The 115343-nt window shown below is 43.0% G+C and carries 100 protein-coding genes (2 of these 100 cut by a window edge); 47 read left to right on the top strand and 53 right to left on the bottom strand.

Translation table 11 applies throughout. From position 1 onward, the window contains the following. The 4 genes from QJS82_RS06445 to QJS82_RS06430 all read right to left on the bottom strand — a co-directional run. On the bottom strand, positions 1-249 hold the beginning of the coding sequence (locus QJS82_RS06445) for a type 1 glutamine amidotransferase domain-containing protein (protein WP_281491630.1). The gene continues 429 nt to the left of window position 1, outside the view; the window shows 249 of its 678 coding nt (coding positions 1-249); the start codon lies at positions 247-249; its stop codon lies off the left edge, out of view. A gap of 263 nt (positions 250-512) precedes the next feature. Next, complete coding sequence (locus QJS82_RS06440; RefSeq protein WP_281491629.1) at positions 513-1574, bottom strand: NADPH-dependent curcumin/dihydrocurcumin reductase; 1062 nt, start codon at positions 1572-1574, stop codon at positions 513-515. Positions 1575-1698: 124 nt separating this feature from the next. After that, a complete protein-coding gene (locus QJS82_RS06435; protein ID WP_281491628.1) occupies positions 1699-2928 on the bottom strand; it encodes an iron-containing alcohol dehydrogenase in 1230 nt (409 codons plus the stop codon). 164 nt (positions 2929-3092) lie between these two features. Then, positions 3093-3695 carry a TetR/AcrR family transcriptional regulator gene (locus tag QJS82_RS06430; RefSeq protein WP_201565827.1) on the bottom strand — a complete coding sequence of 201 codons (603 nt, stop codon included), beginning with the start codon at positions 3693-3695 and terminating at the stop codon, positions 3093-3095. Between the two features lie 414 nt (positions 3696-4109). Here QJS82_RS06430 and QJS82_RS06425 point away from each other — a divergent pair, with 414 nt between their 5' ends. Beyond that, entirely contained in the window at positions 4110-5600 is a 1491-nt protein-coding gene (locus QJS82_RS06425) for an aldehyde dehydrogenase family protein (RefSeq protein ID WP_281491627.1), read from the top strand. Between the two features lie 143 nt (positions 5601-5743). On the opposite strand, the gene QJS82_RS06420 is transcribed toward QJS82_RS06425, so the two are convergent. Continuing rightward, positions 5744-5974: a hypothetical protein gene (locus QJS82_RS06420; protein ID WP_201565831.1), complete on the bottom strand. Its 231-nt coding sequence runs from the start codon at positions 5972-5974 to the stop codon at positions 5744-5746. A gap of 409 nt (positions 5975-6383) precedes the next feature. Between QJS82_RS06420 and QJS82_RS06415 the strand changes: the two genes are divergently transcribed. Both QJS82_RS06415 and QJS82_RS06410 read left to right on the top strand, forming a co-directional pair. Further along, a complete protein-coding gene (locus QJS82_RS06415; protein WP_281491626.1) occupies positions 6384-7637 on the top strand; it encodes an NnrS family protein in 1254 nt (417 codons plus the stop codon). A 163-nt stretch (positions 7638-7800) separates the two neighbouring features. Next, positions 7801-8388, top strand: coding sequence for an Rrf2 family transcriptional regulator (locus QJS82_RS06410; RefSeq protein ID WP_201625606.1), 588 nt, complete (start codon positions 7801-7803; stop codon positions 8386-8388). A gap of 249 nt (positions 8389-8637) precedes the next feature. Here QJS82_RS06410 and QJS82_RS06405 read toward each other — a convergent pair whose 3' ends face one another. Together QJS82_RS06405 and QJS82_RS06400 are read right to left on the bottom strand one after the other, a co-directional pair. Next, positions 8638-9384, bottom strand: a complete 747-nt coding sequence (locus QJS82_RS06405) for a hypothetical protein (protein ID WP_281491625.1) — start codon at positions 9382-9384, stop codon at positions 8638-8640. 195 nt (positions 9385-9579) lie between these two features. After that, positions 9580-10584, bottom strand: a complete 1005-nt coding sequence (locus tag QJS82_RS06400) for a dienelactone hydrolase family protein (protein ID WP_281491624.1) — start codon at positions 10582-10584, stop codon at positions 9580-9582. A gap of 633 nt (positions 10585-11217) precedes the next feature. Here QJS82_RS06400 and QJS82_RS06395 point away from each other — a divergent pair. Then, on the top strand, positions 11218-12342 hold the full coding sequence (locus tag QJS82_RS06395) for an MFS transporter (protein WP_227692376.1): 1125 nt from the start codon (positions 11218-11220) through the stop codon (positions 12340-12342). A gap of 87 nt (positions 12343-12429) precedes the next feature. On the opposite strand, the gene QJS82_RS06390 is transcribed toward QJS82_RS06395, so the two are convergent. Then, on the bottom strand, positions 12430-13002 hold the full coding sequence (locus tag QJS82_RS06390) for an IS630 family transposase (RefSeq protein ID WP_281490614.1): 573 nt from the start codon (positions 13000-13002) through the stop codon (positions 12430-12432). Beyond that, complete coding sequence (locus tag QJS82_RS06385) at positions 12923-13225, bottom strand: IS630 transposase-related protein (protein ID WP_348651550.1); 303 nt, start codon at positions 13223-13225, stop codon at positions 12923-12925. Before QJS82_RS06385 ends, QJS82_RS06390 begins: the two co-directional genes overlap by 80 nt. A gap of 419 nt (positions 13226-13644) precedes the next feature. Between QJS82_RS06385 and QJS82_RS06380 the strand changes: the two genes are divergently transcribed. From QJS82_RS06380 to mmsB, 7 genes are all read left to right on the top strand, one after another. Further along, positions 13645-15315, top strand: coding sequence for a fatty acid--CoA ligase (locus tag QJS82_RS06380; RefSeq protein ID WP_281491623.1), 1671 nt, complete (start codon positions 13645-13647; stop codon positions 15313-15315). Positions 15316-15609: 294 nt separating this feature from the next. Continuing rightward, a complete protein-coding gene (locus QJS82_RS06375; RefSeq protein ID WP_281491622.1) occupies positions 15610-17730 on the top strand; it encodes a propionate--CoA ligase in 2121 nt (706 codons plus the stop codon). A gap of 296 nt (positions 17731-18026) precedes the next feature. Then, the gene (locus QJS82_RS06370; RefSeq protein WP_281491621.1) at positions 18027-19511 is read left to right on the top strand and encodes a CoA-acylating methylmalonate-semialdehyde dehydrogenase; all 1485 of its coding nucleotides are present in this window, start codon (positions 18027-18029) and stop codon (positions 19509-19511) included. A gap of 196 nt (positions 19512-19707) precedes the next feature. Continuing rightward, positions 19708-20868 (top strand): acyl-CoA dehydrogenase family protein, encoded by a 1161-nt coding sequence (locus QJS82_RS06365; protein ID WP_281491620.1) that lies wholly within the window; start codon positions 19708-19710, stop codon positions 20866-20868. A 132-nt stretch (positions 20869-21000) separates the two neighbouring features. Beyond that, positions 21001-21783 carry an enoyl-CoA hydratase gene (locus tag QJS82_RS06360; protein ID WP_281491619.1) on the top strand — a complete coding sequence of 261 codons (783 nt, stop codon included), beginning with the start codon at positions 21001-21003 and terminating at the stop codon, positions 21781-21783. A 72-nt stretch (positions 21784-21855) separates the two neighbouring features. Then, complete coding sequence (locus tag QJS82_RS06355) at positions 21856-23124, top strand: enoyl-CoA hydratase/isomerase family protein (RefSeq protein WP_281491618.1); 1269 nt, start codon at positions 21856-21858, stop codon at positions 23122-23124. 96 nt (positions 23125-23220) lie between these two features. Further along, positions 23221-24183, top strand: coding sequence for a 3-hydroxyisobutyrate dehydrogenase (mmsB, locus tag QJS82_RS06350; protein WP_281491617.1), 963 nt, complete (start codon positions 23221-23223; stop codon positions 24181-24183). A 197-nt stretch (positions 24184-24380) separates the two neighbouring features. On the opposite strand, the gene QJS82_RS06345 is transcribed toward mmsB, so the two are convergent. From QJS82_RS06345 to QJS82_RS06335, 3 genes are all read right to left on the bottom strand, one after another. Continuing rightward, positions 24381-24884, bottom strand: a complete 504-nt coding sequence (locus QJS82_RS06345; protein WP_281491685.1) for an IS630 family transposase — start codon at positions 24882-24884, stop codon at positions 24381-24383. Positions 24885-24897: 13 nt separating this feature from the next. After that, positions 24898-25218 carry an IS630 transposase-related protein gene (locus QJS82_RS06340; protein WP_281491616.1) on the bottom strand — a complete coding sequence of 107 codons (321 nt, stop codon included), beginning with the start codon at positions 25216-25218 and terminating at the stop codon, positions 24898-24900. 140 nt (positions 25219-25358) lie between these two features. Next, positions 25359-26117 carry an IclR family transcriptional regulator gene (locus QJS82_RS06335; RefSeq protein ID WP_281491615.1) on the bottom strand — a complete coding sequence of 253 codons (759 nt, stop codon included), beginning with the start codon at positions 26115-26117 and terminating at the stop codon, positions 25359-25361. 654 nt (positions 26118-26771) lie between these two features. On the opposite strand from QJS82_RS06335, the gene QJS82_RS06330 reads away from it, so the two are divergent. Continuing rightward, on the top strand, positions 26772-27644 hold the full coding sequence (locus tag QJS82_RS06330; protein ID WP_281491614.1) for a hypothetical protein: 873 nt from the start codon (positions 26772-26774) through the stop codon (positions 27642-27644). 120 nt (positions 27645-27764) lie between these two features. On the opposite strand, the gene QJS82_RS06325 is transcribed toward QJS82_RS06330, so the two are convergent. From QJS82_RS06325 to QJS82_RS06315, 3 genes are all read right to left on the bottom strand, one after another. Continuing rightward, positions 27765-28565 (bottom strand): 4'-phosphopantetheinyl transferase family protein, encoded by an 801-nt coding sequence (locus tag QJS82_RS06325; protein WP_281491613.1) that lies wholly within the window; start codon positions 28563-28565, stop codon positions 27765-27767. A gap of 206 nt (positions 28566-28771) precedes the next feature. Next, positions 28772-29290 carry a peptidoglycan-associated lipoprotein Pal gene (gene pal / locus QJS82_RS06320; protein ID WP_281491612.1) on the bottom strand — a complete coding sequence of 173 codons (519 nt, stop codon included), beginning with the start codon at positions 29288-29290 and terminating at the stop codon, positions 28772-28774. Between the two features lie 151 nt (positions 29291-29441). After that, positions 29442-30107, bottom strand: coding sequence for a DUF6231 family protein (locus tag QJS82_RS06315; protein WP_281491611.1), 666 nt, complete (start codon positions 30105-30107; stop codon positions 29442-29444). Between the two features lie 272 nt (positions 30108-30379). Here QJS82_RS06315 and pepN point away from each other — a divergent pair, with 272 nt between their 5' ends. After that, a complete protein-coding gene (gene pepN / locus QJS82_RS06310; RefSeq protein WP_281491610.1) occupies positions 30380-33022 on the top strand; it encodes an aminopeptidase N in 2643 nt (880 codons plus the stop codon). Between the two features lie 157 nt (positions 33023-33179). Here the strand turns inward: pepN and QJS82_RS06305 are convergent, their stop codons facing one another. Beyond that, positions 33180-34262 carry a 3-deoxy-7-phosphoheptulonate synthase gene (locus QJS82_RS06305; RefSeq protein ID WP_201619352.1) on the bottom strand — a complete coding sequence of 361 codons (1083 nt, stop codon included), beginning with the start codon at positions 34260-34262 and terminating at the stop codon, positions 33180-33182. Between the two features lie 507 nt (positions 34263-34769). Between QJS82_RS06305 and QJS82_RS06300 the strand changes: the two genes are divergently transcribed. The 5 genes from QJS82_RS06300 to lpxB all read left to right on the top strand — a co-directional run bounded on the left by QJS82_RS06300 (position 34770) and on the right by lpxB (position 39729). Continuing rightward, positions 34770-35243: a helix-turn-helix domain-containing protein gene (locus QJS82_RS06300; protein WP_281491609.1), complete on the top strand. Its 474-nt coding sequence runs from the start codon at positions 34770-34772 to the stop codon at positions 35241-35243. Next, positions 35236-35904, top strand: coding sequence for an RNA-guided endonuclease TnpB family protein (locus QJS82_RS06295; protein WP_281491608.1), 669 nt, complete (start codon positions 35236-35238; stop codon positions 35902-35904). The genes QJS82_RS06300 and QJS82_RS06295 overlap by 8 nt, the downstream gene beginning before the upstream one ends. Before the next feature lie 115 nt (positions 35905-36019). Continuing rightward, positions 36020-36892 (top strand): ribonuclease HII, encoded by an 873-nt coding sequence (locus QJS82_RS06290; RefSeq protein ID WP_281491607.1) that lies wholly within the window; start codon positions 36020-36022, stop codon positions 36890-36892. Between the two features lie 224 nt (positions 36893-37116). Then, the gene (gene tnpB, locus QJS82_RS06285; protein WP_281491606.1) at positions 37117-38271 is read left to right on the top strand and encodes an IS200/IS605 family element RNA-guided endonuclease TnpB; all 1155 of its coding nucleotides are present in this window, start codon (positions 37117-37119) and stop codon (positions 38269-38271) included. A 207-nt stretch (positions 38272-38478) separates the two neighbouring features. Continuing rightward, a complete protein-coding gene (gene lpxB, locus QJS82_RS06280) occupies positions 38479-39729 on the top strand; it encodes a lipid-A-disaccharide synthase (RefSeq protein WP_281491684.1) in 1251 nt (416 codons plus the stop codon). A 90-nt stretch (positions 39730-39819) separates the two neighbouring features. Here lpxB and QJS82_RS06275 read toward each other — a convergent pair whose 3' ends face one another. Then, positions 39820-40521 (bottom strand): IS1 family transposase, encoded by a 702-nt coding sequence (locus tag QJS82_RS06275; RefSeq protein ID WP_281491605.1) that lies wholly within the window; start codon positions 40519-40521, stop codon positions 39820-39822. A gap of 123 nt (positions 40522-40644) precedes the next feature. Further along, on the bottom strand, positions 40645-41310 hold the full coding sequence (locus QJS82_RS06270) for a DUF924 family protein (RefSeq protein ID WP_281491604.1): 666 nt from the start codon (positions 41308-41310) through the stop codon (positions 40645-40647). Between the two features lie 151 nt (positions 41311-41461). Here QJS82_RS06270 and QJS82_RS06265 point away from each other — a divergent pair, with 151 nt between their 5' ends. The 3 genes from QJS82_RS06265 to QJS82_RS06255 all read left to right on the top strand — a co-directional run bounded on the left by QJS82_RS06265 (position 41462) and on the right by QJS82_RS06255 (position 45654). Beyond that, positions 41462-42688 (top strand): carboxynorspermidine decarboxylase, encoded by a 1227-nt coding sequence (locus tag QJS82_RS06265; protein ID WP_281491603.1) that lies wholly within the window; start codon positions 41462-41464, stop codon positions 42686-42688. A 271-nt stretch (positions 42689-42959) separates the two neighbouring features. Then, positions 42960-44234 carry a saccharopine dehydrogenase family protein gene (locus QJS82_RS06260; protein WP_281491602.1) on the top strand — a complete coding sequence of 425 codons (1275 nt, stop codon included), beginning with the start codon at positions 42960-42962 and terminating at the stop codon, positions 44232-44234. A 118-nt stretch (positions 44235-44352) separates the two neighbouring features. Beyond that, a complete protein-coding gene (locus QJS82_RS06255; RefSeq protein ID WP_281490124.1) occupies positions 44353-45654 on the top strand; it encodes an IS4 family transposase in 1302 nt (433 codons plus the stop codon). A gap of 159 nt (positions 45655-45813) precedes the next feature. Here QJS82_RS06255 and htpX read toward each other — a convergent pair whose 3' ends face one another. After that, complete coding sequence (gene htpX / locus QJS82_RS06250) at positions 45814-46728, bottom strand: protease HtpX (RefSeq protein ID WP_281491601.1); 915 nt, start codon at positions 46726-46728, stop codon at positions 45814-45816. A 301-nt stretch (positions 46729-47029) separates the two neighbouring features. On the opposite strand from htpX, the gene QJS82_RS06245 reads away from it, so the two are divergent. From QJS82_RS06245 to QJS82_RS06230, 4 genes are all read left to right on the top strand, one after another. After that, a complete protein-coding gene (locus QJS82_RS06245) occupies positions 47030-47491 on the top strand; it encodes a methyltransferase family protein (protein ID WP_281491600.1) in 462 nt (153 codons plus the stop codon). Between the two features lie 62 nt (positions 47492-47553). Next, positions 47554-47901, top strand: a complete 348-nt coding sequence (locus tag QJS82_RS06240; protein ID WP_281491599.1) for a DHCW motif cupin fold protein — start codon at positions 47554-47556, stop codon at positions 47899-47901. A 74-nt stretch (positions 47902-47975) separates the two neighbouring features. Further along, positions 47976-48782, top strand: a complete 807-nt coding sequence (locus QJS82_RS06235; RefSeq protein ID WP_281491598.1) for a PhzF family phenazine biosynthesis protein — start codon at positions 47976-47978, stop codon at positions 48780-48782. Between the two features lie 12 nt (positions 48783-48794). Continuing rightward, positions 48795-49127, top strand: coding sequence for a YnfA family protein (locus tag QJS82_RS06230; protein WP_200662141.1), 333 nt, complete (start codon positions 48795-48797; stop codon positions 49125-49127). Positions 49128-49264: 137 nt separating this feature from the next. Here the strand turns inward: QJS82_RS06230 and QJS82_RS06225 are convergent, their stop codons facing one another. After that, positions 49265-49387 carry a hypothetical protein gene (locus QJS82_RS06225; protein WP_020443648.1) on the bottom strand — a complete coding sequence of 41 codons (123 nt, stop codon included), beginning with the start codon at positions 49385-49387 and terminating at the stop codon, positions 49265-49267. 389 nt (positions 49388-49776) lie between these two features. Here QJS82_RS06225 and QJS82_RS06220 point away from each other — a divergent pair, with 389 nt between their 5' ends. The 11 genes from QJS82_RS06220 to radA all read left to right on the top strand — a co-directional run bounded on the left by QJS82_RS06220 (position 49777) and on the right by radA (position 61081). Continuing rightward, on the top strand, positions 49777-50400 hold the full coding sequence (locus QJS82_RS06220) for a 6-pyruvoyl trahydropterin synthase family protein (protein ID WP_201565259.1): 624 nt from the start codon (positions 49777-49779) through the stop codon (positions 50398-50400). Then, complete coding sequence (gene tsaE / locus QJS82_RS06215; protein ID WP_281491597.1) at positions 50393-50920, top strand: tRNA (adenosine(37)-N6)-threonylcarbamoyltransferase complex ATPase subunit type 1 TsaE; 528 nt, start codon at positions 50393-50395, stop codon at positions 50918-50920. Before QJS82_RS06220 ends, tsaE begins: the two co-directional genes overlap by 8 nt. A gap of 84 nt (positions 50921-51004) precedes the next feature. Further along, complete coding sequence (gene mutL, locus QJS82_RS06210; RefSeq protein WP_281491596.1) at positions 51005-52771, top strand: DNA mismatch repair endonuclease MutL; 1767 nt, start codon at positions 51005-51007, stop codon at positions 52769-52771. A 100-nt stretch (positions 52772-52871) separates the two neighbouring features. Next, a complete protein-coding gene (miaA, locus tag QJS82_RS06205; protein ID WP_281491595.1) occupies positions 52872-54041 on the top strand; it encodes a tRNA (adenosine(37)-N6)-dimethylallyltransferase MiaA in 1170 nt (389 codons plus the stop codon). Positions 54042-54445: 404 nt separating this feature from the next. Continuing rightward, a complete protein-coding gene (gene hfq, locus QJS82_RS06200; protein ID WP_281491594.1) occupies positions 54446-54985 on the top strand; it encodes an RNA chaperone Hfq in 540 nt (179 codons plus the stop codon). A gap of 429 nt (positions 54986-55414) precedes the next feature. Beyond that, positions 55415-56407 carry a KpsF/GutQ family sugar-phosphate isomerase gene (locus QJS82_RS06195; protein ID WP_281491593.1) on the top strand — a complete coding sequence of 331 codons (993 nt, stop codon included), beginning with the start codon at positions 55415-55417 and terminating at the stop codon, positions 56405-56407. Between the two features lie 97 nt (positions 56408-56504). Continuing rightward, on the top strand, positions 56505-57071 hold the full coding sequence (locus tag QJS82_RS06190) for a KdsC family phosphatase (protein WP_281491592.1): 567 nt from the start codon (positions 56505-56507) through the stop codon (positions 57069-57071). Beyond that, positions 57068-57652 carry an LPS export ABC transporter periplasmic protein LptC gene (gene lptC / locus QJS82_RS06185; RefSeq protein WP_281491591.1) on the top strand — a complete coding sequence of 195 codons (585 nt, stop codon included), beginning with the start codon at positions 57068-57070 and terminating at the stop codon, positions 57650-57652. The genes QJS82_RS06190 and lptC overlap by 4 nt, the downstream gene beginning before the upstream one ends. A gap of 167 nt (positions 57653-57819) precedes the next feature. After that, the gene (gene lptA, locus QJS82_RS06180) at positions 57820-58389 is read left to right on the top strand and encodes a lipopolysaccharide transport periplasmic protein LptA (RefSeq protein ID WP_438656610.1); all 570 of its coding nucleotides are present in this window, start codon (positions 57820-57822) and stop codon (positions 58387-58389) included. A 250-nt stretch (positions 58390-58639) separates the two neighbouring features. Next, the gene (lptB, locus tag QJS82_RS06175) at positions 58640-59350 is read left to right on the top strand and encodes an LPS export ABC transporter ATP-binding protein (RefSeq protein ID WP_201565290.1); all 711 of its coding nucleotides are present in this window, start codon (positions 58640-58642) and stop codon (positions 59348-59350) included. A gap of 291 nt (positions 59351-59641) precedes the next feature. Beyond that, entirely contained in the window at positions 59642-61081 is a 1440-nt protein-coding gene (gene radA / locus QJS82_RS06170; RefSeq protein WP_201565265.1) for a DNA repair protein RadA, read from the top strand. A gap of 167 nt (positions 61082-61248) precedes the next feature. On the opposite strand, the gene QJS82_RS06165 is transcribed toward radA, so the two are convergent. Together QJS82_RS06165 and rodA are read right to left on the bottom strand one after the other, a co-directional pair. Then, positions 61249-61869, bottom strand: coding sequence for a septal ring lytic transglycosylase RlpA family protein (locus tag QJS82_RS06165; RefSeq protein WP_281491590.1), 621 nt, complete (start codon positions 61867-61869; stop codon positions 61249-61251). Between the two features lie 981 nt (positions 61870-62850). After that, the gene (rodA, locus tag QJS82_RS06160) at positions 62851-63993 is read right to left on the bottom strand and encodes a rod shape-determining protein RodA (protein ID WP_281491589.1); all 1143 of its coding nucleotides are present in this window, start codon (positions 63991-63993) and stop codon (positions 62851-62853) included. A gap of 302 nt (positions 63994-64295) precedes the next feature. On the opposite strand from rodA, the gene QJS82_RS06155 reads away from it, so the two are divergent. After that, on the top strand, positions 64296-65285 hold the full coding sequence (locus tag QJS82_RS06155) for a D-Ala-D-Ala carboxypeptidase family metallohydrolase (RefSeq protein ID WP_201619333.1): 990 nt from the start codon (positions 64296-64298) through the stop codon (positions 65283-65285). Positions 65286-65442: 157 nt separating this feature from the next. On the opposite strand, the gene QJS82_RS06150 is transcribed toward QJS82_RS06155, so the two are convergent. The 3 genes from QJS82_RS06150 to QJS82_RS06140 form a co-directional block, all read right to left on the bottom strand. Beyond that, a complete protein-coding gene (locus tag QJS82_RS06150) occupies positions 65443-66975 on the bottom strand; it encodes a M16 family metallopeptidase (RefSeq protein ID WP_281491588.1) in 1533 nt (510 codons plus the stop codon). A 69-nt stretch (positions 66976-67044) separates the two neighbouring features. Continuing rightward, a complete protein-coding gene (locus tag QJS82_RS06145) occupies positions 67045-68553 on the bottom strand; it encodes a M16 family metallopeptidase (protein WP_281491587.1) in 1509 nt (502 codons plus the stop codon). Between the two features lie 187 nt (positions 68554-68740). Then, positions 68741-68893: a hypothetical protein gene (locus tag QJS82_RS06140; protein ID WP_281491586.1), complete on the bottom strand. Its 153-nt coding sequence runs from the start codon at positions 68891-68893 to the stop codon at positions 68741-68743. A gap of 649 nt (positions 68894-69542) precedes the next feature. Between QJS82_RS06140 and ftsY the strand changes: the two genes are divergently transcribed. After that, entirely contained in the window at positions 69543-70733 is a 1191-nt protein-coding gene (gene ftsY, locus QJS82_RS06135) for a signal recognition particle-docking protein FtsY (protein ID WP_438656676.1), read from the top strand. Between the two features lie 128 nt (positions 70734-70861). Here the strand turns inward: ftsY and QJS82_RS06130 are convergent, their stop codons facing one another. After that, the gene (locus QJS82_RS06130) at positions 70862-71365 is read right to left on the bottom strand and encodes an IS630 family transposase (protein ID WP_281491642.1); all 504 of its coding nucleotides are present in this window, start codon (positions 71363-71365) and stop codon (positions 70862-70864) included. 13 nt (positions 71366-71378) lie between these two features. Beyond that, positions 71379-71699, bottom strand: coding sequence for an IS630 transposase-related protein (locus QJS82_RS06125; RefSeq protein ID WP_025651424.1), 321 nt, complete (start codon positions 71697-71699; stop codon positions 71379-71381). Here QJS82_RS06125 and QJS82_RS06120 point away from each other — a divergent pair. Next, a complete protein-coding gene (locus QJS82_RS06120; RefSeq protein ID WP_438656674.1) occupies positions 71698-72252 on the top strand; it encodes a methylated-DNA--[protein]-cysteine S-methyltransferase in 555 nt (184 codons plus the stop codon). The two genes, QJS82_RS06125 and QJS82_RS06120, sit on opposite strands and share 2 nt — an antisense overlap. Positions 72253-72382: 130 nt before the next feature. Here QJS82_RS06120 and QJS82_RS06115 read toward each other — a convergent pair whose 3' ends face one another. After that, positions 72383-73132 carry a YebC/PmpR family DNA-binding transcriptional regulator gene (locus tag QJS82_RS06115; RefSeq protein ID WP_201565272.1) on the bottom strand — a complete coding sequence of 250 codons (750 nt, stop codon included), beginning with the start codon at positions 73130-73132 and terminating at the stop codon, positions 72383-72385. 359 nt (positions 73133-73491) lie between these two features. On the opposite strand from QJS82_RS06115, the gene QJS82_RS06110 reads away from it, so the two are divergent. After that, the gene (locus tag QJS82_RS06110; protein ID WP_281491584.1) at positions 73492-74322 is read left to right on the top strand and encodes an ion transporter; all 831 of its coding nucleotides are present in this window, start codon (positions 73492-73494) and stop codon (positions 74320-74322) included. A gap of 52 nt (positions 74323-74374) precedes the next feature. Here QJS82_RS06110 and QJS82_RS06105 read toward each other — a convergent pair whose 3' ends face one another. Together QJS82_RS06105 and aroQ are read right to left on the bottom strand one after the other, a co-directional pair. Continuing rightward, positions 74375-75676 carry an ABC1 kinase family protein gene (locus tag QJS82_RS06105; protein WP_281491583.1) on the bottom strand — a complete coding sequence of 434 codons (1302 nt, stop codon included), beginning with the start codon at positions 75674-75676 and terminating at the stop codon, positions 74375-74377. Between the two features lie 222 nt (positions 75677-75898). Beyond that, on the bottom strand, positions 75899-76474 hold the full coding sequence (gene aroQ / locus QJS82_RS06100; RefSeq protein WP_281491582.1) for a type II 3-dehydroquinate dehydratase: 576 nt from the start codon (positions 76472-76474) through the stop codon (positions 75899-75901). A 554-nt stretch (positions 76475-77028) separates the two neighbouring features. On the opposite strand from aroQ, the gene QJS82_RS06095 reads away from it, so the two are divergent. Together QJS82_RS06095 and QJS82_RS06090 are read left to right on the top strand one after the other, a co-directional pair. Continuing rightward, on the top strand, positions 77029-77244 hold the full coding sequence (locus QJS82_RS06095) for a cold-shock protein (protein ID WP_011513806.1): 216 nt from the start codon (positions 77029-77031) through the stop codon (positions 77242-77244). Between the two features lie 335 nt (positions 77245-77579). Further along, the gene (locus QJS82_RS06090) at positions 77580-78734 is read left to right on the top strand and encodes a DEAD/DEAH box helicase (RefSeq protein ID WP_438656604.1); all 1155 of its coding nucleotides are present in this window, start codon (positions 77580-77582) and stop codon (positions 78732-78734) included. A 126-nt stretch (positions 78735-78860) separates the two neighbouring features. On the opposite strand, the gene QJS82_RS06085 is transcribed toward QJS82_RS06090, so the two are convergent. From QJS82_RS06085 to ilvA, 8 genes are all read right to left on the bottom strand, one after another. Then, positions 78861-79691: a sulfite exporter TauE/SafE family protein gene (locus QJS82_RS06085; protein WP_281491581.1), complete on the bottom strand. Its 831-nt coding sequence runs from the start codon at positions 79689-79691 to the stop codon at positions 78861-78863. 170 nt (positions 79692-79861) lie between these two features. Next, complete coding sequence (gene ccoS, locus QJS82_RS06080) at positions 79862-80092, bottom strand: cbb3-type cytochrome oxidase assembly protein CcoS (protein ID WP_201565277.1); 231 nt, start codon at positions 80090-80092, stop codon at positions 79862-79864. A gap of 173 nt (positions 80093-80265) precedes the next feature. Then, complete coding sequence (locus QJS82_RS06075) at positions 80266-81045, bottom strand: YdcF family protein (RefSeq protein ID WP_438656601.1); 780 nt, start codon at positions 81043-81045, stop codon at positions 80266-80268. Continuing rightward, entirely contained in the window at positions 81029-82177 is a 1149-nt protein-coding gene (gene murB, locus QJS82_RS06070) for a UDP-N-acetylmuramate dehydrogenase (protein ID WP_281491580.1), read from the bottom strand. Before murB ends, QJS82_RS06075 begins: the two co-directional genes overlap by 17 nt. 114 nt (positions 82178-82291) lie before the next feature. Further along, on the bottom strand, positions 82292-82789 hold the full coding sequence (locus tag QJS82_RS06065) for a low molecular weight protein-tyrosine-phosphatase (protein ID WP_281491579.1): 498 nt from the start codon (positions 82787-82789) through the stop codon (positions 82292-82294). 214 nt (positions 82790-83003) lie between these two features. Further along, entirely contained in the window at positions 83004-83444 is a 441-nt protein-coding gene (locus QJS82_RS06060; protein WP_201564959.1) for an RNA-binding S4 domain-containing protein, read from the bottom strand. Between the two features lie 327 nt (positions 83445-83771). Continuing rightward, complete coding sequence (locus QJS82_RS06055; protein ID WP_281491578.1) at positions 83772-84179, bottom strand: excalibur calcium-binding domain-containing protein; 408 nt, start codon at positions 84177-84179, stop codon at positions 83772-83774. Between the two features lie 132 nt (positions 84180-84311). Then, positions 84312-85865, bottom strand: a complete 1554-nt coding sequence (ilvA, locus tag QJS82_RS06050) for a threonine ammonia-lyase, biosynthetic (protein ID WP_201590908.1) — start codon at positions 85863-85865, stop codon at positions 84312-84314. A 373-nt stretch (positions 85866-86238) separates the two neighbouring features. Between ilvA and rpiA the strand changes: the two genes are divergently transcribed. Continuing rightward, positions 86239-86898: a ribose-5-phosphate isomerase RpiA gene (gene rpiA / locus QJS82_RS06045; RefSeq protein WP_201590905.1), complete on the top strand. Its 660-nt coding sequence runs from the start codon at positions 86239-86241 to the stop codon at positions 86896-86898. 162 nt (positions 86899-87060) lie between these two features. Here rpiA and argF read toward each other — a convergent pair whose 3' ends face one another. The 3 genes from argF to dnaB all read right to left on the bottom strand — a co-directional run bounded on the left by argF (position 87061) and on the right by dnaB (position 90892). Then, on the bottom strand, positions 87061-87984 hold the full coding sequence (gene argF, locus QJS82_RS06040; protein WP_183618390.1) for an ornithine carbamoyltransferase: 924 nt from the start codon (positions 87982-87984) through the stop codon (positions 87061-87063). 213 nt (positions 87985-88197) lie between these two features. Further along, positions 88198-89322 carry an alanine racemase gene (alr, locus tag QJS82_RS06035; RefSeq protein WP_281491577.1) on the bottom strand — a complete coding sequence of 375 codons (1125 nt, stop codon included), beginning with the start codon at positions 89320-89322 and terminating at the stop codon, positions 88198-88200. A 166-nt stretch (positions 89323-89488) separates the two neighbouring features. After that, positions 89489-90892 carry a replicative DNA helicase gene (gene dnaB / locus QJS82_RS06030; protein ID WP_201625142.1) on the bottom strand — a complete coding sequence of 468 codons (1404 nt, stop codon included), beginning with the start codon at positions 90890-90892 and terminating at the stop codon, positions 89489-89491. A gap of 348 nt (positions 90893-91240) precedes the next feature. Here dnaB and pdxA point away from each other — a divergent pair, with 348 nt between their 5' ends. After that, the gene (gene pdxA, locus QJS82_RS06025; RefSeq protein WP_201625141.1) at positions 91241-92338 is read left to right on the top strand and encodes a 4-hydroxythreonine-4-phosphate dehydrogenase PdxA; all 1098 of its coding nucleotides are present in this window, start codon (positions 91241-91243) and stop codon (positions 92336-92338) included. Positions 92339-92562: 224 nt separating this feature from the next. On the opposite strand, the gene QJS82_RS06020 is transcribed toward pdxA, so the two are convergent. Both QJS82_RS06020 and QJS82_RS06015 read right to left on the bottom strand, forming a co-directional pair. Continuing rightward, positions 92563-93504 carry a lantibiotic ABC transporter permease gene (locus QJS82_RS06020; RefSeq protein WP_131401071.1) on the bottom strand — a complete coding sequence of 314 codons (942 nt, stop codon included), beginning with the start codon at positions 93502-93504 and terminating at the stop codon, positions 92563-92565. A gap of 289 nt (positions 93505-93793) precedes the next feature. Continuing rightward, entirely contained in the window at positions 93794-94567 is a 774-nt protein-coding gene (locus tag QJS82_RS06015; protein ID WP_131401070.1) for an ankyrin repeat domain-containing protein, read from the bottom strand. Positions 94568-95003: 436 nt separating this feature from the next. Between QJS82_RS06015 and rsmA the strand changes: the two genes are divergently transcribed. Both rsmA and QJS82_RS06005 read left to right on the top strand, forming a co-directional pair. After that, positions 95004-95867 (top strand): 16S rRNA (adenine(1518)-N(6)/adenine(1519)-N(6))-dimethyltransferase RsmA, encoded by an 864-nt coding sequence (gene rsmA, locus QJS82_RS06010; RefSeq protein WP_201619315.1) that lies wholly within the window; start codon positions 95004-95006, stop codon positions 95865-95867. A gap of 70 nt (positions 95868-95937) precedes the next feature. Then, positions 95938-96780, top strand: a complete 843-nt coding sequence (locus tag QJS82_RS06005) for a symmetrical bis(5'-nucleosyl)-tetraphosphatase (protein ID WP_281491576.1) — start codon at positions 95938-95940, stop codon at positions 96778-96780. 117 nt (positions 96781-96897) lie between these two features. On the opposite strand, the gene QJS82_RS06000 is transcribed toward QJS82_RS06005, so the two are convergent. The 8 genes from QJS82_RS06000 to QJS82_RS05965 form a co-directional block, all read right to left on the bottom strand. Continuing rightward, positions 96898-99378, bottom strand: a complete 2481-nt coding sequence (locus tag QJS82_RS06000) for a site-specific recombinase (protein ID WP_281491575.1) — start codon at positions 99376-99378, stop codon at positions 96898-96900. A gap of 478 nt (positions 99379-99856) precedes the next feature. After that, positions 99857-101641: an acyl-CoA dehydrogenase C-terminal domain-containing protein gene (locus tag QJS82_RS05995; protein WP_281491574.1), complete on the bottom strand. Its 1785-nt coding sequence runs from the start codon at positions 101639-101641 to the stop codon at positions 99857-99859. 416 nt (positions 101642-102057) lie between these two features. Beyond that, positions 102058-103851: an acyl-CoA dehydrogenase C-terminal domain-containing protein gene (locus QJS82_RS05990; RefSeq protein ID WP_281491573.1), complete on the bottom strand. Its 1794-nt coding sequence runs from the start codon at positions 103849-103851 to the stop codon at positions 102058-102060. A gap of 349 nt (positions 103852-104200) precedes the next feature. After that, a complete protein-coding gene (locus tag QJS82_RS05985) occupies positions 104201-105925 on the bottom strand; it encodes an EAL domain-containing protein (protein ID WP_281491572.1) in 1725 nt (574 codons plus the stop codon). 63 nt (positions 105926-105988) lie between these two features. After that, the gene (locus QJS82_RS05980) at positions 105989-106897 is read right to left on the bottom strand and encodes a 16S rRNA (uracil(1498)-N(3))-methyltransferase (protein ID WP_201625496.1); all 909 of its coding nucleotides are present in this window, start codon (positions 106895-106897) and stop codon (positions 105989-105991) included. A 174-nt stretch (positions 106898-107071) separates the two neighbouring features. Beyond that, a complete protein-coding gene (locus tag QJS82_RS05975) occupies positions 107072-107920 on the bottom strand; it encodes a methylenetetrahydrofolate reductase (RefSeq protein WP_201625495.1) in 849 nt (282 codons plus the stop codon). 13 nt (positions 107921-107933) lie between these two features. After that, the gene (gene ahcY / locus QJS82_RS05970) at positions 107934-109358 is read right to left on the bottom strand and encodes an adenosylhomocysteinase (RefSeq protein ID WP_281491571.1); all 1425 of its coding nucleotides are present in this window, start codon (positions 109356-109358) and stop codon (positions 107934-107936) included. Positions 109359-109682: 324 nt separating this feature from the next. Next, positions 109683-111620, bottom strand: coding sequence for a TonB-dependent receptor domain-containing protein (locus QJS82_RS05965; RefSeq protein WP_281491570.1), 1938 nt, complete (start codon positions 111618-111620; stop codon positions 109683-109685). Positions 111621-112112: 492 nt separating this feature from the next. On the opposite strand from QJS82_RS05965, the gene QJS82_RS05960 reads away from it, so the two are divergent. Beyond that, positions 112113-114044, top strand: a complete 1932-nt coding sequence (locus QJS82_RS05960; protein WP_438656672.1) for a mechanosensitive ion channel family protein — start codon at positions 112113-112115, stop codon at positions 114042-114044. Between the two features lie 118 nt (positions 114045-114162). Here QJS82_RS05960 and QJS82_RS05955 read toward each other — a convergent pair whose 3' ends face one another. Further along, positions 114163-114795, bottom strand: a complete 633-nt coding sequence (locus QJS82_RS05955) for a DNA-3-methyladenine glycosylase family protein (RefSeq protein WP_281491568.1) — start codon at positions 114793-114795, stop codon at positions 114163-114165. Positions 114796-114955: 160 nt separating this feature from the next. Next, on the bottom strand, positions 114956-115343 hold the 3' portion of the coding sequence (locus tag QJS82_RS05950) for a Smr/MutS family protein (protein ID WP_201564977.1). Its footprint extends 344 nt past the window's final position; 388 of the gene's 732 nt are visible here — the last part of the coding sequence; the start codon falls outside the window, past its right edge; its stop codon occupies positions 114956-114958.

Here is a 115343-nt window from a genome sequence, read left to right as displayed (position 1 = left end):
GGTATTGGCAAGACGCTCTTGAGCTTCACTGTCTTCTTTAAAACGTTTGGTATCTTTGGTTTGTGCATCTGGTGTATCACTACTAGGGTCAAGAGGTGGTTGACCGCCAGCAGGAGAAGCTAGAGTAACATTGACGCCAGCATCCAAGAAAGCATAGTAAGGGGCGGCAAATTCTTCTAGCCAAAAGCCAGTTTTTTTGCCTGTATCACCCAATTTATCGTGTGAGGTTAGTACCATTAAAATATTCATAATTGTCCTTATTTATTATTTGTATTGTTTGCTAGGTTTTAATGCTAATTTAATACCAAGTTCAGATATGTCGCAGCCAGCTTTGCTAAAGCTATGCAAAGACCATGATAAAGCTATCTTTGCTAAAAACTGGCTGCTAACAGTATTAATGTTTTAAGCATTATTTTCAGTAGCTGTCTTAACGTATTATGTTGTTAAGTGGTTATCTGAAAGTTATTTAAAACTGGCTACTTTATACCTTTATATAAGTCGCTTGATATGAACTACTGAACGTCAGCAACTTTAACCACGGTTTTACCGAAGTTTTTACCCTCTAGCATATCAAAGAAAGCTTGTGGTGCTTGTGCTAAGCCATCCACGATATGCTCTTTGGTTTTGACTTTACCTGATTCAACCCATTCGCCCATGGTTTTTAAGAATTCTGGGAAATGGTCGCCGTATTCTTCAAAGATAATAAAGCCTTTGATGGTCAGGCGCTGACTGAGAATATGACCCATCAACATACCTAGGCGGTCTTTGCCATCAGGAAGCTCGGTGGCGTTGTATTGCGACACCAAGCCGCACACTGGAATACGCGCATGGGCATTTAATAGTGGCAATACGCCATCGAATACCTTGCCACCGACGTTTTCATAATAGATATCGATACCATCTGGGCAAGCGTTTTTAAGCTGTTCGGCAAAGTCGTCCGCTTTGTGGTCAATACAGACATCAAAGCCTAGTTCTTCGACCGCATAGGCGCATTTTTCAGCACCGCCTGCAACACCGACCGTACGTAAGCCTAAATGATTACCGACTTGTCCAACCGTTGCGCCTACAGGACCAGTTGCTGCTGCGACGACTAAGGTTTCACCTTTTTTTGGTTTGCCGATATCGGTTAAACCCATATAGCCGGTGAAACCAGGCATACCGAGGACACCAAGACCATAAGAAGGGTTGGACATATTTTTATCAAGTTTTAGCACGCCTTCGCCATCACTGACGCTATAATCCTGCCAACCTGAGTTTGATACGACCAAATCCCCAACAGCAAATTTATCGATATTAGATTCGACAACTTGTGCAACCGTTCCGCCTAGCATGACATCGCCGACTTCTAATGGGTCAGCATAGCTTTTAGAAGCACTCATACGCCCGCGCATATACGGGTCAAGTGACATATATACCGTACGCAGTAGCATTTGCTTGTCGTTAGGAGTAGGGATGTCGCTAGTAGTTAGCTCGAAATTATCGCTGGTTGGCGCGCCATTAGGACGGCTGGCAAGTTTGATTTGACGGTTTTGTTTTTGGTTTTGTTGGGTATTAAAATTATTATCAAAGCTCATGTTAAAGCTCCTTATTCTAGTTATTGGTTTTCTTAACGTTTTAGAATTCTTGAAGTCAGTAGCCACACTAAGGTGAATGGCTACTGATTGTTGTGACAATAAAAAATTATAAGTTTTTTGACGATTAAGCTTTACTGGTAACGGCGCGTTCTAAGATACGGCGTGATACGTCTAAATCATTTTTACCATGCTCGCCCAATTTCACCATTTTGTGCGCTTCAAGTTGCTTGATGATAGGGTCAATGGCTGACTCGGTTAATTCTGCATCTTCTAAGCTAACTGGTAGTCCAAGCTCGCGGAAGAAGTTCTCAGTATGAACAATAGCAGTTTCGATGATAGTGTCATCGTCTAGTTGTGTACCGGTATCGTTATTATTGATACCCCAAACGTTACGCGCATACTGAAGCAGTTTGTCTTTTTTGCTGTCTTTAAGCTCACGCAACACTGATGGCAATACAATCGTTAGCGTACGGGCATGGTCAATCGCATGCAGTGAGGTCAGTTCATGACCAATCATATGCGTCGTCCAATCTTGCGGCACACCCGTACCAATCAGACCATTCAACGCCATGGTTGCTGTCCACATGATGTTTTTACGCGTTTCTAAATTTTCTGGATCGGCTTTGACCGCGGCGCCTTCTTCAATCAGAATTTTAAGCAAGCTCTCAGAAAAGGCGTCTTGAACTTTCGCATTAACTGGATAGGTGAGGTACTGCTCCATCACATGGACAAAAGCATCCGCAACACCGTTCATTACTTGGCGCTCAGGTAAGGTTAAGGTTTTAGCAGGGTCTAAAATTGAAAATTTAGGGAAGGCAAGTGGGTTACCAAATGGTAGTTTTGCTTGTCGTTCGCTATAGTTAATCACGCCGCCTGAGTTCATCTCAGAACCTGTCGCTGGAATGGTCAGAACCGCGCCCAAATCAATGGCTGAATCGATATTTTTGCAATAACTGGTCAGCGCATCCCATGCTTTTTCGCGAGAAACCGTGCCATCTGTGCTGCCATCTTCAGTTAATGAAGAGATAAGCGCGACAAATTTACTGCCATCGATGACTGAACCGCCACCAACTGCTAGTAAGAAATCAATATTATGCTCGTTCACCATATCAGCGGCTTTTAGCAGCGTGGTGAATTCTGGGTTGGCTTCAATACCACCAAACTCAAATACTTTACGTTTGCCATTTGCTGCTAGCGCATTCTTTACTTCATCTAACGTACCAGTACGCTGCGCTGAACCACCACCGTAAGTGATTAACACGCGTGCCTCTGTTGGCACGAGCTCCGATAGTTGTTTGATTTGACCTTCGCCAAAGACGATGCGGACGGGATTATAATATTGAAAGTTATTCATAATATTCCTAGTTTCTAATGATAAAGAGATAAGTTGTGATGTAAGTGCTAATGAATGACGTCTTTTATATCGGATATGCGTCATAGCGATTATTGCCATCTGTGCGCATTGTACATAAATTAGACCGGTCGTCTAGTTATTTTTTTATTAATTTTACACAGCTTTTAGCGACCAAGCTGCGAGGTAGTCATCAGCCAAACTTCTGCTAATGGCGTATCGGTTTGACTGATCTTAGCGACTAAACTGGCACCCAACCACGCAAAATACCAACGCTTGGCCATACTTTCGGCGGCGATATTGTCAGGGTGAGGTATAGAACCATCTGCCCAGCCTGCTTTTATTTGCACAGCAATCCAGTTGATGGTTTGTTGATAACCGGCATACAGAGCCTTACGCATGGTTTCTGAGATATCAGCCACTTCCGCACTGAGTTTTACTACCAAGCATTTCTCATGGTCGCAGCCCTTTTGCTGGGTGTCATACCAGTTTTGAAAATAGTTATAAATCTTTTGTTGTGCGCTAATTTTTTCAGCAGTAATCGCCTCGAGGCGATTTTTATAGTTGTCAAAATAGTGCTCGATGATGGCTTCACCAAAGGCTTCTTTTGATGCAAAGTAATGATAAAAGGAGCCTTTTGGCACACCAGCGGTATCAAGTATTTGTTTGATACCGACTGCGGTAAAACCTTTTTGCGCAATGAGTTGATAGCCGATGGCTAACAGGTGCGCTCTGGTATCTGATGGAGCAGTGGTTGTAATAGCGGACATGAAGAGGATGTTCTCCTTAGATCTTTATTTGGTGATGTCATTAAATGGTGATGTCGTTAAATTAAGTGAGATAAAGCAGGGCTTTAAAGGTACTTTTTTAATCGAAAGAAAAATAATAATTTTGAGTGTTACGTTTTTTCAACAATACTTAGTGATAAATGATTCTTATTTTTATGCTGACTATGTTAGCATTAGACCAGTCGTCTAGCAAGTTACGTTTGTTATCGATGGTTAATGGCGAATGGTTATTTTACACTATCGTTTCATAAAACCATCATTTCCCAACATAACCATTGCACATAACTGTTTTGCAGTGTACCTATTCCAAATGTAGCAGCTCGATGCTTTAATTAACTAAGCGTTTTAATGAACCAAACGTTTTAAATAACAAGCATAAAATAAATAAGGATTATTATGTCAACCGATACTAAGAATACTCAGCAGAGCGTATATAGCGATTTTCATTTGCAGTATATCGCAGGCTCATGGCAACAGGGCAAAGACGATAGCGTCAATACTGATGTCAATCCATATAATGGTGACACGCTGGTCGAGATTAAACAGGCGACGAAAGAACAGCTTGATGAAGCCTATCAGGCAGCAAATGCGGCACAAAAACAATGGGCACAAAAGACGCCAGCTGAGCGTGCCAGTTTAATGTATAACGTCGTCAATGTCTTAGATCAGCGTCAAGACGAAATTGTCGATTGGCTCATTAAGGAATCGGGCAGTACGCGTATCAAAGCAATGGTAGAGTTCGGTAGTGCGCGTGCGATTACCCTTGAAGCGGCCAGTTTCCCTAATCGTGTGCATGGTGAAATTCGCGCATCAAACACCCCCGGTAAAGAAAACTTCGTCTACCGTGAGCCAATCGGTGTCGTAGCCGTTATTAGCCCATGGAACTTTCCGCTACACCTTACCCAGCGTTCTATCGCGCCTGCGTTAGCACTTGGTAACGCGGTCGTGCTTAAGCCTGCAAGTGACACACCTATTACCGGTGGTTTACTGTTAGCAAAAATATTCGAAGAAGCAGGTTTACCAAAAGGACTGCTTAACGTCGTAGTTGGTGCGGGTAGTGAGATAGGGGACGCCATCGTCACTCATGATATTCCAAGCTTTGTATCCTTTACCGGTTCAACTTCAGTCGGCAAACATATTGGCGAATTGGCCAATGGTGGCGACTACATCAAGCAAGTGGCGCTTGAGCTCGGCGGTAATAGCCCATTTGTGGTATTAAAGGACGCCGATATTGAGCAAGCGGTAAAAGCCGCCGCCTTTGGTAAGTTCCTGCATCAAGGTCAAATCTGTCTCGCTATCAACCGTATTATCGTTGAAGATGAGATTTATGATGACTTCGTAGAGCGCTTCTTAGCTCATGTTAAAACCTTAAACGTCGGTGATCCGAACAAGCAAGATACGGCAGTCGGTCCAATCATTAATGAAAAACAAGTCAAGTCACTGCAAGAAAAAATCGCTAAAGCACAGCAAGAAGGTGCCAAAATGATTTTGAGTGGTGAGATTAAAGGTCAGGTAGTACCGCCGCATATCTTTACTGAAGTGACGCGCGAGATGGATTTGTCGCGTAATGAGGTGTTCGGGCCATTGGTCGGGATTATTCGTGCCAAAGATGAAGAGGATGCGTTATCGATAGCCAATGACTCCATGTATGGTCTATCGAGTGCGGTATTTACAGCAGATATGCAAAAAGGTTTGCGCTTTGCTCGTGGTATCAGAGCGGGCATGACCCATATTAATGATATCTCAGTCAATGATGAGAGCAACATGCCATTTGGCGGTGAGAAAAACTCAGGTATTGGTCGCTTTAATGGTGAGTGGATACTGGAAGAATTTACCAGAACGCATTGGATATCAATGCAAAACGAACCGCGTCAATATCCGTTTTAATCAGTGCATTCTAATCAACGCATTATGGATAAACGTACTTAGATGTAGTTAGATAAATATTTCGATATAAAAAAAGACCGCCTGAATGGTGGTCTTTTTTTCTTATTTACACGCAATGATTCTAAAGTTTTATAGTTCTAATGTTATTTAGAATGAAAGCCTAGTAATGCTTCAATCTCTTCGATAGTCATATGTCGAACCAATGCTTGCTCTTCTACTGTCAGACGGTTGGTATGTTCTTTTATCATTGTATGGATGCTACGAGAGATCTCAGATGTCGTTGCATAATACATTTGCGGCTGTTCCTTGGTCAGTAGGGTCAAAAACCTATTAACGATTTTACGTTTTTCAATCGGTGCATGCGCTTCTGTCATGACAATCTCCTAAAAGTGAACCATTCATGCAGTCAAATTAACTGTGGTCATTACCTATGATGGTAATGGTGAGGGCAAATATCAAGCTATGTGTGACTTTAGAGTTTTATGCCGCTGTAAATTATAGAAGGTAAGTTATCGAATATCACTTATCGAACATCTGTTATCGAGTATAAGCTATCTAATATCAGTTATTAGATACAGATTGGGCTAAGATAAGACTATCCAGTCTAGCGCTTTATATCAATTATAGCTGTATATGATAACTGCTTTAATGAGTCACTACTTGAATGAGTCACTGCTTTAATGAACCACGGCAGTCATATAGTTTAGGTGGCATTATAATTAACATTCATATAAAATGAATCTTTAAGACATACCTTCTAACTTTTATTATAAGAAGTCTGCTATGCAATCAATTAATCTACCTAGCAAGCCACCAAGCTCACCGCATCCCATACTCAACTTGAGCTTTCGGATATTTTTTAGCGCAGGGGCACTATTTGCCATTATAACCATGGCGTTGTGGGCATTTGTGTTTACTGGACATACAGATATCGATGCGCAAACGTTGAATCCGCTGTATTGGCATGGTCATGAAATGATTTACGGCTATGCGCTGGCCATCGTGGCGGGATTTTTATTGACTGCAGTTAAGACTTGGACGGGCGTTATGATGCCGCATGGCTACAAGCTGCTCGGTATTTTTGTCTGTTGGTTGCTGGCGCGTTTGGGCTGGGTAGGATTTGGCTTAGGTATCACGGTTGCTGGTAGCAGCGCGGCGTTACTATATGCGGCGGCGGTATTCGATTTATTGTTCATCGGCACGATGGCTTTTGTGATTTTCCGTGCAGTATTGCAAGTTAAGCAATATAAGCAAATGGGGATTTTAGCCAAGCTTGCATTATTAACAGTGGGCAATGCTTTGTGCTATTGGGGCATTATCAGCGCCAATATGAATCTGACCAAAGTTGGTGTTTATTTAGGTTTTTATTTGATTATCGGCTTGGTATTGACCATCGGTCGCCGCGTGGTGCCGTTCTTTATTGAGCGTGGTCTAAGTGTGCCAAATGCTCAAGGTGAAACCGAAGCAGTGACGGTACGTAATAATAAAGCGCAGGATATCGCAAGCTTATTGTTCTTCTTTGCTTTTTTTATCACTGATATGTTTTATCCCAATAAATACTTGCTGACCATCAGTGCACTTGGGGTGGCGGTGGTCAACATCGTACGCTTAGTTGGCTGGTATCATCGTGGTATTTGGCAAAAACCGTTACTATGGTCGTTATATATCGCCTTTTTAGGGATGTGTGTGAGCTTTGTATTGTACGCACTGCAGCCATGGTTAGGCTATAATCACAGCATTGCGGTACATGGATTATCGATTTCCGGTATTGGCATGATGACGGTGGCGATGATGGCGCGGGTGTCGCTCGGTCATACGGGGCGCAGTATTCATCAGCCACCCAAAATCGTCAATGCGATGTTCGCGCTTATGGCAGTGGCGTTTGTCAGTCGGGTATTTTTGCCATTAATCGATATGAGTCATTACTTATTATGGATCATGCTGGCACAAAGCGCTTGGATAGCTTGTTTTGCCTTGTTTTGTATCAGTTATTTGCCGATACTGGCACGCCCGCGACCAGATGGTTTATTTGGCTAATAAGGTATTGAAACGGTTAAAATGCAACTGATTTAAGTAGTTAAATAGTTTAAAAGCTAAAGCTAAAGCTAAAGCTAAAGCGACTTAAAACATAGCATTTTAAAACATAGCATTATTTCAAATTATAAAGTTAATAGTTATAACAAACATTGGAGTGCAAAAAATGCGACTGACCAACTATAGTGATTATGCGCTGCGCTCATTAATATATTTGGCGACCAAGCCTGAGCCGCACCTATTGGCAAATATCAGTGATATTGCCAACAGTTATCACATTTCTAGAAGTCATTTGACCAAGATTATTCATCAGCTCGGGCAACTTGGCTATATAGATAGCGTGCGCGGTAAAAACGGTGGGATTCGCTTGGCGTGTGCGCCAAAAGACATCAATTTGGGGGTGTTAATCAAACAGATTGAGCCTGATTTTAATTTGGTTGAATGTTTTTCGACCGATTTATTGATTAATCCTAAGCCTGACAATGCTAATTCTGACAGCTCTTTTAATAGTAATGATGATAATGCGGTTGCCAAGGATTTGTCTTTGACGCTGATTGATGAGGAAGCAAGTGCGGGGGTCAAGTCAGGTTGTATTATTAGTCCTGTCTGTCAGCTAAAACAGGTATTCTTTGAAGCATTGACCGCTTTTATCAACGTCCTTGAGCGTTATACATTGGCAGATATTATCAGTAATGAGGCAGAGCTTGCGGAGTTATTGTTTTATAGAAATGGCCTGAATAGCTTTGTAAAATAGAAGCTTTATATAGTCAGTTCAAAATAAAAGCGATATGTTATAGCTATGTGCGACTGGTATAAATTTTCCTTGCTTGCTGTGCGCCTTGCACTCCAGAGGCTTCGAAAAATTCATCCCAGTCGCACTGTATCAATTTTAAAGTGATTCTACGATATATAAAATCGCCACAAAAAAAGGCTGCCCCGCTAGTAATAGTATGGGCAGCCTTTTTTATTATCAATTTTTAAAGCATCTAAGCAATCTAAGCGTTTAAGCATTTTTAAGCTTAGGACGGGCTTTATCAATGGCTTTTAATAAGGCTTTTTCAAACTCACCCTCTTTAAACTTCACTAAATAAGAATGCGCGGCACAGAAGTTACGTACCTCGCGCCATTCATGGGCCAAATTGGTCGCCCAGTCGCAATACTGCTTGCCAGCATTAGGCTCATCTTTTAGTGCTTTTTTGGTCGTTGGGTGCAATAACAGTTCCGGTAGCACCGCTTCTAGTAATTTGGTTGGTGGACTCATAAAAGTATCATCGACGTGCAAGCTTTTACTGGCAGGATGGAATACCAACAGCGAGCCTGCATGAATCATCTCATTGGGCGAGATATAATGAATACCTTCTGACATAGAAAACTTCAGCTCAGGGTAGCGCTTGGCGACCGCATTGCTTTCGACCAAATCGTCTGCCCATTGAATTTCGGGGATTTTTTTATGATGACGGCTACTGCCATAAAAAGTTGCTTGCGGGAAGTCCTTTGCCATTTGTGCGCAGTGGACAGTATGAAAGGGGTGGACATTGAGCACCGCTTCGACATCTTGCCCATTATTGGTTAACGCCATTACCTCATCGCGTACGTCGCCGGTGAGCTCGTAGCTGTCTAAAAATATAAAGCGACCTGAGGCTAATTTTACAAGCGAGCACTGAGTGCCTATATTTAGCATCCCGCCTAAGCGAAACGTGCCACGAATATTCCAAAATCCTGCACCCAAATCATGTATTTTATCGGTCATTGATACTTTTCCTTAATCGTTATTTTATGAGTTTTTTAATTATTAGTAATAGCAATGAATTATGCATAGTTTTTGATTATGATTTTTTGAGCATGCAAAGTCTGTAAGCAAAAGGATATCAGCACTATAAATATGTAAGTTTGAAAAAGATAAAGCAGAAAAAGTATTAAATGCAAGGCGATTTAAGAGCATCGCTTATCCACAATCTTTATAATCGTAAGCAGATATACGAGGGCTACTGCCATAGTTTTCGTTATTGCATAAGAATTTATCGAAGCGAGTATCATCATTGATGTAGCGGTGCATCCAAGCAATACCTGGCTTACTGAGTAATATCTCGTTAAAGCGATAGCTTGGACAAAAGTGGCTGCCATTTTTTATCTCAATCTTCATTTTTGCGCCAGCAGCATTATTATAAAATGGACTACTGTATTTTTTATTAGAGGCAATGCGGTCATTTTGGCAAGTGATAAATAAAGCAGGCGTGTCCATGTTGCCGTAGTCTTTATCATGATAGGGCGTTTGCGGAATAATGGCCCGAACGTCACTGCGCTTGGTCGCTAACTGCAGCGCGCCACCACCGCCCATTGACCAGCCGATAGCGCCTAAACGTGTGCTATCTATTTGCGCAACCACCGTACTATCGCTAAGAATATGATCGAGTGCGGCGCTTAATTGGGTGGCACGGCTATCGGGGTCATCATAAATAGAGTTGGTATCGATAGTAATCACCACAAATCCCCAAGATGCCAGACGCGGCCCCCACCATTTGATAGAGGCTTTATAAGACACATAACCGGGAATCACCGCGATACCGCCTAACAGACCGCAGTCACCAGCATTGGTAGGATAATGAATGGTTCCGCCGCCGAAGCCATTGGCTAGTTGCCGAGGAACAGATTTAGTTGCCACCGTAAAAGGACCATTATCGCGCGTAGCTGACAGCTCAGCCGCTGTAATGACACTGTCAGGAATACAGTTTGAGGTAGGCGATGCTGATGTTGTCGTGGTTAAAGGTATTTTAGTTGCGGGCACTTTGGTTGTTAAGGTGGCGGTTGACAGCTCATTAATTGAAAGCTTTTCAATTACTGGCTGTTTAATTGGGGTTACTTGTTCTGAGGCGACCGCTGCCACATGCATAGAAACAATCAGTGCGCCTGTCGCTGCAATCAATCTTATATAAATAGCGTTGTTTAACATGATAAAGGGTCTATTATTTGAGGTCTTTTGGTATGTAAGGTTTATTCTGTGCGTTACTTTATTCTATGCATTACTTTGTCAGGCTAGTGCTAAAGTGGTGATATCAATCATAAATAGCAGGGCAAAATAATAGTAGACAGTAATCTATTAGCTGTCAAAAACATTAATCACCTCTACAGTGTTAAAATCAGCCTAGCATTTTAGGGTTGAAAAATTTGTCATTAACAGCACTTGAATAAAAATCCTTTATGATAAATAACATTCATAAATAGCATCGCGAATAACACACCGAAACCTGAGTCTGGTATTTGCTGTGATAAACTCACAAATCATGCATCGTTTTATAGTCAGTCATAAGTTTTATTATTATAACGATTTCATGCTATCGCTTTATTTCTCTCACCTATGCCGTCTAGCTTCCAGCTAAAAAAGGCGTCCAATATAGTCAGTAATACTTTGAATAATAATATAAATAACAGTATAAATAGCGACATCAATGTCAATGTTGATGGTAGTGGCAAAGATAGCAGCGCTATCCGCCGCCATATTCAAACGCCCAATCAGCTACCTAAGCCGCCGCTGCCATTTGATGCGCCTTCATGGGTATTGAAGCTGACGATTGGCTTGATTGGGATGTTTGCTTTTTTGCAGGTCTATTCTATTCAGGCTATTTTGCCAGTATTGATGGTGGATATGTCCGCAACTGAGGTGCAGGCGGGCATGATTGTCGGCGCTACCATATTGGCGATTGCTATCATGTCGCCATTTTTGGGGATGCTTTCTGATGCCGTTGGTCGTAAGTCATTTATCGTTGGAGCGCTCTTGTTTTTAGCGATACCTACTGCGTTAATTGCCCAAAGTCCCAATATCGGTTGGATGGGCATGTGGCGGTTTATGCAGGGATTGTCTGTACCCGGTATTACGGTGGTGACGATTGCTTATATCGGTGAAGAGTTTGAGGGGCGCGCGGTCACTGAGCTGATGTCGTTTTATGTCTCAGGCTCGGTGCTTGGCGGCTTTATGGGGCGTTTTTTACTTGGACACTTGCATGAGCTTATCGGTTGGCGCGCCGGCTACTATGTAATGGCAGGTATGACGCTTGTCGGGGCGCTGTGGGTCGGTAAAATGCTACCATCGTCACGGCACTTTATTGCCAATCCCAATTTTCGCTCAGCCATGCAGACCCTTGGTGAGCATTTAGTCAACCGTTATGTCGTCACGTCCTGCTTACTTGGTGCTTGTGTCCTGTTTTCTTTGGTAGGCTGTTTTACCTTTATTAATTTGCATTTGGCCGATACACCTTATGAATTAAGCACGGGTGCGCTTGCCAATATTTTTGCCGTGTATTTAATAGGCGTTATCATCACCCCATTATCAACGACGTTGCTACGCCGATTTGGCTCAGCGCGTACGGTTCGAGTAGCGATGGTTATCTCGATGCTTGGCGTGCTGTTAACATTGCTAACACCGCTTTGGGGAGTCGTGATAGGGCTTGCTGTTATGTCCACTGGCGTCTTTATTACGCAAGCTGCCACCATCAGTTATATCGCGGTCAATGTTAAAAAAGGACGTTCATTGGCGTCGGGCTTATATTATATGGGTTATTACGCAGGCGGCACGATGGGCGCGTGGCTCTGCGGCATCGCTTATGCACGTGGCCAATGGTCGCTGACAGTTTGGTTATTATTGTTTGTGCAAGTGCTGGCGTTATTGGTTGCTAGCATTGGTATGGTCAAAACAAATCCTCGCGCGAATTAAGAGAATTTTTCGGATAGCGTTTTTTGAGCGCCTATTATTAAGAAAATGATTCTTTTAATAAACTGGCTTTTAGTACACTGCATATAGTCAGTTCAAAATAAAATTGTTATGGCTAGGACAAATATCATAAAACAATTTGGATAAGTCGTTTTGCATCCAGCCTTGGCGTAGAAACTTCACCTGAGCCCATTTTTTCTCGATAGGATTCAGATCAGGGCTGTACGGCGGCAACCATAAAATACGATGACCATGTCTATTAAGTAGCTTTTGAATACGCTTACTCTTATGAAATCTGGCGTTATCCATCACAATCACGCATTTGGTTTTAAGACTTGGGATTAGCTTGTGTTTGCACCAGTGATAGAAGACGATGCTGTTGATGTTTGTCTCAAAGTAATCTAGTGCAAACAGCATCTTTTCATATAGAGCACCGATAACGTTGGTTCGCTTTTTACCTTGCCAGTTGTAGCTATCGATACAAGGCTTACCAATCGGTGCATAGCCATAAGGACGAATAGTTTCAGCTTCAAAGCCGCTTTCATCCATATAAACGATGGGATAGCCTTGCTGCATGAAGCTATTAAGTTTGCTCTGATACTGTGCTCTTTTTATCGGACAGGCTTTTGGATGTTCTAAGGTCTTTTTTTTGACTGATACCAAGCCGCTTTAGGGCATGATAAATGCCTGTTTTACTACAATTTAAACGACGCGCTCGCTCATACTGGTAATCATCGGGGTGTTCTTTAACATCATTAAGTAGCACGTCATCTGGTATTTTATAGGGTTTGGTTTGCCTGGTTGTTTTACTATGAACACGTCTCTTCCAGTTTTGTATGGTGGTTGGGCTGAGATTATAGAATTCAGCTGCCTCGGCAAAGGTCATACCCTCGTCTAAGCTTTTTAGTACTTGTTTGCGAAAATCTAGCGAGTAAGTCATAGTCTTTATAATAACAATTGAATTTGATGATTAGTTTATAACACTTTTAGGTGGGATTAACTATATTAATTCAGCACTTTTTAATACTATGTTTTTTAACTTAAGGTAGCCTTGTTATAACATAATAACTCGTGTGTTTAAATGCCAATCAACGTACTGGCCATCGTATGCTACTTACGCAAGCACGCTTTACATAGCCAAGGTTTTTTCTTACTATCAATAGAGCTTATTAAGAATGACGATAAGTATTGCCATCCATTATAGCCACGCGTATACCGATAAAAATGCTCTGTTTTTATATGTTTTCTAAAATTTATTAATAGTGTTTTAAAATAATTAAAACCACCTACAAGGAAGTTAAATTTATGTCAAATATTTATCATAGTGCGCCGTCAGCCTACGATTATCCGCTAATCGTCAAGCAACTGTTAAATCGTGCCAAAACGGTATCGCTAGAGCAAGAAATCGTTTATGCCGATAAAAAACGCTTCACTTATAAAGAGTTATTTGGACGTATCAATCGCTTAGCCAATGTTTTAGCAGATTTAAAGCTTGATGCCGGTGATGTGATTGCAGTCATGGATTGGGACAGTCATCGCTACTTAGAGTCATACTTTGCCATACCGATGTCAGAATATATCTTGCAAACCGTCAATATCCGCTTGTCACCTGAAAAAATTCTTTATACCATCAACCATGCTAAACCAAAAGTATTGCTGCTCAACTCTGAGTTTGCGCCCTTGGTGAAAGATTATCAGTTTGAAAACTCCAGTATTGAGCATATTATTTGGCTTGATGACAATGGCGTGACGCATGAAGGCGTCTTTGGCGGCAATCAAAATCGCGTCACCGGTGAATATGAAGCGCTGTTAGATGCTGCTAGTAGCGAGTTTGAATTCCCAGATTTTGATGAAAACACCATTGCCACCACCTTCTATACTTCAGGCACGACCGGCGATCCAAAAGGGGTGTTCTTTAGCCATCGTCAATTGGTATTACATACGCTGACGGAAGCGGCGACGCTAGGTATGCTGCCCAACAAGCAAGGCGTCAGTTACGGTGATGTGTATATGCCGATGACGCCGATGTTCCACGTTCATGCGTGGGGTTTCCCGTTTACCGCCACTATGGTTGGTCTAAAACAAGTCTATCCAGGTCGCTATGCGCCCGATGTATTGATGGATTTAATCATCAATGAAAAGGTCAGTATCACCCATTGCGTACCAACGATTTTGCAGATGGTACTCAAAGAAGCGCAAGATCGCGATGCCAGTTTTAATGGGTTAAAAATGATTATCGGTGGCTCTAAACTGACCGAAGGCTTAGCAAAAGCAGCATTGGCACAAGGTATCGAAGTTTATACTGGCTATGGTATGTCTGAGACCGCCCCCCTTATTAGCTTGACAGAATTTAGCCTCAATGAGCCTGAGATGTCTGCAGAAGAAGATATCGCCCGCCGTTGTATGACCGGTAAGCCGGTACTGATGGTAGACGCTCAAGTATGGAATACTGACAATGAATCTGTCGGTATGGGTAAAGACAATACGGGCGAGTTGGTGCTGCGCGCGCCTTGGTTAACGCAAAGCTATCTGAAAAACGACGATGCGGGTAAAGAGCTGTGGGAAAATGGCTATATGCATACGCAAGATATCGCCTACATCCAGCCTGATGGTTATATTAAAATCACTGATCGTCTAAAAGACGTGATTAAATCAGGCGGTGAGTGGATATCGTCATTAGAGATTGAGACGATTTTATCGTTACATCCAGCGGTGGCTGACGTGTCAGTGATTGGTGTGCGTGATAAACAGTGGGGCGAGCGTCCGCTAGCCTTGATTGTGCTTAAACCTGCTTGCCAAGATACCAGCGCCGATGACATCAAAGCGATTGCCGAGCAAGCTGTTGAGCGCGGTATTATTCCTAAGTATGGCGTGCCAAGTCAGTTTAAATTTGTCGATGAGCTACCAAAAACCTCGGTAGGGAAACATGACAAAAAAGTCATGCGCGAGATGTATGCCAATCAAACAGAGGTGTAATCGCTTAGAGTGGTTAACTTTTAATGCGATTATGGCTAGTAAAGTATCAAGTAGCTGACACGCTTAATAGTTGACCTTTATCACTAGCTCTGCTACATTTTAAACCGATACATAACGTATCGGTTTTTCAGTTCTGGCAGGGATAGCCAGTTTTATATTATGATATTATTGAATAAGAGCGTATCTTATAAAGCATCATATTATGAAGTTATATCTTATAAAATTGCTTCTTATAACATTGCTTTTTATAAAAACTTACAGCATTACCCATCGTTTACGCTAAGGACAGCCATTATGAACGAGCAAGCTAACTCTCAAACCAGCAATCAAAGCAGTCATCAAACCAGCAATCAAGCTGTGAATCAAAATAACAATCACAATAATAATCAAAGCTTCAATCAATCCTCTAGCCAAAATTCTCAAGCGTCATTTGATAGCAAGCAAACCTTTGCAGATATTTATCAGTCCTCCATTGATAATCGCGAGCAGTTTTGGGCTGAGCAAGCCAAGCGCATTTATTGGCATAAAGAGCCTGAGCAAATCCTTGATGACAGCAATCTGCCGTTTGCTAAGTGGTTCGTCGGCGGTGAGACCAACCTTTGTTATAACTGTGTCGATCGCCATCTTGCAGAGCGCGCCGAGCAGGATGCTTTTATTTGGCTATCCTCTGAGATTAACCAAGAATTAATAGAAACCTTTCCTACCGTCGTCGATGCCTTTAAAGATTTGGGCAATAACGTTGAGCTCTATACTGACTATACCAAGCGTCGTCTGACTTATAATGACCTTTATAAAGAAGTCAATTACTTTGCCGATGTACTGCAGCGTCATGGTATCGGCAAGGGCGATCGTGTCATCATTTATATGCCGATGATATTAGAAGCGGCTTATGCCATGCTAGCCTGCGCGCGTATCGGTGCCGTACATTCGGTGGTATTTGGTGGCTTTGCTGCCCATAACTTGGCCATTCGTATGGATGACGCCGAAGCAAAAATGGTCATCACTGTCGATGCAGGTTTACGCGGTGGAAAAGTTATTAATTATAAAAGCCTCGTCAATCAAGGCGTTGAGCAAGCAACGGTCAAGCCCGAGCATGTACTAGTCGTCAATCGTGGCGTGTTGCCGTTTGAGAAAAAAGCTATCGATGTCGATTATGCAACCCAGCGCCGTATCAGTTGTGAAGCCAATGCGATTGTTGAGCCAGTATGGTTAGAGTCAAATATGCCGTCGTATCTTCTGTATACCTCAGGCACTACCGGTACGCCAAAGGGCGTACAACGGGATACCGGCGGTCACGCAGTGGCGCTAACGACATCGATAGATTATATCTACGATGGCAAGGCGGGCGAGACCTTTTGGGCGATATCTGATATCGGCTGGGCGGTTGGGCATTCTTATACCATTTATGCGCCATTGCTCGCTGGCATGACCAGTGTAATGTATGAAGGCTTGCCACATCGTCCAAACCCAGGTATTTGGTGGCGGATTGTCGAAGCCAATAAGGTGAATATTCTATTTACCGCACCGACCGGTGTGCGTATGCTAAAAAAACAAGATGAGACTTGGATGACACGCTATGATGTTTCTAGCCTTAAGTCATTCTTTTTGGCAGGTGAGCCACTTGATGAGTCAACGGCCAATTGGCTGACCAAGCATTTAGGGGTGCCGATTTTAGATCATTATTGGCAGACAGAGTCTGGCTGGCCAATTCTAAGTAATACGCCCAAATTTAATCATAAACCGCACAAACAAGGCTCGCCCGGTTATCCTATGTATGGTTATGATGCCCACGTCATCAATGAAGAAACCGGCGAGCTTTGTAAAGCTGGCGAAAAGGGCTTGCTCGCCATTCGCGCACCACTGCCACCCGGTTGTCTCACCACCGTATGGCGTAATGACGAGCGCTTTATCAGCAGCTATTTTGGTCTGTTTGATGGCAAGCACTACTCAACCTCGGACTATGCAGTGACGGATGAAGATGGGTATTTCTATATCTTAGGACGTACTGATGATGTGATTAACGTCGCCGGTCACCGTATCGGCACCCAAGAGATTGAAGAGGCGATAAGCACCCATCCAGAGATGGCAGAATGTGCAGTCGTGGGTATTAAAGATCAATTAAAAGGTGAGTTGCCCATTGCTTTTTGTGTGTTAAAAGATCATGAGCAAGTGGCGACGACCGAAAACCGTTTCCGTATTGAGCAGCAAGTCATCGGTGCGGTGGTCAAATCGCTTGGCGGTATCGCAAGACCGGCAGCGATTTATTTCCCGCAAGCATTACCAAAAACGCGCTCCGGCAAAATATTACGCCGCGCTATCCGTGCTTTAGCCGAAGGTAATGAGACAGGTGATATGTCAACGCTTGATAACCCAACCGCGATTGATGCGATTAAGCAGTCGATGAAAGACTATTAATCTAATGGCGTATTAATTGAAAAAATTCAGTCATCTTAATATCGGGAAAAGCTCATGTACAATCATGGGCTTTTTGGTTTTTAAACGTTAGAGAATTTAAAGAGTCGCAAATTCTTAGATAAAAGTTTGATAAAGCACTTGACCCTAAAATTGATTTATTGCTATAGTCAATAACGATACGAAATAAATCATTTTAAAAATTAAGTTTGATTGATAAAAACTTATCGTTTTTATCTCTTTTTTGAATACTAGGACACCATAAAAGGGTAGTCTCGCAAACAAGATAAGGATATCTTATGCACCACGTTAAACAGCTCATCAATGGTCAATTTGTTGATTCTAATACCAGCGAATGGATTGATATCACCGATCCTGCCACACAAGAAGTTATTGCTAAAGTTCCGCAAACCACTGACGATGAAATCAATCAAGCCGTCGCTGCCGCCCAGAAAGCCTTTCAGACATGGCGCAAAACGCCAATTACTACTCGTGCGCGTATCTTTTTAAAGTATCAAGCACTCATACGCGATCATATGGATGAGCTGGCAGAAATCCTGACAGCAGAGCAGGGTAAAACCATTGCTGACGCTCGCGGTGATGTATTCCGTGGTCTAGAAGTCGTCGAACATGCAGCAGGTATTGCCAATCTACAAATCGGCGACTTCGTTGAAAACGTCGCCTCAGGCGTAGACACTTATAGTATCTGGCAGCCACTTGGCGTCTGTGCTGGTATCACCCCGTTTAACTTCCCAGCGATGATTCCACTATGGATGTTCCCAATGGCGATTGCTACGGGTAATACATTCATTCTAAAGCCTTCTGAACAAGATCCAATGGTGACTATGCGTCTGGTTGAGCTTGCCGTTGAAGCGGGCGTACCTGAAGGTGTGTTAAACGTCGTACATGGCGGCAAGGCGACCGTTGATGCCATTTGTGATCATCCAGATATTAAAGCGGTTTCATTTGTTGGCTCAACCAACGTCGGCAAGCATGTCTATGAGCGCGCTAGTCAATCTGGCAAACGCGCCCAGTGTATGATGGGTGCGAAAAATCATGGCGTTATCCTACCTGATGCCAATAAAGAGCAAACCCTTAATCAGCTAGCGGGTGCAGCATTTGGTGCTGCCGGTCAACGTTGTATGGCATTGTCAGTCGTGGTGCTAGTCGGCGCAGCAGGGGAATGGATTGACGATATTAAAGCTAAAGCAGAAGGCTTAGTGGTCTCAGCAGGTAAAAACGACAAGGATTTAGGTCCGCTCATTTCACCTGCCGCAAAAGCCCGTGTTGAGCATTTGATTGGAACTGGGGTAGAAGAAGGGGCAAGTTTAATATTGGACGGTCGCGGTATCACGGTCGAAGGCTATGAAAAAGGCAACTTTGTAGGACCAACTATCTTTGATAACGTTACCGCTGATATGCAAATATACAAAGAAGAAATCTTTGGACCGGTACTTTGTATTATGCGTGCAGCCGACCTTGATGAAGCGATTGAGCTGCTTAATGCCAATCCACATGGTAATGGTACGGCGATCTTTACTCAGTCGGGCGCTGCTGCGCATAAGTTCCAACAGGATGTGCAAGTTGGTCAAATCGGTATTAACTTGCCGATTCCTGTGCCACTACCGATGTTCTCGTTCTCAGGCTCGCGTGCTAGTAAACTTGGTGATCTCGGTCCTTATGGTAAGCAGGCAGTACAGTTCTATACTCAAACCAAGACGGTCACTGCCCGCTGGTTCGATGATGAGGCAAGCCGCGGCGTCAATACCACTATTTCAATGTAATCGTTAATCCAATATATTGGCAGCATCTCAACAACATAGCGACAATCTTACTCAGTATGTTTTTAACAAAGCATAATTTATGATTGTCGTTATAGCGCTGCTATACTGTATAACCAACACGGTTTAAACCACAGTAGACTGACGGCTTATGACCTTTTCTCCAGCATATTTGCTATGCAAGCACAAGGATGACCCTATGGATTTCTCATTGACCGAAGACCAAATTGCCTTTCGCCAAACCGCTCGGCAGTTTGCTCAAAAAGAGCTAAAGCCCAATGCGGCTGAATGGGATCGCACCTCGCACTTTCCAATTGATGTGATTAAGAAATCAGGTGAGCTTGGCTTTTTGGGGTTATATACCAATCCAGAATATGATGGCTTAGGGTTACCACGCTTAGACTCTGCCATGGTGTTTGAGGAGCTGGCATGGGGTGATACGGCAGTGGCTGCTTATATGAGTATCCATAATATGGCGAGCTGGATGATCGGTGAGTATGGTAGTGATGCCTTGTGCAAAAAGTATTTACCCAATATGGTCAGTGGTGAATGGCTTGGCAGTTACTGCTTAACTGAGCCGAATGCCGGTTCTGACGCCGCCTCATTACGCACCAAAGCCGACAAGCAAGGCGACTATTATGTACTCAATGGCGAAAAAACCTTTATCTCAGGCGCAGGCTCGACTGACGTCTTAGTGGTTATGGCGCGTACAGGCGGTGCAGGGCCAAAAGGGGTTTCAGCATTTGTGGTAGACGCTGACAGCGCTGGTATCGAATATGGTAAAAACGAGCATAAAATGGGTTGGAAAGCGCAACCAACCCGTACCATCAGCTTTAAAGATGTCAAAGTACCAGCAGAAAATTTAATCGGCGAGGAAGGCCAAGGTTTTCGCATTGCGATGAAAGGCTTAGATGGCGGTCGTATCAATATTGGTATCTGTGCAGTAGGTACGGCGCAGTCAGCGCTAGAGACAGCGACCAATTACGTGCAAGAGCGTAGCCAGTTTGGTAGCCCGATTGCCAGCTTACAATCAGTACAGTTTAAGCTTGCTGACATGCTCACACAAACCATTACTGCGCGGCAAATGCTTTATTTAGCAGCTAATAAAGTCGATAACAATGACTCGCAAGCTTCTACCTACTGTGCGATGGCAAAGCGTCTCTCCACGGATCTTTGTTTCGATGTTGCCAATGAGGCATTACAGTTGCATGGCGGTTATGGCTATCTAAATGAATATCCGCTTGAGCGCCATGTACGAGACTTGCGTGTGCATCAGATTTTGGAAGGCACCAATGAGATCATGCGCGTGATTGTCTCGCGTCAGCTTATGCAAGATGATGCACTGAGTCAATTGCGTTAATCGTAGTACGCAGCTATTTTATGACAATACTTTTATAGCAATACTTTAAGTGCTCTATGATTTTCTAGGGCTCTTTTACCTAGCGTCTCACCAATAAATCGTACCAAATTCAGATAAAATAAAGGATTATTTATGACGGATTATACCAATCTCAAGTTATCAATCGACGGTCACATTGCTACCGTAACACTGAATAACCCGCCAGCCCATACGTGGACGATGGACAGTCTGCCAGCGCTCAAACAGCTGGTCACTGACCTCAATGCCAATGATGATGTTTATGCCTTAATTATTCATGGCGATGGCGAGAAATTCTTTTCAGCAGGTGCGGATTTAAATAATTTTTCAGACGGTGATAAAGGCCAAGCAATCAGCATGGCCATTGCTTTTGGTGAAGCGTTTGAAGCGCTATCAGCATATCGCGGTGTCAGTATCGCGGTTATCAATGGTTATGCGATGGGTGGTGGACTTGAGTGCGCGCTGGCCTGTGATATCCGTATCGCAGAAGCGCATGCACAGATGGCCTTACCAGAGACTGGCGTGGGCTTATTGCCATGCGCAGGCGGTACGCAGAATCTGCCTTTACTGGTTGGTGAGGGCTGGGCGAAACGTATGATATTGTGCGGTGAGCGCGTCGATGCCGAGACAGCATTACGCATTGGCTTAGTCGAAGAAGTCACGGCAAAAGGTGGCGGCTTATTAGCGGCGCAAGTCTTAGCGCAAAAAGTCGCTAAGCAATCTCCTGTTGCCGTCAGTTACTCTAAACAGCTTATCCAAGCCGCAAGAAACACCCCGCCTGCACAGAACCTTATCCATGAGCGCGAAGCTTTTGTTAAGTTGTTCGACACCAAAGACCAGCGTGAAGGTGTGCAAGCATTCTTAGAAAAGCGCAAACCCACTTGGCAAAATAAATAAGCCAAAATAAATAGACCAAATTGAATCAGACTTAGCGCTAATATTTTTCCTTTTAATTTTTAGGTTACTTTTATGACAGCAGCGACGACGGCGACGGACGATACTAATAATCAAAATTCTGTAGAAAACATCACACAAGCAGCGCCGGTATTGTTCAATACTGAACCGACAGAGTGTGGCCATCTGATTGGGATAATGACGTTAAATACGCCCAAATCTCTCAATGCGCTCAGTGTCGAGATGTGTCAGTTATTAGCCCAGCAGCTAGAGCAGTGGCAAAATGACGATCAGATAGTGGCATTGGTATTAAAAGGCGCAGGAGAAAAGGCGTTTTGTGCCGGCGGTGATATCCGTAAGCTGTATGACAGTATGTCTACCAGTGCGCCGCTACCGAACCCTTATGCGACAGAGTTTTTTGGTCATGAGTATCGTCTTTATCGGCAGATGCATTTTTATCCAAAGCCATTAATCCTCTGGGGCGATGGCATTATCATGGGTGGCGGCATGGGTCTGATGGCAGGTTGTAGTCATCGTTTGGTCACTGAGCGCACCCGCTTTGCTATGCCAGAAGTGACTATTGGACTGTTCCCAGATGCTTCTGGCAGTTGGTTCTTACAGCGCATGCCAGCTAAAACAGGTTTGTTCTTAGGGCTGACGGGTGCGATGTGTAATGGCAATGATGCGCTATTAGCCAATCTTGCAGAGTATGCCGTTGCCAGTAGTGAATATGATGCCGTCATACAAGGTTTAAAACAGAGTAATTGGCAAGTGGCAGCAGGTAGTACCGATAAATGTCACAACGATAGTGCCTACAGTATTGTTAGCCGTGCACTAGCAGCGCAACCAGTAGCAGAATTGCCTGCAAGTAAGCTTGCGACATATTGGAAACCTATACAGCAGTTGATGAACAGCGGCGGACTGGGAGATATTGATGCACTTCTACAAAGTGACGAAGCGCTTGCAAAGCTAGATACAGACTTTGCAGCAGACAGCTGGACGCAGCGCGCAGTAGATACGTATCGACATGGCTGCCCAGTTACCGCTGCTTTGACCTATGCGCTTTATCATAAAGTGACTGATTTGTCGCTAGAGCAAGTCCTATATTTAGAGACCAACGTAGCTGTGCATTGTGCCGCCAATCCTGACTTTAAAGAAGGCGTACGTGCGCTACTGATTGACAAAGATCGCAACCCACAATGGTCACGTTCACTGGCAGACTGTCTCAGTAGCGAAGGGCAGGCGTATATACATCAGCACTTTGTGAATCCTTATGCTAAAGGTGAGCATCCTTTAGGCGATTGGTTGGGTGAAGACGCTTTAGGCAGCCAGCTTGTACGCTAAGAGCTTATCGGCTCATTATAAGAATCAGGTATAAATTAAAAAACGTAAAACTATGTGTAGCACTGTCTGCATAAGCAATCATCAAGGAGCGATGAGATGGGTACAAAGGATTCAGGTTTAAGCAATAAAGAGTCAAACAATACTGCCAAGCCAAATATAGCCTTTATTGGGCTTGGCAATATGGGCGCACCGATGGCAGAAAACTTGTTAAAGGCAGGTTATACGCTATCGGTTTATGATTTATCTGCGGAGGCGACCGCGCGCTTGCAACAAGCAGGTGCCAGTGTGGCTGATAGTCCTAAAGATGCTGCAAGCAATGCGCAAGTCGTCATTAGCATGTTGCCTGCAGGCAAGCACGTCCATTCTGTCTATCTAGGAGATGATGGCGCTGATGGCGCTGATGGCTTACTAGCAGAATTACCCAAAGGCACATTGGTCATTGATAGCAGTACCATCGCTGCAGCTGATGCAAGATTGGTAGCAGAGGCAGCAAGTAAGCTTGGCATAGACTTCTTAGATGCGCCAGTCTCCGGCGGTACAGGCGGCGCCATCGCTGGTAGTTTAACCTTCATCGTCGGTGGTAGCGACGATGCGTTCGCCAAAGCTGAGCCGATACTAGCCGTCATGGGCAAAAATATATTTCATGCTGGCGAGCACGGTGCTGGACAAGTTGCGAAAATCTGCAACAACATGCTGTTAGGCATTCTAATGGCGGGAACGGCAGAGGCGATTAATTTAGGGGTTAAAAACGGCCTCGACCCTAAAGTGCTATCAGATATTATGCTACAAAGCTCAGGTCGTAATTGGACGTTAGAGGTCTATAATCCTTATCCACAAGTGATGGAAAATGTACCTTCTAGCAATGGTTATAAAGGCGGCTTTATGAGTAAGCTGATGCAAAAAGATCTTAACCTTGCGATGCAAACGGCTAAGGACACGGATGTTGAAACGCCTATGGGTGCCAAAGCGACGGAGCTTTATGAAGCACATACGGTAGAAAACGGCGAGAAGGATTTTTCTAGCATTATGGCGCGTCATGATAGTTCGGTGTTGTCTTAAAGCACGAAACGCTTAAAATCCTTAATCAGTTTTGCATAGAGTGTGTTTCTATAGTCAAAATATCCTAAAAACGCTACGGTATTGCTGATATCAATTTTTTGTAGCCTCTGTCTGCGCAGGCACAGCAAGCAAGAAAAATTGATATCAGCAGTGCGTGATGTGTCGATATTACTTTTCACTCACTATAGTCAAAGAAATTATAAATCGCTACAAAGCCATAAGAAATAAAAGAACAAAGTGTCAACACACTCTAGCCGCCACTCTTTACGTTTTTGTTTGACCCAAGCCCACATCTGCTCGATAGGATTCAAATCAGGACTGTAAGGCGGCAACCATAAAATAGTGTGATTTGCACTTTCTATAAGTTCAGTCGTGTCTTTCCGCTTATGAAAGGTTGCATTATCCATAATGATTACGCTGTCTTTCGGTAGGCTTGGTAGCAGCAGTTGTTCAACCCAACTATGGAATACATCACTATTGACACTGCGATCATAGAGTCCAACAGCGAACAGCTGGTTATTGTAAATAGCACCTATAGCATTGGTTTGGTTTTTAAGCTGCCAGTTGTATTGACCAAAGCATTTTTTACCTCTATCAGAGTAACCGTAAGGTCGGTTCTCATGAGATTTAAAACCACTTTCATCAAGATAAATAATAGGCTTATCATCAAACTTAAATTGCGCTAACTTTTCAAGGAATATTAGACGTTTTTCATCATCCGCTTTTGGATGAGTTAAGCTCTTTTTTTTGAGTGATACCGATTCGTTTTAAAGCAATGCCTATCGCTCTTTGAGTGCAGTTAAAACGCCGAGCCCGTTCGTGCTGATAATCATCAGGATAAGCGTCTACATCAGCTCTCAGTAAATCATCGTCTATCTTTGTCGGGGTAAATTGACGTCTTTTACGCTCAGGAAATATTTTCCAACGCTGAATGGTGTTGGTGCTAATTTGATACTCCTCTGCAAGTTGTCGAATGCTATAGCCTTCTTCAAGCTTATTGAGTATCAGTTGTCGGTAGTCTTTTGAGTATGCCATATTATATAATGTAGCGGATTTGTGTTTCTTTTACTATATATTTATAATCACTTTATTAACAAAGCATAAAAAGGTCTGCGCTGGTTTTATAGCGCAGACCTTTTTGTGTTCGATCATATTTTTTCTTAATGATAGAAGCTCTAGTTTTGCAGCTCATACACCAAAGCTTGAATATCCTGCGCAGCTGTTTGCAAGCGCGGCACATGCTCCAGTAGCTCATCTAATGACACACGGATGGTCGGGGCGTGAATATATAAAGAGGCCAAATAGCGTGACTTTTTATCCAACACAGGCACCGATACCGCTACCATCTCTGAGATAAACTCTTCATTGTCGATACCAATGCCCGTCTCCGCAATACGATCAAGCTCGGCATTTAACGCATCAATATCCGTAATCGTATTTTTGGTAAATTTATCTAGCGGAAGCCCTTGCAGTATTTTAGCGCGGCTGGTCGCCGATAACTGGCTTAAATAAAGCTTGCCCGTGGCCGTACACCACATCGGTGATTTTGCGCCTACAGGGAGATAAATCTGTAACGGTAACGAGGTGTTAGCACGATTGGTATACATCATGCCCATCTGATAAGGAATGGCAATACCACAAGTCTCTTTAATCTCATCAACCAATTTGTGCAAAATTATTTGGCGCTCATTAAAGAACTGACGCTGTTGCCAAAGCTCGACGCTCAAATTACGTACCCGCTTGCCAGGAATAATACCGCCACCAATATCAACCGTAACAAACCCTTCATCGACCAAATTTTGAATCAATCGATGAATGGTCGGTTTTGGGATATCAAGCTCTTGCGATAGCTCAAGTGGCGAGAGGGGCTTTGAAGCGTAAGATACGGCTTCGATAATCTCTAACACACGGGTAATCGACGATACTTTAGGCATATAGATGGCTCAATAAGAATGATAAAAATAAAGCAGAAAACAAAAGACGCTGTAATCAGTCAGTTAAATACCAGTAAATTCAAAGTCTAAAAGCAACTTTATGACTAAGACTAATTTAGCATATTATCGCGCTTAGACAAGCTTATATCTCATTAAATATAAACACATTTATCTACCATACTGCGATTCATACTAAGTATTAACTAACAGCTTTCTAAATCATCTGGTTTTTTAAGTTATCTGGCTTCTAAATTATCAGGCATTAGGTAATGTTAGATACGTTAACTCACAAACCACAACAAACTGTAGTAATAAACTCTATAACTGTAATTGAGTTAAAGTGTGACATAGGTCATTATACTGACATGTTTTGTAATACCTTTACATGAGCGTTAAGCGATTCAATATTCGTGTTTGTGCTATTCAGTTGCTTTGAGAGTATTGTGTAACAGGAAAGCGAAGTTTTGCGGATTGGTGTAGCAATTATTACAATATCTATGCAATCTTTACATAACGGCAAATAAAAAGCGCATCCATGGGGGTGACTTTTCAAGCCAAAATTGTTTTAATCTGCTCAACAAAATGGTTGTTTAAAAAAAGCTAAATTATCATTTTTTTACGGGCGAGTTATTTCACACTTTAGGAGAGTATTCTATGAAACTTATTAAATTAACGGCAATCTCTGCTGCTGTTTTAGCATCAAGTGCTGCATTAGCAGCTGAGCCAGTTATCGTTGTTGACGGTAATGAAGCAGTTGTATACGAAGCTGAGCCAGTAGCTGTTGCTTATCAAGCTGAGCCTGCTTATGCATATAATGCTGAAGCTGGTGTTGTACGTAACACTACGGGCGCTGTTGTTGGTGGTACTAAAACTTTCTTCCAAACCGTTACTCATCCAGCTGCTATCAGCGCTGAAGTTGGTACTTTAGGTTATGGTGCTAACATCGGTTGGGCACTTAACGACAAAACTGAACTACAAGCTGGTTGGGCAGGTGGCGATGTTGCTGACCTATTTGGCGGTGACTTTGACGCTGGTGATGTAAACTACGATGTTGATGCAGATTTCAGCAACCCATACCTAGGCGTACAATTACGTCCTACAGGTAACTGGTTCACAATGGGTGCTGGTATCATCGTTCCTGATAACGATCTTGATGTAACTGCAAATGCTGATGGTGGTTTCTTTAAAATTGATGGTCAGCAATATAATTCTACTGATGTAGGTACTCTTCAAGGTACTATGGAACATCGTAACAAGCTAGCGCCTTATGCTACGATTGGTTTCCGTCCTAACATCACTAACAACTTTGGTTTATTTGGTGAGATTGGTGCAGCCTATATGGGTAAAACTGATGCAACTGTAAACGCAGTAGATCCTGATAGTGTAGTTAATTACACAGATTCAAACGGTGCTCAACTTACTACTACTGCCGGCGAAGTTGCTTCTAAAGCAGAAAGAGAGCTAGAAGATAAAGATTGGTTAGAGTGGATGCCAATTGTTAAAGTTGGTGCAACTTACCGCTTCTAAGCTAATCACAGTTTAAATACTGTTTTTAGAAGAAAAGTAGTAATAAAAAAACGATCCTGAAAAGGGTCGTTTTTTTTGTCTAAAATAAAGTCAGAATTATGTGCCTACATTAAGTACTTTTTAATAAACAATTACTGTCTGCTGCTCAGATAGTAAGATGAGATAGTAACCAGTTTGATCATCGTTGAACGCTAACAAAGATAGCTGTGCCTGTGCTTCGATGCCGTTTACTAAACCAGTAATGAGATAGGAGTAATCCATACCCAAACCTTGTGCAAGGGTATACTGATAAATTTTAATAAAACACTCTTTTATTTGCCATAGTAACTTAGCGACAGTGTCACGCTGAGTGATGGTTAGAGCTTGCAAGATAGCAATCTCATTAATATGATAAAAGCGCTTTGCCACCCGCCACTCAACTTTATTGGTTTCTATGTCGATGCCTGCCGGTCGATGACAACTGATAACAACCGCAACTTTATTATCTAACCCGTTAAAAGGTTTTCCTCCACTCGGCTGAGTAGAAGTATTTGGACTACTCGCCCCAGTATGACTAAAGCATACGTAATATTGGCTGTTAACAAGTCGATAGGGGAAGCTTACGTCATCCAAACTGTCAATAATACCTAGCTTGTTAAGTAGAGATTGTAATAACAAGCGTACACCAGCACGTTGCTGCTGACGCTGTTGATAAGCGATTTTGCGCGCTGATAGAGAAACGTTAGAAATATGGTAGTGCCAAGTAATATGAATGAATTTATCAGTGTTGATGTTTAATAGGTTTGCGTTAAATAATAATGGATTGCTGAATAAGTGCAAAGACTCTAGAGGGCAAGACGCAGTTACCTGAGCCGTCGCGCACCACGTCGTGGAATCAAGTTGACTGTATTGGATATTATGTAAGTTTAAGGTTGGCATCATTTGTTTATAGTAAAGGCTATTAGCTTAAAGCTGTTGAGAGATAGGTTTCTTCGTATTTTTATGTAGATAAAGTCTACAGTTTGTCAGAATATAAACCACTTTTAACCATTCATTTTAGCGTAGCAGAATGCAAAAAGCCCAACAATATATTTGCTGGGCTTTTTGCTACTCATTAATTTAGGCTAACAAAGTCTTATCAACAGTGATTAGTAAGACAATTCAGCACGGCGGTTTTGTGCATAGGCATCTTCAGTCGTACCGGCTGCTTCTGGACGCTCTTCACCATAGCTGATGACACGGATATTATTTACCGCAACACCTTGGGCCGCAAGATAATCACGTGCAGCTTGGGCACGGCGCTCACCTAGGGCGATGTTATATTCACGGCTACCGCGCTCATCAGTGTGACCAGCGATAACAACACCAGCGTTTGGGTTTGAGCTTAATAGACCAGCATGTTGATTTAATACGCCAGCCGCTTGTGAGGTGATTTCACTGCTATCAAAGGCAAAGTATACAACTGCTTGTAGGTTCTCAGCACCAGTAATAACAGCATTTGAGTTACCGACAATAACCGCGCCGTTATAACCCGCTTGACCACCTGGGATACCTAGTGGGGCCACGACAACTTCTGAAGTCGCGCGTTTGTTGGCACAACCTGATGCCAATACCACAGCACTTGATAATACTGCTAGAGCAGCGATTTTTGAAAAACTGGTTGACATAATGAGCTCCTAAAATTTTAATGACATTTGTTGTTGTAAACTGCTTTTGGTAAAACTTAGGCAATTGCTATCTATCATATACTAAATGTTACTTTATGTAAGTAGTATTACTGTAAATAATTCGAGAATTTACATATACCTATCCGATATTTCACCAACGATTCTTGCCCCAGTTTTCAGGGTTCGCCCAGTAGTCAGCATTGAGCCAGTTTGGCAATTGCTTATAATCGTACAAATTAAACTGCCAAAGTGTGGCAGATATGGGCGACGATACCTTTAATGAAGAGGTGTCTTTTTGATGAGTGATATCCTTGTCTAAAGATGTTTCGCTCAAAATATCGAACGGTGTCAATCCGTAAGCGCGCAAATCTATTGCCTTATCAAGCACGATAAGTAAATGGGCGGCATAGATGTCCCGATAGCGCATGAGTAGGGGGATATACTGTTGTAGTAATTCTGCTGATAAGGTAGGTAGCCAAAAGCAGGCCAAATTATAACGCTCAGGCCGCGCTTGTTGGGTAAGCTCGGTTAAAGTCGCTATAGGCAATGCTGCCATTTCATCATTATTTTCATCGTTCTTATAGAGACTATCAGGCGCGCTGCTTTTTATAATGGCAATGCTATCTCTAAGTTGGGCTTGCAGATTTAAGCGTTCTTGCTTATCTAGTACGACCCACAATATTTCGCCCTGATGATTATCGACAGAGGTTAGTTGCTCAGTTACTTGGCTTTGCGTCGGTGCGGCTAATGAAGGTAGTAATGCCTCAATATAAGCACTTAATAATGGTAAAGTAAGGTTTGAAGCATCAGTCGTCATAAGGTTGGTCGTTTAATTGGTAGTCAGGTTAGAAATCAGCCTATTACATCATGTTAATAAATATTATCCAATGATTAACTGCTGTAATTGACAAAGGCGATAGTGATTAATAAATGAATAAAAAGGCGAGCGGTTCATGCTAACCATGACTACTACCTGAGTAATAAATGCTAAGCTGGTTTTTATTCATCCTCGCACTTGAAATTTGGTGGTTTAGAGCAATGTAGCTAAGTGTTATAAGCTTTTTATCATAAATAATAATAGGAACTTTCATGTCCACCACTGAAACTGCTGCTCAAATTATCAATCCTGACATGCCAGATGTGCCATCACATGCTCCAAGTAAAATTCATTTAAAAGACTATAGACCACCAAGTTTTGATGTCGAAACCGTTGATTTGGATATTAAGCTATTTGATGATCATGCTATTGTAGATAGTACTTTGGTGATGCAGCGTCAGACTGACGGCGATTTGGTGCTGTATGGTGAAGCGCTTGAGCTGATGTCTATTAAGCTTAATGATGAGCCGCTTGCTCGCAATCGTTATACGCAAGCTGAGGGCACATTGACCATTACCGATGCGCCAAAAAACACCAAATTACAGCTGCAAGTACGCATCCATCCGCATACCAATACGGCGCTTGAAGGCTTATATATCGCCGGCAGTGGTGACGATACCATGTTTGTCAGCCAGTGTGAGCCAGAGGGCTTTCGCAAGATTACCTTTTATCCGGACCGTCCTGATGTGCTGGCGATATTTACCACACGCTTAGAAGCCGATAAGCGTTTTCCAACGCTATTGAGTAATGGTAATTTGCTCGAAGCGGGTGAAGTGTCGGATGCGCCAGAGCGTCATTATGCGATTTGGCAAGACCCGACCAATAAGCCAAGCTATTTGTTTGCTTGCGTTATCGCTGACTTAGATGTATTGACTGATAGCTATACGACGAGCGAAGGGCGTGAGGTAATGCTTGAGCTCTATGCGAAGTCTGAAGATATCGATAAATGTGCTGTCGGTATGCAAGCTTTAAAAGACTCGATGCAATGGGATGAGGTCAATTATGGTCGCGCTTACGATTTAGACCGTTATATGATTGTTGCGGTTAGCCAGTTTAATATGGGGGCGATGGAAAACAAGGGTTTAAATATCTTTAACACCGCTTGTGTACTGTCTAGCCCTGAGACGACTACGGATTCGCGCAGCTTTAGTGTCAAATCTATCATTGCTCATGAATACTTTCATAACTGGACGGGCAATCGCATCACCTGCCGTGATTGGTTTCAGCTGTGTCTAAAAGAAGGCTTTACCGTTTACCGTGATCAATCGTTTTCAGCCGATCAGCAATCAAGTGCCGTCCAGCGTATCGATGATGTGGCAACCTTGCGCGCGCATCAGTTTGCTGAGGATGCAGGACCGTTAGCGCACCCTGTACGCCCTGAAAGTTTCGTTGAGATTAATAACTTTTATACCACCACTGTCTATGAAAAAGGTGCTGAAATTGTGCGTATGATTGCCAATACGCTAGGGCCTGATAACTTCCGCAAAGGTACGGATGAGTACTTCCGTCGTTATGATGGGCAAGCGGTCACGGTTGAAGATTTTTTATCGGCGCTTAGTATTACCGATAGCAAGATTGAGGACTTTATCGACTGGTATCGTCAGCCCGGTACGCCAGTGGTCTCTGGTCACCAAAGTTATGACAGCGCTACGCAGACATTGACTATTACTTTGAGTCAGCAAACCCGTCATGTTGCAGGCTTTGATGCACCAAAACCATTGCCGATACCCGTAGCGACCGCACTATTTGATAAAGATTCTGGTGCTATCGTCGCTGAGCGTATGTTGCTGCTCGATCAAGCCACACAAACCTTTACCTTTGAAAATGTAGTAAGCGAGCCAGTAGTGTCCTTGCTACGTGATTTTAGCGCCCCAGTACAGCTCAATTATGATTATCAAGATGAAGATTTGGCGTTTTTGCTTAAATATGAGAACAATGGCTTTAACCGCTGGCAAGTGACGCAAATGCTCGTCAATCGCATTTTACTGCAAGGTCAAGGCGCGAAAAGCAGCCCTGAGATATATCTGCAAGCAGTGGCGCAGACCTTGCCGGAATTGGCTGCTAGTGATGCGATGTTGGCGGCGCGTTTGCTTGATATTCCGTCAGCACCAGAGTTGGCATCTGCTATTCATAAAGATTACGATCCAGAGCTGGTAAAAGCACAGCGTGAAGGCTTATATCAACAGCTGGCAGAGGCGCTAAAAGGTCAATGGGCTGAGCTTTATAAGCAGCTACCGATGCAGGCTTATGAAGACAGTGCCGCCGCTCGTGGCACCCGTGCTTTACGTAATGTGGTACTCGATATGGCATTGACCGCCAACGTTGCCGGTGTAGATGAATGGGCGCAGCAGCAGTATGATAATGCCAGCTGTATGACAGAACGTTTTGGCGCGTTAAAAGTGATGGTCAATCATCAACTGGCAAACGCTGATAAGTATCTGGCGGATTTTTATAAACGCTTCCAAAATAATGATTTGGTTATTGATTTATGGTTTAGCGTGCAAGCGTCTGCTGATACGGTCACACCTGATACTATTAAATCCTTACTTGCGCATGCAGATTTTGATTGGAATACGCCCAACCGTGTGCGCTCAGTCATCAGCGCCTTTACCTCGCAGCCAACAGTCTTATGGACGGCAGAAGGATTAGATATTTATATCGCTGTGATTAAAAAGCTGGATGACGCCAATCCGGTGTTAGCATCGCGCTTATTACAAGTGCTGGCACGTTGGAATACCTTGGCTGAACCGCGTCGTCAAATGGCGCATGAGCAGTTGCTTGAACTGCAAAAGCAAGCGACTTCTAGGCACGTAATTGAAAGTTTAAACAGTGTTTTAGGGTCAGCGAGCGAGTAGGGTGAGTTAAATGACTCTATAACCATAAACTAAATTATTTTATAAGAAAAAGCCCGTCCGATATTATTATCGGACGGGCTTTTTTATGAAACGCTTAATAATGCTTAAAAAACTTAATGACGTTTGCTTATGGGCAATCGTTATTAAAGATTAAAAATTAACGATTCGGTAATACGTCTTTAACCATGTCACGTAGATTGCGCATGGCAGTGACCGTACTATCCCAATCTAAGCAACCATCGGTGATAGATTTGCCATATTCAAGTTGGCTCAAATCAGCCGTCAGCTTTTGATTGCCGCCTTTTAGATGGCTCTCAATCATCAGACCGATGATAGATTTATTACCGTTTTTGATCTGCTCAGCAACGTTTTGGATGACCATCGGTTGCAGATAGGGGTCTTTACCTGAGTTGGCATGGCTTGAGTCAATCATAATCTTACTATTGGTCTTGCCTTTTGCCAGCTCGTTTTCAACTTGCGCAACAGCGGTTTCATCATAGTTTGGCTTACCGTTACCACCGCGTAGTACCACGTGTGCGTAAGGATTGCCTTTTGATTTGATGATAGAAACTTTGCCATCTGCTGATAAGCCAAGGAAGCTATGACCTTCTTTCACTGCTTGCATGGCATTAACAGCAACCGTCATGCCGCCATCTGTACCGTTTTTGAAGCCAACTGGGCATGATAAGCCTGAGCTCATTTCACGATGCGTTTGGCTTTCAGTGGTACGAGCACCAATCGCTGACCAGCTAATCAAATCCTGCATGTACTGCGGTGTGTTTGGGTCTAACGCTTCAGTCGCACACGGAAGACCTTTTTCGTTCAAATCAAGTAGTAGCTTACGGGCAGTACGCAGACCTTTTTCGATATCAAAGCTATCGTTCATATCAGGGTCGTTAATCATGCCTTTCCAGCCAACCGTGGTACGCGGCTTTTCAAAATAGACACGCATCACAACGAAGATGCTGTCTTCAATCTCTTTTGCCAATACGGCTAAGCGATCGGCATATTCGTGGGCGGCTTTAATATCGTGAATAGAGCAGGGACCAATAACCACAAATAGACGCTTGTCTTTACCATCGAGGATATCTTGGATGGTATTGCGACCTTTTAGAACCGTGTTATAGGCGTCATTTGACAAAGGTAGCTCAGACTTTAGCTCAGCGGGAGTGATTAAAGGAATGAATTTTTCAATATTCACGTCGTCAATATCTGCATTATGGATAACTGGTGTTGTCATGGTTATATATCGTCTAGCTGATTTATAGGGATATTCATTATGCGGACAAAAGCGCCGGTTGACAAGGGCAGTCGCACAGTTAATTGACTGCTAACTGGAATACTGAGGTTAAAACTTCGTTATCATTGCCGAGTCTGAGCTATATGCTGAGGTTAATAGGTATCAAAATTAGGTGTTAAAATGAAAGTTAATTTTGTCTATGTTAATGAATAAGTATTATGATTTTAGACAGTAATTATCGAGCTTTTATTGGCTAATTTAGCTATTTTAAGCACTGTCACGTATGATGAGCTTATAAACAACCGCATTTAAGACTTATAAATTAAGCTTGAGCCTAATAAATGCTGTTAAGGTGGCTTTTAACAAATCCCCTACCTCTAAAGGAGCGGGATGAATGCGTCTTTGTGATCATTGACCTAACGATACCAATGACAGCTTGAAAGCGAGTGGTTATTAAAGTAATATAATACTTAATTGACCGCAAGTCATCATCGAGAAAGACCGATAATGAGTAAGCAGATCCATAAAGCCTATAAAATTAGGATTTACCCCAATGAGGTGCAAAAAGTGTTTTTTGCTAAGTCGTTTGGCTGCACTCGTTTTATTTGGAATAGAATGCTTGCGGATAAAAAAGACTATTATAGACTGCATAAAAAGTCCCTAAAAAACACCCCAGCTCAATATAAAAAAGAGTTTGAGTGGTTGCGTGAAGTGGATAGTTTGGCATTGGCTAATGTGCAAATGCAACTACAGCAAGGATTTCAATCTTTCTTCAAACGTCCTGATATGGATTTTCCTAAATTCAAAAATAAAGGTAAAAAAGATAGTTACACCACCAACAACCAAAAAGGCACAGTGGCGATTGATGGCTCGTTTATTAAACTACCTAAAATCGGTCGTATTAAAGCCAATATCCATCGGTCTATCAATGGCTTAATCAAGAGCGCCTTCAGGCAAGTATTATGTCAGTGTTTTGGTTGAAACCATTGCGACACCATTCCTAAAAACTCAATCAAACATTGGCATTGATTTAGGATTAACAGACTTTATCGTCTTATCTGACGGCACTAAAGTTGCTAATCCTAAGTTTCTAGCAAAACTAAAAGATAAGTTGGCTCGTGCTCAAAAAATCATGTCCAAGCGCAGTGCGGTTGCCAAAAAAGCCAATCGCAAACTATCTGAAAGCAGTAACTATCGAAAACAAAAACGTAAAGTCGCTAAAATTCATGAAAAAATAAGCAATAGCCGTAAAGACTTTCTACACAAACAGTCCTTCAATATTGTCAAAAGCCACGATATTATTGTGATTGAGGACTTGAACGTCAGCGGCATGCTCAAAAACCATAAACTCGCTAAAGCAATCAGCGACAGTTCATGGTCAACTTTTACCACCATGCTGGACTATAAAGCAGATTGGTATGGCAAACAGCTCATTAAGGTCGATAGATGGTTTCCATCTTCAAAGACCTGCTCAGTCTGTGGTTATGTTCTTGGTAAAGACGAGTTAAAACTTAGTGATAGGTCCTGGAATTGCCCCAGTTGCAAGTCTGAAAATGACCGTGATCTCAATGCCAGTGTCAATATCCTCAATGAAGGATTGCGCTGTCTAACCCTCAAAGAACCCTTGGTGCAAGGGAGTTAGCTAAGTCAATTCGTCTAACCGCTGGTACAAAACATCGTACTAAGTATGGGCGTTACCTAAGAAACCCCCGCTTCTAAAGCGGCGGGTAGTTCATTAAATAAGACAGTACAATTTTATGAGTAACACACCTTGCAGTGCAAATCCTTTCACGCCAATTAGCATCTGTATTGAGCAAGTAGATATTAACGGTCAGTATATTCAACTGACAGCACCGATACAGCTATCAGGTCAGTTAAATATTGTTGAGCTATTGGCGCAATATCCGATAAATGAAGAGAGCGAACAAGCACCTATACAAATTGGTGTCGATGAAGCAGGGCGTGGGCCTCTGTTAGGCAGCGTTAATGTCGCTGCTGCGATATTACCTGCTACTTGGTCAGGGCTTATTGAGGATGCACCACTTAACGGTACTGTGCTATCTATCTTGACGGATTCTAAGCAGCTGAGTGAAAAGAAACGCGACACTCTTTACCCGTTGGTTCAGCAATATGCCGTAGGGCACGTCGTCGCTGATATACCGGCTGCTGTCATCGATCAAATCAATATCTTGCAAGCAACGATGCTCGGTATGCGTTTATGTACTGAGGTTTTGTTAGAAATAGTTGCCAAGCACCTTAATACCAGTGCGGAAAGGCAGTTTGAGGTGTTGATTGATGGCAATCGTTGTCCAGATTTGGATTATGCACGCCTTGATAAACTTGGTATAAAAGAGTCAGTAATTGACTGTCAAGCGTGGGTAAAAGGCGATGCATGTCATACCAGTATTGCGGCTGCTAGTATTTTAGCTAAGGTAAGCCGTGATAAAACCATGTATGCGCTTGATGCTGAATATCCTGAATATGGTATTGCCAAGCATAAAGGCTATCCGACGCGCGTCCATATGGAAGCAATCGAAACTTATGGCGTATTAACCGCGCATAGACGCAGTTTTGCACCGATAAGAAAAACGCTCGAAAACGTAGCGCATACCGAAAGCGACAAGAAGTAGGCTGTTAAAACATTTAGCAAAATAGCCTAAGTAAAAGTTACTGTCACTCAAATATAAAAATCACCTGCTTATTAAACAGGTGGTTTTTTATTTCAACATTTAACATCTTAGCGCAGAATTCTCCCACCTCTAAGGTGGTGAGATGAATGCGTTGTTGGTGATAACAACCTCTACCTGTAGTATAATTAATAATAAATATAACACCAACTAACAATAAGTATTTCATGCCAAAGCAAATCCTAAAAGCCCATAAAGTAAGGCTGTACCCTAATGAAGAACAACAAATATTCTTCGCTAAATCATTCGGCTGCACACGCTTTATTTGGAATAGGATGCTTGGCGATAAAATAGACCACTATGAGACCACAAAGACCACCTTAAACAACACTCCTGCTCAGTATAAGAAAGAATTTGAATGGCTAAAAGAAGTGGATAGCTTGGCATTAGCGAATGTTCAGCAAAACCTAAGAGCTGCTTATAATAAGTTTTTCAAGCAAGGCGCCCGATTCCCTAAGTTCAAGAAAAAAGGGTTTAAAGACAGTTACACCACCAACAACCAAAAGGGTACAGTGGCGATCACAGATAGCACTGTCAAGCTGCCTAAGGTTGGTCATATCAACGCCAAGTTCCCCGATAAAATAAACGGCTTAATTAAGAGCGCCACCATCAGCCATACCCCATCAGGTAAATATTTTGTTAGCTTACTGGTTGAAACCATCGTTAATGAATTACCAAAAACCCACTCTAACATCGGCATTGACTTAGGATTGACAGACTTTATCGTCTTATCAGACGGCAGGAAAGTTGCTAATCCTAAGTTTCTATCGAAGCTGCAAGACAAGCTTGCGCGTGAGCAAAAAATTTTAGTCAAACGCAGAGCCGTTGCTAAAGCGGATCAACGCAAGTTGTCAGAGAGCCGCAACTATCAAAAGCAAAAAACAAAAGTCGCCAAGGTCTATGAGAAAATAACCAATACTCGCAAAGACTTTCTACATAAACTCTCATTCAATCTCATCAAAAACCACGATGTTATTGCTATTGAGGACTTGAACGTCAAGGGTATGGTTAAGAATAGAAAATTAGCTAAAGCCATATCGGACAGCTCATGGTCGTCATTTACCACCATGCTTGCCTATAAAGCAGACTGGTACGGCAAAACGCTTGTCAAAATAGACCGATGGTTTCCATCGTCTAAGACTTGCTCAAACTGCAACCATCTACTGACTAAAGCTGAATTACCGCTGTCGGTTAGAATGTGGAATTGTCCAAGTTGCTTGCAGCAAAATGACCGCGATATCAATGCCAGTATCAATATCTTACATCAAGGATTGATACTGGCTAAACAATCAAAAACTGTCGGTGCGACAGGGTTAGCTTAGTTGATTCGCTTAACCGCTGATACAGAATATCGTGTCAAGTAAGAGCTTTACCTAAGAAACCCCTACCTCTAAGGTAGCGGGTAGTTCATCTGTACTGCTTTGATGGTACTAACTTGATATTGAGAGCTTGTCATGACAGATTCTGCTACGCCTCACCAACCTTATGATTTAACGTCAGCAACTGATGGCTATAATGCTTATGACGCAATGCCTGCTGTGACGGGGGCGCCACTGGTCATAGGGATTGTCGCTGGTGAAGTGTCAGGGGATAGCTTGGGCGCAGATTTTATGCAGCAGATGAATAACCTGCGCGATGATATCATTTGGGTTGGTATTGGCGGCGCAAAAATGAAAGCGCAAGGGCTACAAAGTATTTTTCCATTATCGCGTTTGGCAGTGATGGGCTTGGTAGAAGTGATGGCGCAACTACCTGATTTGCTTAAAGCTAGGCGTGAATTATTAACGGCCTTTAAAGCCGCCGATATTGATTGGTTTATCGGTATCGATGCGCCTGATTTTAATCTACGAGTTTCTAAAAAGCTTAAGCCACAAGGGGTGTTTTGCGTACAATATGTCAGCCCTTCTATCTGGGCATGGCGTGAGTCGCGTATTCACAATATTAAAGCGGCGACCAATTTGGTGCTTTGCTTATTCCCATTTGAGCTGCCCGTTTATGAGCGTCATAATCATCCGGCGATATGTGTCGGTCATCCGCTACTACGAACCATTGATCAGACGCTACTTGAGACGCCAGTCAATCAGCGCCGTAGTGAGTTGGTCTGGCATAATGACGGCTTGCAGCAATTTTTTATCGACCGCTTTGATGATGTCAGCCAGCTTATCTGTGTCATGCCAGGTTCGAGACGCGGTGAAATTACAGCAATCTTGCCGCTCATGCTCGATGGTATCCAAAAGCTGATTTTATTAGACCCAAAGCTGTGTTTTATTATTCCAACGGTCGATCAAAATCATCAATATATCGTGCAAGATATCATTGATAAGCGCTCAGAGCAGCTGCGCGCGGCGATTGTGGTGGTCTATGATGACAGCCAACCAACCTTTAGTCAGCAAGCGATGGCGGCCTCAGATATGGTGATGCTGGCATCGGGTACTGCAACCTTGGAAGCCATGTTACTTGAGCGTCCAATGGTGGTGATTTACCAGTTAAATCAGCTGACTTATCAGATTGCTAAACGTTTGGTTAAAGTGCCTTATGTCGGTTTGCCCAATATTTTGGCAGATAGCGCGATTGTGCCCGAGCTTATCCAAGAGCAGGCCAGTGGTGATAATATCTGTCGTACCGTGATGCGCCTGCTGCAGCCTCGCGCCTATGCTGAGCAATTAAAGGCGCTCATTGATACCAAGCAATTATTACAACAGCAGAGCAATCATGACCCTGCTAATAGCGTGATTGAACAGTGGTTCTTACAAGACAATCATCAATCCCAAGTTCAATAAAGGTAAATTCCCTAAGCATAATTAAACTAGCTTCAATATTATTTGCATCACACTTAAATCTTTGGTGGTGTTCTAAAAAGTATGCTGACATCAGACATAGCCATAATTGATATAAAAGAATACCAAATCAAACACTTTTAAGTGATTATCGAGTTTCTTAGAGAAACAATAGGTTCTTCTAACGGCTCGCTTTAGTCGGTGTCTAAGACGGCAGTTATTGCTTTCAATACCTATCGTATGCTGTTTGCCAACTTGTTTGTTATCTGGTTTAAAGGCGGTTATAAAACTGTCCCAGTTGTCCATACTGATAGAGCCATAGCTGACTGTAAGCTGCTTTAAACGTGCTCTTAACTTCTTAGCCGTTTTTAGGTCACGTTTGCCCCAAACATAAGCGACAATCTCATTGGTAGCGCGGTCATAAGCGTAGATGAGCCAGACTTTACGCTTCTTGCGATACACGTAAGTCCAGAATTCATCAACCTCTAAGCGTTCATAGTAGCTCTTCTTAGGCGCGATCTTATAAACAGATGAGCCTATGGTGCTCAATACTTTACCGATACTGACTGAGGCTATAACCGCTATGTCTCTAACGCCGCAACCTCTAACCGTCATTAGCCGTATAATGTCTTCTATTTTAGAGTGACAGCCGTTATAAGTTAAGGCATGATCACCAATGAATTGACGTTTGCAGTCCTTGCACTGGTAGTTCTGCTTGCCATAGCTTTTTATACCATTTTTCTTTAGACTAAGACTGTGACAGTCGGGGCAATTGATCTGTATTTGTATCTTCATAACCTCAAATATATCATCTTGCTTCGGCTGTCACCCTTCCTTTATTACCCCAGCATACTTTTTGATACACCACCAAATCTTTTAACAGTTACGTTCTATTAAAGCTTACGTTTCAACAACTGCTTAAAAAGACGAGTTGGGCTGCTGTAAAAAAGCCTCTTCTTCGAGAGTTGATTCACGACCCAAGGTCTCATTGCGGTGCGGGTAACGGCCAAACTTATCAATAATGTCTTTGTGGCGACGCTCAAAGTCTAAAGTATTGGCATCGTTTAGTTGCTCAAAAAGCGGTAGATAACGTTTATGAATCATCGCTGACTCAGAATGCATAAGCGGCATAATAATAAATTTACGCCACTGCGTTGGTAGGGTATCAAAATGTGGCTGCCCAATGGCTTCTTGTGCCAATACCAACGCCATACCATCTTGAGCAAACGCGCATGCTTGCTCGCGACATAGGTTACGCGAAAACTGATCTAAGACAATGATTTCAGCCAAGCGTCCAGCCAACGCTGTGATTGAGCTGTTGCTATCGGCTGGCGCGTCTGCAATGCGCCACGTGACGCATCCACCTTGTTTTGCGGCTTGCCAAATCTTGCCAAACTTATCATTTATCTTCTTATCAAAGTCATCATTTTGCGCAAACCAGTATGGCTCATTGTCTTTGTCAAACCAAAAATCCAACACGGCACGCGCCTCTGAATCGAGATGCTCTAAATTTATATTTTTGAGCTCGAGTGACGATAAATTGGTATGGCTTTTTGAGGTAGAATAATCGGTTGAAAGTGACATAAGCTATTCTAATTGTGATGAATTTATACTACTATAGCGCACTTATTTGGCCCTGTCATTTGGCCTTGTCACAATGTGTGATAACGTGTCATAACTGTATCACAGTGCGCCATTAAGCCATCGTTAGCATTAAGCTATTAGGTTATCTCTTATGAACTCAACACCAGCTGTTTCTCTTGCCGCGCTAAAAACGCCTTACTATTTGCTTGACGAAGCGGCGATTGTCGCAAATATGCAGATTATCGCTCGTCTGTGCGAGCTATCGGGCGCCAAGGCCTTACTCGCGCTCAAATGTTTTGCCACTTGGGGTGTTTTTGATGTGATGGAACCCTATTTGCATGGCACTACCTCGTCTTCATTGAATGAGGTGCGATTGGGCTATGAGACTTTTGGTAATAATAATGCCGATAATAACAATAGTGTTAATAACCAAGATAAAAAAGAAACCCATGCCTACAGCGTCGCTTATAGCGCGGATGAAATCGGCGAAGTACTGAGCTATGCGGATAAAATTATTTTTAATTCTATCTCGCAATTAAATGCGTTTAAAGGTCAAGCAGCAGCAAAAAACATTCCAGTTGGATTACGCTTAAATCCAAAGACCAGTAATTCGTCTTTTATCATTGCTGATCCTGCTCGTCCTTTTAGTCGCCTTGGTGAGCATGATAAAGATAAGATTGCAGCAATACTTGGTGATATCACTGGGGTTATGATTCATAACAACTGTGAAAATGACAGCTTTGAGGCATTTAGTGCAAGTTTGGCCGATATTGAAGCTAGATTTGGTGACGTCTTAGCACAGCTTGAATGGGTCAGTTTGGGCGGTGGTATTCACTTTATCGCCCCTGATTATCCATTGGAAAAATTGGCAGACAGATTAAAAGGCTTTAGCGAAAAATATGGCGTACAAGTTTATCTTGAGCCGGGTGAGGCAAGCATTCATGGCGCTGGCTCATTGGTGACGACAGTATTAGATACCATGCACAATGAAAAAAATCTAGCCGTTGTTGATGCCTCTATCGAAGCGCATATGCTTGATTTGCTGATTTATCGTGAGTCGGCGCCTATAGCGTCTATTAATGGTGAGTTCATGGCTATTGCACCTGTCAACAAAGACCAAGTAAACGACGTTATAGATAACACTATTATTTACGGGCGTTCTTGCTTGGCGGGTGATATTTTTGGCGAATATGTTTTACCTAGCAACTTACAGATAGGCGATAGGATTGCGTTTGGTAATGCCGCAGGCTATACCATGGTGAAGAAAAACTGGTTTAATGGCGTTAACATGCCGGCAATTGTTATCCGTCGTCTGGACGGCAGTATTGATATTCAGCGCGAGTTTGATTATCAAGATTATAAGGCGAGTTTGTCATAACGCTGTTACGCTTGGCATTATTAAATCATACTGCCAAACAACTATCTAGAAATGAGGATTGGTCTTGAGTTTTCTAAGTTATGTTGTAATTTCTGCCGAAAAGTAAGTAAAAATTGTTATAATTGCCACTGGCAAAGGCAGTCGGATTTGTCTAACGGGTGCGTGGGTTTTCCTCGGTCTTCCTTTTTAATTCACGCATATCATTCACTCGTTTCTGTTTTGCATAGCCACTATCAATGGTATCGACAGGGACACAAAGGAGGATTGTTCTTTGAACACAAACCAACAAGCTAAGTCCAACAAAAAAGATGTACTTATCATCGGCGCAGGCGGCGTTGCTCAAGTGGTCGCGCATAAATGTGCGATGCATAATGATGTGCTCGGCGAGATTCATATCGCCTCACGTACTAGAGATAAATGTGATGCCATCGCCCAAAGCGTCAAAGACAAAGGTAGCTTTAAGCAAGCTGCTGTCTTACATACGCATCAAGTCGATGCCATGGATAGCCAAGCGCTGATACAACTGATTCAAGATACTGGCGTACAAATCGTCATCAATGTCGGTTCGGCATTTGTAAATATGACGGTTTTGGAGGCTTGTATTGAGACGGGTACTGCCTATATCGATACTGCGATTCATGAAGATCCACGCAAAATTTGCGAGACGCCGCCATGGTATGACAACTATGAATGGAAGCGTAAGCAGCGCTGTGCGGACAATAATGTCACGGTAATCTTGGGTGCAGGATTTGATCCCGGCATGGTTAACGCCTATGCGCGCCTTGGCTATGACATGATGGATGCAGGCTCTGTGACTGATATCGACATTATCGATATCAATGCGGGCAGCCACGGTAAGTACTTCGCCACCAACTTCGATCCTGAGATTAACTTCCGTGAATTCACCGGTACGGTTTATTCTTGGCAGGACAGTAAGTGGCAGTCGAATAAGATGTTTGAAGTAAAGCGTACCGATGATTTGCCAGTCGTTGGTGTGCAAAACAGCTATCTAAGTGGTCATGACGAGATTCATTCTTTATCAGCCAATCTAGATGTGCCAAACATCCGCTTTTGGATGGGCTTTGGTGAGCATTATATTAATGTTTTCACCGTGCTACAAAATCTAGGTTTACTGTCTGAGCAGCCGGTGATGACTGCGGAAGGGCAAGAAGTGATACCGTTAAAAGTGGTCAAAGCCGTGCTACCAGATCCAAGCTCGCTTGCGCCAAACTATACCGGCAAGACCTGCATTGGTGATAAGGTTAAAGGTAAAATCAATGGCGTTGATACCGAGGTATTTATCTATAATATCTCAGATCATAAAGAAGCCTATAACGAAGTCGGTAGCCAAGGTATCTCTTATACTGCTGGCGTGCCACCTGTCGCTGCTGCGATGTTAGTCGCAACTGGTGAGTGGGATGCGGGCAAAATGGTCAACGTCGAAGAGCTTGATGCCAAGCCATTTATCAATCTATTGAATAAGATTGGTTTGCCAACGCGTATCAAAGATAGCGAAGGCGATAGAGCATTAGAGTTCGATATTTAGTCAGTAAGTTTATGCAATATAAAAGCCTATCTTTAAAGATTAATGCCAGTCAGTTAAGGCAAAAACTCAATAAAAGTAATAAAATAGCCCATCTAATAAGTAGATGGGCTATTTTACTATGAGACTACAAGACGCTATTAATGAGACGCATAAAAGGATTCCAGACACCCTAGAACAATTTAGTGAATTAATAGACCCTGAGTGGATACAGCAAGCTTTAGAGTATACCGGCAAAGCGAGCATTAGAAGGCGTAAGCTACCTGCCGAACACGTTGTTTGGATAGTCATCGGCACAGCTTTATATCGAAACCGTTCAATTTGGTATATCACAGAGCAGATGCGGCTTAATATAGACTCACAGGCCTGCGTACCCAGTGCAGTGGTACAAGCAAGACAACGCCTCGGGCATGAGCCTCTAAAGCAGCTATTTCATCAACTAAGTGCTCACTACCAAACAGAATCACGAGCCGAGCAGCAAGACTTTATGGGACTTAGCGTCCAAGCTGTAGACGGTGTCGTATACTCACTACCCTATACTGATGAGAACCTTCAGTACTTTAGTTCAAGCAAAGGCAGAACTAAAGAGGCGCCCTATCCCCAAATGCGTTCGGTATGCCTGATCAATACTGACACGCATGAGATCATTGACACAACCCTTGGAGATATGGGTCAAGGAGAGATCACATTAGCCCGTCAGCTAAATATTCAAGACAACAGCATTACGCTCTTTGATAGAGCCTATTTCTCAGCAGACCTACTGATTAGTTGGCAACAAACCCATCCAAACAGTCACTGGCTCATGCGGGCTAAAGATAATTTGCGTTACAGTGTAATTGAAACCTTTAGTGAAGGGGACTACTTGATACAAATGCCGGTTTCTCCCCAAGCTCAAAAGAAAAATCCAAACCTACCCGATACTTGGCAAGCTCGATTAATTGAGTGTAGTTATGAGGGTAAGACAAGACGATACATCACCTCTTTAATAGATGATAAACGCTTTACTAAGGATAAAGTGGCACAGCTGTACTTGCAGCGCTGGGAGATCGAGATGGCTTTTAGGGAAATTAAGTCTGATCTACAGCAGGGGCTGTTGTTAAGAAGTAAGCTGCCACAGCTTGTGTTACAAGAGTTCTGGGGGCTTATGATTGCTTATAATCTGATAAGACGTTTGATGCGCTATATGGCAGTTAGAGCTAAGGTTAGCCCTCTACGAATTAGCTTTCATATGGCGTCTATTACGATTGTTGATCTGTTACGGTTTGCGCCTTTACAGGCTGCAGGACTCTTCCCTAAGTTGTTAGATGCAGTTTTAGAGGAAGGAAAATTGTTTGTCATTCCTGAACGCAGAAAGCGATCTTGCCCGAGGGTGGTTAAGGGTAAACCACAAAAATATCCCAAAAAAAATACCAGTCAGCCTTAACTGACTGGCATTAATCTTTAAAGATAGGCTTTTTTTATGTTTGGTTGGTTGTATTGTGACTTTACAGGAAGGTAGAGGGAGCTGATCCTGCCATGCGCTATTATCTACTCAACTGGGCGGGGCGCACCCTACGACCTAAACAAATCATCACACTTTTTACTATGCTTTCCGAGGATTATACTTCCTCAATGCCGCAATACGATCATCCAGCGTTGGGTGTGAGCGGAAAAGGTTAGCGATACTAAAGCCAGTAGATTGTCCAGACGAGATTGCAAATGCTTTCATACTCTCTGGCATTTGATCTGGGCGCTGTTCAGAAGGACGCAAGGCATCAAGCGCACTAATCATTTTGTCTTTGCTGGCAAGCTTTGCACCCATCTCATCAGCGCGGAATTCACGTAGGCGTGAGAACCACATAACGATGGCGGACGCCAAAAATCCAAGCAAAATATCCATCACGATACTCGTCACAAAGTAGCCAATGCCGGGGCTATCACTGGTATTTTTAAAGACAGTCCGGTCAACGAAGCTGCCGATAATACGCGCAAAGAACATCACAAAGGCGTTTACCACGCCTTGAATGAGAGCAAGCGTCACCATATCGCCGTTGGCCACGTGACCGATCTCATGCGCCAATACCGCTTCTACTTCATCTTGATTCATATTTTGCAACAGACCAGATGAAACCGCGACCAGCGCTTTATTTTTATTCCAGCCAGTTGCAAACGCGTTAGGCTGTGAATTATTAAAAATTCCTACTTCTGGCATGCCAATATTTACCGCTCGTGCTTGCTTAGCGACGGTATCTACCAGCCATTGTTCCGTAGCGTTGCTTGGCGTTTCAATGACCACCGTTCCCGTCGATCTTTTGGCCATCCACTTTGAAATAAATAGCGAAACCATCGAGCCAACCATGCCGTATATACCGCACATAATGGCAAGGCTGGTGTAATTTAGCCCGCCTGCGCCATGTACGCCCCCAATTCCAAAAAATCTGGATAAAATACCAAACACGATGCTAAATACCACAATCACCGCTAAGTTGGTCAATAAAAACAATCCGATACGCATCATGACGCTAACTTCCTCATTAAATTCAATGACAGTGTTAGGAGCAATTCCTTTACCGTAATAAAGACTAAAAATTAAACAGGGGACAATTATAACCTTCTAGAAGTAATATAGGCGCCAATTCTAGTATGAATAAAGTTTTATAATATCGAAAATATCAATGATAGCGGTGTGAAATGTGCAGTTGCTAGATACAGGCGCAGGTAGAAAAATAAACACACAAATAGTTAGCAGTTATAATAGATAATGAATGGTTTAGGTTCGTTGTTTAAATTCGTTGTTTAGTCATATATAAGGTGCAACCATGAACGCTCTAGCGCTTAAAGTACCACCAGTAGCACAAGTCATTATTACGGCAGCTGCCATGTATGGCGTCTCTAAAATGGTTCCTGCTTTGACGTTCTCATTCAACGGCTCAACTGCACTGGCAGTGGGTTTGGGTGTGATAGGAATGAGCTTAGGTGTCATGGGTGTGACGCAATTTAGAAAGGCGCAGACCACACCCAATCCGCAGGCGCTTGAGAAAGTATCTAGTTTAGTAACCAGTGGCATCTATGGATATAGTCGCAATCCGATGTATTTAGGCTTGGTGCTTATCTTATTAGGCTGGGCATTCTATCTGTCGCACTTTCTGTCGTTTGTGTTATTGCCCGTTTTTATACTTTATATGACACGCTTTCAGATACAGCCAGAAGAGGAAATGATGGCACGAAAATTTGGTAAAACTTATCAAGCATATCTAAATAAAGTGCGGCGCTGGATTTGAGGTATAGTAAGTAAAGAGAATTATTATGCATAAATGATCGATTAAATCAGGAAGATGACGTCATGGAAATGAAAAACATACCTTTTGCTACTACCGACTGGACGACAGTAGAAACAATAGAAACAGTAGAAACAGTAGAAATCAAAGGCGAAACGGGCACAGGGTATTGGAAGACTCGTGAATTTGATACTATTAATGTGCATATGGTTGAGTATTCTGCAGGCTACCTTGCCGATCACTGGTGCGATAAAGGGCATATTTTGTTTTGTATTGAGGGCGAGCTAAACACCGAATTAAAGGATGGGCGTACTTTTACCTTAACAGCCGGTATGACTTATCAAGTAGCGGACAATACGATTGCACATCGTTCGTCAACGAAGACAGGCGCTAAGCTATTTATTGTTGATTGATATTGGCGGTAACCTCATAAAGCTATAAAACCATAAAACCATGAAGTTATAAAAAATAACAGCGAGAACATAAAATGCAGCTAGAAATCAATGTCATTGATGCTTTTACGGATACGGTTTTTAAGGGCAATTCAGCGGCGGTTATCATTACAGATGATTGGTTAAGTGATGATTTGATGCAATCGATTGCCTTTGAGAACAATTTATCTGAGACGGCCTTTATTGTTCTTAGTGATGACGGCATTTATCATATCCGCTGGTTTTCACCATTGTCTGAGATTGCTTTTTGCGGACATGCGACTTTAGCTTCTGCTTTTGTGTTATTTAACAAAAATCCTAGTTTAGAATCTATTAGATTTTACGCCAAAGCGGTTGGTATATTGACCATCGTACAGACAGAAACTGGCAAGATACAAATGGACTTTCCCAATACTAAACCTGAAAAAGTCGATAATATACCTGAGAGTTTGCTGACAGGATTGTCTATTGCACCAGTCGAAGTTTATAAAAACACCCAAGCATATTTTGTGATTTATAATGCTGAATCAGATGTCCTAAACGTAGAGCGCGATAACGAGCGACTAAAACAGCTTGCGCCATTAGATGTAGTGGTCACCTGTCAGGCTACCTCTGCTGACTACAAAGATTACGATTTTATCTCACGTTATTTTTGGCCAGCCAATGGTGGCGATGAAGACCCAGTGACAGGCTCGGCTCATACTGCTTTAGCACCATTATGGGCGGAGCGTTTGGGTAAAAATGAATTGATTGCTTATCAAGCATCAAAACGAGGCGGTGTTTTAGAGTGTGTCGTCGCAGGTGACAGAGTAATGATTTCTGGCAATGCCGTACAGTATATGACAGGATTTATCACCGTTTAGGAGTAGATGGTTTTGACTGAGTTAAAAACCGTTGGATTGTTTGCGCTGACCGCATTGGCAGAGATAGCAGGCTGCTATTTGCCTTATTTATGGCTGCGAGAAGGTAAGTCGATTTGGCTGCTTGTTCCGGGTGCGCTAAGCTTGGTTGCTTTTGTTTGGCTATTGTCTTTGCATCCAACCGCAGCTGGTCGAGTTTATGCCGCTTACGGCGGTGTTTATATTTCGATGGCAATTATCTGGCTGTGGACAGTGAACGGCATCAGGCCTACCACGTGGGATATATTGGGTTCTGTCGTCGCGCTATTAGGCATGGCAATTATTATGTTTGCGCCGCGTAGTACTTAGCATAAAAACAGTAGCTACTATAAAAACAGTATCTAGCATAAAAAATGCCAATCAAACCGTGAGGTTCAATTGGCATAGCTTTAATTAGTATGGTTTAGATTAATATAGCTTCAGTTAGCATACTGATGCACTAAATATTAATGTTTACCTAAGATACTGCCGTTGTCATCTTTTTTAGATTGCTTAGCGGCTTTTTTCTCTTTTGCCGTTAATAGCGGTTTCTTTTTTACGTTCTTTTTACTGTCTTGACCTTTACTCATGGTATTTTCCTCTTGAGATAAGCCGTAATCCCTTTAAAGCCAGTGTAAACAAGCTTAAAGGTTAGGTTATATGCTGATGACGCAAATTGTGCGTACTGCAATGAGTATAGGCTTAAGGTGTCGCAATAGATAGCGTCAGCACAATTCACCTACGATTGGATTTAGACATCTCTTTTTAATCCTGCTCCTCAAATTCTTTTTGATAAATAGATTCGATAAAGGGGTGTTTAGTGTTATGGATTCATTTAGTCAATATGGCTATTAATAAGTGCTTACTTACGGAGTCATCGTGATTTGCTATAATGGGCCACAAGCCGATGAGTCGTCTCGGCAAGCTTTTGTAATACTCATATTTAGCACAACGATGCTTACTTTTTTGGTTGATTATTATGCGTATCCGTAAACTTTTTAAATTTGAAAATGCGCATATTGTGCGTAATTGTAGCTCTGAGCGCTGCAAACATTCTATCCATGGTCATAGCTATCAAATCGAATTGATTCTTGAGGCTAAGCGCTTAGACCATGGGCAGATGGTCTATGATTTCGGTTTATTAAAATCGTCTATAAAAGATATTATCGACAGCTTCGATCATGCGATCTGCTTTTGGAACAAAGACGACCCAGAATATATCGCTGCCTGCAAAAAATTCAGTGCACGCTGGATAAGCTTGCCGGTATCGCCATCAGCAGAACAGTTCTCACGCGTGATATTCTTTTGGGCACAAGAGATTTTAAAACAAACCCAAATGCAAAACGGTGAATCTGATGTCAGCGTTTACTCGGTGATTGCACACGAAACTGCAACCGGTTATGCGCAGTGTTTTGCTGATGATGTGGCCAATGAGCAAATGGGCAAGCTAAATTTAGAAGCGTTTGAGTTTAGCGATCAAGTCAGCAGTGAATGGCATGACCCTGAGTTATATGCCAAGCTGATTCGCGGTGAGAATTTTGTTAACCCGTCAGTCACGATGCAAGTACAGACGCAAGTACAGGCAGGTAATTCTGATGTCTAATAGTATAAAAGAAGACAAAAACGTTAAAACGTTGACACTGTACTCTGAAGACGATACCCAGCGTTTGGCTGAGCAATTAGCGGCGTTATCCTTATCCGGTAGCGTTTGGCTGGCGGGGGATTTGGGTGCAGGTAAAACCACGCTGACCCGTTATTGGTTGCAAGCGCTCGGACATACCGGTGCCGTTAAAAGCCCGACTTATACCTTAGTTGAACCTTATAGTATCGAGCAAAATGATGGGTCAATTAAGCCAGTTTATCATGCTGACTTATATCGTTTGCAAGATCCAGAAGAGCTGTCTTTTATCGGTTTCGATGAGTATTTAGATGAGCCAAATGCGTTGGTTATTATCGAATGGGCCAGCCGTGCGGACGGCTATTTACCGCCGCCGACTTTATTTATTGATATGGTTCAAAGTGACAGCGTAGACAATAATAAAAAAGAAGCCCGTCAAGTTGAGCTGCGATTATCAAAGTCAGGTCAAGCGCAAGGCTTGGATTTATCTTCTCTTAAGATTTAATTTGCATCTCATATCTGTAGCCAATGTAAATCACCAATAGCCGACAGCATCATTTATCACCATGCAAAATAACGATACCTCTTAATGCCACAAATGCCAGACAACCATTCTCATACTCGCATCAAAAAGCTATCGCCGCTGCTGATTAATCAATTGGCAGCGGGCGAGGTAGTAACGCGCCCAGCAGCCGTGGTTAAAGAGCTGCTTGAAAACGCGATAGACGCTGGTGCGAGTAATATTGCGATTCATATTACCCAAGGCGGCATGGGGATGATTGAAGTGGTCGATAATGGCACGGGTATCCATCCTGATGATATGGTTATGGCAATTACCCGTCATGCAACCAGTAAAGTCGCGGATGTTGCTAATTTGCATGGTATTACGACCTTAGGCTTTCGCGGCGAAGCATTGGCAGCAACGGCGGCGGTTTCTCGTTTGACCTTAGCCAGTAGTCATGATGACAGTGGTGTTGGTCGCCAGTTGCAAGTCGCGGGTGTATTGGACGATGAGCCAAAGTTGCTGCCAGTTGTGCATAGTCGTGGTACGACCATTACCGTTAAAGATTTATACTTTAACGTACCAGCCCGTCGCGGTAACTTAAAATCTATTGCCACCGAGTTTGGTCATATCGAAACGATAGTCCGCGAAGTGGCTTTGGCGCGCGCAGATGTGGCGCTGACGCTGTTTCATGATAATAAAAAGCGGCTGTCACTTTCTTCAAGAGTCATGCCTGCCAATGATAACAGCAACAATAATGCTAATCGTCTGCCTTTATCACGTCTCGAGCAAGCGACTGGGCTACCATTAATGGATAACGCCTTAGAAATATCCATAGACCTCACCAGTTTAATGCAGTCGCCTAAAGCCTACATTGATAATAATTTTGGCAGTCAAGCAAGCATTAATGGATGGTTATGGCCAATCACTGATTCGCAGGATGCTTTTCCAAAGTTGATTTATGTGAATGGACGACTGGTAAAAGAAGCATTGATTAGCAATCAGTTGCGTCAACTTGCCCAAACCGCTCAGTTAGCAGGTATTGGCTATGCACTTTATTTTGATCTGCCAACTGAGTGGCTTAATATTAATGTACACCCAACTAAACAGCGTATCAAAATCAGTCCATTGAACAACATCATGGCGCATCTCAGTCATGCGGTTCGGACAAAGCTTAAAACGGTCATTAGCAAAAAGACCATTAATTCCGCTAATGATGATAGTCAGGTAATAAATAATAGTCTGTCTATAAATAATACCTTCGCTGCTCAAAGGGAACAGACATCATCGACTACTCATTCAACCAAAAGCCAGCAAGTCCAAGCACCCAAACAGCCCTATCAGTTATCAGAAAATACGCCTACTTCTCAAACCGTAGACACATTATTTGTTTCTGAAAACATCAGTCAAAATATCATTAAAAATACCAGCGATATCTCTAACGATGTAGCAATAAATTCGACATCTTTGCCTTATTGTCTGGACGTGATTGACGATTTAAATAAGGTGTTAACTGAATCTGCTAGTACGACATACATCGAAGATAAAGCGCTGCCGCTGTTATTATTTTATTACCAAAGCCAACATTTACTGATTAGTGCAGCAGATTGGCAGTCAAAGCTCAGGTCATTATTTGAGTCACATGTATTTCGCGATAGGGCATTTAAAAATGAAAAGATGTTGAACAGCGCAGCTGCCATTAATCAGCAACTTGCTACCGTGAGCATGCAAATGTCACCGCAAGACTTAATGATTTTCATAGCAGATATGGAAAGCGTACTTGTTAAACATGCGATCAAATCTATCGATAGCCATCGATTGGTTGCATTGATGCTGTCATCTGCCCCTGAGTAAATGTGTATCTAACGACATAAAAAATATAATAAGCAAATTTTAGCAGTGACAAGTCGCAAATTTACTTAGCGCTAATCATATAATTAATAAAGGCAATTCTATGCAAATTTCGTCTGACAGCTCATCTTATCGCCTCAATTCCAAGCTAACAGATAATAGCGTGGTGTGCTTGATGGCACCAACCGCGAGTGGCAAGACTGCACTGGCTTATGAGCTGTATGATACAGGGCGTTATGAGCTGATTTCGGTCGATTCAGCACTGATATATCGTGATATGAATATCGGTACGGCGAAACCAACGGCTGCTGAGCTGGCGCGCTATCCGCATCATTTGGTCGATCTTATTGACCCGATGCAGAGTTATAGTGTCGCTGAGTTTGTGCATGATGTTGCCCGTTTGATTGATAGCTGTCATGAGAGGGGCAAAATACCTTTGCTCGTTGGTGGTACCATGATGTATTACATGGCGCTTATTGATGGGCTATCGCCAGTCCCAGACAGTGATGATAACGTGCGCGCACGCGTGGAGCAGTGGCGTCAAGACGAAGGTATTGGTGCACTATATGATTATCTAGGAAAAATAGATCCGATAAGCCACGAGCGTCTTAATGCGACCGATACCCAGCGCATCACGCGCGCGGTTGAAGTCTATCTACAAACCAACATACCCATCAGTGATTGGCAAAAAAAGCCTAAACAGGCTTTAGCTCATAATCCCAATCAAAATTGGCATGCGTTGGCAGTGATGCCTGAGCGCCCATGGTTGCATAAGCGTATCGAGCAACGTTTGGATATCATGTGGAATGAAGGATTGGTCGCTGAAGTGATAGGGTTGCTTGAGCAGTATCCACTGACGCCCAATTTGCCATCGATGCGCTGTGTTGGCTATCGTCAAGTATTGGAATACCTCGTGCATACTAATCACCCAGTATTTGAGCAAGCACATTTAGATAAGGCACAGTTTTATGATGCTTTTGGTCAATTAGATGCTTCAATAATTGGGCAGATAAGATCCGAGCGCGCAGCTCAGCTAGCCGTTCAAGCGCCCGAGCACACTAGCCGGACTGAGGCGCTTGCTTGTCAGCAAATGCAAAATAAGGCATTATATGCGACAAGACAGCTAGCAAAGCGCCAATACACTTGGCTGCGTAAACTTACTCAATTGTCTGATTTATCTGGTGACGTGTCTAACGATGATAAGCAGATAGACAATGCTATCACGATAAAAACGTTTGATACCATGGCACAGGTGCGAGATTATTTATATTGATGCCTATTTATACCGGCGCCTATTTATATTGCTGGCGGATTAAACCGATAGCGGAATTAGCAATGCGTAAAAAATAATGACAATTAGTTTCAAAGTATAATGTAGATAGCTGCTATAATTTAAACCCAGTAGCACAGTGGGAATTATATTTATATAACCGCTTGTTTAATGGTCATTAATTAACGTTTGTTGATAAAATGACTTTTGAAACAAGTGGTTACTTAATAATTTACAATAATAACGTATTCACGATAAAGTGGAATCACTTAACAACAATGAGCGCTTATTTAGATACGTTTTATAAATAAAACTTATTATTGTATCTGCCCTTAGCCATTATAATTAAAGCGACACTTAAAATAATTGGCATTAAAAATAATTATACAATATTTAGGAGAGATTTCATGTCAAAAGGACAAACCTTACAAGATCCGTTCTTGAATTCGCTGCGCAAAGATCGCATCCCCGTTTCTATTTTTTTAGTAAATGGTATTAAACTACAAGGTCAAATCGAGTCATTTGACCAATATGTGGTATTGCTAAAAAATACCGTTAGCCAAATGGTTTATAAACATGCCATCTCAACAGTAGTGCCAGCGCGCAATCCTAGAAGTAGCACAGCAACTGGCGCCAGTACAGGCACGCCAAGTGCCGCACCCGTTGGTTATCAAGGTGGTGGTATGAGTAGTGGCTTTGAGCGCGGTAGCAACCTTGCGAGCACAGGTGGTTTTGAAGAGCGCGGTTTTGCCAATCGTAGTGGCTTTAATCGTGGTGGTTTTAGCCAAGGTCAAGAGCGCGGTTTTGAGCGTGGCAGCTTTGGTCAAAGTCAAGAACGCGGTTTTGAGCGCGGTGGTTTTGGTCAAGACCGTGGTTTTGAGGCGCCGTCAGATAATGCGGGCTTCGAGAATAAACCAAATGACGATACTGACGACAGTAATAACTAAAATCTACGTTGAAAGTACTGTGTTTAAGTTTTATGCCCAAAACATCGTGCTTAAGAGGTTGTGCTTGCAATAATGAGCTAGAAACATATTGCTCAAATCTAAAGTAATGCTTAACTAAAAAGTATGTTATTAAAATGTTCTATATCTGATTGAGACCTACTATATTATAGTGGGTTTTTTTTGTATAAATAGACGTATAATTGCATCTAGCAATGCCAATGTTAGTGCTAAAATGATGGTATATCATCATGCGCTATACTATATAGCTAGAGCGTTATTAATCGAGAGCATAGTATAGTAAAATATTCTATTGATTCATCGCATATTTCAATTTGAAGAATTTAAAGTCATTAAATTTTAAGTTATATAATTAAAAATTACTAAATTGAAAGTCGCTGAATGTAAAGTCACTAAATATCGAGCTGCTGTATGAGTAATCCCCAACGCAATTTAACCCATCAACAATTTATTAGTACTGCTATCGAAGCGATTCATACTGAGATGGCGGCACTAGAATTGTTAACTGAACAAATCGATGATAGATTTGCCCAAGCCTGCGATATTATCTTAGCCTGTCAAGGGCGAGTGGTGGTGACGGGAATGGGTAAGTCAGGACTCATTGGGCGCAAAATAGCAGCGACCTTTGCTTCTACGGGTACGCCAGCATTTTTTATGCACCCAGGTGAAGCAGGGCATGGTGATTTAGGGATGTTAGTACAGGGCGACGTCTTACTTGCCATCTCAAACTCGGGTGAATCGGACGAGATTAGAATGCTGCTGCCCGTAGTTAATCGCTTGAATATTCCGCTGATTAGTATCAGCCGAGATAAACGCGGCATGCTACCACGTGCAGCGGACATCGTATTGACGCTTGGTAAATCACAGGAAGCTTGCCCGCTTAATCTTGCCCCGACTTCTAGTACCACAGCGACTTTGGCATTAGGCGATGCGTTGGCAGTAGCTTTGGTTCACGCCCGCAACTTTACTTCAGAAGATTTTGCATTATCGCATCCCGCTGGCGCGCTAGGACGACAGCTACTGACGCGTGTTGAGGATTTGATGCATACCAATTCAGAAAACTTACCGCTGATTAATCAACAAGCGCCACTACAAGACGCTTTATTTACCATGTCGGCTGGGCGTTTGGGTATGACAGTGGTCACTGATGACGAACAAAAAGTGGTCGGTGTATTTACCGATGGTGATTTGCGCCGCGGCTTAGAAAAAGGCATTGATTTGCAAACTCCGATGCGCGAGCTGATGGTAAGCAATCCACGTCGCGTCAGTAAAAGCATGCGCGCATCAGATGCACTAAGTGTCATGAATGAAAATGGGATTAGCCAGCTGCTGATTATTGATGAGGCAGAGCGCTTGGAAGCCGTCATTACGGTGCATGATTTATTACAAGCCGGTGTGAAATAAGTACCGCATTAACAATGATGGTATTCATGATTATTGTATTAATAATTGCTATATTAATAACTACCGTATTAAAAAAGCCTTTAATAAGAGAGCACTGATGCAAGACTTAATTAAAAAAGCCGGACAAGTGAAGTTATTGGTCATGGATGTTGATGGTATTTTGTCAAACGGTCAAATTATTTATGATGCCAATGGTATTGAAACCAAGGCTTTTTCAGTACAAGATGGCGTGGGCGTGAAGTCGTTGGCACGTTATGGTATTTTAACCGCCATTATTACTGGTCGTAGCAGCCCTATGGTAGACAAGCGCGCTGCTGAGATGGGTGTCAATCACATTGTCCAAGGTCGTGATGATAAGCTGATTGCTCTAAGCGAGCTATTAGCCACGCTTGATCCTGCGCTCAATATCACCGCTGCCGATTGTGCGTATATGGGTGATGATTTACCCGATATTAAAGCGATGCAAACCGTTGGTTTTGCTGCAACTGTTCCAAACGCGCATGCAGAAGTCATAAAACGTAGCCATATGGTGACCACGCGCGCAGGCGGCACCGGCGCTGTACGTGAAATATGTGATCTGATTTTAAAGGGTCATGGCCACTATCAAGACTTTATTGCGTCTTATACGCTTGATGAAGCCAAAACTCAGGATAAATTGTCGTGAATACTCGTGTTTTAATCGTTCTTGCGTTGATTCTCGCTGTGATTGCTGGCTGGTTTTTTAAGCAGCAAGGAGAGATTACGCCACCGGTCAGTATCGAAGCGACGGATGTTGATTATGAAGCCACCGATATTAAGGCGGTGCAGACCAATGAAAAAGGTGAAACTGAGTACGAGCTGAGTGCTGAATCATTGACCCACAATCCTGTGACCAATAAGGATGAGATGAAAGGCATCACGATGAATTGGGAGCCTTCAGATGAGCAGCGCTATCGTATTGAAGCGGGCAGTGCCGCTATCAGTCAGCAGACGGGTGAAATGAGCTTATCAGGCGGTTTCTCCTTGGTCAGCGAAGGTAAGGCGGGCGCGTCCGATTTTGAACCTATTAAAGTGACGGGTACTACATTAAAAGGCAATACCAAGTCAGGTCAAGTTTATAGTGATGAGCCAGTCAAAGTCGAGCAAGGTATGAATCGCTTTGAGGCTTCTAGCATGACTGCCAATCTTGAAACCGGTGATTATGAATTTGGCAAGGTTGCGGTTGCCTTTACGCCAGCGAAACGCCAAGACAAAGCCTTGTTTTAATAGATTCAACCATGACCTAAGTTTTAAATTAATATCAGCTGCCGCTTTAATATTGTCCTAATCACCCGATTATTTTAGCCTTTATACTGATATTAGATGCATATTAACAGCAGCACCTAGCAGGAAGTTTGCAAACTCTACTACCCATAATGACACGAGTAACTTTTATGAAATCCACTTTTTTGCCTACTTTACGCTTGCTATCGACGCGCTCTATCCAAGTATCAAACGGATTACGTGCGCTGCCGATGGTGATGCTGTTAGCTTTGCCGTTATATAGCCATGCCTTGCCATCAGATGCCAATCAAGAAATAAAATTATTGGCCGATAAAGCCACTTATAGCGAACGCACAGGAATTACCAGCTATTCGGGTACGGTAGTGATTACGCAAGGGACGTTTAAGATGACCGCTGATAATATTACGGTCAATTTATCACAGGGTCGCAGTATCAATTCGGCCGTCGCAACCGGTCGTCCAGCCACCATGCAGCAGGTGGTTACGCAAGAAAAAGGCTTGGCAAAAGGTCAGGCCAATAAAATCGACTATAACGCGGTCACAGGCATCGTTACGCTTACAGGCAATGCAAAACTGGTACAAAATGGCGCAAGTTTTGCCGGTAATGTCATTCGTTATAGCTTAAAAGCGGGCGATGTAGAAGCAACCGCTGGTGGCAATCAACGCGTAGAGTTGGTTTTCCCGCCTAATAACAGCACCAATCAAAGCAGCATACGCTAAGTAATTAAACCGATTAACATGTTAAATGACAGTTGATTAGATGGCTAGTATAGCTCAATGAATTAAAATCTTTAAACCTATAAGCCGTCCATGTTTAAGCCAATTGTATTAGCGCTTGAGTGTTGCAACTTTACAAGTAAGTGATGAATAAGTTATGAGTGATATTAAAAATAATGTTGTTAATAGCAATGAGCTTAATAATGACTCTGTAGCGTCAGCTAATAGCTCTGAACCTGTCGCTCGTTTAACGATGCAGAATTTAGGTAAGCGCTATGGTAAACGCTGGGTGGTGAAAGATGTGTCATTCTCTGTTGAACAAGGGCAAGTCGTTGGACTACTAGGTCCAAACGGTGCGGGCAAAACCACCAGCTTTTATATGGTAGTGGGACTGGTCAACATGGATAAGGGCCGTGTGACCTTAGGAAAAATGGATTTATCCAAATATGCCATGCATGAGCGTGCGCGCGCCGGTATTGGTTATTTGCCGCAAGAAGCGTCTATTTTCCGTAAATTATCGATTGAAGATAATATCTTAGCTATTTTGCAAACTCGTAAAGAGTTGAGCGCCTCTGAGCAGCGCCAAGAGCTTGAAAAACTCATCGGTGAGTTCCATTTAGAACATGTACGCAAATCACTGGGTATGAGTGTCTCAGGTGGTGAGCGCCGTCGCTGTGAGATTGCCCGCGCTTTGGCTGCCGACCCCAAATTCATCTTATTAGATGAGCCTTTTGCTGGTGTCGACCCTATCTCTGTAGGGGATATTAAAGACGTTATTTTAACCCTAAAAAATCGTGGTATTGGAGTTTTAATTACTGACCATAATGTACGTGATACTTTAGCAATTTGTGAAAAAGCCTATATCGTTTCAGAAGGCGCTATTATTGCTGAAGGGACGTCGAGCGAAGTATTAGAAAATGAATTGGTAAAATCTGTTTACCTTGGTAAGGATTTTCAGGTATAAAAAATCTCATGTTTTAATTAATATAATTTTCTAAAACCTCATCTGTATTTTTAGCCAAATATTTCGTTATTAGGCAGACCTTCAACGGATATTTGGTGATTGCTTTTTTATAAGAGCAATCTTTGTCAGTACATTGTTTGCAAGCACAGCCCTCTATAAATTACCGCCTGATTCTACAGGCTGATATATCATCTCTAACACTCTTATATCAAAGCTTTTACAGAGCTTCATAAATTCTATCTATTATTCTTTATTACTTTCGATTGACCAGCTGAATAAGGTTCATACGTTATGGCAAAAAATAAAAGTAGCTATGTCTGCCAAGGCTGCGGTGCACATTTTGGTAAATGGTCGGGACAGTGCTCTGATTGCGGCGAATGGAACAGCTTAGTTGAAGCCCCAAATGTCAGCATGCCTCATCATAACAAAAGCACGGCTAAACCAGCAGCAAATCGTGCAACACCTCGCTCGTCAGGTGGAGCACCAACCGGGAACTATTCCGGCACACATAGTGCGGTCATGCCACTCAATGCCGTAAGCGTAGGTTTAGATACGCGTTTACCAACCGGTATCAGTGAGTTTGATCGGGTATTAGGTGGCGGATTGGTGGCCGGTTCTGTCGTTTTGATAGGTGGTGACCCAGGTATCGGTAAATCGACGATTTTGCTGCAAACCGCGACTAATATGGCAAAGGCTGATTCACTGGCGGGTAGTGCTTTATATGTGACGGGTGAGGAATCATTGGCGCAGGTAGCTATGCGTGCTAAACGTTTAGATTTGCCTGCTGATAGGTTGCGTGTACTTGCTGAAACCAATGTAGAGACTATTTGCGCGGCATTGACCCAAGAGCAGCCTGCGATTGCTATTATTGATTCGATTCAGACCATTTATACCGATGCAATCAATTCGGCACCGGGCGGTGTCAGTCAGATTCGCGAGTCGGCGGCTATTTTGACCCGTTATGCCAAGCAAACTGGTACGGCATTATTTTTAGTGGGGCATGTGACCAAAGAAGGTACGCTTGCCGGTCCGCGTGTGCTTGAGCATATGGTTGATACGGTTTTATATTTTGAAGGTCAGTCTGACTCGCGTTTTCGTATGATACGCGCGGTGAAAAACCGTTTTGGCGCGGTCAATGAGTTAGGGATTTTTGGCATGACCGATATGGGGCTAAAAGAAGTCGCCAATCCGTCAGCGATATTTTTAAGCCGTTATGACAAACCCGTAGCAGGCTCTGTGGTAATGGTGAGCCGTGAAGGTACTAGACCGTTACTGGTCGAAGTACAGGCCTTGGTTGACGATTCACAAGGTTCACCTAGACGCATGGCATTAGGACTAGATTTTCAGCGACTATCGATGTTGCTAGCGGTCATGCATCGCCACGGCGGTATCCATACCAGTGGACAAGATGTCTATGTCAACGTCGTTGGCGGCGTGAAAGTAATAGAAACAGGGTCTGATTTGGCAGTGCTCTTAGCTTGTGCCTCTAGTATCAAAGAAAAGCCTTTACCGTCATCACTTGCCGTCTTTGGTGAAGTTGGTTTGTCAGGTGAAATTCGCCCTGTACCTAATGGTCAAGAACGCTTAAAAGAAGCAATGAAGCACGGCTTTAAACATGCGATTATTCCTAAAGCCAATGCGCCTGCTAAAGACGCACCGCAGTTCAAAGGTATCAATGTGATTGCAGTAGAACGCTTAGATGATGCGATTGAAAGGGCGTTTGAGCTATAAGGTTCTAATAGCAAACCCTTTTATATTCATAATTAAAATTTACACAACAAAAAAGCGCCTAACTTTGAATGAGTTAGGCGCTTTTTATTTGAAGCTAAAAGTATAATTTTTCTATCATACGAAACCGTTAAGGGCTTAAAACGCTATTGTTCTAAGACGTTAATGGTTTAAGAGGATGGGCCTGAAACACGTTCAATAGCCACGTTACCCACACCTTTACCAGTAATACCAAGTTGCTTGGCCGCACCATAAGACAAATCTAACACACGGTTACCATGGAATGGACCACGATCATTTACTTTTACCACAACGCTCTTACCATTGTTTTTATTGGTCACTTTAACGTAGCAGTTCAGTGGTAGTGAACGGTGAGCAGCGGTTAGGCCATTCATATCAAAAGTCTCACCGCTAGCGGTTTTGCGACCATGAAACTGACGACCATACCAAGAGGCTAAGCCGGTTTGCTTGAATTTGCTTACAGAGTTAGAGGCGACTGCTGTTAGACGTTCTAGCACATCTTCGTCTTTAGATACTTGTGCGGTGTCACTGGCCAACAGTGAGCTGCTTAACGCCAATGAAGTAGGTTGGCGGGCAGACTTAACTAAGCTTGATGCGCCGTCGTGCTGACGACTAAGTTCACCGAGTACACGGTCAATATGGGAGGCGTTGTCTTGCGAGATCATTGCAAGGGAGGTTTTTGATTCTGCCGCATTTGCATTAGAAGCGACTGCAGAGCCAGCAAATAAAACCGCTGACATTGTAAGTAAACCAGATAAACGCTTATTCATAAGTACCTCTATAACTTATACATCAAAACTTAACACTAAAAACCTCTTAGATGGAGCGAGGCAGCGTTAGACCAATCTAACCCTGCCGCAAACCCTAAAACCGAGATCAATCACCTTTCTCATAATGACTGACGTTACCGCCCGGCTTCAATAAATTTTAATATATGGTAATTTTTATTTCATCATCATAAGTGAGTAGGCGTTTATGATTTAGGGACAAATCACCAAACTTAACTTATGACACGCTCAAATGATAATTAACAATATGAATTAAATAACGCATTAACCACTAAAATGGGATGCTGCTATTCGATAACCAAACTTTCACACAATGCTAAATTAATAAAGAGTTTAAAGTGTATTACGTATTACTTTGTTATTAAACCGTTAATTAAGTAGTAACTTTGAAAGTCTGGAATCTACAAGTTGCTAACTATACGGAGGAGCTACAACGACAATATAATTGAATGATAAGTTTGTTAGTAGCTATGTACGGGTTATGTATCATATCTACCATAAAACGAGGTTAACGCAATTATTTGTAAAAAACAAGGAATAAAACCTCTCAGTATTAGTGGAATAATAGTGGGTTTTTATAGGGGTGTAGTTGGTGGGTTGTTGGTGCAATTTGTAAGAATAACAATGACTTATAGTTATTAATAAGTGCATGATATTAGGGTTTTTATGACAATCTATGTAGAATTGATTACAAATAAAATTAGGTTAAACAAGTAAATATCTGCCTAATTTTGCAAATTCTGTGTTGATATGGAATAAGGACTGAATGAATGCTGATGGCAAATTCTTCCTAAATTTGTCTACCAATTGGCTGGCTAATGACTTTTTAAATGACTAAGTTGGATGCTTAATAGCGTGTTTGTGTCATTATTTTAACCAAGGCTGAAACGGCCATTAAGCATAAAAATTGCTATACATAATTCACTTTGCAAGTTGCTTTATTTGTAAGCTGCTTAAAAAGCATTAATCAGATCTATGAGTATGGATTGACATCAGTAAGCCGAAACCTGCCATTAAGGTAACGATAGCTGTACCGCCATAACTAATAAAAGGCAAAGGCACACCGACAACCGGCAAAATGCCACCGACCATACCGACATTGACGAAGACATAGACAAAAAAGGACATGGCAATCGCACCTGCCAATAATCGACTATAGGTATCAGGATGGGTGAATGCGATATATAAGGCACGAGTCAGCACACAGGCATAAATAGACATGAGTAATATCACGCCAAGCAGGCCAAATTCTTCAGAAAATGCGGCAATGATAAAGTCAGTATGACCTTCTGGTAGAAAATGTAGATGGGACTGCGTGCCTTCAAGATAGCCTTTGCCAGTAAGGCCGCCTGCACCAATAGCGGTTTTGGATTGAATGATATTCCAGCCAGCTCCTTGTACATCAGCCTCAGGATTAAATAGGGTTAAGACGCGCGTACGTTGGTAATCATGTAATAAAAAGTTCCAAGCGAAAGCGACAAAAGGTACCGCCAAAGCCGCTGCACTCGCAATCAATCGCCACGAAAGCCCCGCCAAAAACAACACAAAAATGCCACTGGCAGCGACCAGTAATGAAGTACCAAGGTCAGGTTCTTTAGCGATTAACAATACCGGCACTACGATTAACGCCAAAGTGATGGCAATGCTGGATAGTGAGGGCGGTAACTCACGTTTGGATAAAAACCACGCACACATCATCGGCATGCCAAGTTTCATAAACTCTGAAGGCTGCACACTGCCAAATCCCGGTAAGTTAATCCAGCGCTGCGCACCCATGCGCACCTCGCCAATGATATCAACCAGTACCAATAATATCAGCCCTAACACATAAAATATGGGGGTAAAGGTGCGATAGAGGCTAGGCGGTATCTGCGCCATGATAAACATCACTGTAAAGGCAACACCATAGCTGACCATTTGGCGTATGACCATGTCGCTATCTTGGCCGGATGCGCTGTATAAAATTGTCAAACCAATACAGCAAACCGTTAATAGCAGTAGGGTTAGCCACGGGTCAATATGAGTACGTTGCCATAGTGTCGGCGCATGACCTTGACCTAGATGATGGCTCTGACGGGAAAAACGGTATTGCGGGTTAGAAGACATAGGCAAAATGTGACTGGCAGTTGGTGTGAAAGAAAAGTCAGGTTTGACGGATAATAGCTCATCAATTAAGCAATTAAGCAATTAAGTAACTAATCACTAAGCAAGCGGCGATTATAAGGCGTTCATTTAACCAGATAATAGCGAATAAAGTAACTTGCTGGTAATAAAGTAACGTCAATATGAACATTATAAGGATAAGTGTTAATAACGAATAGGTGACCGCTGATTCGCTGCGATAGTTTAGCCTGCTTGCTTAAAATTTGATAGTATCGATAAAACGTTTTTAGCGGTAGTTTCTAATAATGATAAAGACAAAAAAATCTGTTTATAGGCAAATATATAAGCCTGTTATTGCCCTATGTATTTGTGCCAGCAGTGTCTCGGCTTCTGCCGCTATTATAAGTGATAATAGTGAGCGCCGTATCCAAATCCGCCATGGCAGTAGCGCTACTGATAGCACTTCTAACGCCTATATCACGCCTGCTAGAAATTATGGCAGTCAAAGCAATAGTTATAGTGGCGGCGCGACAATATTAAGCGAGGGCAGAAGTGGGTCAAATAGCTTAGGCGGCGATAGTATGCAAGGGCTCATTCAACAAAAACAGCGTGAATTTAATTTTGATAGTGGTTTGTCGATAGAAGAGAGCAAACGAGTCATTACCAATAAAGTTACGCCACGTTATAACACCACTTATAACACTGGTAATAATAACTTCGGAAATAGTAATTATAACGATTTTACCAGTATGGACTTTAATACGTGGTTAAATAGTAATAGCTACCGCGCCGGACAAGTGGCCAATTATCAGCGCTATTTAAGCTCACGAGTGGGGGCACAAAACGTCCCGCCCTTATCACAGCTGCTAACGACTGCCCGTAGTTGGGATAAATGCGGCTATGAGCCTTATCAGCTACCGCCGCAGGAACTTTGGGCGAATATTGTGCCGACCTTGCAGCTATATAGTCAGCTCAAAAACCAAGGTATCTTGCCTGCCAATACCGAGATACGTTCAGTCTATCGCAGTCCTGGGTTAAATGGCTGTGCAGGCGGGGCAAACGCCAGTAAGCATATGACCGCCGGCGCGATGGATATTTGGGTGCCAGAATATGAAAGTAGTCCATGGCAGCTAAGTCGTATGCAAGACAGCTTATGTGAGTTTTGGCAATATCAGGGTCAATCGCACAACTTTGGCCTAGGATTATACTCTACTGGTGCGATTCATCTGGATACTGATGGTTATCGTAAATGGGGTTTTAATCATGCCAGTAGCAGCTCTGCTTGCCGCTATTAAAGTCTTTCTCTTCAATTAAAAAAAGCTCAGCCAGTAAATATTACTGGCTGAGCTTTTTTCGAGTTTATTTTTTATAGATAATTGATTATTAGTAAGAGTATATCAATGCTCAATCGATATTCTTAAACGCCTATAAAAAAACATGCTATCAGGCTTATTATTTTTTCTTAGACGTCTTCTCATCCCAAGGGTTAACCTCACCGACGGTAACGATTAAAAAGTCGTCAGGTTTTAAGGTGTCGCGCAGGGTTTGATTAACCTCTGACAGTTTGACCTGTTCGATACGACTGACATAATTGGTCAGGTAGCTGTTGGGTAGCTGATAAAAATTCATCATGCCAAGTATACTATTGATTCCTGCGTTACTGGCGAAGCCCATCGGGAAGCTGTTTTTTAAATTATCCGTAGTCAATCTCATCTCATCGCTGGTGATACCTTTATCTAACGTCTCATTAATCACCGCCAAGCTAGCATCAATCGCCGCGCGCGCTTTATCATTACGAGTCGAAAAACCAATCTGATAAGGTCCGCGCGCCAGCATCGGGTTCATAGAGCCTGAAATGCCATAGGTATAACCAAGATTTTGCCTGACTTCCGTCATCAAGCGCGCGTTAAAATCGCCTCCTGCTAATACTTCATTACCGACAGCAAAGTTGGTTTGCTTTTGCTGCGCTTGGGGGTCAGTGGCGCGCTTATCGCCCAATTGACCCATTAATACCGTGGTTTGACTACTCGGAAACGGAATATGAATGTGCTGAGATTGGGTTAATGGTTTTGGTTCGGGCAGGGTAGCCGCCGCCTGACCAATCGGTAGGTCGGCCGTTATTTCTTCAGCCAAATTTTTTGCTTGTGCCAAAGTCAAATTACCAGTAATGGCAAGCGACGCATTGGCGGCGACTAGATAGCGGTTTTTAAAGTCGATTAACTGTTGTCTTTTAATATTAGGAACCGTTTCCAGCGTGCCAACCGATGGATGAGCGTAAGGATGGTCGCCATAGAGTGCCTTGCTAAAGGCGATACTAGCAAGACTGCCGGGGTCTTGTTTTTGCTGCTGTAAACCGACCAGTAAGCGTGCTTTATTACGGGCTAATATTTGCTCATCAAAGCTTGGTTCAGTAAGCATTTGCGTCATTAAGTCAACGGCAGGCAGTAAATGCTTATCATCAGATAAGCTACGCAACGAGACAATAAACATGTCTTTATAAGCGCCACTGCTTAGATTGATACCCAAGGTTTCGACCGCCCGCGTGAACTCATTTTCATCTAAGCGTTTAGAGCCTTGTTCAAGCATCGTCGCGGTCATATTGGCGATACCAAAGCCTGATTTACTGATACTGCCATCACGTGCGCTACCGGCGTTAAAGCGCAAATCAATATCGACAATGGGCAAAGTAGTCGTCGGCACGAAAAGCACAGGAATACCGGCTTTGGTCTTAAAGGTCTGAATCTTTGGAACAGTGACTTCTAAAGGTTTGGCATTATCAAGGCTACTAAGCTTAGCTAAAGCGGCAATAGGCGCGCTAGTATCGACTGCGGCAGCCGGCGTGCGAGCATCTTCGCCACCCGCCATATCTGCCTGTACGATAGTAGTCAAGGTCATCATCCCAAAGAATGCACAAGCACTCAAATAAGGAAGCTGCTTAACATTAGATGAGAATTTGGTTTTCTTAAGAAAAGGTATTTGAGTCATGTCTTTCTTCTTATTCATAAGGTCATAAGTATCGGGTTTTTGCCAAGGTAACTAGAGAGCATGTTGATGTTACTTAGCTTTGCTTGCCGTTTCTTTAGTAGCATCATTTTTACTAACGGTATCTTTGCTCATCTTATCTTGGCTAGCTTCGTTTTTATTGGCAGTCTCTTTAGGCGGGATGATATGCATCACCGTTAAATTGTCTTTGACCAAATACTTTTTACTTGCCGCTTGGATATCCGCAATCGTTACGCTATCAAGCTTGGTTGGCAATTTAGCCAGTAGCCTATCATCAAGACCGATAGACTGCAGGGAGCCAATCATACGCGCCTGACCTTCCATGCTGTCCTGTGCATACACCAAACCGGTGACGGTATTGGTTTTGGCGCGCTCGATTTCATCGGCAGCAATCGGGTCGGTCGATAGCTTATTAATCTCATTGATAATGGCTTGTTGTGCTTGCGCTAAACTGACGCCTTCGCGCGGGGTTGCTTGTATCAAAAACAGTCCATCGCCGCGATCAAGCAAATCGTAAGACGTACCTACCGTAGTAAGTAGTCCTTGCTCGCGTACCAGTCTGCTCTCTAAACGTGCTGATAAACCGCCGTCTAGCACATCTTGCGCAAGTGATAGCGCATAGGCTTGTTTTTCATTATTAGCACCAGCACTCACCAGACTGGGCACGTTATAACCCATTAATAAAACTGGCACTTGCACCGCTTGCTCAGATTCTACTTGCTGATAACCGCGAAAGCCCTTTTGAGTGACCGCAGGACGCTTGGGTAGCGCGCTTGGTTTTAGCGCCCCAAAGTAGCGTTTAACCTGCGCCAATACTTCGGTTGGTTCGACATCACCGACGATAACCAACGTCGCATTATTGGGTGCGTACCATATTTTATACCAGTCTTTTAAATCGTTAAGGGTGATTGATTCAAGCTCGCTCATGGGTCCAATGACCGATTCGCCTTTCGGGCTGTTCGGCAATGCCAGCAAGCGAAATGACTCATAAGCTTTGGCAAGGGGATTGTCATCCGTACGCTGACGACGCTCTTCCATCACCACTTGATGCTCTTTGGCAAACGCTTTGCCATCAAAAACCAAATTGGTCATGCGATCCGCTTCTAGCTCTAAAGCTAACGGCAAGCGATTGGCAGGGAATAGCTCGTAATAGCCAGTATAGTCGTAACTGGTAAAGGCATTATTAACGCCGCCAAATTTAGCAATCAAACGCTCATAATCGTCGCTTGATACATCAGTGGTGCCTTTAAACATCATATGCTCTAGCACATGAGAGATACCACCTTTATCAAGTGGCTCATCTGCTGACCCGACGCGATACCAAATCTGGGTCATAACCACAGGCGCGCGGTGGTCTTCTTTGACCACTATCTTTAGACCATTTGCGAGCTTATATTCATGGCGACCAGACATATCCATAGTCAATGCTGAAGATTGCTCAGCATCTTTAAGCGTTTGGTTTTTATTTACCATATCTGTAGTGGTAGTATTTTTATTTGTAGCAACTTCACTCGCCGAAGAAATCGCGCTGGTTTGGCAAGCCGCAAGGGTAGTGGCCATAGCTAGAGCGCAGGCAAGGCGTAGAGAGTGAGCAGATGATGGCAGAAACAGTGATGAAGGCAGTGACAATGACATGATAGGTTCTACTTATATAAAAAGGCAGCTGATAAGTAACTGATTTATAGAATGAGAAGAGCGTATGTTAATGCATCTAGTAATATGCGTATTTATAATGAGCATAAAGCCGTTATAACGACTTATGCGCCCCAACCATGACGCTAGCGGTCGGCTTAAATTCTTGTGTGGTGCTACAGCCTGTTGACGATAATACAATGGTAGCGAGAAGCACGGCGGCGCCCATTTGGGTCATTTTTTTATAGTTATTCGATAGTGATAACATAGGTCATTTCCAATATAAGTGGTTGAGTAAATTAAAAAATACAACGGTTTAGCGCTCGCTAAGAGTAGGCGAAGTTTGGCCTATCAAAGGTCAGATTTTTGTGTCCAAACCTTAAGCGAAACTTGCTTAGACCAGCGTATGGTTTACAGTATGATTGCTAGCATAATTTTTAGTCTTGTTTAAAGCAGTCTGTTTGGCACGGTTTTTGGCATGGCTGTTTGTTATGGATTGACAGGTTTTTACAATTTGACAGCGCTCTACAATGCTAAAGGCTAAGCACCACTTGAATTATGCTAAACTAGGCTAAAAATAATCACCCGTTAAATAATAAAAAGCGGGCGGCATAGTCATTTTAAAACAGCCATTTTAAAAAACCACTTTAAAAACAGTCACTTTAAAACAAATTACTGATAATGATAACTTTTAGGGCAAGCTTATGAATAATCCCAATAATAGCAATCGTGTGGTCATCAACCTTGACGGCGGTCTTGATGATTTGGATGACGATGATATTACCTTACCCAGTCTGCCAGCGCAAACGGTGCCCATCGTCGATGCGTCAGACAGCGTTGCAAGCAGTAATACAGAAAAGAGTGATGCAGAAAAGAGTAATACAGCAGATATGGCATTAGGTACGCCCATCGTTGAGATAGAAAAACAAAGTTCTTCTGAAAACACTTTAGAAGCTACTGCGAATACCAATACAAATGCTGTTCCATCGCAGCCTACAACTACCATTCCTACCATGCCTTTGCAGGATCATCTGGGCGATAGACCAAGCGCTACATCTGCCACTAGTGATACCAGTGCCATAAATAAACCACAAACCGAAATACAGCAGCTATCAGCCGCGCCAGAAGAGTCACAAGAGTCACAAGAGTCAAAACAGACTGAGGAAAATAAGAAAAAAGGCAGCTGGTTTAATCGCATGAAAACGGGACTGAGTAAGTCACGTAAAAATCTTGCCGAAGGTATGGTCAGTATTCTTATCGGTGGTAAAGAGATTGATGATGAGCTATTAGAAGAGGTTGAAGACCAGCTGTTGGTGGCTGATATCGGTGTCAATGCAACCAATCGTATTATCAAAAGTCTCACTGAGCAAACCGCTCGTGGTGATTTGATTTATGCGCATTCATTGTATAAAGCCTTACAAACTGAGCTGGTCGATATCTTAACGCCAAAAGTTGCGCCATTGGTCATCGATACCAGTAAAAAGCCTTTTGTTATCTTGGTAGTGGGCGTGAATGGTGTTGGTAAAACGACGACTATTGGTAAGCTTGCTAAGCGTCTGCAAGGTGAAGGTAAATCAGTGATGTTGGCAGCTGGCGATACGTTCCGAGCTGCGGCGACTGAACAGCTGCAAATTTGGGGTGAACGCAATAACATTCCTGTCGTCGCCCAAGGTCATGGCTCTGACAGCGCCTCTGTTATCTTTGATGCCATGCAATCTGCCAAAGCAAAAAATATCGATGTATTAATCGCTGATACCGCAGGGCGCTTGCAAAATAAAACCCACCTGATGGCGGAGCTTGAAAAAGTCGTGCGCGTCATGCGTAAAGCCGATCCAAGTGCACCGCACGAAGGTATGATTGTCCTCGACGCTGGCACAGGTCAAAATGCGATTAACCAAGTGGAATTGTTTAATAAAGTCGTGCCATTAACCGGCATTACTATTACTAAATTAGACGGTACTGCAAAAGGGGGTGTGGTGTTCAATATCGCTGAAACCTCCGATGTGCCGATTCGTTATATTGGGGTCGGTGAGTCGATTGATGATTTGCGTGCCTTTAGTCCAAAACAGTTTGTCGCCGCGCTATTTGAGACTGACGATAAAGAGTAGCGCTTGGTAGTTTTTTCAATGAATAAATAAGCGTTAAAAATATGAGTGTTTAGAGGGGAGAATCATGATAGTCACCATCGCAGCTGTTGAGTCGCACCAGTTAGCACTGATTGCTATAGTCAAAGAACTTATAAATCGCCACACAGCCATAAGAAATAAAAGAACAGTGTGTCAACGCAATCTAGCCGCCACTCTTTACGTTTTTGTTTGACCCAAGCCCACATTTGCTCGATAGGATTCAAATCAGGACTGTAAGGTGGCAGCCATAAAATAGTGTGCCCTGCATCTTCTATAAGTTCAGTTGTGTCTTTGCGCTTATGGAAGGTTGCATTATCCATAATAATGACACTGCTTTTCGGTAGGCTCGGTAGCAGCAATTGCTCAACCCAACTATGGAACACATCACTATTGACACTGCGATCATAAAGTCCAACAGCGAACAGCTGATTATTGTAAATAGCACCTATCGCATTGGTTTGGTTTTTAAGCTGCCAGTTGTATTGTCCAAAGCATTTTTTACCTCTATTAGAGTAACCGTAAGGCCTGTTCTCATGAGACTTAAAGCCACTTTCATCAAGATAGATAATAGGCTTATCATCAAACTCAAATTGCGCTAACTTTTCAAGAAATATTAAACGTTTTTTATCATCTGCTTTTGGATGAGTTAAGCTCTTTTTTTTGAGTGATGCCGATTCGTTTTAATGCAATGCCTATCGCTCTTTGAGTACAATTAAAACGCCGAGCTCGTTCGTGCTGATAGTCATCAGGATAAGCCTCTACATCCGCTCTCAGTAATGCATCGTCTATTTTAGTTGGGGTAAACTGACGTTTTTTACGCTCAGGAAATTTTTTCCAACGCTGAATAGTGTTGGTGCTAATTTGATATTCCTCGGCAAGTTGTCGAATGCTATAGCCTTCTGCAAGCTTATTGAGGATCAGTTGTCGGTAGTCTTTTGAGTATGCCATATTATATACTGTAGCGGATTTTTGTTTCTTTTACTATAGTGCGCATAGTAGCCCTAAGCTGGTCGAAGTCAATTGGCTGCAGGTGGGCGATTCTTGGCACAGCTCAAAATCCATTCCTAAACTTAAAAAGCATTATGGGCTTGTCGATCAAGACTTTACCTTTATCGCTCAAAACAGCCTAAGCAAAGACGTGCCTGCTCAAGCGCTACTTATAGAAGCGATAGCGCAATTAATCACGTATTTTGAGGGTAAGCGTCAAGTATTTGATTTGCCATTAGATATAAGCCTAGGAACTGAGTTTCAACAACAGGTATGGCGGGCGTTACAAGGCATCAAGCATGGTGAAACGATTAGCTATGCCACACTGGCGCAGCGCGTAGGTAATCCTAAAGGCTTTCGTGCGGTTGCTAATGCCAATGGTAAAAACCCCTTTAGTATCATCATTCCTTGTCACCGTGTTATTGCCAGCGATGGTAAGCTTGGTGGTTATACAGGCGGCTTAGACAAGAAAGCGTATTTGTTAGCGCTGGAAGGGGTGAGCTACAAAACTTAGCATGGAAAAAGTGCTCATCACCCGCGCTTAAACACTAAAAAAGGCGAAACATTAAATATGTTTCGCCTTTTTATTAATAATCAATAAGGTGTTGATAAATGGTGATATTGGTTAGAAACTATTGCTCGAACTACTGCTCAAGCTGCGCCATAACCTCATCTGAAAAAGTCACATTACTATAAACTTCTTGCACATCGTCGATATCTTCTAACATATCAATCATCTTGATGACTTTTTCGGCATCTTCAACGTTGTCTATCTCGGCGCTGGTAGATGGTGACATAGTCACTTCAGCATTGTCAGAGACCAGACCTGCCGCATTGAGCGCGTCTTTGACTTGACCGAAACTTTCCCATTCAGTGATGACCAGTAGTGACTCGCCGTCGTTTTCGATATCAAGTGCCCCAGCGTCTAAGGCTGTTAGCATAACTTCTTCTTCTAAGCTGATATCGTTAAAGGTGATTTCGCCGCGCTTGGTAAATAGATAAGCCACTGAGCCTGAGGTGCCAAGGTTGCCTTCGTTTTTGGTAAAAGCATGACGCACTTCACTGACCGTACGGTTCAGGTTATCAGTCAAGGTTTCGACCAATACTGCGACGCCGCCGACACCATAGCCTTCGTAGCTGACCTCATCCATATTATCATTGTCATCGCCGCCTGTACCACGAGCAACCGCGCGATTGATGGTATCTCGTGTCATATTGACTGACAGTGCTTTTTCGATAACGGCACGCAAGCGCGGGTTTTTATCAGGGTCAGGGTCACCTTGCTTGGCAGCAGAAACAATTTCACGAATAATTTTGGTAAAGACTTTACCTTTTACCGCATCCTGACGGGCTTTACGGTGTTTGATATTTGCCCATTTTGAATGGCCTGCCATATGACATCCTTAAGTTTTACGTGTTATTTATAGTGCGGATAAAAAAGTTGTTAGGACTATATATCAGTAACAACTTTTTATACCTGATGAGGTATTCTTATTATATGATTGTGCTGTTAATACAGTGTAATAGACCTATCGGCCAGTTAACGATTTGTATGTCGTTTGGTGCGCTTTTTTGCTACACTGCTATTTTCTATATTTTGACCAATCATCAATTCTGACGATGACGGTCGAGAGCAACAATATTTGCAATATTATAAACCACTTTAGCGCATTTTGACCAACCTTAGCTTGTCCATGCCAGCCTAAAACGTTCGGTTCTATATAACCATTGATCTTGTGACTTTATTGACTCTATGAAGCAACCAACTGCCGAAGCCATTACTCATTTGCGTAACCGCATTCATATTATTATCGAAGGCACGGATACCCGTTTGGGTAAGCTGTTTGATATCGTATTGCTGATTGCGATTTTGGCCAGTGTCGGCGTAGTGATGCTAGATAGTGTGCTGTACATGCGTTTGCAATATGGCACCATATTTCGCTATGCAGAATGGTTTTTTACCATTTTGTTTACTATTGAATATATCTTAAGGCTATTTTCAGCGCCCAATCGCTTTCGTTATACTTTTAGCTTCTTTGGGATAGTGGATTTATTGTCGGTATTGCCAAGCTATTTAAGCTTAATATTTGGTGGTGTACAGTTTTTGCTCGTGATTCGCATACTACGTATCTTGCGTATATTTCGCGTGCTCAAGCTCAACACTTATATGCAGCAAGCGGGTTTTCTTGCCTCAGCACTTAAAACCAGCCAGCAGAAAATCACGGTATTTTTCTTATCCTTGGTATTGCTGGTGACTATTTTTGGTGCGGTCGTCTACGTGGTAGAAGGGCCGGAAAATGGCTTTACCAGTATTCCCATCTCTATTTATTGGGCGGTGGTAACGGTCACCACCACTGGCTATGGTGATATGTCACCAAAAACGCCCATCGGGCAAGCAATTGCATCTATGGTCATGATTACCGGTTATGCGATTATTGCTGTGCCGACGGGTATCTTTACCGCTGAGCTGGCGCGTAATATGCGTCCACAGCTCAATCCTATTGCCTGTCCAAACTGCGGGAAATTCGGCCACGCCGTAGGAGCGGATTTCTGCGATCGCTGCGGTCATGCCCTGCATGTTTAGTGTTTATTAACGCGATTTATAGGGCTTTTCAAAATTATCGGGCTTCTAAGTACTAATAGTCTATATATTCAGCAACCAGTGGCGATAAATCTATCACCACACCCAGATTGACCAAATTCCAATACTGACCCGAAATCGTACGGTCAAGCATCATCGTCGTCGCTGATGGCTGAAACTGACCAAAATACTTTAAAGAAGTACGCATTTGGGCGATGGCTTCGTGATGGGTCTGGCTGCTACCGAAATCAAATGCACCTTCTTGATAAGGCTTCACGGATAAAGGCTTAAGGCCAATCTCTAGCCATTTCTGATAAAACTCACCCGGCACAACTTTCTCGTCATCACGGCGAATATCAAGAGCGATTAAATCTTGCTCAAGCGCGGTCACGTCACTCTTTAAAGCATGCTTGGCAAAACGGCGAAATAATTGTACTTCGCTATGGCTATAACTGCGAATTCCGCCAAAATCATAAGCGACCACACTGCCATCGGTGCGAAAAGCAAAGTTGCCAGGGTGTGGGTCACAGTGCATGCGGTATAAACCAAATAGTTGCCCTGCGCTAAAATGGAACAGGCGCTCAGCAATTTTTTGCTTGATAGCATTATCCCACGTCGCGGCGACCGTGAGCGTTTCACCCATCTCTTCGGTTAAGGTCAAAATCCGTCTGGATGAATGACTACCAATCACTTTCGGAATGATAAGACCGTCGTCTTCTGCATGAAATGCACCAAATACTTGGAGGTTGTGCGCCTCTTTAATATAGTCGAGCTCATCATGCAAGCTTTGGCGAATCTCGTGAAATAACTGCTCTTGTAATTGTTTACTCATATTGAGCACGCCGGCGATTTTTAGCGCCATGCGTACTTGCTTCAGGTCGCTATCACAGTTCTCATCGACATCAGGGTATTGAACCTTTACCACCACCCTTTGTCCAGATGGCAAAACTGCTCTATGCACTTGCCCGATTGAGGCGGCGGCAAAGGGTGCTTCTTCAAATTCAGTAAATAACTCAGCAACCGGCGCGTTAAGCTCACGCTCAACTTGGGCACGTATCTGCGCATACGGCATCGGCGGTGCATCTTTTTGCAGCTTCTCTAAAGCCGTGGCAACTTCCGGCGGAAACACATCTTTATATTGCGAGGCGATTTGACCCACTTTCATGACTGCGCCTTTCATTTCGCCAAGCGTTTCAGCTATCTGAACACCGACATCTTGCATCAGCTCTGAGCGCGCTTGTAGACGTTTTTCTTCGTCACTTGAGAGATGCTTTAATGAGTTTTTTGCAGCTTTGCCGGCAATACTGGCGGTCATGCCAGCGAGTTTCATAAAGCGTTTTCCGGACGATTTTGCCATTCATGTCACCATATAGTGGGTTTATTTACTAAGCCCTAATGTTATTATTTTAAGCAAAGGATTGCTGTTTAACTAGTGTGCCAAAAAATGTGCCAAAAGCAACAGTATGCGTATCTTAATGCTGCTTATAAGTTATAGATTGTCGCTTATGACTTAACAGTATGATGGTTTTTTATTGGTTAATAAATAAGGTTTTAATAACAAGTATCAAGTGATAAATCATTAGCTGTCTAACTTCAAATCATAAGTATGAGTCAGCCAATAATCTAATGCCATCTGATAGCCTAAATGCCCTAAGCCGCAAATAACGCCGACGGCTATATCACTAAAATAAGAATGCTGCCGGAACGATTCACGGGCGTGAACATTGGACAAATGCACTTCTATAAAGGGTTTTTGTGTCGCCGATAATGCATCTCGTATCGCAACCGAAGTATGAGTAAAGGCAGCAGGATTGATAATAATCGCATCTACTTGCGCTGCTGACTCTGCTAACAGACCATAATGTTGAATCTCATCGACAAGCTTGCCTTCATGGTTTGATTGAATGCAAATCAGCTCAATGCCATATTTGGCTGCACGTGCGACCAAATTTTTCTCAATATCAGCAAGGGTTGTATGACCGTAAATTTCAGGCTCACGTTTACCCAATAAATTTAAATTAACGCCATTGATAAGTAACAGTTTATGCGTTTTGGCGTTTGCACTTATATTGTTTGAACTTATGTCATTTGAACTTATAAGAGTTTCTTGATTAAAAGGTTTGTCGGTCACTGCTGACTGAGAAGGTATGGTCATAATAGTCTCTATCTTTATAAAGTGGTATTTTATTTATAAGTATTGTTGTCGTTATCGCTATGGGTCAATAGTAGGGCCGTATAAGATAACTTTGCTATAAGGTTTTAGGAGTAAAGTTATCCGAAGAGTAAAAGTAGCCGAATAGTAAGACTAGTCGAATAGATAAGCCCTTATTCTTTTATGATAACAGCTTGGCAGCCATGTAATAAAAAATAACATGAAAAATTATCCTAGGGGTTAAAATCGTGTTAAAAGTCTTTATGTTGCTAAAAACCCGTGCTATGATATTTTTTACGCAACAAATATTACCTATTTGTTGCTAATGTCAGTTGGGCTAACTATTAAAGTGCATAAAGCAATTTTGATATGAACCTACACTGACCATAGTAATTTTACTATAGGCTGCATCATAAAGAGGGTAATAACACGCTTTATGTGCAGATGATGGTATGTAGAGTAGTACTCTTACATTTTGATTTCATAATCTTAAACCCCGTTTATATGCAATGTCGCAAAGGAATTTGGGGTTAAGTGACTTTTTAGGAAGTAATATTATGTCAGCTCGTGAGCAAGGTATCGTTAAGTGGTTTAATGACTCAAAAGGCTTTGGTTTCATTCAACGTGATAGCGGCGAAGATATTTTTGTCCATTTCCGCGCAATCCAAGGTGATGGTTATCGCTCTCTAAAAGATGGCGAAAAGGTTGAGTTCAGTGTGGTAGAAGGCGATAAAGGCCTGCAAGCTGAAGAAGTCAGAAAGGTAGAAGAGTAATCGCTACAGTCATTAGCGCCGTTCAGCTATAATGTCTGTACAAACTACTGATATACTACTGAGTCAAGCCCGTCTTATCTTACCTATGTTGAGTTGAACGCCGCATATTTGGTAAGTTTAGGCGTTGGGCTTGGCTTTTTTATGCTTATGAGTTTTATAATTTGTCTGATTAGAGATTACGGACTGGGCTTTTTTAAGTAGTAGCTCTTAATCACAATGTTTCCTATTCACAATAGACAGTCGTATTATAAAACCAACGCTTATCATGAGCTTTTATTCATTTAAGCTTTTATTTATTAATAATAGACAAGCGATTCACACACAAGGATATTTTTTTGAGTACTTTTAAGACGTTTACGGATTTGCCGTTATCAAACCCTACTTTACGTGCCGTAAGTGATTTAGGTTTTACTGAATTGACGCCCATTCAAGCACAGATATTACCGCATACATTGGCAAATCAAGACGCCATCGGACAGGCGCAAACGGGAACTGGCAAGACGGCAACGTTTTTACTGACCATTATGGAAGCGTTATTAAAACGTCCTTTTGCTGCCGATGAAGAACGTTATTTAGGTGAGCCACGTGCCGTCGTTATGGCGCCAACCCGTGAGCTTGCCCAGCAGATATTTGACGACTGTATTGCTCTGACCAAATATACTTCGCTACACAGCGTTTGTATCATGGGTGGCACCAATTATGAAACCCAGCAGCATGAGCTTGAGCGCCAATATGTGGATATCTTAATTGCCACTCCAGGTCGTTTGATTGACCTAATGCACAAAGGCATGGTCTATCTAGATCGCGTTGAAGTATTGGTATTAGATGAAGCGGATCGTATGCTTGATATGGGTTTTATCCCTGATATCAAGCGTTTGGTTGGTCGTATGCCGCCAAATACTGATCGTCAAAGCTTATTGTTTTCTGCCACCTTTAACCAAGATGTGATGAATCTCGCTTACCGCTGGTTGCATGAGCCAGAATTTGTAGAGATTGAGCCTGAGCATAAGACCAGCGAATTGGTCGATCAGCATTTTTACTTATTAACCGAAGACCAAAAATTAGCAGCGGTCGAGCGTATCATCACTGATAGCACAGTCGAGAAGGTGATTATTTTTGCCAACCGTAAAGATCAGGTTAAGCGCTTGTATCATAAGCTGCGTCAGGGACATAGAATCGTCATGTTATCAGGCGATGTGATTCAGCAAAAGCGCGAAAAATATCTGCAACGCTTTAAAGATGGTCATGCTTCTGTGTTGGTCGCGACCGATGTGGCAGGACGCGGTATTCATGTTGATGATGTCAGTCATGTGATTAATTACACCCTGCCAGATCAGCCAGATGATTACGTACACCGTATTGGACGTACTGGACGCGCGGGCCAAACCGGTATCAGTATTAGCTTCGTCAGCGAAGATGATGCCTTTAATATCCCTGCATTAGAAAAGCATTTAGATACTAAGTTTAGCCTTGAGCAGTGGCAGCCTTAATAGAATTTTTTTAATTAAGTTCTAAAGCATTTAAACAGCAAAAAGCCCTTAATGCATGATTAAGGGCTTTTTTATACGTCTGTTTTTAGATGCCATCAATTTAAAGGAATATTAAACAGCAATTAGTTAGTGATGATCTTCCATATCTGCTGAGTCATCATTCATATTGTGCATACTATGGTCCATCTGACTCATATCGTGGTCGGTGGTATTACCTGTGTCATTCATCATGGTATGCTCACCATGCTCCATGTTCATGCTATGACCACCGCCATGGTCACCATGCATACTGGACATGGCGATAGGCACAAAAACGACGGCTAACCCCGATAAAACCATGATAGCGCCATTAATTTGTCTTAAACGTAGGCGTCCAATTTTCTCACGTAGCCAACCAACCGTTTCATGGGTGGCAACCAACATCGGCACTGTGCCCAAACCGAAGACAAACATCAATGCCGCACCGCCCAATGGGTTATGAGCAACGACGGCAATAAGTAGCGCACCGTAAACCAAACCACAAGGTAAGAACCCCCATAATAACCCTGCCGCTAAAGCACGCGGGAAGGTATTAAGTGGAAATACTTTTTGGCGTAGCGGACTCAGATACTGCCAAAAACGCATGCCGACACGCTCAAGCTTGGTTAAAAATGGTGCACCAAGCATCGTGACACCAACAAATACCAATACCAAGCCCAATAAGATACGAGGCGTACTATTGCCTTTCATTAATGGCTCTAAAACAGTGGTACCCACAAGTCCGGCGACCAAGCCTAAAAATGCGTAACTGCTTAAACGCCCGAAGTGGTAGGTGGCTATCAAAGCGCGGCGCTTAGCAGGGCTGACATCTTTCATCGATAGACTAAATGCTGCTACTAGCCCGCCACACATGCCTAAGCAATGTGGTGAACCAAAAAATCCCATTAGTAATGCCGCAACAAGTAAAGCTGTGGTCATGGGGAGTCTCTCCTAAAAATAGTAAAGCGTGAGCCTATTTTTATCATTTATCTAAAAAAATGATAAAAGCAGTCACGTATAAATGAGATATGGAAGGCTATATGTTTGAATTTTATTGATAGCTATTTGCTTTATTAAGACGATGTCAATAAAAGGTGAATCGGTAGCACTCAATCGTCGGCTTTGTTGGAGTCTGCCGTGTCATCAGCTTGCGGTATATCGTCACTAGGCGTATGAGCTTGAATGGTTTGCCGACGTTCTTGACGGTCATCCAAGATAATGCGCTGTGACGCATTATCTAAGTCCTCAAACTGGTTTGATTTGACCGCATAGCGTATTGCCCAGATGGCGACCACGAACAGCATTAAACTTAAAGGAATTAATAAAAATATACTGAGCATGGCAAACCTCTTCAATAGCAGTTTCTTATATTATACACTTATTGCAAGTGTTATAAATGTTCTATAAATACTAAAAGTAAGACAGTGGATAATTGGGTAATAATAGTCATCTGATGATACTAATCTAATGATGCTAATTTAATAATACTAGGTCAGAAAATGCCAGCTAAGTGTTATTCAGTAAGCGTTTTTACGGCATTGCCTCTAGGGGTTAGGAGTTGCTGCGAGGTCACATCCTTAGCATGCCGACAGTTTGCTTGTGGGCGTATCACATCACGTAAGTAGGCGGCCACTTCATAAACTGCCCGCCGCGAATGACTCAAGTTCTGTGCCGGTTCCATCCAATCGCGTTTGACCGGTAAAGGCGCATTGATTGGGGTACTATTGATGCCGTTTAGGGCAAACTGTCTCCTTGCCCGCGCCATATGATAGCTATCGGTAATCAGGTATACATGATGTAGAGGAATACGCTTAGCAGTAAAACGTGCATTTTCACAGGTATTCATACTGGCATTTTCGCTGATGAGCCCATCAATACCGTGTTCTATAAGCCACTGACCAAGCCAAGGCGCCTCAGCACCACTCAGTACAATAGGTAGCGGCAAATCATGATAGGCGGTTGCCGCCGTACGGGCGCGGTTTAGGCTATAACTGTTTAGGATGGTTTGATTGTTATTATCATTGGTCAGACCGCCGCCCAGTACCACATAGGCGGTCGGTGGAGAGCTCATGGCGGCAGGCGGCATCTTTGGTAAAGGTAAATGGGCTAAAAGGTAAATCACCGCTTGTGAAAATAGCGGGGTAAATAAACTGATAATAACGAGAATAACCGCCGTTGAACCCAGTAAAAAGGTGGCATTAATAATACGAAACAGCTTTATCATACGCTCAGCTGAACGTAAGTAAGAGCGCCATAAGCGCTTAGACCATGATCGTTTAGACCACATACTCATCAAATCCAATAGAGCTGTCAGCATTTACCCAAACCGGCTCGCGTGATAATTCAATCGCAAATATCTTAGAGACAATATTGGCAATATGATTTTGAGCCTTTGCCACATCTGCTTGCGTCGCTTGATAAGGGCTGTGATTGGTCAACACCAAGGCTTGCTGTTGATGGGTCATAATCGGCGCTGAACCGCCACCTTTTAAACCAGATTGTTCAATCAACCAGCCAGCCGCAACCTTAACCATGGCATCCGGCATTGGATAGCCAACGATGGTAGGGTGAGTGGATTGTAGCGTTATAAATTGCGCTTGAGGAATAATAGGGTTCTGAAAAAAACTGCCGCAATTAGGGAGCTGTTTAGGATCGGGCAGTTTTTGTTGGCGAATATCTATAATCGCCTGCATGACATCAGCAGGTACGGGCTGCATGCGCCCTTGCTGCTCTGCATAGCGCTGCGCGACCGTCTGCACATCGCCATAGCTGGCAAGGATTTTATTGGCATCGGTATGTAAGCGAAAACCCACGCGAGTGATAAGCCAAGTATTAGGCGCACGCTTAAAGAGGCTGTCGCGGTAGCCAAACTGGCAGTCTGCTGCTGTTAGATGATGCCAAGTGTGGGTTGGCAGATGATAAGCACGAACATACTCTAAGCAATCTTCTAATTGCACACCGTAAGCACCGATATTTTGTACAGGCGCCGCTCCCGTCAGACCCGGTATCAATGCCAAGTTTTCAAGTCCATACCAACCTTGAGCCACGGTATACATCACCAAATCGTGCCAGTTTTCACCGGCCATCACTTCGATATCGACATAACGGTCTGTTTGCGCCGTCATAATAATACCGCGCATTTGGGGACGTAAGACGATAGCGTTTAAGTTTGCTGGCAATAAAACATTGCTACCGCCAGAGAGCACGAATAACGGCTTAGTAAGCTCTGCATCTTTTCCGTAACCTGCCATAAAGGCATCAAGTTGCGCCTCATCGGTGAGCGTCACGACCACATCCGCCACACATGCCAATGCCATGGTATTGCTATGGGACAAATCGACCGACTTAGCCTGTGGTACATTTACCACAAGATTAGTCGATGTCGTAGGTTGAGCATTCGAATCATGGCGTAAAGCTGAGGTCATAACATAGCCTATCTGGCAAATAAACAAGAAATTATGCGGTGTTTATTATAAAGGATGCACGGCATAAAAGTAGCAGAAATATGGTGCTTTATTGCTAAGCACTATTAATCATTGCTAAGCAGTTTTCCAACTTTCAATCCAAGCTTCGGCACTTGATTCGATACGTTCGATGACTTCTTCAAAGGCGTCGCCATCACCTTGATAAGGGTCTGGTACATCGTCGCCGCCGTAGGTTGGATCTTCTTCACTAAATAGCGCCAGTTTGGCAAGCTTGCCATCTGTGTCGCTGATGCTGTCTTTAATAGCTTGCAGGTCGGCTAAGTTTTGCGCATCCATCGCCAAAATCAAATCAAATTTGTGAAAGTCGTCAGCGCTTACTTGACGCGCGACCAGCTTATTAATGTTATAACCATGAGCTTTAGCATGGCGCTGTGCCCGTACATCAGGCGCATGACCAATATGCCAGTCGCCAGTCCCTGCCGAATCCACTTTCATCGCCAGCCCTGCAATGGCTGCTTGCTGACGAAAAATCTCTTCGGCGGTCGGTGAACGGCAAATATTTCCCAAACAAACCAGTAGCACAGAGGAGGGAGTAGACGCTTTAATTGGCATATAATGACCTTTTATCACAACAAAAAAACATGCTATCTAGACCAGCATGGTTAATGCGGTTTATTAGCATGTTATCGAGTAAATTAATTGGCTATCAGCGTAACGGTTAATACGTTGAATGGCAAGGGTAGAGGTAAAACAATAGGGTCACATTAGGCTATGAATAATAGCAAGCTGCCGACCCCAATAGCCTATATAAATGTTAAGAATCGATTTAGTCTTGATTGTGTTTGAAGCGCTGTAAATCACGCCGCTCTTTTTTATTGGGTTTATTATCTGGACGAGCAAGATTGGCAAGTTTGCGCTGCTCGGCATAAAAAGCGCGGCGCTCCTCGCTTTCCTCAGTTTCAGAATATAACGCTTGGGCAGCAATCGCATTACCACGTTGTGCGCTTAGTGCTTCAACCAACACAGTTTTCTCAGTCATGGCGGTTGCTGAGCCTTGGCGAATACTGAGCTCATCCCCGACGGCAATCTCTTTGCTGGTTTTGACGCGGCTCCCTGCATAATGGACGCGTCCGCTTTCTATGGCTTCTTTGGCAAGGGTGCGGGTGCGATAAAATCTAGCGGCCCATAACCATTTATCAAGACGCATACGCACGGCATCTGGTTGGCTATGTGCGGGCTGATTATGGTTTTTATTGTGTTTACTCATCAAAACCTCATAGATATCAATAACGTAAGATAATAATGGTGTTGTTTTTACTGATTAAAAGAGCGTTAAGCGATTAAAGTATTTCAAAATAGGTTTTTATGGTGAATAAGGACAACTGAAATTAGCCATTGTTCTGATTGGTAACTTTAGCAGCCATTGTTACAGCACTGTTAGTATTTAACTGCTCTAAACCGTTTATCACACCATTCATGTTTTTGACGGTTTTATTTTGGCTCAATTTAAACTGAGCTTATATCGAATCGATAGGCAATCTAAAGCCAATAATACCGCGACACATGACGTTCTCAATTTATGCTTGATATAAAACTATTTACACCACTGCTGCTCACAAGGAATGCCGTCATAGTTACCATCCATTTTTGTATTAGGACAGTGTTGTAGGAAGTAGGTTGCTTCGGCGCATGAGGTCATCTGAGAGCAATGTTGCCTGCCATCACAGGCAAAACTTGGTGCTGTTGGTTTAGGCGTTAATACTGGTTGTGACGTTAATACGGGGTTTACTGCCTGAATTGATGTTGCATCTGAAGCTGTGCCTAAATCGACGTACGTTGGCGGTATGTCATCTAAGTCAGTTGAGGTGAAAGCAGCGGCAGCTGAAGTATCAGCTGCAACATCAGTGGTAGGATTGCTAGTCGTGGTTTTAGGTTGCAACATCTTATAACTTACTAGTGCTAAAACCAGTAATAATACAAATATCACTATCTTTTGAATCACGGCTTACCACCTAGTAATAGTCACTACAAATAAATCAATTCTATAAGTAAATAGTCATTATTGATGCATCAGAGGCGGTTTTCTAATTGTTAAAAAACCGCATTGATAAATGAAATTTTACTTCTGCTTTGATTATTTTAAAAACAACTGATAACCAATGTTGTCATTGAGCATGGTGCAGTCATAACCAATATCAAGAAGCGCATCTTGTAGTTGGCGAGAGTTGCCCTCAGAGGCTTGCACACCGACCAGCACGCGACCTTCAGCAGCGCCATGATTGCGATAATGAAATAAGGTGATATTAAAGTCGTCGCCAAGTTTCTCTAAGAAAGTCAGCAATGCGCCCGGACGTTCAGGGAAAACTACGTTGAATAATTGCTCGTTTTCGACATGCGCATGACCACCGATCAAATAACGGATATGTGATTTGGCGATATCATCATCGGTTAAGTCGTGTGCTTCATAGCCATCGGCTGCCAATTGACTGCTAATCGTTTGACGCTCTTTGTCGCCTTCTTTTAGGGCGATACCGACAAAGATTGCTGCAGGTTCCATCGAATCTGGTGATTTTTTGCTATCGGCACGGTAGTTAAACTCGGTGATATTACGGCCATGTAAGCTACGGCAGAAGTTTAAGAAAGCGCCGGTTTGCTCAGGAATGGTCACGCCAAAGATGGCTTCTTTTTTCTCACCAATCTCAGTACGCTCGGCGATATAACGCAAGCGGTCAAAGTTCATATTGGCGCCGCAAATAATACCGACGCAGTTTTTACCTTGTAGGTTATGGGCTTCGATATATTTTTTCATGCCTGCAACGGACAAAGCGCCAGCAGGTTCAACGATACTGCGGTTTTCTTCAAAGATATCTTTCACCGCCGCGCAGACTTCGTCGTTGGTACAAGTGACCACTTCAGGCTCGACGACAGGACCTGATTTATCACTTTTTTGCATACGCACAATATCAAAAGGTAGCTCGCCAATTTGAGCGACTGCAACACCATCGACAAACAGACCGACTTGCTTAAGCGTGACTCGCTCATTTGCTTCAAGTGCCGCTTTTAATGAAGCTGATTGGTCTGCTTCTACAGCGATGACTTTGACGTGCGGCGCGACTTCACCCAAGAATGCTGCGACGCCAGAAATCAAACCGCCACCACCCACGGCAACGAATACATAATCCATGTTACGCCATTGCTGGGTTAATTCCAGACCAATGGTGCCTTGTCCTGCAATCACCAATTCATCATCATAAGGGGGAATAAAGGTTAAACCCTCAGTCTCAGCGCGATTGATTGCATAACGGTTGGCTTCATCAAAGCTATCGCCATACAAATCAACATTACCGCCGAGTGCTCTAACGGCATCTACTTTAATATCAGGGGTGGTGGTTGGCATGACGATGATGTTATTTAGGGCAAGCTTACGCGCTGAATAAGCAACGCCTTGGGCGTGGTTGCCCGCTGAAGCACAAATAACGCCACGCGCTTTTTGCTCATCGCTCAATTGGCTAATACGGTTGTAAGCACCGCGTAATTTAAAGGATTTTACTGGTTGCAGGTCTTCGCGCTTAAATCGAATATCATTAGCAAAACGTTGGGTCAGCTTGGGTGCAGCTTCAAGTGGTGTTTGAATGGCAACGTCATAGACGGTGGCTTGCAAGATGGCTCGTACCCAATGTGACAGCATAATAATTCCTAAACAGAGTGAAGATGAATAAAAGAAGTGCAAATGGCTATAAAGTCAGTGTTTATAAATTAGCCGCTATAAATAACTATAAACCAGTATAGATAAGCACAAAAACGAAATAGATTAGCCTATGCTGATTTTCACTATCTTGCAAGACACAATTGCAAATTTTATAGGGAGTTTTTTTGAAGGTTAAAGGTCAAGCCATCAATACATTAAAGTAAGTATGGGCTCTGAGAAGGGGCAATGAGTATTTAGAATGGGTTTTACGCTAACATCGCCTAAAGCCATCGGTTATAATAAGCGCGCATTTTACCTCTTTTATCATTTTAGCTCTTTTAGAGTGAGACGTTTATTTTTCCAAGGATTTATGATGAGTGATCAGCAAGCACAAAAGCAAGCTGCAGCCAAAGCTGCCCTAAGCTATATTGAAGATGACATGATACTTGGAGTGGGGACGGGCAGTACGGTTAACTGTTTGATTGAGTTGTTGCCGACATTAAGGCTTGCTGGCGCGGTTGCAAGCTCACAGGTCACCGAAGATAAACTTCGTGCCCTTGGTATCGAAATTGTCGATTTAAACTTTGCCGGTCAGCTTGATGTCTATATCGATGGTGCTGATGAGGTAAATGAGCATTTGCAATTGATTAAAGGTGGCGGCGGCGCGCTCACACGTGAAAAAATTGTCGCTGCAGCATCTAATAAGTTTATCTGCATGGTTGATGAAAGCAAAAGCGTTGAATGGTTGGGACGCGAATTTCCAGTACCGATAGAGGTGCTGCCACAAGCGCGCTCGTATGTGGCAAGGCAATTAGCCCGTTTGGGCGCTGAGCCAGTATATCGTGAAGATTTCGTTACCGATTATGGCAATGTGATTTTAGATACTTATGACTTAGATGTCAGTAATCCACTAGAGCTTGAGCAGCAATTAAACAATATTGTTGGGGTAGTCTGTAATGGTATCTTTGCTGCCAATCAAGCCGATGTCTTATTAAAAGCGGGCAGTAATGGGGTGACGACTTTAACGCGTTAATGCATTATTGACAGAATTTAATGCTATAACTTATCGCTAAATAAAGCCGTAAACAATAAAAAGGCAGAGCACTATAAATATGCTCTGCCTTTTTTTGTACGTGTTATTTTTAGACGTGCTGGTTTATCAATATTTCACGTTATGCTCTTTACCAGCCTGTTTTTAGGCAGGCAGCTTAATTTTGTCTTTTAATAAAAATTCCATCAAAGCTTTCTGCGCATGTAAGCGGTTTTCGGCTTCATGCCACACCACAGAGCGCGGATCATCGAGCATATCATGAGAGATTTCTTCGCCGCGATGGGCTGGCAAGCAGTGCATAAATACCACTTCAGGGTCGGCTTTATCGAGTAGTGATGGCGTCACTTGATAAGAAGCAAAGCGTCGCGCGCGGGTATTTTGTTCAGACTCTTGCCCCATACTGGCCCAGACGTCGGTGACAATTAAGTTTGAATCTTTCGCCGCTTCTTGGACGTTTTCAACGATACTGACACAATGCGAGAAGCGTTTCATCAGCTCAGGGTCAGGCTCAAAACCATAAGGGGCTGCTACACGTAGCTCAAAGCCAAACTGATTGGCCGCTTGCATGTAGGAGGCACACATATTGTTGCCATCACCAACCCAAGTGACGATTTTATTTTCGATACTACCGCGATGCTCATAATACGTCTGCATATCAGCAAGCAGCTGGCAGGGATGGAATTCGTCAGTGAGCGCGTTGATAATCGGTACACTGGAATATTCCGCAAAGGTCTCAACTTTTTCGTGCCCAAAGGTGCGAATCATGATGATATCGACCATGCTTGAGATGACGCGAGCGGAATCTTCTAGCGGCTCACCACGGCCAAGTTGGGTATCATTTGGCGATAAAAAAATAGCATTACCGCCAAACTGACCCATGCCAGTCTCGAACGAGATACGCGTACGGGTGGATGATTTCTCAAATATCATACCAAGCGTCCGACCAACAAAGGGCTGATATATCTCGCCAGCATGTTGCATCTTACGCAGTTCGCTCGCGCGTTTGATTAAGTTTTCTAGTTCTTGTTTGGTTAAATCAGATAGGGTCAAAAAATGGCGCAAACTCATAGTAATCCTAGCAGTCGATCGCAGTCGATGAAAAATGATACGTTGTCATTTTTTAATAGCATCGCGTCAGTGCGTATACTGGTGTGACAACAAACTTTTAGTATAGCGCAATTAGGCTTAATGTAAATGTCCAATTTGCCGTGATTCAGCAGTGCTGCAGTGCTGCATTGCTTCATTCGTCTCTCAAACCATCATTACATTAAACTCTATCAATTATGATTTTGCTATGGTCCGATTTGGGCGAGCGCTTAGGCGGCATAGCAACTCATAGCTAATGGTCTCAGCATGGGCGGCGACTTCATCGACGTGCGGCGCATCACCCCAAAGTATCACTTTACTATCTAAAGCCACGCTTTCTGGAACAGTGCTGACATCAATGACGATCATATCCATCGCCACTCGTCCGACTACCGCGCATGGATAGCTTTGATGATTTATGGCATCAATAACAGAAACATAAGCGTTGTCACTCACCACCCGTGGATAGCCATCACCATAACCGATACTAACCAAAGCCGTTTTGGTATCTTGCATCGCAGTCCAGCGGCTGCCATAGCCAATACCATCACCGGCGTTGACCGTTTGTAGAGCGATAATCTGCGCGCTAAATTCCATCGCTGGCTGTAAGTCCAAATCACGCGCACTTTTATCAATAACAGGCGTACTCCCGTAGAGCATGATGCCCGGACGTACCCAATCGTGATGATGCTCGGGGAAATTGACGATACCCGCTGAGTTGCACAATGAGCCTTTTACATCGCTACTCACCGTTTCTTTTAGGGTCTGCAGCATGTCGTTAAAGCGCTGGATTTGAATAGCGTTTAGAGGATGAGCGCGGTCATCGGCATTGGCAAAGTGAGTGGTCAAAACCAACTGATAACCGGCTTCATGCAGACGTTTGGCTGCTGGAATAAGGGTTTGGTCATTAAACCCTAAGCGATTCATGCCAGTATTGTATTTAAGCCAAACCACACGGGTGGCACTGGTAGTCGGTGGGGTGTTTTCTAGTGCCCACGTTAGCTGCGGCTCATGATGAATCACGCAGCTAATATCATGCTCAATCGCCAGCTGCCATTCATCTTTAGTAAATGCGCCTTCGATTAGACCAATGGTTTTATCCCAGCCCAATTGACGTGCTTCCAAGGCTTCTATCAAGGTGGCGACGCCGATACCATCTGCCTGTGGTTTAGCTTGTTTTAATGCTGGCAGGATAGCGGCTACGCCATGACCATAGGCATTGGCTTTAACCATAGCAAGGACTTTAGCCGTCGGTGCCAGTTTTTTAACTTGAGCCAAATTATGGGTAATGGCAGCTGGTTTGATTGTGATGGTGCGCATAATTGCCTTCTCTATTAGCAAGCTTATATTATTGTCAAAATTGGCTTATTAGCAAAGTTATTTTATGAGTAAAGTGATAAAGCCAATGCGTCATCAATTGGGCTGATGACGCACTGGCTATTTTTTATGAGTAATCGCTTATTAAGCGTATCGTTCGTTTTGTTTATTACTCATCATTTTCAAAGCTGACGTTTTGATAGTATTCTGGCGTCAGGTTGATAAAGCGGGTAAATTGCCCTTCAAAGCCCAAGCGTATGGTGCCGATAGGGCCATTACGCTGTTTACCAATGATGATTTCAGCCACGCCTTTGTGGTCTGAGTTTTCATTATAAACCTCATCGCGATAAATAAACATAATCAAATCGGCATCCTGCTCAATCGCACCCGATTCACGCAAATCCGACATGATAGGGCGCTTATTAGGACGGTTCTCTAGACTACGGTTAAGCTGCGATAAGGCAATAACCGGACATTCAAGCTCACGAGCCAAAGCTTTTAAGCTACGAGAAATCTCGGAGATTTCTCCAACACGGTTGCCATCAAGATTAGGCACTTTCATCAGCTGTAGATAATCGACAATGATAGCGCCAAGTTTGCCATCATGATTTTTAGCGATACGGCGGCAGCGCGAACGTAGCTCAGAGGGCGGCAGGGCAGTACTGTCATCAATGTATAAATGCTTAGACTGCAAATGCTGAATGGCGTTCATCATTTTTGCCCATTCATCTTCGTTCATTTGCCCAGAACGCAAGTGCGTCTGATTAATCGCGCCCCATGAAGATAGCAAACGCATGACAATAGACTCGGCCGGCATCTCCATCGAAAACACTACCACGGGTAAATCTTCGTTAAATAAAATCCCTTCTGCCAAGTTCATCGCAAAGGTTGTTTTACCCATAGACGGACGCGCCGCCACAATGATTAAATCGCCCGCTTGTAAGCCTTGAGTCTTATTGTTTAGCTCGACGAATGGGGTTTGTAAGCCAATCATGCCGTCAGGATTGGATTTTAATTCTTGGATTTTATCAATAACATTGGTCAATACCGAGGTAATACCAACGGGGCCACGCTGTTCTGCGCGTTTGTTATGTTGCTCATTAATACTGAATATTTTTGCCTCAACATTGTCCAAGATATCGCTTACTGTTTGGTCTTTGGGATTATAGGCAAGGGTCAGCATGTCATTGCCAGTAGTAATCAGCTGGCGTAAGGTCGATAGCTCACGCACGCGCTGCGCATAAGCGGTGAGGTTAAACAAGGTGGCGGGACTTTGACTTAAAATATCGGCTAAGTAGCTGTCACCACCGGCACCTTTAAGCAGTTTTTGTGCTTCCAACCAGTCATGCACCATCACCGTATCGTAAGGCTCGTTGACCGCTGCCAGATGCGCAATCGCATCAAAAATATACTGATGTCGCCCTGCATAAAAGTCGTCTTTGGTGACGATATCTGCAATCTTATCGTATGCCTCTTCGATACTCATCAAAGACGCTAGCAAAGCCTTTTCAATATCGATATTGTGCGGCGGTGTCTGATTGAGTAAGTCGTCGGTTTTTTCGTTGTCTGCCATGGATGCCTAATGTGTCAAAAGTCGGTATAAAATTAAGTATATAAGAGATTATAAATAGCTGTGTGCTATCAGTATTTATTTTAGTAGTGATACAGCCAAGCAAGCGCGACATACCTCTACGAGAGAAGTACCAAAAGGTGGTCTCAGCGCTTGCTGGTAAATGCTACAATGAAAGGCGAAAGTTTAACACATTCTACCGTTTTTTCGGCTGCTATAAGTAACTATCTATAAAAATGGCATCTGCTATGACATAAAATTTGCGATGTCTTAGACCATCTTAAACGCTCGTTTTCATAATAATAAATACAATAAAATCATATTCTTAATATCAAACTAGGATATTTTACTATGCAAAAAAGACTACCATTATTAATCACAACCGGTGAGCCTGCTGGTATTGGGATGGATGTTGTGCTGCTATTAGCAGCTGAGGGTAAATTGCAAGATTTTAAACGCCCAATTTGGGTCACTGCCGATAGTGTCGCGATGCAAAAGCGCGCTGATATGCTGGTAACAGCAGGCGTGCTCGAGAGCTGTCCATTTTGGCAAGCTGTCGATTTGGAAATAGAGGCCGATGACTTTTTAGAGCAGATGTCACAGCAAACTATTGATGACAATAACAATGACAACCATGCTTTTATCCTGCTGAATACCCCTTGTGCTGAACCAGTTGTCTGCGGAAAAATTAATACTCGCAATTCGGCAATGGTTGCCAAGCAGTTGGACATCGCCCATCAGTTAGCAACCAACAAAACAGTTGCTGCTATCATCACAGGGCCATTGCAAAAATCTGCACTGATAGATGCTGATATTAAACTGCTCGATGGCACCATGTTTAGTGGTCATACCGAGTTTTTTATGCAGCAAAGTGGCTGTGAGAAAGTCGTGATGATGCTCGCCAATCAAGCCATGAAAGTGGCGCTTGTTACCACACATTTAGCATTAAAAGACATACCTGCTGCTATCACCGCTGATAATGTACGCCAAACGGTGCAAATTGTCATTGACGATATGCGCGAGAAGTTTGGCTTAACGCAGCCGCGTATTTTGGTATGTGGTCTTAATCCGCATGCAGGCGAGGGCGGGCATCTAGGTGTCGAGGAAATTGAGATTATTAACCCCGTGCTACAAGAATTTATCGATGCGGACGTCGATATATCAGAGGCGATGCCAGCGGATACCTTATTTACCCCAAGACATTTAGCGAATTGTGACGCTGTGATTGCTATGTATCATGACCAAGGTTTACCAGTGCTCAAATCACACGGTTTTGGTGATACGGTCAATCTTACCTTAGGGTTGCCGTATATTCGTACCTCAGTTGACCATGGGACGGCGCTTGATTTAGCAGGGCGCGGCGGCGCAAGTGCGACCAGCTTATACCAAGCACTATTGATGGCCAATGAGATGGCGGATAAATCGCTTGTTAATAGACCTCTTATATAAAACTGGTGCACTAGAAGTTTGTCACGCAGTATTGGGCAACTTTAGTGTGAATAACGGCTATTTATAAATCATCAAACACGGTCTAATATAAGTGATTCCACTATAGCAGTCTATTTTGAGTGGTTTATTAATAGGTTTCGAGGGTGAAATAGCTGGTTCCGCTAGGGTATACCCAAAAAATAAACCCTCTAAACAATAACTTATCTGTAAGTAGTCAGGGCGATTCAGAAACCTGACTTTAAATCCATAGGTCGAGTCGTATGGCGTTTTGCCATATATTTGCCCAGTAAGGGTAAGCAAAACATTGGTAATTGAAAAGCACCCAGTAACGGTAGAAACACCGCACCCATAAAGGGTACAGTTATGGTGTAAGAAAGTAATACATTGCGTCCGCCACACACCAGCGCCGCGACAATAGCATTCTCATAGCCAAAACGCCGATATATTATATAAGCGGTAAAATAAAATACCAATGCCAATACCGAACTTAGCACTAGTAATAACAACGCTTGCCAGGGATTATGGTCAAAGGTGGTACGAAATCCTGCCATCAGTCCCAGTGGAAACAACATCAGCAGTAAAATATTAAACTGCCCAATTTTGGGATAATAACGTGACAAAATAGCAGGTGGAACAAACCGACGCACTCCCACAGCTAGCACCATTGGCATAAAAATATAAACTAACAAGCGTTTGACATAAAGACCAACGTCTAAATTTGAACTTTCATCGCCTAATAGCCATAATACGCCTAATAATGTGAATGGCATAATGAGCGTAGCAGCGATAGTTTTTGCCGTCGCCAGTTGTGCATCAAACCCCACCGCATTGACCAACGCACCACTACCAAACAATGGGGCAGTGGCGCCAAGACCTGCAATCGCCAATAGCCAATCGCCACGTACACCGAACGCATAAGCAATTAATACTAAAACTAGACACATGCCCCCGCTTTGTAACAAGGCAAAAACCCACACATAGCTTGTCGCTATACGCTTTAACAGCGCGTATTGGTCGATGCCCAGTAAAGTAAAGAACATCAAGAAGAACAGTATTTGGGGCAAATATACCAATACTGCATTGGATAAGTTTGGAAAAACAAAGCCCACAATTGCGCAAACTGGCATAATTAATGTGCTATGGCGCGCAATAAAACTAAGAAGCATGGCTTTTCCTAATAAAAAATGTTTTTTTTGATACATATGTTGAACCACGCTGGGATTGTTTGATATTCAACAATCTTAGAGAGTATGAAAATTCCTAGGTGTCTCATATATCTACCACATCGATGCCTGTATAGGGAACCAAACCAGTGAAGGTACCTGAGTGGTTCGCCATAGGTATAACCTAAAAAAGGACGCTTCAAAAACTGTGAAGCGTCCTTTTTTTAAGTATCTAGACTACTATGAAGGTCTGTAATCAAAAGCAATTAGATAGCTCTAATGATTGAAAACGTTATTGACAACTTGCTTTGCCCGTACGATGATTAACCACACCTTTTGACGCAAGTAATTTTGTCATCTCTGCATGACCGCGAGTACAAGCATAGGAGTAAGCACTTTGATTATACGATGCCTGAGTTTCATCTTGAGTAGTCGCCACAAGGTTGGGATTAGCACCTTGAGCCAGTAAATATTTGACCGTCTCAATACGATTATTACTAGCGGCAACCATAATAAATGTTTCACCATCATCTTCTATTTCTTGGTCGTTTAAATCGACAGGCGCTTTGTCATTTAATAACTTATGTACTTTTTTAACAATAACGGTATTTCCCCCTAGTACAGCAGATTTCATGACGTTATAAACGTCACCATCATCTTTAGCATATATATCAGCGCCTTTATCAACTAAGTAATCTACAATATCTTCATAGCCAATAAATGCTGCCCAGCCGAGAGCGGTTTGATTAAGGCTACCTGTATCTTTAGCTTCTAAGTCTTGACCATTATTTACCATATATTTAACCGTTGCTAGGTCACCACGTTTTACCGCATCAAACCACTTAGCATCTGTTCCTGTAGAGGGTTTGTCATAAAATATACGCCAAGAAAGCTTGTCTTCATTAGCGAGATCAAAGTTTTCAGCATCACTATAGCGAAACCCTACTTGTGGAATAGGCGCAACTTGAGATGATTTTACGACCTCAGTTTTATCTACCGTATTATGAGTACTAAGACTTGAACAGCCAGTTAATAGCATCGTGCTCATTAAAACTGATGCGCTCATTTTGTAAAAAACATTCATAGCAAAACCTCAAATAAGTAACTTTTTATGTAAACCACATATAGTTTGAAGTAGTCTCTATAACAAGACAATAGTCACACAGCTTAAATTCATCTTCGAAAAACTCACTGCATGTACACAACGAAGTACACTGGAACTATCTCAGGGAGAAAACCCGTTGGTATCATGAGCCTAGAGCCAAAGGTTCAAGTCCTCACTAGGGTACCATGTTCATTCTCATAATCGTTGTTATAATAAATGATTTTAGAACAAAAATAAGGCACTGTGTCGGTTGTACTAAGGTATGGGTAGTTTGCTAATAAAATATCTCAAAAAGACAGTGCATTTATGAGCTGTGTTATAATTCATTGATATATAATCAGCATATTGCTGCCATAGCGCTATAGCCCATTTATCTTTTATCGATTAAGACCTTTTTATGTCCAAAACTACGTTTGATGCTCAATCTATTTCTAACAGCCTACGCGCTGCCAAACACCAACCGCGTAAGCGTTTTGGTCAAAACTTCTTGCACGATGGCAGTGTCATCCGCCAAATTGTTGACAGCATTCGCCTCGAGCGTGATGACAATTTAATCGAGATTGGACCGGGCATGGGCGCGCTGACTGAGCCGCTATTGGCAGAAGTCGATGCGATGACGGTGGTAGAGCTGGATCGCGATTTGGCAGATAGTTTACGTATTCGTATCGGTGCCAATAGCCATCCGAACTTTACGATTATCAAAGACAATGCCATGCATGTCGATTATCGTGAACTGTATAGCCCTGAGCGCGGTAAGCTCCGCGTAGTCGGCAATCTACCTTATAATATTTCTACGCCGATACTCTTTCATTTGCTCAGTTATGCCGATGTGATTCAAGACATGCATTTTATGCTGCAAAAAGAAGTGGTCGAGCGTATCACTGCCGATGTCGGCAGCAAAACCTATGGTCGTCTATCGGTCATCATGCAATATCATTGTGATACCGACTATCTACTGACCGTACCGCGCGGCGCATTTAATCCGCCGCCAAAAGTCACCAGTGCCGTTTTTCGCCTGACGCCACATATCAACAAACCAATCGTGGCAGAAGACGAAGCGTACTTTGCGATTGTGGTGCGCGAAACCTTTAACCATCGTCGTAAGACGCTACGGGCTATTTTTAAAAAATCAACTTTGCTACCGACATTGAGCGAAGAAGACTTTGCGGCTTGCGCCATCGACCCGCAAGCGCGCCCTGAAGTCTTGAGTGTGAAAGATTTTGTCAATCTCAGCAATCAGGCACGCAAAATAGAGGTTTAAATGAATCTACTGCCACTTTATCGTCAAAAATTTTCGCATGATAAACATCACATAAAAGTATAGAGGGTTTATGATTTTTCGCCATCAGTATGTTATCGGTGACTTGCAGGGTTGCTATGAGGCATACCTGCAATTACTGGAAACCTTGGATTTTGACCCTGCGCAAGACAAGCTATGGTTTGCAGGTGACTTGGTGGCACGCGGTGAAGACTCGTTAAGTACCTTACGTCATGTGAAAGCGCTATGTGAACAAGGGGCTGCGGCAACGGTATTGGGCAATCACGATATCAATTTAATTGCGGTTTGGCGTGGGGCGACGTCCATTAAGAAAAAAGACAAGACGGCAGCTATTCTTGCGGCCGATGATTGTGATGAATTGCTTGAATGGCTACGTCATCAGCCAATATTGGTTTTTCCTGATGAACAGACGGTATTGGTACATGCTGGCATTCCACCGCATTGGACGATTGAAACGGCAGCAAACTATGCGCAGCAGTTAGAGGCGCAGCTACAAGGCAGTTTAAAACAGCTCGATCGTTTATTGCCAAATCTATATAGCAAAACAGCCGATGAGTGGCATGCGGGTATTAATGGTTTTACCAAAATGCGCGCAATTACCAATTATTTCACGCGTATGCGTCTATGCAAACAAGATGGCACGCTTGAATTTAGTTTTGCAGCAGGGTTAGAAGAGCCGATGCCAAAAGGATTTTTACCTTGGTTTGAATGGCAAGTACCGCGCACGCGCAAGATTTTGTTTGGTCATTGGGCAGCGCTTAAAGCTGAGGTTGATTTGCCGTATGCGCGCGCACTTGATGGTGGCTGTGTTTGGGGCAATCATCTATTGGCTTATCGCTTGGGCGATGGCAAAACCATCACCTCAAGCGCGCATTGCTTACTGCCAGAATCATAATCTTAGTTATATAGCCTATATACAGGGTGTTTTTTTTGGATAGTTACCTAAAGAAAACGTCGAATCAATAACCAAGCCCGCAGCCAAATAACTACCTAAGCCACCAAGACCCTCCCATTAACTGGGTAGGTTTGGTGGTTTTTTTGGTTTAGGCAGTGGTGTTTTGGCATCGCCCGCAGCTTTACTTTCAGGATTGCTATCATCATTAGTATATTGAATGCTTGCCTGATGCTCTTCATTCAATGCATTGTGCGCTTTATCGTATTGAATATCATTGCTATAAGGAACGCTATTAAGCTCCGCATCTAGCAGTCCATCATCGAGGTCAATGGTTTTTTTAGTGCTGATATGATTGGTGGTGCTGTGAGCTTCACGACTTGTGATCGCTGCGTCAAGGTCACCATTTGATATATTATTATCGTAATCTATATCGGTGACAGCCTGTTCATTTTGCATGCTTTTTTGCTTAGATTTAGGCAAGATTTTGACATCAGACAAACGGCGCACAACATAATTGTTATGGATGGGCTGTCCGCCTTTATGGGCACTGGTATCATCAAAAATCATATGTCCTTGACTGTCAATTCGAGCGTATTTCATAGGCTTATCGCGCGGCCAGATAAAGTCAGAAGGATGGGTAAGCAGGTGACTAAAGAGTTGCTTGGTTAAACGGCTCCACTCCATAAATTTGACTTCTTTAGAGCGTAGTGCCACAAATAAAGCCAGTGAAAAGCTTACCATTAAGTTGACCATACCGATAAGGGCAACGCCCAAGATGGAAATAAATACAATCTGCCAATCCCATTGGTTGGCGGATATATTAAACAATCCATGTGCTAGATTTGCCGAGGCAAAGGCAATATGGCGAATATCAATCGGTAAGCCAAATAAGAAGCCGATGGTTGCCGTACTGCCTAAGAATACCCCAAATAAGAAGTTACCCATAATAGCGCCGAGGTTGGCTTCTATAAAGCCGCCTAAACGCTGTAACCAAGCTTTCGGTAATAAGTATTGCAGTAGCCGATGGCGTTGAATACGGGCGCCAATTTGATTGTAGACCGCCAGATTATCATAGTATCCAGCGATTAGACCGGATAAAAATAAATACACGCCAGCGATAGCTGCATGGGGTAGTGCCAGTGAATGAAACGGGTCAAGATCATGCAATAAGTGCGCAGCCTTATCGGTATTGATCATCGGTGCGCCGGTATAATGTAACCAAGCAAAAGAGATAATCAGGGCAACGGGTATTGCTACCATGACGTTACCCATAATCGCGACAAACTGGGTACGTAAAATATCGACCACCAATTCTGATAACTTATTTAACTGGTGCGATTTTTTGCCAGAACCATCCGATATGGTAGAGGCGATTGCTGCTGCCGTCATAGCGGGCTGCTTGGTCGCGACCGTACCATGGACGATATGAATAAAAACAAAACCCAAACCATAAATCATGCTATTGATAAAGGCGCGTCCCATCGGTGCAAGCGCCAGATGGTACGCCAATATCTTAGTGGTCGCCATAAAAGCAATGATAAAGCCACCGATAGAGGCCTTTTTAAACATCTTCTGATAACCGGATTTATCGGTACTAATATAATGCTCACCAACGCGGCTCGCGTTTTCGGTGACTTTACGCGACAGCAGCTTGGTATTATTATCAATCAGATAGCCAATACTATAGCGGCGGCTGGCGGTGGTAATCAGCGCTTGAATCAGCTCAATGATGGCCTGATCGCGCTTATCATAATTGTCTGCTACCAGCTCAGTTAAGATGCGCATGCGCTGCAAGCTTTGATCCAAACGGAGCATCATGTTGGTTAGGCGGATAGAGATACCGGTTTTATAAATGCGCTTACGTATGGTGGCAACGATATCTTCGCATTGCTCAATCATGACCAATAATGGCGCTGGATCCACGGCTTTTTCAGGAATGATATCAGTTAAGGTGTCAAGCTCATGCGCTTCGCGGTACTGATTGACATACAAAACCGCTTCTTGATTTTGTGCCACAAATGACGCTGAATAATTCAGCATTTGCGGATAAAATTCCATCAAATCTGGATGCAAGCCAATGCCGCTGATACGATACGATAAAATGATAATCGCGTTTAAGATGCTGTTTTTTGCCGTCGCGACTAAGTTTAAATGCTGCTCATTGACTTTGAGTAGCCCGACCAGCTCATCCCATTTGTCCTTGTCGATATGGGCAAGCCAGCGTTCATCAGAGCGTTTATCGAATAAATAACCAACCAGCTCTACGACGGAGTCTTCTTGTGGCAACAGTGGTAAGAAACGATGACCGACAAGGCGGCGCAGACTATTAAAAAATCCCTGATCTGACATGATGCCAGTATCGGTATATAAAGCAATTTGACGATATTCAATAATAAGTTTTAAGACAAAACTTGATAGCCCGTCGCCATATTCTGGATGTTGACGTATGACCTCAATCAACTCTTGAATATTCTGATTGGCCAAAGCCGGTTCTTTATCACTCACTCGTAGCTCATCGATTAAGCGCTTGAGTACCGCAGGATCTGGCACATCACTTAAGGCAGTAATCTGTTGTAAAATGTGTTTTATCTCTGACACATCGCATCCCTTATGGTGGTTATTTCAATCATTGTTATTATTCAGTCTTTGCAACGATATATTTTATTTGAAACCTTTTCTTCTCATGCTTGTCGGAATTATCACTGTTGCGATATAGGCCTCTATGAATTGACCGCTTGTTAATTTTCAGGGTATAAATTTAGAGTGTATTGATTTTCAGATGTTGCTTTATAGGCATTGCTTTATAGGTATCAGGAATATTCTGATTAAGCGCAATGCGTTTGGCGTTGCGTTATTTTAATCGTAACGACACGTGGGCGGTTAATTATTTTGTTAGCAGTTATTGTGCTGCAGATGGTGCCGCTCATGCTGTCGATTGTTGTGTAAGTGACAGCTTCGATTATTGCTTCGATGCTTTTGCTTACTGCGACGATATTTTTGGCAAAAAAAGAGACAGTAGCGTGACTGTCCCTTTTATCATAGTGCGGTAGGCTTACTTTATTATAAAAGTAAAAAATTAGCTAGCAGGTACATCAAAGTAATTTAAATCAAAGTTCATCATTGGATCGCTACCGGCTTTAACCATCTGTGCATGAGCATCGATACGCGGCAAGATACGACCAACGAAATAATCGGCAAGCTTGGCTTTATTGGTGTAGAAATCACCTTCTTTACCGTTAGCGGCTTCGACCATCAAGGCAAACATATACGAGTAGGCAAGATAACCAAAGGCATGCATGTAGTCAACCGCACAGCCGTTGATTTCGCTCTTGCGCTCACCGATGTTGTTTAACACAGTGGTGGTTAGCTCTTCGATGGTATCAGCTGCGTCTAGCGTCGCTTGCTTGATACCATGATCCGCTTGCATATTATTGACAAAATCACGAATCTCACCTAAGAAATGAGTGACGTATTTGCCATTATTTTTCGCCACTTTACGACCTAGTAGGTCAAGCGCTTGAATACCGTTGGTGCCTTCATAAATCTGGGCAATACGAGTATCACGAACGATTTGCTCCATACCCCATTCGCGGATATAGCCGTGACCGCCAAATACTTGCTGGCAATCAATAGTCGCTTCTAGTGCTTTGTCGGTCAAGAAAGCTTTAGCAACTGGCGTTAGTAGGGCAACGCGTGCTGCTGCTGCTTGAGCGGCTTCAGGATCGGTACTAAATTTCTCTTGATCAAGGTTTTTGGCCACGTACATTGCAAAACAACGTGACGCTTCAGTATTGGCTTTAGCATTTAACAGCATGCGACGTACATCGGCATGATGGATGATGGCATCGGCTGGTTTTTCTGGGCTTTGAATTTGCGTGTCGCTACGACCTTGACCACGGTCATTAGCATATAAAGCAGCATTTTGATAAGCAAGCTCAGAACCACCTAGACCCTGTAGACCCATGGTGACACGCTCATAGTTCATCATAATGAACATTGAAGACAGACCGGTGTTTTCTGCACCAACCATCCAACCTTTGGCGTTGTCAAAGTTCATCACACAAGTGGCTGAGGCTTTGATGCCCATTTTGTGCTCAATAGAGCCAACTGCTAAAGTGTTGCGCTCACCTAAGCTACCATCTTCATTAACCAAGAATTTTGGCACAACAAATAACGAGATGCCTTTTGAGCCTTCTGGCGCATTCGGGGTTTTTGCCAATACCAAATGAATGATGTTTTCGGTTAGGTCATGCTCACCGCCAGTGATAAAGATTTTGGTACCAGAGATATCATAGCTACCGTCATCGTTAGGCACCGCTTTGGTTTTGATGATACCCAAGTCAGTACCAGCATGCGGCTCGGTCAAGCACATAGTGCCAGCCCATTCACCGTTGTACATTTTCTCTAAGTAAGTTTGCTTTTGCTCTTCAGACGCTGCCGCATTTAGGCAAAGTGTGGCGCCAACAGTTAGGTTTGGATAGAGGGCAAATGACTGGTTGGCCGTGAAGACCATCTCTTCAGTCAGCATGGTGACCATTTTTGGGAAACCTTGACCACCGTATTCAGAGTTACCGCTTAAGCCAACCCAACCTGATTCTGCATACTGCTTATACGCCTCTTTAAAACCAGTCGGGGTGGTCACAACACCATTACCTTCAAAGGTTGCGCCTTCTTCATCACCGCTACGGTTGATAGGCAATAACACGTTTTTTGACAGCTTTGCCATTTCTTCCAAAATCATATCGACGGTTTCCATGTCAACATGAGCAAGGTTTTCGTTATTTTGCCAAAATTCATGGGCTTTAAAAACGTCAGTTAAAATAAAGCGCATGTCGTTAAGAGGGGCATTATAAACAGCCATAAACATTCCTTTGGTTCAAATGAATAAAAGTAAGTGGGTCGAAAATATCGCGTTGTTCTTTTGGGTGGCACATAAGCATAGATAGCTAAAGTTTAGCAAATTAGCGTATCGAGAGGGGGTTTTCTTCGTGAATTGTGCGTACACCAAAAATAGTTTAATGGGCAGAGTCACTGTTTTGTCTGCGTCAATTTTTAGTCAAAAAATCAGTTTGGTAGATTAGCTAAGAAAATCGGCAACACACCTAAGTATGTTGCCGATAGGACCTACATATTAACATCTACATCAACGACGCTTTATTGTATAACACCTAAGCAATAAAAATAGCTTTAATCTATCTATTACTCATACAAGCATTATTAATTACAGCGTCGTCAATTTCCGCAAAAACTAGCCGTGTTGATTACTAGCCGTTTTTATTAAAAAGCAAATTGATCAACATCCATCGTCATGTACGGCTCAACACCAGTGCTGATGCGCTGTACATGCGTGGTGGTACGTGGCAATAACTTCGCAAAGTAGAATTGTGCGGTTTTTACTTTGGCATCGTAGAATGCCTGCTCGCTGCTACCATTAGCGATTTCAGTTTGTGCAACTAATGCCATACGAGCCCATAAGTAAGCTAGGGTCACATAACCGCTGAAGTATAAGTAATCAACAGCCGCGCCGCCAACCGCATCAGGGTTTTCAGTCGCTTGCATGCCGATACGGGCAGTCAAATCGCCCCATTCTTTCAGGTGTTTGGCAAGTGGGCGGATAAACTGACCCATTGCGTCATTTTCTTTATTTTCTTCGCAGAATGTTTGGATAATTTTGATAAAGTTGGCAAGCAGTTTACCTTGTGAACCCAATACTTTACGACCTAATAGATCGAGCGCTTGGATTTCAGTGGTACCTTCGTATAAGCAAGCGATACGCGTATCACGGACGTTTTGTTCCATGCCCCATTCGCTGATAAAGCCATGACCACCATAAACTTGCACGCCATGGTTGGCAGCTTCTAGACCAGTCTCAGTCAAGAATGCTTTAGCAATCGGCGTCAATAGTGACAGCATTTGGTCAGCAAATTTCAGATTATCGCCTTCGCCTTTTGCCACGGTATCGGCAAAATGTGAGAGGTAATAAACTAGGGCGCGACCGCCTTCTGCAAAGGCTTTTTCGGTCAATAGCATGTTACGAACGGCTGGATGCACAATGATAGGGTCAGCCACTTTTTCTGGCGCTTTAGCACCTGATAGTGAGCGCATCGCTAGACGGTCTTTGGCATAAGTTAATGAGCCTTGGAACGCATACTCTGCTGCTGTTAAACCTTGAACCGCTGTACCAATACGGGCCACGTTCATAAAGGTAAACATGCACTGTAGACCACGGTTTTCTGGGCCAATGAGGTAACCTTTGGCGCCATCGAAGTTCATTACACAAGTCGCTGAGGCTTTGATACCCATTTTGTGCTCGATAGAACCACAAACGACGCTATTCTTTTCGCCTAGGCTGTTGTCTTCGTTGACCAATATCTTAGGAACGATAAACAACGAGATGCCTTTGGTGCCAGCTGGTGCGCCTGGTAAGCGAGCCAAACAGATATGAATAATGTTGTCAGTTAAATCATGCTCACCGGCTGAGATAAAGATTTTCTGACCGGTAATGCTATAACTGCCATCATCGTTAGGTACGGCTTTGGTGCGGATAATACCCAAATCAGAACCCGCATGTGCTTCAGTTAAGCACATGGTACCTGACCATTCACCGGTGACCATTTTTTCTAGGTAGGTTTGTTTTTGCTCATCCGTACCATGGTGTTCGATGGTTTGGATAGCGCCATGCGATAGGCCAGGGTACATAGAGAATGACCAGTTCGCGGTACCAACCATCTCATTGATGACCGTTGATAATGAGAATGGCATGTTTTGACCACCGAATTCTTCTTCAGCAGACAAGGCTGGGAAGCCAAGCTCACAATAGGCTTTATACGCTTCTTTAAAACCTTTTGGCGTGGTAACAGTGCCGTTGTCAAATTTACAGCCTTCAGCATCACCGCTTTGGTTCAATGGTGATAGCTCATTTTCAGCAAAGCTTGCCGCCATCTCAAACAGGCTGTCCATCAACTCACGATCCGCTTCTTGGAACGCAGGCAAGGTCTTATAGTGACTTTCGCTGTCAAGTAACTCATGCATCACGAATTGGATATCACGTAGGGGTGCTTTATATTGCATAACTTCCTGTCCTTTTTTAAGGTGCAACCGGCAGTAAGGCGACGACTATCATTGACTGTGATTAGTTAAGTCTGAGTCGCCAGCCAATTACTGGTATGAAATCTGTCTGCATAAATAACAAACAATGACACCGATCATATGAAATAGATTGAGAAGAGTAAAAAGAATTATGACTGTATCCGTAAATTCTTGGTAAAAGATAGGCGTTCAGTGGCAAATATACAAGTTTGGTGACAATACTGATAAGTCATCAACCTGTCTTGCATCCTATATATCATCGACCTTACAGAATAAAACGCCGCGCAATAACTCTATGAAAATACTATCAATCTACTTTTATTAGACAGTATTAAGAAGGGTTGTTTTTGGACAAATGTTGCTGCGTTAATAGCACGGTTGCTTGCTCAGCCGTCATAGGCTTACCAAACCAATAGCCTTGCCCGTACTGGCAACCCATGTCTAAGAGTAAATCACGCTGCTGCTCGGTTTCGATGCCTTCGGCGATAACCTGCATATCAAGCGCCTCCGCTAAATCCAAAATCGCTTTGACAATCGCGCGCTGTGTACGGTCATCTGTGATTTTGGAGATAAAGCTTTTATCAATTTTAATAAAGTCAAAAGGGTATTCTTGTAAGTAACTCAATGAGGCATAACCGGTGCCAAAGTCATCAAGCGCCAGACAGATGCCGAGCTTCTTGAGTAAGTTAAGCTGCTTTTTGACATTGGCATGGCGCTGTATTAAAGAAGATTCTGTCACTTCAATGTGCAGTTGGTGGGCGGCAATATCATGCTCTACTAGTAAGTTACTGACCATGTCAAAAAAATCAGGATGGCTAAATTCAGCGGCATCAGCATTGATACAGATGTGTTGATCAAAGCCCAAACCTTGCCAAATTGTTAGCTGCTCGGCGATTTGAACCGCCATTTGCGAAAATAACTCAAGCGACAGTTTATGAGAAATGATGGCATCGATAAAATCGATAGGTTTTAATAAACCGCGGCTAGGGTGTTGCCAGCGTACTAACGCCTCAAAACCGGTAATCATGCCTGTGTCTAAGGCAAATTTAGGTTGATAGTAGGGTACAAATTGCCCTGCATTGGTGGCAGCTCTCAGCTCAGATTCTAGCTGTATATTATGCGCATTGACCTCATTTATGGCTTTATGATACCAACAGACATCATCGCCACCCTGCTGTTTGACATAATTCAAGGCTTTTTCGGCTTTGGTCAACAGGCCGGTAAATTCATTACCATTTTCAGGAAAGTAGCTTACCCCGACAGAGATATGGCAATAGACCTCGGTGCCTTTTGCCGTATTGCCATTTAAGAAGAAAGGGCGCTCGCACATTTGCATTAAGCTGTCTAACTGATGGCGTACCATATTAGCATCATTACATTCAAACAATAAGGCAAAGTCATCACCGCCAAAATGAGAAAAACAGCGTAAATTATCAAGCTCAAGCTCAGTAATACGTAAGACAAAATTTTCTACCAAGGTATTGATAGCATCCGGTCCCAGTAGACTGGCAAGGTTGCGATAACGGTCAATGTTAAAACGCACGACCACCACTTCTTGATAGCTGTCTAACAACAATTCACTGGTTTGACTCAAAAACACTTTACGGTTCGGTAGTCCGGTCAGCTGGTCATAATTCAGCAGGTGCACCACCTTTTTTCTGTTTTTAGCAAGCGTCGCCATATCACGAATGGTACCGACGTAATAAGGGGTATCTTCTAGATAAATTTTGCGATAGGTGATATGGCAGTCGATGACTTGCCCGTAGCGGTTTGCCATTGAAAAGTCAATTTCACAAAATCCTGTACTGTCCAAGCTGTTAATCAGATTTTTGAGCACTGCCTGTTCATCTTCTGACAAAAACTCAGCAGCATATATCCCAAGTGGACGCCCAAGCAAAAAATTTTCTGTATAGCCAAGCATCAGCTCATAGTTAGCATTGACGGATAAATAGCGTAATTTTTCGTCCAATATGAATATGGCGTCTTCAAATTGCTCGCACAATTTGACCAATAGTTGCTGTTTATCTGATATTGGCATAGGGGTGAATGCGCTCATAATGGACTCATAACATCGAAATTAAATAATAAATGGGCTTGGTAATGGTGAACAGTTTGTCCACTATTGATTTAAAGCATGCATAGTTGCCAATGCCGACAATGTCGCCAGTGCAACCACGGGCGCGGTTTCGGTACGCAGAACCCGTGGGCCAATTTGCCAAGGTGCAAAACCCACATCCGCAGCTTTGGCGCATTCATCAGCGCTAAGCCCGCCTTCAGGTCCGATTAATAATTCGATATAAGGCGCATGTTGCTTTAAGACGACAGGCAGCGCCTCAGGCATCAGGGGTTGCCCTGCTGCTGGGACACTCAGTTGCAGACGTAAATCGGCAGGCCGCTGTAATACCTGATAATAAGCATCTTTACTTAGCTCAGCGACGATTGGGCTGATTACCATCTCATTTTTATTTTCGCTAGCTGCTACATTTAATAGCCAGTCATCAATCGATAATGGCGCGATAATAAGCGGTGGACGGTTAAGACCGCATTGCTCACAGGCGGCGATGGCGACTTGCTGCCACTGTGCCAGTTTTTTCTCTACTTGGGCAGGTTTTAGATTGACCTCACCGTGGTGGCTGCTCAGCAATTGAATGGCAGTCACACCAAGCTCAGTGGATTTTTGAATGGCGTAATCCATTCGCTCACCGCGACTTATGACCAGTCCAATCTTCGTCAATACAGCGGCATTGCGGTCAGTATCTACATGAGCCAATAACGTTGCAGTGGCGTGTTTTTTGCTGATGGTTTGTAGCTGTACCTGATATTCACCGCCGAAACCGTCAAACAAAATCCCTTTATCGCCAATATTAGCGCGTAATACACGGCACCAATGATGGACAATACTTTCGGTTAATTCGACGCTGGCACCGATAGGTAAGGTGCTAAGCTGAGGGTAGGTCGCAGCCTTTTCATTTTCATTGGTAACGTCATTACTAATGTTGCTATTGGTGGCATAAAAGAAACGTCGCAAAATTACTTATTCCTATAATGGGGGGTCATGATATTTTTCAATATCTTAGCAGAATATCATTTGAGTGGGTAAAGGGATTGTCACTAATGGAATGCGCATAACTGCAATTCCCATACCAAAAAAGACTGGCGCTCCTAGGAACGCCAGTCATTAAGCAATACATTCGATAAGTATTTAAGCAATCAAGCCTAAGGCTTCAACCAAACGCTTATTTGGCTCAACTTTGTTCATGCTATAAAAATGCATGGCCGGTACACCTTCATTAATCAAACGCTCACATAGGCGAAAGACCACCTCAAAACCAAATTCGCGAATGGCCTTGCTATCATCGCCAAAATCCGCCAACTGCTTACGCACGTAACGTGGAATATCAGCGCCACAGCTGTCAGCAAAACGCATAAGGTTACTAGAATTGGTGATCGGCATAATACCGGCTACCAATGGCTGTGCAACCGTATCAATACCGCGTTTTTCTAAGGTATCACGCAGATACAAATAGCTATCAGCGTTATAAAAGAACTGGGTAATCGACGCATTGGCGCCCGCTTGGTATTTATTCACCAAGTTCTCAACATCAAGCTCAAAGCTACGCGCTTGGGGATGCATTTCAGGATAGGCTGCGACCTCGATACGGAAATGATCGCCTGAATATTCGCGAATAAACTTAACTAAGTCTAACGCAAACGGCAGCTCACCCATACCTACTTGTCCCGACGGCAAATCACCACGAAGCGCGACCAAGCGCTTAATGCCTAAGCTCTTATAAAGATCAAGCAATTCAGCAATTTCACTTTTATCATCGCCAATACAAGACATATGCGGCGCAATATCAGTGTCACCGCGCGCGCACAAAGCTTGAACGATATCTAAAGTGCGGCTACGGGTTGAACCGCCCGCACCATAGGTCACTGAAAAGTAAGCAGGTGATAGCTTATTTAACTCATCATAAGTGCTGAGGAGCTTTTCGTGTCCTTGCTCGGTTTTAGCTGGAAAAAACTCAAAGGAGAAAGCAGGCTTAGTCACAGTCTGGCTCCTATTAGTATTTATAAGCGTCAGGCTTAAACGGACCTTCGACAGGTACGCCTAAATATTCCGCTTGTTTTTCAGTCAGCTTAGTTAGCGTACCGTTAAAACCAGCAACCATCGCCGCAGCCACTTCTTCGTCTAGCTTTTTCGGTAAGACTTTAACGTATAAGTTGTCATTGCGCTTATCTGTTGGCAAGTCGGCGAATTTTTCTTCGAACAGATACATTTGCGCCAATACTTGGTTGGCAAATGAGCCGTCCATTACGCGCGATGGGTGACCGGTTGCGTTACCTAAGTTCACCAAACGACCTTCAGCAAGCAAAATCAAGTAATCGTTTTCATCGTCTGAGCGGAAGATTTGATGCACTTGTGGCTTAATCTCAACCCAGCGCCAGTTATCACGCATAAACTGCGTGTCGATTTCGGTATCAAAGTGACCGATATTACAAACGACAGCACCTGGTTTAAGAGCCGCTAGCATATGTCTGTCACAAACATGGTAGTTACCAGTCGTGGTAACAATCATGTCGGTATCTTCTAACAGACGGGTGTTGATGTTTTCTGCGCCGCCAGTGTTATCGCCGTTAATGTAAGGTGATAATACTTCAAAACCATCCATACAAGCCTGCATGGCACAGATAGGATCGACTTCGGAGACACGGACGATCATGCCTTCTTGACGTAAGCTTTGCGTAGAGCCTTTACCTACATCGCCATAACCGATAACTAAGGCGCGGCGACCTGCAAGGAACATGTCGGTAGCACGTTTGATAGCGTCGTTTAAGCTATGACGGCAGCCGTATTTGTTGTCATTTTTAGACTTAGTAACCGCATCGTTAACGTTGATAGCCGGTACTTTTAGCGTACCTTTATTGAGCATCTCAACCAAGCGATGGACGCCTGTAGTCGTCTCTTCAGAGATACCATGGATGTTATCAAGCAGCTCTGCATAATCATTATGAATCAACGCAGTTAAATCACCGCCGTCATCTAAGATTAGGTTTGCATCCCAAAGCTGACCTGATGCTTCACCGCCAACGTGGATTTGTTGACGCAAGCACCACTCGTACTCTTCTTCGGTTTCGCCTTTCCAAGCGTAAACAGAGATACCAGCAGCAGCAATAGCAGCAGCAGCATGGTCTTGGGTTGAGAAGATGTTACATGATGTCCAGCGTACTTCAGCACCTAGCGCGACTAATGTCTCGATAAGGACCGCAGTCTGGATGGTCATATGGATACAGCCAGCGATTTTCGCGCCTTTAAGCGGTTGATCGGCTTCGTAGCGACGACGCAACCCCATTAGGGCAGGCATTTCGGCTTCAGCAAGGGAGATTTCACGGCGACCATAATCAGCAAGGCTGATGTCGGCGACTTTATAGTCAGTGAAAGAGGGATCGATCGTATGGGCAGATGGGGTGTTAGACACTGCGTCCATAATATGCTCCTATCAGTGGTTAAGGTATGATAAAAAGAATAAAAACGCAGGTGCCGTTATTTGCGCTGTCAATAATCAGTGAAATGATTATTCAACAGTTACCGAGCCTAACATGACGAATTAATCAGCGTAGCTTTGATTAAAATCTCAACGCAGCTGTCAATTCATATGGCGCAACACCTCTCGGAGGGTCATTATTGTAATAGATGGCGGTTAATTTGTCACCTATTGGCTGATATAAATAGTAAGTGGTTAAGTCATAAAAAAGGGCCATCAATTGATGACCTTAATTGTTCATTTGCGCTTTATTCGATTTAACAGGAATTAGAACCAGTTATAGGTTAATGAGGTGAAGAAATTGGTGCCGTCGGTATTGTAACCTGGCAGCGTAATATATTGCTTATTAGTAATATTATTTAGACGGGCAGTCATTGTTAAGTTATCAGTAAATTGATAATTACCACTGATATTCAACAAGCCATAGCTGTCAACACGTTGTTTATCAGTATTATCAATACTACTATAGTAATTATCTACATACTGATATTCAGTACGGATATCTAAGCTTGGTAAGCGATATCCGATGTAAACTAAACCCTTATGTTCAGGACGAATGGCAAGAAATTTACCGTCATTGGATTTACCACTATCATCTTTAGCTTGCTGATAATCATAACTTCCACCAAATAAGTAGCTATCAAAGACCCAGTCTGACGTTAAGGTTAAACCTTTAATTTTAGCTTTATCAACGTTTTCACTGCTACCGCCAGCATAGTTACCATCAATATCAAATATCGAAACGAAGCTAATTAAATCATCAACTTTATTATGATAGCCGGTTAGGCGTGTGGATTGAAGCTCAGTTTTATACTCAATAAATGCCTCATAGTTATCGCTGGTTTCAGGTTTTAGATCAGGGTTGCCTGAATTTGGGTAATACAAGTCATTAAAAGTAGGGGCGCGAAAGCCTTTTGCATAATTAGCTCCTACACGAAATTCTGGAGTAAGATGATAGGCTGCCCCTAAGTTATAAGTCGTTTCACTATCAAAGTCAGAGTAATCATCATACCGTACATTAGCTTGGGCATCGATATCGTTATGCGAGACTAAATAGCCTAGGAAGCCGCTTTTTACTTTACGATCATTAGCATCATATACATTTGATTTCAGCTCTTGATTTAAATGTTCAGCACCTATAATCGCTTTACCAATAGGCAACGTCTGAGTCCTCACTAAGCTTATCTGTTGTTGATTATTATCATATTTACTGCCATTGTTTACATCTGTTTCGTAGGTTGTTGATTCATCAATGCTGTAACCATAAGTGAGTTTAGTACTGCTACTGTCATCAAAATGCTCAAGATAGGCACTAGCAGCTCCATTATTTTGTTCTGCAAAAGCATTCTTTAAAGCAGGCGCATTAGTAAGGTAGTCATCATAAGCATCAATATCTGTAGTTGACTTTGAATAAAGTCCACTTAATCCAAATTTCAAGCTATCGCTAATTTTTTGGCCAAATGAAATACTATAGTTTTCACTTTTAAATCCATCATCATCTGTTTGAGTGGGCAAACTAATTGGTAGTGTCGCATTAAATCCATCTGTTTCTTTACGATTGGCGGATAAACTCAATGTTGTCCCTTTCTCATTAAGAAACTGAGCACTAGCACCATATAAGTATTCGTTATGCGATCCTGCGCCAGCAGTTACTGATACATTACTTCTAACGATATTGGCGCCCTTAGTGAATACTTGGATAACACCGCCCATCGCATCTGAACCGTAGATACTTGAGCCTGAGGCGCCATATAAAATTTCAATACGATCAATCTGATCTACAGGTAACAAACTGAGGGTAGCACCACCTGCACTCATTGAGCTGTAACGTACACCATCGATAAGAACTAATATTTGGTTGCTATTGTAACCACGCGTATAAAAGTTTGATGTGGTGCCAGAGCCACCATTAGTATAATGACTGATTCCGGGCTGACGTTTTAATACATCAAACGTACTTTGACCCTGATAACGTTGTAGCTCTTCTTTATCAATCACCCGAGTTTGGGCAATGACATTACTTGTTTTAGTCGGTGTACGTGTGGCTGTGACGACGATTTTATCAAGCTCAACTTGTGGCAGCTCGCTATCGTCAATAGCGCTACTGTCAGCAGTCGCGGCTGTAGCACTCACGGTAAAGACGCCTAAAGCACTTAAGATACACAAGCGAAGATAGGTGGTCGAAGATGAACGAGATAAAGCCATAGTTAATTCCAAATTGATCAAATAAAAAAGTTACAGAATCGAAAGCTAAGACGCTAAAAGTTACAAAAACTACTAGGTATATTACATGCGCTTATTATCTATAAAAGTCCCTTACTTATAAACCATTTTAACCTAATGTTTATTCATCATAAGCTGAGCAGCTTTCATGATTAGGAGCTAATTATTCTCTTAAGTGGATTAACTTAAGAGAATAAGTTGTTTAAAAGGATGGATTATAGGGATGTGCATTTCTTGAGTAACATAGATGCACTCGCAATGAGAGTTTGAAATAGGTTTGGCTAATATAGAGAGTGATAAAAACATATAATCAAAAGCATTGCCGTCATAAATAATTGCTATTATAGGGACAAAATATATTTATTCTTCTGTTATGCCATTCATAGAGCTAAGAGGTTTGTTTTGTCTATTCAGCATTATCTGAGTGCTCGTACCGCGCCATCTCCATCCGTTTCATTTCCCAAAACGCTGCTTATGATGATGGCGTTTATGTTTGCGATGATATTAAGTTTACTCTTGTCGCATAGTGCGACTGCCGCCGAAGCCAACATACTGGGTGTGGGTGGGCAAAGTGAGGAGGCGACCAAAACCTCGATACCAGACTCATTTGGACGCGATACGCCACGCCATACTGTTCAAGGGTTTATCGGAGCGTTAGGGGAAAACGACTATCTGCTGGCAAGTAATTATTTAAATTTGTCCAAATCTGATAATCCAACCACCATTGTGCGCCAGTTTAAGCAAGCGCTCGATGCCGGCGGACGTTTTCAGCCTGACTTACAGATTAACAATACCCCTGAGGGCAATTTAACCGATCAGCTACCACCTAGCCAAGAAAGCGTGGGCGTGATTAATGTTGGCGATAAAAGCGTGCCACTGCTGCTCGAAAGGGTTGTGTCTAAGGAAGGGGAGCAGTATTGGCAGTTTTCGAGTGACACGCTTGATGCCGTACCAGAGGTGATAGAGAACTATGAGCCGACGTTGGTTTCTCGCTATACCATTGATTCATTAGAAGGCAAAAAGCTGTTTGGTTACCAGATGGCGGATTTATTTGCTGCCCTCACCATGATTGTCAGTAGCTTTATACTGACTTATATTTTGGTTTGGTTGCTCTATCACTTATTAAAACTGGCTTATCCGCGTATTCGTGGTGAGGCATTGCCCTTACCTGATAATGTGATATTGCCACTGGCAGTAGTGGTTATGGCGCTGATATTGTCTGAGGTGATGGTTTATGCGGGTGTCTCAGTGACCCTGCGCGAGCCGGTCAATCGCTTTACTGATATTGCCTCTTGGGTGGCGACCACTTGGTTGTTATTACGCGTTATTGATTCGATATTTACCCGCGCCGTCAATTTAAGCTATAAGAAAAACTATACCGAACGTGTTTCTATCTTGGGACTGCTGCGTAAAGTGGTCAAAGCACTATTATTGATATTTGCCGTTATCGTCATCTTTGGTAATTTGGGCTTTGACTTAACCACAGGTATTGCGGCATTGGGGGTCGGTGGTTTGGCCTTAGCCCTTGGTGCGCAAAAAACGATTGAAAACTTGGTTGGTAGTGTGGTGGTGGTAGCGGATTCGCCCGTGCGTATCGGCGATTATTGTAAATTTGGTACCTATGAAGGCACGGTTGTCGATATTGGCATTCGTTCATCACGGGTACGTACCTTATCGCGCACCATCGTCACTGTGCCAAACGGTGATTTTTCATCGATGCAAATTGAAAACTTTACCTCGCGTGATATGTTTCGTTTTTTGCACCAGTTATATCTTAAGCGTACCGCTGATATTGAGGTGGTATTTAAAATGGTCAAAGACTTGGATGCGTTTTTAGATGAGCACTATCTAACCAACCAAGAATGGAATCAGGTCAATATTTTAGAGCTACGCCAAGATTGCTACGTTATCCAATTACAGGCTTACGTCAATGCCAATGGGATTACCGAGTTCTATGACAAACAAAACGTGTTATTTGTCGATATCTTAAACCAAGTAGCGAAATACAAGGTCGAGCATGCCTTGCCAACCCAGCAGCTGATTGTCAATCAAGCTGAGCTTGAGCATCAGATATTAAATGATATCGAGGATAATGGTAGTGAAGCGGTAGAAGATAATTTAAGCACTGATGAGAATAAGACTGAGGTCAATCATGACGTCAATCATGACGTTAATGACATCAGCAACAGTGATGATATAGACGGTAAGCAGAATGGGGTTGATTTAAGCAAAGAGTCGGACAAAACCAAGGATAATAAAGCAGCTGAAATCGAAGCAAACAAAGAAGCCAAGCATAAAAAAATTAACTTAGATAAAGAGCGTCAACAAAAAAGAAAGGCATTGGTAAAAAATAAATTTAAGCGTGCCAAAAGAAAATTTGGTTTTTCTATTTGGAATCAGCCTTAAGGTGTCATGTGATAGTTTTGCTTAATAACTTACGCCACGTTTTGTTCGTTAGATGGCTATTTAGTTAGATGGCAATTCATTTAGATAGTTATAAAGGCATAGCTTATAAAAGTGCCGCTTATAAAGGGACGGTATTTTTTTGACGTAAGAAACCATAGTATTGCCATAGCAATAAGCTGGCAGCGCTACGATGCGGTGACCAATCTTGAGTCAGATTTTTTAATTGTTTCGGCGTTGGGCGTTCTGCTAGCCCTAACAAGTCCATTGCCGCCACTTTAATCGCTAAATCATCGACTGCCAGCACATCGGCTCGTTGTAATGAAAACAGCAGATACATCTCAGCCGTCCAGCGCCCAATACCGATAACGGCGGTCAAGGTTTTAATAACGTCGTCATCGGGCAGGGCTTCTAAGGCGGCAAAATCTATATTGTGCTCGACTAAAGAGCGCGTATAACGAATTTTTTGCTTGGATAGCCCCTGTGCTCGTAAGTCCTCATCTGTCGCTGCACGAATCGCTGTCGGCGTCGTAAAACCTTTATCTACTAAGCGTTGCCAAATGCTTGCTGCCGCAGCTACAGACAGCTGTTGCCCAACCATCGCTCTCATTATTTGTGTAAAGCCGCCAGCATTATGGCGTAAATCAGGTACGCCAACTTGCTCATAAACAGGCGCAAATCTGGGTTCGATAGCAATCAAAGCGCTGATATGCGCTTTTAATTCTTTAATATTTTCAATGGTTTGTATGGTCATAATAATTATGATTTCACTGTTTTTTAAACGGAAAAATAGAGATATAAAAATAATGGCGTATATAGTTAAAGCCTATGATTAAAAAATTTTACGATTTTCTTTATAAAAAAGGACTGCCAATTGCAGTCCTTTTATTTTGATACTAAGCTAAAACTAAAAACTACTCGCCATCATTTTTAGGCTTCTTAAGTAAGACTAATACTGCGCCATTACCACCATCTTTAGGCGGGGCAGAGCAAAATGCCAATACTTCTGGTAGTTGACGCAACCAACCATTAACGCATGTTTTTAAAATCGCTTCAGAACCTTTACCATGGACAATTTTTACCATGGTTTCATTGTTTTGCTTGGCTTGGCTTAGTAGCTGGGTCATTGCCACGCGTGCTTCTTCGATGGTGCAGCCATGAATATCTACCGCATCATACCAACGTAGCTTGCCTTTTTTGAGCTGATCAAAGATTTTGTTTTGCAAGGTAGGCTGCTTATAAGATAAGTAGGCTTCAGCAGCGACCGGATTGAGTAATGCTTGCATATCTGACAAGCCTGCA

It is taken from the genome of Psychrobacter maritimus, assembly GCF_029953575.1.
Lineage (GTDB): Bacteria > Pseudomonadota > Gammaproteobacteria > Pseudomonadales > Moraxellaceae > Psychrobacter > Psychrobacter maritimus.
This window is presented reverse-complemented; position numbering and strand designations above follow the sequence as displayed.

Bases quoted from the DNA above. Each gene is read 5' to 3' on its own strand.
- QJS82_RS05960 (WP_438656672.1), top strand. From the start codon at position 112,113: ATGATGATGGCGTTTATGTTTGCGATGATATTAAGTTTACTCTTGTCG.
- htpX (WP_281491601.1), bottom strand. From the start codon at position 46,728: ATGATGCGTATCGGATTGTTTTTATTGACCAACTTAGCGGTGATTGTG.
- QJS82_RS06440 (WP_281491629.1), bottom strand. From the start codon at position 1,574: ATGAGCTTTGATAATAATTTTAATACCCAACAAAACCAAAAACAAAAC.
- QJS82_RS06305 (WP_201619352.1), bottom strand. From the start codon at position 34,262: ATGACAACACCAGTTATCCATAATGCAGATATTGACGACGTGAATATT.
- QJS82_RS06065 (WP_281491579.1), bottom strand. From the start codon at position 82,789: ATGCCAATTAAAGCGTCTACTCCCTCCTCTGTGCTACTGGTTTGTTTG.
- QJS82_RS06400 (WP_281491624.1), bottom strand. From the start codon at position 10,584: ATGTTAAACAACGCTATTTATATAAGATTGATTGCAGCGACAGGCGCA.
- QJS82_RS06435 (WP_281491628.1), bottom strand. From the start codon at position 2,928: ATGAATAACTTTCAATATTATAATCCCGTCCGCATCGTCTTTGGCGAA.
- QJS82_RS06145 (WP_281491587.1), bottom strand. From the start codon at position 68,553: ATGGCCACTACCCTTGCGGCTTGCCAAACCAGCGCGATTTCTTCGGCG.
- aroQ (WP_281491582.1), bottom strand. From the start codon at position 76,474: ATGACCATACCTTCTCAGTCAGCAGTGACCGACAAACCTTTTAATCAA.
- radA (WP_201565265.1), top strand. From the start codon at position 59,642: ATGGCAAAAAATAAAAGTAGCTATGTCTGCCAAGGCTGCGGTGCACAT.
- QJS82_RS06240 (WP_281491599.1), top strand. From the start codon at position 47,554: ATGGAAATGAAAAACATACCTTTTGCTACTACCGACTGGACGACAGTA.
- pdxA (WP_201625141.1), top strand. From the start codon at position 91,241: ATGCAAAAAAGACTACCATTATTAATCACAACCGGTGAGCCTGCTGGT.
- QJS82_RS06275 (WP_281491605.1), bottom strand. From the start codon at position 40,521: ATGAAGATACAAATACAGATCAATTGCCCCGACTGTCACAGTCTTAGT.
- QJS82_RS06220 (WP_201565259.1), top strand. From the start codon at position 49,777: ATGCGTATCCGTAAACTTTTTAAATTTGAAAATGCGCATATTGTGCGT.
- QJS82_RS05985 (WP_281491572.1), bottom strand. From the start codon at position 105,925: ATGAGCGCATTCACCCCTATGCCAATATCAGATAAACAGCAACTATTG.
- QJS82_RS06190 (WP_281491592.1), top strand. From the start codon at position 56,505: ATGCAAGACTTAATTAAAAAAGCCGGACAAGTGAAGTTATTGGTCATG.
- lpxB (WP_281491684.1), top strand. From the start codon at position 38,479: ATGCCTGCTGTGACGGGGGCGCCACTGGTCATAGGGATTGTCGCTGGT.
- QJS82_RS06360 (WP_281491619.1), top strand. From the start codon at position 21,001: ATGACGGATTATACCAATCTCAAGTTATCAATCGACGGTCACATTGCT.
- QJS82_RS06235 (WP_281491598.1), top strand. From the start codon at position 47,976: ATGCAGCTAGAAATCAATGTCATTGATGCTTTTACGGATACGGTTTTT.
- QJS82_RS06385 (WP_348651550.1), bottom strand. From the start codon at position 13,225: ATGACCTTTGCCGAGGCAGCTGAATTCTATAATCTCAGCCCAACCACC.
- QJS82_RS06110 (WP_281491584.1), top strand. From the start codon at position 73,492: ATGAAGCAACCAACTGCCGAAGCCATTACTCATTTGCGTAACCGCATT.
- QJS82_RS06085 (WP_281491581.1), bottom strand. From the start codon at position 79,691: ATGACCACAGCTTTACTTGTTGCGGCATTACTAATGGGATTTTTTGGT.
- QJS82_RS06330 (WP_281491614.1), top strand. From the start codon at position 26,772: ATGAAACTTATTAAATTAACGGCAATCTCTGCTGCTGTTTTAGCATCA.
- QJS82_RS05955 (WP_281491568.1), bottom strand. From the start codon at position 114,795: ATGACCATACAAACCATTGAAAATATTAAAGAATTAAAAGCGCATATC.
- pepN (WP_281491610.1), top strand. From the start codon at position 30,380: ATGTCCACCACTGAAACTGCTGCTCAAATTATCAATCCTGACATGCCA.
- alr (WP_281491577.1), bottom strand. From the start codon at position 89,322: ATGCGCACCATCACAATCAAACCAGCTGCCATTACCCATAATTTGGCT.
- QJS82_RS06165 (WP_281491590.1), bottom strand. From the start codon at position 61,869: ATGAATAAGCGTTTATCTGGTTTACTTACAATGTCAGCGGTTTTATTT.
- QJS82_RS06430 (WP_201565827.1), bottom strand. From the start codon at position 3,695: ATGTCCGCTATTACAACCACTGCTCCATCAGATACCAGAGCGCACCTG.
- ccoS (WP_201565277.1), bottom strand. From the start codon at position 80,092: ATGCTCAGTATATTTTTATTAATTCCTTTAAGTTTAATGCTGTTCGTG.
- QJS82_RS06415 (WP_281491626.1), top strand. From the start codon at position 6,384: ATGCAATCAATTAATCTACCTAGCAAGCCACCAAGCTCACCGCATCCC.
- QJS82_RS05990 (WP_281491573.1), bottom strand. From the start codon at position 103,851: ATGCAATATAAAGCACCCCTACGTGATATCCAATTCGTGATGCATGAG.
- QJS82_RS06300 (WP_281491609.1), top strand. From the start codon at position 34,770: ATGAGTAAGCAGATCCATAAAGCCTATAAAATTAGGATTTACCCCAAT.
- QJS82_RS06365 (WP_281491620.1), top strand. From the start codon at position 19,708: ATGGATTTCTCATTGACCGAAGACCAAATTGCCTTTCGCCAAACCGCT.
- QJS82_RS06075 (WP_438656601.1), bottom strand. From the start codon at position 81,045: ATGAGTATGTGGTCTAAACGATCATGGTCTAAGCGCTTATGGCGCTCT.
- QJS82_RS06115 (WP_201565272.1), bottom strand. From the start codon at position 73,132: ATGGCAGGCCATTCAAAATGGGCAAATATCAAACACCGTAAAGCCCGT.
- QJS82_RS06405 (WP_281491625.1), bottom strand. From the start codon at position 9,384: ATGACCGATAAAATACATGATTTGGGTGCAGGATTTTGGAATATTCGT.
- QJS82_RS06015 (WP_131401070.1), bottom strand. From the start codon at position 94,567: ATGAGCGCATCAGTTTTAATGAGCACGATGCTATTAACTGGCTGTTCA.
- QJS82_RS06370 (WP_281491621.1), top strand. From the start codon at position 18,027: ATGCACCACGTTAAACAGCTCATCAATGGTCAATTTGTTGATTCTAAT.
- QJS82_RS06020 (WP_131401071.1), bottom strand. From the start codon at position 93,504: ATGCTTCTTAGTTTTATTGCGCGCCATAGCACATTAATTATGCCAGTT.
- QJS82_RS06105 (WP_281491583.1), bottom strand. From the start codon at position 75,676: ATGGCAAAATCGTCCGGAAAACGCTTTATGAAACTCGCTGGCATGACC.
- tnpB (WP_281491606.1), top strand. From the start codon at position 37,117: ATGCCAAAGCAAATCCTAAAAGCCCATAAAGTAAGGCTGTACCCTAAT.
- QJS82_RS06375 (WP_281491622.1), top strand. From the start codon at position 15,610: ATGAACGAGCAAGCTAACTCTCAAACCAGCAATCAAAGCAGTCATCAA.
- lptA (WP_438656610.1), top strand. From the start codon at position 57,820: ATGAAATCCACTTTTTTGCCTACTTTACGCTTGCTATCGACGCGCTCT.
- ahcY (WP_281491571.1), bottom strand. From the start codon at position 109,358: ATGGACGCAGTGTCTAACACCCCATCTGCCCATACGATCGATCCCTCT.
- rpiA (WP_201590905.1), top strand. From the start codon at position 86,239: ATGAGTGATCAGCAAGCACAAAAGCAAGCTGCAGCCAAAGCTGCCCTA.
- QJS82_RS06410 (WP_201625606.1), top strand. From the start codon at position 7,801: ATGCGACTGACCAACTATAGTGATTATGCGCTGCGCTCATTAATATAT.
- QJS82_RS06140 (WP_281491586.1), bottom strand. From the start codon at position 68,893: ATGTTATCACTATCGAATAACTATAAAAAAATGACCCAAATGGGCGCC.
- QJS82_RS06340 (WP_281491616.1), bottom strand. From the start codon at position 25,218: ATGGCATACTCAAAAGACTACCGACAACTGATACTCAATAAGCTTGAA.
- rodA (WP_281491589.1), bottom strand. From the start codon at position 63,993: ATGTCTTCTAACCCGCAATACCGTTTTTCCCGTCAGAGCCATCATCTA.
- miaA (WP_281491595.1), top strand. From the start codon at position 52,872: ATGCAAATTTCGTCTGACAGCTCATCTTATCGCCTCAATTCCAAGCTA.
- QJS82_RS06195 (WP_281491593.1), top strand. From the start codon at position 55,415: ATGAGTAATCCCCAACGCAATTTAACCCATCAACAATTTATTAGTACT.
- QJS82_RS06005 (WP_281491576.1), top strand. From the start codon at position 95,938: ATGATTTTTCGCCATCAGTATGTTATCGGTGACTTGCAGGGTTGCTAT.
- QJS82_RS06255 (WP_281490124.1), top strand. From the start codon at position 44,353: ATGAGACTACAAGACGCTATTAATGAGACGCATAAAAGGATTCCAGAC.
- QJS82_RS06225 (WP_020443648.1), bottom strand. From the start codon at position 49,387: ATGAGTAAAGGTCAAGACAGTAAAAAGAACGTAAAAAAGAAACCGCTA.
- QJS82_RS06060 (WP_201564959.1), bottom strand. From the start codon at position 83,444: ATGAGTAAACACAATAAAAACCATAATCAGCCCGCACATAGCCAACCA.
- QJS82_RS06095 (WP_011513806.1), top strand. From the start codon at position 77,029: ATGTCAGCTCGTGAGCAAGGTATCGTTAAGTGGTTTAATGACTCAAAA.
- QJS82_RS06325 (WP_281491613.1), bottom strand. From the start codon at position 28,565: ATGATGCCAACCTTAAACTTACATAATATCCAATACAGTCAACTTGAT.
- QJS82_RS06265 (WP_281491603.1), top strand. From the start codon at position 41,462: ATGAACTCAACACCAGCTGTTTCTCTTGCCGCGCTAAAAACGCCTTAC.
- murB (WP_281491580.1), bottom strand. From the start codon at position 82,177: ATGACCTCAGCTTTACGCCATGATTCGAATGCTCAACCTACGACATCG.
- QJS82_RS06380 (WP_281491623.1), top strand. From the start codon at position 13,645: ATGTCAAATATTTATCATAGTGCGCCGTCAGCCTACGATTATCCGCTA.
- QJS82_RS06315 (WP_281491611.1), bottom strand. From the start codon at position 30,107: ATGACGACTGATGCTTCAAACCTTACTTTACCATTATTAAGTGCTTAT.
- hfq (WP_281491594.1), top strand. From the start codon at position 54,446: ATGTCAAAAGGACAAACCTTACAAGATCCGTTCTTGAATTCGCTGCGC.
- pal (WP_281491612.1), bottom strand. From the start codon at position 29,290: ATGTCAACCAGTTTTTCAAAAATCGCTGCTCTAGCAGTATTATCAAGT.
- QJS82_RS05995 (WP_281491574.1), bottom strand. From the start codon at position 101,641: ATGGCTGTTTATAATGCCCCTCTTAACGACATGCGCTTTATTTTAACT.
- tsaE (WP_281491597.1), top strand. From the start codon at position 50,393: ATGTCTAATAGTATAAAAGAAGACAAAAACGTTAAAACGTTGACACTG.
- ilvA (WP_201590908.1), bottom strand. From the start codon at position 85,865: ATGCTGTCACATTGGGTACGAGCCATCTTGCAAGCCACCGTCTATGAC.
- lptB (WP_201565290.1), top strand. From the start codon at position 58,640: ATGCAGAATTTAGGTAAGCGCTATGGTAAACGCTGGGTGGTGAAAGAT.
- QJS82_RS06335 (WP_281491615.1), bottom strand. From the start codon at position 26,117: ATGCCTAAAGTATCGTCGATTACCCGTGTGTTAGAGATTATCGAAGCC.
- QJS82_RS06290 (WP_281491607.1), top strand. From the start codon at position 36,020: ATGAGTAACACACCTTGCAGTGCAAATCCTTTCACGCCAATTAGCATC.
- QJS82_RS06155 (WP_201619333.1), top strand. From the start codon at position 64,296: ATGATAAAGACAAAAAAATCTGTTTATAGGCAAATATATAAGCCTGTT.
- QJS82_RS06395 (WP_227692376.1), top strand. From the start codon at position 11,218: ATGTTTGCTTTTTTGCAGGTCTATTCTATTCAGGCTATTTTGCCAGTA.
- dnaB (WP_201625142.1), bottom strand. From the start codon at position 90,892: ATGGCAGACAACGAAAAAACCGACGACTTACTCAATCAGACACCGCCG.
- QJS82_RS06150 (WP_281491588.1), bottom strand. From the start codon at position 66,975: ATGACTCAAATACCTTTTCTTAAGAAAACCAAATTCTCATCTAATGTT.
- rsmA (WP_201619315.1), top strand. From the start codon at position 95,004: ATGTCCAAAACTACGTTTGATGCTCAATCTATTTCTAACAGCCTACGC.
- QJS82_RS06420 (WP_201565831.1), bottom strand. From the start codon at position 5,974: ATGACAGAAGCGCATGCACCGATTGAAAAACGTAAAATCGTTAATAGG.
- QJS82_RS06270 (WP_281491604.1), bottom strand. From the start codon at position 41,310: ATGTCACTTTCAACCGATTATTCTACCTCAAAAAGCCATACCAATTTA.
- QJS82_RS06245 (WP_281491600.1), top strand. From the start codon at position 47,030: ATGAACGCTCTAGCGCTTAAAGTACCACCAGTAGCACAAGTCATTATT.
- argF (WP_183618390.1), bottom strand. From the start codon at position 87,984: ATGAGTTTGCGCCATTTTTTGACCCTATCTGATTTAACCAAACAAGAA.
- mutL (WP_281491596.1), top strand. From the start codon at position 51,005: ATGCCACAAATGCCAGACAACCATTCTCATACTCGCATCAAAAAGCTA.
- QJS82_RS06125 (WP_025651424.1), bottom strand. From the start codon at position 71,699: ATGGCATACTCAAAAGACTACCGACAACTGATCCTCAATAAGCTTGCA.
- QJS82_RS06355 (WP_281491618.1), top strand. From the start codon at position 21,856: ATGACAGCAGCGACGACGGCGACGGACGATACTAATAATCAAAATTCT.
- QJS82_RS06425 (WP_281491627.1), top strand. From the start codon at position 4,110: ATGTCAACCGATACTAAGAATACTCAGCAGAGCGTATATAGCGATTTT.
- mmsB (WP_281491617.1), top strand. From the start codon at position 23,221: ATGGGTACAAAGGATTCAGGTTTAAGCAATAAAGAGTCAAACAATACT.
- QJS82_RS05965 (WP_281491570.1), bottom strand. From the start codon at position 111,620: ATGGCTTTATCTCGTTCATCTTCGACCACCTATCTTCGCTTGTGTATC.